This is a genomic window from Serpentinimonas sp. SMBJO2, assembly GCF_056341105.1.
In genome coordinates this window covers 297485-408842 of the sequence record NZ_CP150628.1, presented here as the reverse complement: position 1 = coordinate 408842, position 111358 = coordinate 297485, and the positions used below count along the sequence as shown (strand labels likewise).

General features: G+C 67.7%; 104 protein-coding genes and 3 pseudogenes (2 of these 107 cut by a window edge). 30 read left to right on the top strand and 77 right to left on the bottom strand.

Features of this window, described 5'->3' with window-relative positions:
• The 4 genes in view from AAAZ40_RS01830 to AAAZ40_RS01815 are tightly spaced (at most 47 nt apart) and all read right to left on the bottom strand, a layout consistent with a single transcriptional unit that may run on beyond the window.
• Nucleotides 1-617, bottom strand: partial view of an aromatic/alkene/methane monooxygenase hydroxylase/oxygenase subunit alpha gene (locus AAAZ40_RS01830; RefSeq protein WP_476660899.1) — the 5' end (the start) only. It extends 928 nt beyond the left edge of the window; the window shows 617 of its 1545 coding nt (coding positions 1-617); it begins with the start codon at nt 615-617; the stop codon falls past the left edge of the window.
• A gap of 24 nt (nt 618-641) precedes the next feature.
• Nucleotides 642-911, bottom strand: coding sequence for an MmoB/DmpM family protein (locus tag AAAZ40_RS01825; RefSeq protein ID WP_008344278.1), 270 nt, complete (start codon nt 909-911; stop codon nt 642-644).
• 14 nt (nt 912-925) lie between these two features.
• Complete coding sequence (locus tag AAAZ40_RS01820; RefSeq protein WP_476660898.1) at nt 926-1921, bottom strand: aromatic/alkene monooxygenase hydroxylase subunit beta; 996 nt, start codon at nt 1919-1921, stop codon at nt 926-928.
• Nucleotides 1922-1968: 47 nt separating this feature from the next.
• Nucleotides 1969-2169, bottom strand: coding sequence for a phenol hydroxylase subunit (locus AAAZ40_RS01815; RefSeq protein WP_476660897.1), 201 nt, complete (start codon nt 2167-2169; stop codon nt 1969-1971).
• Nucleotides 2170-2503: 334 nt separating this feature from the next.
• Here AAAZ40_RS01815 and AAAZ40_RS01810 point away from each other — a divergent pair, with 334 nt between their 5' ends.
• Both AAAZ40_RS01810 and AAAZ40_RS01805 read left to right on the top strand, forming a co-directional pair.
• Complete coding sequence (locus AAAZ40_RS01810; protein ID WP_476660896.1) at nt 2504-4183, top strand: sigma 54-interacting transcriptional regulator; 1680 nt, start codon at nt 2504-2506, stop codon at nt 4181-4183.
• A gap of 8 nt (nt 4184-4191) precedes the next feature.
• Nucleotides 4192-5016, top strand: coding sequence for a GntR family transcriptional regulator (locus AAAZ40_RS01805; RefSeq protein WP_476660895.1), 825 nt, complete (start codon nt 4192-4194; stop codon nt 5014-5016).
• A 113-nt stretch (nt 5017-5129) separates the two neighbouring features.
• Here AAAZ40_RS01805 and AAAZ40_RS01800 read toward each other — a convergent pair whose 3' ends face one another.
• The 3 genes from AAAZ40_RS01800 to AAAZ40_RS01790 form a co-directional block, all read right to left on the bottom strand.
• Nucleotides 5130-7259, bottom strand: coding sequence for a ribonuclease catalytic domain-containing protein (locus AAAZ40_RS01800; protein WP_476660894.1), 2130 nt, complete (start codon nt 7257-7259; stop codon nt 5130-5132).
• 511 nt (nt 7260-7770) lie between these two features.
• The gene (gene queE / locus AAAZ40_RS01795) at nt 7771-8415 is read right to left on the bottom strand and encodes a 7-carboxy-7-deazaguanine synthase (RefSeq protein ID WP_476660893.1); all 645 of its coding nucleotides are present in this window, start codon (nt 8413-8415) and stop codon (nt 7771-7773) included.
• Nucleotides 8412-9491: a 6-pyruvoyl trahydropterin synthase family protein gene (locus AAAZ40_RS01790; RefSeq protein WP_476660892.1), complete on the bottom strand. Its 1080-nt coding sequence runs from the start codon at nt 9489-9491 to the stop codon at nt 8412-8414. Before AAAZ40_RS01790 ends, queE begins: the two co-directional genes overlap by 4 nt.
• 368 nt (nt 9492-9859) lie before the next feature.
• Between AAAZ40_RS01790 and rfaH the strand changes: the two genes are divergently transcribed.
• Nucleotides 9860-10357: a transcription/translation regulatory transformer protein RfaH gene (gene rfaH / locus AAAZ40_RS01785; protein WP_476660891.1), complete on the top strand. Its 498-nt coding sequence runs from the start codon at nt 9860-9862 to the stop codon at nt 10355-10357.
• Here the strand turns inward: rfaH and rnhA are convergent.
• From rnhA to AAAZ40_RS01720, 13 genes are all read right to left on the bottom strand, one after another.
• Nucleotides 10354-10806 (bottom strand): ribonuclease HI, encoded by a 453-nt coding sequence (gene rnhA, locus AAAZ40_RS01780; protein ID WP_476660890.1) that lies wholly within the window; start codon nt 10804-10806, stop codon nt 10354-10356. The two genes, rfaH and rnhA, sit on opposite strands and share 4 nt — an antisense overlap.
• Nucleotides 10803-11639, bottom strand: coding sequence for a class I SAM-dependent methyltransferase (locus AAAZ40_RS01775; RefSeq protein ID WP_476661661.1), 837 nt, complete (start codon nt 11637-11639; stop codon nt 10803-10805). The genes rnhA and AAAZ40_RS01775 overlap by 4 nt, the downstream gene beginning before the upstream one ends.
• Nucleotides 11640-11685: 46 nt before the next feature.
• A complete protein-coding gene (locus tag AAAZ40_RS01770; RefSeq protein WP_034114296.1) occupies nt 11686-12636 on the bottom strand; it encodes a hypothetical protein in 951 nt (316 codons plus the stop codon).
• A 157-nt stretch (nt 12637-12793) separates the two neighbouring features.
• On the bottom strand, nt 12794-13588 hold the full coding sequence (locus tag AAAZ40_RS01765; protein WP_476660889.1) for a hypothetical protein: 795 nt from the start codon (nt 13586-13588) through the stop codon (nt 12794-12796).
• Nucleotides 13588-14586 (bottom strand): MlaD family protein, encoded by a 999-nt coding sequence (locus tag AAAZ40_RS01760; protein WP_476660888.1) that lies wholly within the window; start codon nt 14584-14586, stop codon nt 13588-13590. Before AAAZ40_RS01760 ends, AAAZ40_RS01765 begins: the two co-directional genes overlap by 1 nt.
• A gap of 16 nt (nt 14587-14602) precedes the next feature.
• A complete protein-coding gene (locus tag AAAZ40_RS01755; RefSeq protein ID WP_476660887.1) occupies nt 14603-15406 on the bottom strand; it encodes an MlaE family ABC transporter permease in 804 nt (267 codons plus the stop codon).
• Nucleotides 15407-15468: 62 nt separating this feature from the next.
• Nucleotides 15469-15741, bottom strand: a complete 273-nt coding sequence (locus tag AAAZ40_RS01750) for a hypothetical protein (RefSeq protein WP_476660886.1) — start codon at nt 15739-15741, stop codon at nt 15469-15471.
• Nucleotides 15738-16403 (bottom strand): helix-turn-helix transcriptional regulator, encoded by a 666-nt coding sequence (locus AAAZ40_RS01745; RefSeq protein ID WP_476660885.1) that lies wholly within the window; start codon nt 16401-16403, stop codon nt 15738-15740. The genes AAAZ40_RS01750 and AAAZ40_RS01745 overlap by 4 nt, the downstream gene beginning before the upstream one ends.
• Nucleotides 16404-16424: 21 nt before the next feature.
• Entirely contained in the window at nt 16425-17846 is a 1422-nt protein-coding gene (locus tag AAAZ40_RS01740) for an HlyD family type I secretion periplasmic adaptor subunit (protein ID WP_476660884.1), read from the bottom strand.
• Nucleotides 17846-20008: a type I secretion system permease/ATPase gene (locus AAAZ40_RS01735; protein WP_476660883.1), complete on the bottom strand. Its 2163-nt coding sequence runs from the start codon at nt 20006-20008 to the stop codon at nt 17846-17848. The genes AAAZ40_RS01740 and AAAZ40_RS01735 overlap by 1 nt, the downstream gene beginning before the upstream one ends.
• A 291-nt stretch (nt 20009-20299) precedes the next feature.
• The gene (gene ptsP / locus AAAZ40_RS01730; protein WP_476660882.1) at nt 20300-22054 is read right to left on the bottom strand and encodes a phosphoenolpyruvate--protein phosphotransferase; all 1755 of its coding nucleotides are present in this window, start codon (nt 22052-22054) and stop codon (nt 20300-20302) included.
• On the bottom strand, nt 22051-22320 hold the full coding sequence (locus tag AAAZ40_RS01725; protein WP_476660881.1) for an HPr family phosphocarrier protein: 270 nt from the start codon (nt 22318-22320) through the stop codon (nt 22051-22053). Before AAAZ40_RS01725 ends, ptsP begins: the two co-directional genes overlap by 4 nt.
• Nucleotides 22289-22744 carry a PTS sugar transporter subunit IIA gene (locus AAAZ40_RS01720; protein ID WP_476660880.1) on the bottom strand — a complete coding sequence of 152 codons (456 nt, stop codon included), beginning with the start codon at nt 22742-22744 and terminating at the stop codon, nt 22289-22291. The genes AAAZ40_RS01725 and AAAZ40_RS01720 overlap by 32 nt, the downstream gene beginning before the upstream one ends.
• Before the next feature lie 154 nt (nt 22745-22898).
• Here AAAZ40_RS01720 and AAAZ40_RS01715 point away from each other — a divergent pair, with 154 nt between their 5' ends.
• Entirely contained in the window at nt 22899-23333 is a 435-nt protein-coding gene (locus AAAZ40_RS01715; RefSeq protein WP_476660879.1) for a thioredoxin fold domain-containing protein, read from the top strand.
• Nucleotides 23334-23349: 16 nt separating this feature from the next.
• On the top strand, nt 23350-23862 hold the full coding sequence (locus AAAZ40_RS01710) for a TlpA family protein disulfide reductase (protein WP_476660878.1): 513 nt from the start codon (nt 23350-23352) through the stop codon (nt 23860-23862).
• Nucleotides 23863-23887: 25 nt separating this feature from the next.
• Here the strand turns inward: AAAZ40_RS01710 and AAAZ40_RS01705 are convergent, their stop codons facing one another.
• Entirely contained in the window at nt 23888-24337 is a 450-nt protein-coding gene (locus AAAZ40_RS01705; RefSeq protein WP_476660877.1) for a c-type cytochrome, read from the bottom strand.
• Between the two features lie 141 nt (nt 24338-24478).
• On the opposite strand from AAAZ40_RS01705, the gene AAAZ40_RS01700 reads away from it, so the two are divergent.
• The gene (locus AAAZ40_RS01700; protein WP_476660876.1) at nt 24479-25144 is read left to right on the top strand and encodes a cytochrome b/b6 domain-containing protein; all 666 of its coding nucleotides are present in this window, start codon (nt 24479-24481) and stop codon (nt 25142-25144) included.
• 25 nt (nt 25145-25169) lie between these two features.
• On the opposite strand, the gene AAAZ40_RS01695 is transcribed toward AAAZ40_RS01700, so the two are convergent.
• The 24 genes and pseudogenes from AAAZ40_RS01695 to AAAZ40_RS01580 all read right to left on the bottom strand — a co-directional run bounded on the left by AAAZ40_RS01695 (nt 25170) and on the right by AAAZ40_RS01580 (nt 42502).
• A complete protein-coding gene (locus tag AAAZ40_RS01695; RefSeq protein ID WP_476660875.1) occupies nt 25170-25679 on the bottom strand; it encodes a redoxin family protein in 510 nt (169 codons plus the stop codon).
• Nucleotides 25680-25798: 119 nt separating this feature from the next.
• Nucleotides 25799-26080: a 30S ribosomal protein S17 gene (rpsQ, locus tag AAAZ40_RS01690; protein ID WP_476660874.1), complete on the bottom strand. Its 282-nt coding sequence runs from the start codon at nt 26078-26080 to the stop codon at nt 25799-25801.
• Nucleotides 26077-26289, bottom strand: coding sequence for a 50S ribosomal protein L29 (rpmC, locus tag AAAZ40_RS01685; protein WP_476660873.1), 213 nt, complete (start codon nt 26287-26289; stop codon nt 26077-26079). Before rpmC ends, rpsQ begins: the two co-directional genes overlap by 4 nt.
• Before the next feature lie 13 nt (nt 26290-26302).
• Nucleotides 26303-26719: a 50S ribosomal protein L16 gene (rplP, locus tag AAAZ40_RS01680; RefSeq protein WP_476660872.1), complete on the bottom strand. Its 417-nt coding sequence runs from the start codon at nt 26717-26719 to the stop codon at nt 26303-26305.
• Between the two features lie 22 nt (nt 26720-26741).
• Nucleotides 26742-27548 (bottom strand): annotated as a pseudogene (rpsC, locus tag AAAZ40_RS01675) (30S ribosomal protein S3); the annotation flags it as partial.
• A 16-nt stretch (nt 27549-27564) separates the two neighbouring features.
• Nucleotides 27565-27894, bottom strand: coding sequence for a 50S ribosomal protein L22 (gene rplV / locus AAAZ40_RS01670; RefSeq protein ID WP_476660871.1), 330 nt, complete (start codon nt 27892-27894; stop codon nt 27565-27567).
• Nucleotides 27895-27905: 11 nt separating this feature from the next.
• Nucleotides 27906-28181 carry a 30S ribosomal protein S19 gene (gene rpsS / locus AAAZ40_RS01665; protein WP_029463320.1) on the bottom strand — a complete coding sequence of 92 codons (276 nt, stop codon included), beginning with the start codon at nt 28179-28181 and terminating at the stop codon, nt 27906-27908.
• Nucleotides 28182-28193: 12 nt separating this feature from the next.
• A complete protein-coding gene (gene rplB, locus AAAZ40_RS01660; protein WP_476660870.1) occupies nt 28194-29018 on the bottom strand; it encodes a 50S ribosomal protein L2 in 825 nt (274 codons plus the stop codon).
• A gap of 2 nt (nt 29019-29020) precedes the next feature.
• A complete protein-coding gene (gene rplW / locus AAAZ40_RS01655; protein WP_476660869.1) occupies nt 29021-29335 on the bottom strand; it encodes a 50S ribosomal protein L23 in 315 nt (104 codons plus the stop codon).
• Nucleotides 29332-29952 (bottom strand): 50S ribosomal protein L4, encoded by a 621-nt coding sequence (rplD, locus tag AAAZ40_RS01650; protein ID WP_476660868.1) that lies wholly within the window; start codon nt 29950-29952, stop codon nt 29332-29334. Before rplD ends, rplW begins: the two co-directional genes overlap by 4 nt.
• Entirely contained in the window at nt 29952-30623 is a 672-nt protein-coding gene (gene rplC, locus AAAZ40_RS01645; protein WP_476660867.1) for a 50S ribosomal protein L3, read from the bottom strand. The genes rplD and rplC overlap by 1 nt, the downstream gene beginning before the upstream one ends.
• 254 nt (nt 30624-30877) lie before the next feature.
• A complete protein-coding gene (gene rpsJ, locus AAAZ40_RS01640) occupies nt 30878-31189 on the bottom strand; it encodes a 30S ribosomal protein S10 (RefSeq protein ID WP_476660866.1) in 312 nt (103 codons plus the stop codon).
• A gap of 36 nt (nt 31190-31225) precedes the next feature.
• Nucleotides 31226-32416, bottom strand: a complete 1191-nt coding sequence (tuf, locus tag AAAZ40_RS01635; RefSeq protein WP_476660865.1) for an elongation factor Tu — start codon at nt 32414-32416, stop codon at nt 31226-31228.
• A 164-nt stretch (nt 32417-32580) separates the two neighbouring features.
• Entirely contained in the window at nt 32581-34683 is a 2103-nt protein-coding gene (gene fusA, locus AAAZ40_RS01630) for an elongation factor G (protein ID WP_476660864.1), read from the bottom strand.
• Between the two features lie 104 nt (nt 34684-34787).
• Nucleotides 34788-35258, bottom strand: coding sequence for a 30S ribosomal protein S7 (gene rpsG, locus AAAZ40_RS01625; RefSeq protein ID WP_029463501.1), 471 nt, complete (start codon nt 35256-35258; stop codon nt 34788-34790).
• A 178-nt stretch (nt 35259-35436) separates the two neighbouring features.
• A complete protein-coding gene (gene rpsL, locus AAAZ40_RS01620) occupies nt 35437-35814 on the bottom strand; it encodes a 30S ribosomal protein S12 (protein ID WP_476660863.1) in 378 nt (125 codons plus the stop codon).
• 93 nt (nt 35815-35907) lie between these two features.
• The gene (locus tag AAAZ40_RS01615) at nt 35908-36627 is read right to left on the bottom strand and encodes an exopolysaccharide biosynthesis protein (RefSeq protein ID WP_476660862.1); all 720 of its coding nucleotides are present in this window, start codon (nt 36625-36627) and stop codon (nt 35908-35910) included.
• 18 nt (nt 36628-36645) lie between these two features.
• Complete coding sequence (locus AAAZ40_RS01610; RefSeq protein ID WP_476660861.1) at nt 36646-37041, bottom strand: hypothetical protein; 396 nt, start codon at nt 37039-37041, stop codon at nt 36646-36648.
• A gap of 289 nt (nt 37042-37330) precedes the next feature.
• Complete coding sequence (locus AAAZ40_RS01605; protein WP_476660860.1) at nt 37331-38428, bottom strand: NAD(P)-dependent alcohol dehydrogenase; 1098 nt, start codon at nt 38426-38428, stop codon at nt 37331-37333.
• A 139-nt stretch (nt 38429-38567) separates the two neighbouring features.
• On the bottom strand, nt 38568-39716 hold the full coding sequence (locus AAAZ40_RS01600) for a D-alanyl-D-alanine carboxypeptidase family protein (RefSeq protein WP_476661660.1): 1149 nt from the start codon (nt 39714-39716) through the stop codon (nt 38568-38570).
• 131 nt (nt 39717-39847) lie between these two features.
• A complete protein-coding gene (locus AAAZ40_RS01595) occupies nt 39848-40501 on the bottom strand; it encodes an alpha/beta hydrolase (RefSeq protein WP_476660859.1) in 654 nt (217 codons plus the stop codon).
• 22 nt (nt 40502-40523) lie between these two features.
• The gene (locus AAAZ40_RS01590; protein WP_476660858.1) at nt 40524-40871 is read right to left on the bottom strand and encodes a (2Fe-2S) ferredoxin domain-containing protein; all 348 of its coding nucleotides are present in this window, start codon (nt 40869-40871) and stop codon (nt 40524-40526) included.
• On the bottom strand, nt 40868-42013 hold the full coding sequence (locus AAAZ40_RS01585; protein WP_476660857.1) for a VanZ family protein: 1146 nt from the start codon (nt 42011-42013) through the stop codon (nt 40868-40870). The genes AAAZ40_RS01590 and AAAZ40_RS01585 overlap by 4 nt, the downstream gene beginning before the upstream one ends.
• A 60-nt stretch (nt 42014-42073) precedes the next feature.
• Nucleotides 42074-42502 carry a CopD family protein gene (locus AAAZ40_RS01580; protein ID WP_476660856.1) on the bottom strand — a complete coding sequence of 143 codons (429 nt, stop codon included), beginning with the start codon at nt 42500-42502 and terminating at the stop codon, nt 42074-42076.
• A gap of 48 nt (nt 42503-42550) precedes the next feature.
• On the opposite strand from AAAZ40_RS01580, the gene AAAZ40_RS01575 reads away from it, so the two are divergent.
• The 7 genes from AAAZ40_RS01575 (at nt 42551) to AAAZ40_RS01545 (ending at nt 51162) form a co-directional block, all read left to right on the top strand.
• Nucleotides 42551-43513, top strand: coding sequence for an SMP-30/gluconolactonase/LRE family protein (locus AAAZ40_RS01575; RefSeq protein ID WP_476660855.1), 963 nt, complete (start codon nt 42551-42553; stop codon nt 43511-43513).
• A gap of 59 nt (nt 43514-43572) precedes the next feature.
• Nucleotides 43573-44772, top strand: coding sequence for a glycolate oxidase subunit GlcE (glcE, locus tag AAAZ40_RS01570; RefSeq protein ID WP_476660854.1), 1200 nt, complete (start codon nt 43573-43575; stop codon nt 44770-44772).
• 39 nt (nt 44773-44811) lie between these two features.
• Complete coding sequence (gene glcF, locus AAAZ40_RS01565) at nt 44812-46089, top strand: glycolate oxidase subunit GlcF (protein WP_476660853.1); 1278 nt, start codon at nt 44812-44814, stop codon at nt 46087-46089.
• A gap of 13 nt (nt 46090-46102) precedes the next feature.
• Complete coding sequence (gene alr, locus AAAZ40_RS01560) at nt 46103-47269, top strand: alanine racemase (RefSeq protein ID WP_476660852.1); 1167 nt, start codon at nt 46103-46105, stop codon at nt 47267-47269.
• Between the two features lie 96 nt (nt 47270-47365).
• A complete protein-coding gene (locus AAAZ40_RS01555; protein WP_476660851.1) occupies nt 47366-48358 on the top strand; it encodes an EAL and HDOD domain-containing protein in 993 nt (330 codons plus the stop codon).
• Nucleotides 48342-50390, top strand: a complete 2049-nt coding sequence (locus AAAZ40_RS01550; RefSeq protein WP_476660850.1) for a putative bifunctional diguanylate cyclase/phosphodiesterase — start codon at nt 48342-48344, stop codon at nt 50388-50390. The genes AAAZ40_RS01555 and AAAZ40_RS01550 overlap by 17 nt, the downstream gene beginning before the upstream one ends.
• A 16-nt stretch (nt 50391-50406) precedes the next feature.
• Nucleotides 50407-51162, top strand: coding sequence for a sulfite exporter TauE/SafE family protein (locus AAAZ40_RS01545; protein ID WP_476660849.1), 756 nt, complete (start codon nt 50407-50409; stop codon nt 51160-51162).
• Between the two features lie 22 nt (nt 51163-51184).
• Here the strand turns inward: AAAZ40_RS01545 and AAAZ40_RS01540 are convergent, their stop codons facing one another.
• Entirely contained in the window at nt 51185-52714 is a 1530-nt protein-coding gene (locus AAAZ40_RS01540; protein WP_476660848.1) for a methyl-accepting chemotaxis protein, read from the bottom strand.
• Between the two features lie 186 nt (nt 52715-52900).
• Nucleotides 52901-54538, bottom strand: coding sequence for a GMC family oxidoreductase (locus AAAZ40_RS01535; protein WP_476660847.1), 1638 nt, complete (start codon nt 54536-54538; stop codon nt 52901-52903).
• A gap of 46 nt (nt 54539-54584) precedes the next feature.
• Between AAAZ40_RS01535 and AAAZ40_RS01530 the strand changes: the two genes are divergently transcribed.
• Together AAAZ40_RS01530 and AAAZ40_RS01525 are read left to right on the top strand one after the other, a co-directional pair.
• Nucleotides 54585-54872 carry a putative signal transducing protein gene (locus tag AAAZ40_RS01530; RefSeq protein ID WP_476660846.1) on the top strand — a complete coding sequence of 96 codons (288 nt, stop codon included), beginning with the start codon at nt 54585-54587 and terminating at the stop codon, nt 54870-54872.
• A 341-nt stretch (nt 54873-55213) separates the two neighbouring features.
• Nucleotides 55214-56080, top strand: a complete 867-nt coding sequence (locus AAAZ40_RS01525; protein ID WP_476660845.1) for an HDOD domain-containing protein — start codon at nt 55214-55216, stop codon at nt 56078-56080.
• A gap of 47 nt (nt 56081-56127) precedes the next feature.
• Here AAAZ40_RS01525 and AAAZ40_RS01520 read toward each other — a convergent pair whose 3' ends face one another.
• From AAAZ40_RS01520 to hemB, 7 genes are all read right to left on the bottom strand, one after another.
• On the bottom strand, nt 56128-56613 hold the full coding sequence (locus AAAZ40_RS01520; RefSeq protein WP_476660844.1) for a flavin reductase family protein: 486 nt from the start codon (nt 56611-56613) through the stop codon (nt 56128-56130).
• 182 nt (nt 56614-56795) lie between these two features.
• A complete protein-coding gene (locus AAAZ40_RS01515; protein ID WP_476660843.1) occupies nt 56796-58085 on the bottom strand; it encodes a D-amino acid dehydrogenase in 1290 nt (429 codons plus the stop codon).
• A 124-nt stretch (nt 58086-58209) separates the two neighbouring features.
• Nucleotides 58210-59154 carry a metallophosphoesterase gene (locus AAAZ40_RS01510; RefSeq protein WP_476660842.1) on the bottom strand — a complete coding sequence of 315 codons (945 nt, stop codon included), beginning with the start codon at nt 59152-59154 and terminating at the stop codon, nt 58210-58212.
• 102 nt (nt 59155-59256) lie between these two features.
• Nucleotides 59257-61146, bottom strand: coding sequence for a phosphoenolpyruvate carboxykinase (GTP) (locus tag AAAZ40_RS01505; protein WP_476660841.1), 1890 nt, complete (start codon nt 61144-61146; stop codon nt 59257-59259).
• A 243-nt stretch (nt 61147-61389) separates the two neighbouring features.
• Nucleotides 61390-63234: a DNA helicase RecQ gene (gene recQ / locus AAAZ40_RS01500; protein WP_476661659.1), complete on the bottom strand. Its 1845-nt coding sequence runs from the start codon at nt 63232-63234 to the stop codon at nt 61390-61392.
• Between the two features lie 68 nt (nt 63235-63302).
• Entirely contained in the window at nt 63303-63707 is a 405-nt protein-coding gene (locus tag AAAZ40_RS01495; RefSeq protein ID WP_476660840.1) for a rhodanese-like domain-containing protein, read from the bottom strand.
• Nucleotides 63708-63711: 4 nt separating this feature from the next.
• A complete protein-coding gene (gene hemB / locus AAAZ40_RS01490) occupies nt 63712-64719 on the bottom strand; it encodes a porphobilinogen synthase (RefSeq protein WP_476660839.1) in 1008 nt (335 codons plus the stop codon).
• 98 nt (nt 64720-64817) lie between these two features.
• Between hemB and AAAZ40_RS01485 the strand changes: the two genes are divergently transcribed.
• Entirely contained in the window at nt 64818-65645 is an 828-nt protein-coding gene (locus AAAZ40_RS01485; RefSeq protein WP_476660838.1) for a hypothetical protein, read from the top strand.
• On the opposite strand, the gene AAAZ40_RS01480 is transcribed toward AAAZ40_RS01485, so the two are convergent.
• Nucleotides 65626-67848 carry a malate synthase G gene (locus tag AAAZ40_RS01480; protein WP_476660837.1) on the bottom strand — a complete coding sequence of 741 codons (2223 nt, stop codon included), beginning with the start codon at nt 67846-67848 and terminating at the stop codon, nt 65626-65628. The genes AAAZ40_RS01485 and AAAZ40_RS01480 overlap by 20 nt on opposite strands.
• 204 nt (nt 67849-68052) lie before the next feature.
• On the opposite strand from AAAZ40_RS01480, the gene AAAZ40_RS01475 reads away from it, so the two are divergent.
• On the top strand, nt 68053-69327 hold the full coding sequence (locus AAAZ40_RS01475; protein WP_476660836.1) for an FAD-dependent oxidoreductase: 1275 nt from the start codon (nt 68053-68055) through the stop codon (nt 69325-69327).
• 54 nt (nt 69328-69381) lie between these two features.
• Here AAAZ40_RS01475 and AAAZ40_RS01470 read toward each other — a convergent pair whose 3' ends face one another.
• Entirely contained in the window at nt 69382-70062 is a 681-nt protein-coding gene (locus AAAZ40_RS01470) for a LysE/ArgO family amino acid transporter (protein WP_476661658.1), read from the bottom strand.
• A 198-nt stretch (nt 70063-70260) separates the two neighbouring features.
• On the opposite strand from AAAZ40_RS01470, the gene argP reads away from it, so the two are divergent.
• The 8 genes from argP (at nt 70261) to AAAZ40_RS01430 (ending at nt 79063) form a co-directional block, all read left to right on the top strand.
• Nucleotides 70261-71214 (top strand): HTH-type transcriptional regulator ArgP, encoded by a 954-nt coding sequence (argP, locus tag AAAZ40_RS01465; RefSeq protein ID WP_476660835.1) that lies wholly within the window; start codon nt 70261-70263, stop codon nt 71212-71214.
• Between the two features lie 10 nt (nt 71215-71224).
• Nucleotides 71225-72928 carry an arginine--tRNA ligase gene (gene argS, locus AAAZ40_RS01460; RefSeq protein ID WP_476660834.1) on the top strand — a complete coding sequence of 568 codons (1704 nt, stop codon included), beginning with the start codon at nt 71225-71227 and terminating at the stop codon, nt 72926-72928.
• A gap of 41 nt (nt 72929-72969) precedes the next feature.
• Complete coding sequence (locus AAAZ40_RS01455) at nt 72970-73590, top strand: SPOR domain-containing protein (protein ID WP_476660833.1); 621 nt, start codon at nt 72970-72972, stop codon at nt 73588-73590.
• Between the two features lie 114 nt (nt 73591-73704).
• Nucleotides 73705-74364, top strand: coding sequence for a thiol:disulfide interchange protein DsbA/DsbL (locus tag AAAZ40_RS01450; protein ID WP_476660832.1), 660 nt, complete (start codon nt 73705-73707; stop codon nt 74362-74364).
• 239 nt (nt 74365-74603) lie between these two features.
• A complete protein-coding gene (gene lptA / locus AAAZ40_RS01445; protein WP_476660831.1) occupies nt 74604-75242 on the top strand; it encodes a lipopolysaccharide transport periplasmic protein LptA in 639 nt (212 codons plus the stop codon).
• Nucleotides 75239-75997, top strand: a complete 759-nt coding sequence (gene lptB / locus AAAZ40_RS01440; protein ID WP_476660830.1) for an LPS export ABC transporter ATP-binding protein — start codon at nt 75239-75241, stop codon at nt 75995-75997. Before lptA ends, lptB begins: the two co-directional genes overlap by 4 nt.
• A gap of 13 nt (nt 75998-76010) precedes the next feature.
• Complete coding sequence (gene rpoN, locus AAAZ40_RS01435; RefSeq protein WP_476660829.1) at nt 76011-77723, top strand: RNA polymerase factor sigma-54; 1713 nt, start codon at nt 76011-76013, stop codon at nt 77721-77723.
• Nucleotides 77724-77737: 14 nt separating this feature from the next.
• Nucleotides 77738-79063 carry a THUMP domain-containing class I SAM-dependent RNA methyltransferase gene (locus tag AAAZ40_RS01430; protein ID WP_476660828.1) on the top strand — a complete coding sequence of 442 codons (1326 nt, stop codon included), beginning with the start codon at nt 77738-77740 and terminating at the stop codon, nt 79061-79063.
• A 250-nt stretch (nt 79064-79313) separates the two neighbouring features.
• On the opposite strand, the gene AAAZ40_RS01425 is transcribed toward AAAZ40_RS01430, so the two are convergent.
• On the bottom strand, nt 79314-79676 hold the full coding sequence (locus AAAZ40_RS01425) for a TFIIB-type zinc ribbon-containing protein (RefSeq protein ID WP_476660827.1): 363 nt from the start codon (nt 79674-79676) through the stop codon (nt 79314-79316).
• Nucleotides 79677-79767: 91 nt separating this feature from the next.
• On the opposite strand from AAAZ40_RS01425, the gene AAAZ40_RS01420 reads away from it, so the two are divergent.
• Nucleotides 79768-80652, top strand: a complete 885-nt coding sequence (locus tag AAAZ40_RS01420) for a LysR family transcriptional regulator (RefSeq protein ID WP_476660826.1) — start codon at nt 79768-79770, stop codon at nt 80650-80652.
• Between the two features lie 18 nt (nt 80653-80670).
• Here AAAZ40_RS01420 and AAAZ40_RS01415 read toward each other — a convergent pair whose 3' ends face one another.
• From AAAZ40_RS01415 to AAAZ40_RS01385, 7 genes are all read right to left on the bottom strand, one after another.
• Entirely contained in the window at nt 80671-81759 is a 1089-nt protein-coding gene (locus tag AAAZ40_RS01415; RefSeq protein WP_476660825.1) for a sulfate/molybdate ABC transporter ATP-binding protein, read from the bottom strand.
• Complete coding sequence (cysW, locus tag AAAZ40_RS01410; protein WP_476660824.1) at nt 81756-82658, bottom strand: sulfate ABC transporter permease subunit CysW; 903 nt, start codon at nt 82656-82658, stop codon at nt 81756-81758. The genes AAAZ40_RS01415 and cysW overlap by 4 nt, the downstream gene beginning before the upstream one ends.
• Nucleotides 82655-83533, bottom strand: coding sequence for a sulfate ABC transporter permease subunit CysT (gene cysT, locus AAAZ40_RS01405; RefSeq protein ID WP_476660823.1), 879 nt, complete (start codon nt 83531-83533; stop codon nt 82655-82657). Before cysT ends, cysW begins: the two co-directional genes overlap by 4 nt.
• Nucleotides 83534-84592, bottom strand: a complete 1059-nt coding sequence (locus AAAZ40_RS01400; RefSeq protein WP_476660822.1) for a sulfate ABC transporter substrate-binding protein — start codon at nt 84590-84592, stop codon at nt 83534-83536.
• Between the two features lie 142 nt (nt 84593-84734).
• The gene (gene flhC, locus AAAZ40_RS01395) at nt 84735-85277 is read right to left on the bottom strand and encodes a flagellar transcriptional regulator FlhC (protein WP_476661657.1); all 543 of its coding nucleotides are present in this window, start codon (nt 85275-85277) and stop codon (nt 84735-84737) included.
• 40 nt (nt 85278-85317) lie between these two features.
• The gene (gene flhD, locus AAAZ40_RS01390) at nt 85318-85590 is read right to left on the bottom strand and encodes a flagellar transcriptional regulator FlhD (RefSeq protein ID WP_476661656.1); all 273 of its coding nucleotides are present in this window, start codon (nt 85588-85590) and stop codon (nt 85318-85320) included.
• Between the two features lie 275 nt (nt 85591-85865).
• On the bottom strand, nt 85866-86447 hold the full coding sequence (locus tag AAAZ40_RS01385; RefSeq protein WP_476660821.1) for a cob(I)yrinic acid a,c-diamide adenosyltransferase: 582 nt from the start codon (nt 86445-86447) through the stop codon (nt 85866-85868).
• Between the two features lie 111 nt (nt 86448-86558).
• Here AAAZ40_RS01385 and AAAZ40_RS01380 point away from each other — a divergent pair, with 111 nt between their 5' ends.
• From AAAZ40_RS01380 to AAAZ40_RS01370, 3 genes are all read left to right on the top strand, one after another.
• A complete protein-coding gene (locus AAAZ40_RS01380) occupies nt 86559-87974 on the top strand; it encodes an FAD-binding oxidoreductase (RefSeq protein WP_476660820.1) in 1416 nt (471 codons plus the stop codon).
• Nucleotides 87971-90757: a putative bifunctional diguanylate cyclase/phosphodiesterase gene (locus AAAZ40_RS01375; RefSeq protein ID WP_476660819.1), complete on the top strand. Its 2787-nt coding sequence runs from the start codon at nt 87971-87973 to the stop codon at nt 90755-90757. Before AAAZ40_RS01380 ends, AAAZ40_RS01375 begins: the two co-directional genes overlap by 4 nt.
• 152 nt (nt 90758-90909) lie before the next feature.
• Entirely contained in the window at nt 90910-92754 is a 1845-nt protein-coding gene (locus AAAZ40_RS01370; RefSeq protein ID WP_476660818.1) for an SLC13 family permease, read from the top strand.
• Between the two features lie 27 nt (nt 92755-92781).
• Here the strand turns inward: AAAZ40_RS01370 and AAAZ40_RS01365 are convergent, their stop codons facing one another.
• The 8 genes and pseudogenes from AAAZ40_RS01365 to AAAZ40_RS01330 all read right to left on the bottom strand — a co-directional run bounded on the left by AAAZ40_RS01365 (nt 92782) and on the right by AAAZ40_RS01330 (nt 104946).
• Nucleotides 92782-93765, bottom strand: a complete 984-nt coding sequence (locus AAAZ40_RS01365) for a ParB/RepB/Spo0J family partition protein (protein WP_476660817.1) — start codon at nt 93763-93765, stop codon at nt 92782-92784.
• 48 nt (nt 93766-93813) lie between these two features.
• Nucleotides 93814-94588, bottom strand: a pseudogene (locus AAAZ40_RS01360) (ParA family protein).
• Nucleotides 94589-94786: 198 nt separating this feature from the next.
• The gene (gene rsmG, locus AAAZ40_RS01355; RefSeq protein ID WP_476660816.1) at nt 94787-95449 is read right to left on the bottom strand and encodes a 16S rRNA (guanine(527)-N(7))-methyltransferase RsmG; all 663 of its coding nucleotides are present in this window, start codon (nt 95447-95449) and stop codon (nt 94787-94789) included.
• Nucleotides 95446-97437: a tRNA uridine-5-carboxymethylaminomethyl(34) synthesis enzyme MnmG gene (gene mnmG, locus AAAZ40_RS01350; protein WP_476660815.1), complete on the bottom strand. Its 1992-nt coding sequence runs from the start codon at nt 97435-97437 to the stop codon at nt 95446-95448. Before mnmG ends, rsmG begins: the two co-directional genes overlap by 4 nt.
• A 340-nt stretch (nt 97438-97777) precedes the next feature.
• Entirely contained in the window at nt 97778-99853 is a 2076-nt protein-coding gene (locus tag AAAZ40_RS01345; protein ID WP_476660814.1) for an AIPR family protein, read from the bottom strand.
• Nucleotides 99853-100821: a PD-(D/E)XK motif protein gene (locus AAAZ40_RS01340; protein WP_476660813.1), complete on the bottom strand. Its 969-nt coding sequence runs from the start codon at nt 100819-100821 to the stop codon at nt 99853-99855. Before AAAZ40_RS01340 ends, AAAZ40_RS01345 begins: the two co-directional genes overlap by 1 nt.
• Nucleotides 100811-103471: a Z1 domain-containing protein gene (locus tag AAAZ40_RS01335; protein ID WP_476660812.1), complete on the bottom strand. Its 2661-nt coding sequence runs from the start codon at nt 103469-103471 to the stop codon at nt 100811-100813. The genes AAAZ40_RS01340 and AAAZ40_RS01335 overlap by 11 nt, the downstream gene beginning before the upstream one ends.
• The gene (locus tag AAAZ40_RS01330; protein ID WP_476660811.1) at nt 103468-104946 is read right to left on the bottom strand and encodes an ATP-binding protein; all 1479 of its coding nucleotides are present in this window, start codon (nt 104944-104946) and stop codon (nt 103468-103470) included. Before AAAZ40_RS01330 ends, AAAZ40_RS01335 begins: the two co-directional genes overlap by 4 nt.
• A gap of 135 nt (nt 104947-105081) precedes the next feature.
• On the opposite strand from AAAZ40_RS01330, the gene AAAZ40_RS01325 reads away from it, so the two are divergent.
• The gene (locus tag AAAZ40_RS01325) at nt 105082-105540 is read left to right on the top strand and encodes a very short patch repair endonuclease (protein ID WP_476660810.1); all 459 of its coding nucleotides are present in this window, start codon (nt 105082-105084) and stop codon (nt 105538-105540) included.
• On the opposite strand, the gene AAAZ40_RS01320 is transcribed toward AAAZ40_RS01325, so the two are convergent.
• The 5 genes and pseudogenes from AAAZ40_RS01320 to AAAZ40_RS01300 all read right to left on the bottom strand — a co-directional run.
• On the bottom strand, nt 105537-107156 hold the full coding sequence (locus tag AAAZ40_RS01320) for a DNA cytosine methyltransferase (protein ID WP_476660809.1): 1620 nt from the start codon (nt 107154-107156) through the stop codon (nt 105537-105539). The two genes, AAAZ40_RS01325 and AAAZ40_RS01320, sit on opposite strands and share 4 nt — an antisense overlap.
• A gap of 287 nt (nt 107157-107443) precedes the next feature.
• Nucleotides 107444-108157 (bottom strand): annotated as a pseudogene (locus AAAZ40_RS01315) (lysophospholipid acyltransferase family protein); the annotation flags it as partial.
• A 224-nt stretch (nt 108158-108381) separates the two neighbouring features.
• Nucleotides 108382-109866 carry an aldehyde dehydrogenase gene (locus AAAZ40_RS01310; protein ID WP_476660808.1) on the bottom strand — a complete coding sequence of 495 codons (1485 nt, stop codon included), beginning with the start codon at nt 109864-109866 and terminating at the stop codon, nt 108382-108384.
• A gap of 16 nt (nt 109867-109882) precedes the next feature.
• Nucleotides 109883-110725 carry an ABC transporter permease gene (locus AAAZ40_RS01305; RefSeq protein ID WP_476660807.1) on the bottom strand — a complete coding sequence of 281 codons (843 nt, stop codon included), beginning with the start codon at nt 110723-110725 and terminating at the stop codon, nt 109883-109885.
• Nucleotides 110726-110744: 19 nt separating this feature from the next.
• Nucleotides 110745-111358, bottom strand: the 3' portion of a protein-coding gene (locus AAAZ40_RS01300; protein ID WP_476661655.1) for an ABC transporter permease. 382 nt of this gene lie beyond the right edge of the window; 614 of the gene's 996 nt are visible here — the last part of the coding sequence; the start codon falls outside the window, past its right edge; its stop codon occupies nt 110745-110747.

The window sequence follows — 111358 nt, the reverse complement described above, 5'->3', positions numbered from 1 at the left end:
TTGGTCAGCACGTACTCGAAGCTGAAGCTGACGGCGGTGAGGAACTCGAACGGACCACCGGTGCAGGCGTCTTCGAAGAAGGACTTCGGCACCGACAGGTACCACACGCGGTCGTACCAGTGGTTCGAGTGGTGAATGCCGTTGAAGTACTTGTTGTAGTGGCTGATCGCGTGCGTCTCGGTCTGGTAGTGGCGCAGCTCGTCGATGGACTGCATCTGCGCCGCGACGCGGGCGCCTTCGCCGGTGAACTGGCGGCCCACATGGGCGAAGCCGCGGTGTGCGTAGTACTCCAGCGGCGTCACGCCCTGGATGAACAGCTTGAGCGCGTTGACGTAGCGCGCGTCGGACACGCCGAGCTGGCCGTTGTTCTGCGCGAAGGCCTCGATGACGGCGTAGAGCTTCTTCTCCTTCTCGCCCTGGTACTTCCAGTAGGCGTCCATGGTCAGGCGGAACGGGTCCTGCCACTTGTCCCAGTCGTGGATCTTGATGCCCTCGTACTTGTCGTACGGGAACACCTTGTCCATCGGCTGGTAGCTGGTCTCCCAGCCCAAGCCGCGCGTCATGGCGGCGTAGCGTTCTTTCAGGCCGAGCTTCTTGCTGGCAACACGGGTGTCCATGCGTTGTCTCCTTCTGCGTTGTGTTCAGTGCTTCCAGCTCAGCGTGAGCTGGTCGTCGTCCTCGTCGATGTAGCCCGAGAGGGTGACGAGGTTGACGTGGATGGCCTGCAGGTCGTAGGGGCGACCGGTGAGGCCCTCGATGGTTTCGCGGCGGATGGTCAGGCTGCCGGGCGCGTTGATCTTGACCAGGCCGGTCGGGTGGGTCAGCACCGCGTTCGGGTTGTCGGCCACGATGGCGTCGATCACCGGACGGGACTCTTCGTTGTGCTGGAAGGCGATGAATACGTCGGACATCAGAGGTCTCCTGTTCAGACGGTGACGCCGGTCTTGGCCAGGCGCGCCTGCAGCTGTACGCGGGCGTCGCTCAGCACGGTCTCTCCGGTCTCGCCCAGGGCCAGGCGGGCGATGGGCGAGAGGGCGGCCTGGGCGCGGTCCATCCAGTGGCCGGCCCAGCCACGCAGCAGGGCTTTGTTGGCGTCCGATTCGGCACCCGCGGCCTTGATGACGGCGTCGATCCAGCGCGCGGTTTCGTCGTGCCACTCGGGCATGAAGCTGGTCAGCATTGCGACCGCGGTGCCGCCCTGCAGGGCGACGTGGTCGTCGACGAAGCCACCATAGATCAGCGGGTACAGCAGGCCGTCGAGCGCGAAGTTCTGCGCCACGAACAGCTCGAACGGGTCGCTGACCACGAAGCTGTCCTCGACCAGCCGGCGCAGGCCCTGCCACTCGGGGGCGTCCAGCCAGGCCTGCTTGCCGTCTTCCAGCGACTGCGGCTCGCCCAGCACCAGGCCCAGGCGGGTCAGGTACTGCGCCACACCCAGGTTGTCCATCGCGTGGAACATGGCCGGCGCGGTGAAGGCGGTGCCAAAACCGTAGGCGCAGATGGACGCGTTGTTCATGTTGGCGCCCCAGGCCGCGTGGCGCAGCGGCATCAGCACGCGCAACGCCTTTTCGCGAATGGCGTCGGGCATTTTGCCGACCATGTTGCGCTGTTCGACAAACTGGAAGTTGGCTTCCATCGTATCTTGCTGGCGCGCACGGGTCATGGTCCAGGTCGCGTAATAGAACTGGCGCGGGTCTTTCAACACGTACCAGTCGGTCAGCACGATCTGGCTGCGGCTGGCGTCAAAGAGTTCGTGGTCTGGGTCCCAGGTCGGTCGGTAGTGGAAGTTGACCATCGGCTGAGCGCCGAGGGTGGCCTCCTGGTAGCGGCTGGCGACTTTGTCGCCACCGATGTATTTCGCCACATGGGCGTAAGTCTGGCGCAGCGGAGTGATCTGCCGCGTCTGCAGGTCGATGTTCATCGGTGCTTGTCTCCATTGGAATGGGTGGTCGTTCAGTTCTTGGGGACTCAGGTGTCCAGACGCCGCACCTTGTTGTTGGCGCAAAAGGCTTCGAAGGCGGCTGCGGGCAGCATCAGCTCCACCGACAGATCGGGCCAGCCGATCGCGAACTCGAAGCTGACCAGGCCATCCTCGCGCCGATCCAGTACCCGCACGAAACGCAGCGAGGTGTCGCAGACAGGCAGGGTCAGGTCGGAGTTCGGGTTCATGGCGGTTGTGGCGATCGTGGACAAGCTCTCCCTTGCAGACACCGTGCCAGAATCTTGGCTGCAAGTAAAAAATCTCGATATTCAAGGGAAATCCCTGAGAAATTGACCCATGTGCAGCGCAGCATCCGGATCGGTGGCGAAGGTCCGATAGCCAGCTTCATCGGACTGAAGGCCCTGTACTGGGATATAAATCACGATTTGGTGAGACTTGGGAGAGATATTTTGCTCAAATGATCAAATCTTTTGCTGCCATGGGCAGCTTGCAGCGTGGGTGCCGCATCTCTTAAAATATCGAGATATTAGGCGCCGCAGAGCGCCCCCACCGGAGACCCCTTTGGACGCTTCCCTGACCTACCCCCCTGACGCCGACCTGCGCCGCCTGCTGCGTTTCGAGCCCCACAGCGGCGCCATCTGGCTCGGCGAGCGGCGGATGGTGCTGCTGCACACGGCCGCGCTGACGGCGCTGCGTCACGACCTGATCACCTCGGTCGGCAAGGAGCAGGCTCGGCGGCTGCTCACCCGCATGGGTTACGCCTGCGGCCTGCACGACGCCGGCTTGGCCGCCAAAACCCGCGGCGCGCGGACACTGGAAGAGATGTTTCTGGTCGGGCCGCAACTGCACATGCTCGAAGGCGCGGCGCGGGTGACGCCGGTGGTGCTGAAGATGGACGCGGCCGCCGGCCATTTCGAGGGCGAGTTCCGCTGGGACGATTCCTGGGAGGCACACGCGCACCGCCTGAAATACGGCGTGGTCGACGAGCCGGCCTGCTGGACCCTGCTGGGCTACGCGAGCGGCTACACCAGCGCCTTCATGGGCCGGCGGATCCTGTTCAAGGAGACGAAGTGTTTGGCCTGCGGCGACGACCACTGCCACATCTTGGGCCGACCGATCGACGAGTGGCCCGACGGCGATGCCCACCGCCAGTACTTCGAAGACGACTCGCTGCTGGAAAAGATGGCGGCACTGAGCCAGCAGGTCGAGGCGCTCAAAAGCAGCCTAGGACCGGCCGAGTCGGGCGGCATGCTGGTCGGCACATCGCCGGGTTTCCAGCGCGCGCACGACCTGATGCGCCGCGCCGCCAGCACCCAAGTGACGGTGCTCCTGACCGGAGAAACCGGTGTCGGCAAGGAGCGTTTCGCGCGCGCGCTGCACACCCACTCCGAGCGCGCCACGGGGCCCTTTGTCGCGGTCAACTGCGCGGCCCTGCCGGCCGAGCTGATCGAGGCCGAGCTGTTTGGTGTCGAGAAGGGCGCCTTCACCGGCGCCCACGCCGCGCGGGCCGGGCGCTTCGAGCGCGCCGAGGGCGGCACGCTGTTTCTGGACGAGGTCGGCGACCTGCCGATGTCGGCACAGGCCAAGCTGCTGCGCGTGCTGCAGGAAGGCGAGATCGAGCGCCTGGGCGGCGAGAGTACACGTAAGATGAATGTGCGGCTGGTGACGGCGACCAACGTCAACCTTGAAGCGGCGGTGGAACGCGGCCAGTTCCGACGTGACCTGTTCTACCGCCTCAACGTCTACCCGGTCTGCATCCCGCCGCTGCGCGAGCGCCAGTCCGACATTGAGCCGCTCGCGCGCCACCTGCTGGCGCGTTTCAAGGCGCTGCACCACAAGCGCCTAGACGGCTTCAGTGACCGCGCATTGCAGGCGCTCACACGCCACGACTGGCCCGGCAACGTGCGCGAGCTGGAGAACTTGGTCGAGCGCGGCGTGATCCTGGCGGCACAGGGCGGTGTGATCGAGGCCGAGCACCTGTTTCCCAACCAGCCCGACGTGGCCCACGACGGTATCGACCCGCAGGGCCGCTTGGCGCGCCGCGCGCCGCAGGACGAAAAGCTGCTATGCGAGCGCGTGCTCGACAGCGGCGTGCCCATCGAATTGCTGGAGGCACAGGTTCTGGCGCTGGCGGTCGAGCGCAGCCGCGGCAACCTCTCCGGCGCAGCGCGGTTGCTGGGCATTTCGCGCGCGCAGCTCGCCTACCGCCTCAAGCGCCAGCAACCAGCTGAAACCGAGTGAGCCGCACCATGCTGCAAGACCTGCTCCAACCCGCCCGTCCGATCGGCCCTGCGCTCAGGACCGAAGAACTCGAACCCTGCACCCTGACCGAACGCGCCTACCGCGCGCTGCGCCACGACATCGTCTGTGGCCAGTTGGCGCCGGGCCTGCGTTTGCGGGTCGAACACCTCAAAGACTCCTACGGTGTGGGTGCCGGCACGCTGCGTGAGGCGCTGGCCTTGCTGGTGTCAGATGCCCTAGTCACGGCCGAAGGGCAGCGGGGCTACCGGGTCAGTGCGATTTCACTCGATGACTTGCGCGATCTGACCGACACGCGGGTACGGCTGGAAACCGAGGCACTGCGCCACTCGATCCGGCATGGCGATGCACTGTGGGAACTGACGCTGCGCCAGGTTTTTTCAGAACTTAGCGAGGCGGAGGCGGTCGGAGCCGCACGCGATCCCCAGCGATGGGAGCGGACGAACCGCCGCTTTCACGAAGCGCTGATCGCCGGCCACGTATCGCCTTGGACCCGCCACCTGCTAGACATTCTCTACCGCCATGGCGAGCGCTATCGCCATGTGGCCATCCGCCTAGGCGCCACGGCTCATGTGGAGCGCGACGTGCATGCCGAACACGAAAGCATCTACCTAGCCGCGCTGGCGCGCCAAGAAGCGCGCGCTGCGCTGGCGCTGGAAGCGCACATCCGCCTGACCTGCGACCTGCTCACCCGCCACTCCGGCGCGACCGAATCCGTCACTGCCCCAGCGCCGCCGGGAACAGCTTGGTCAGGCCCGCTGCGATCACCTCCACCACCAGCGCAGCTAGGATCAGGCCCATCAACTAGGTCATGACGGCTGATGCCAGCCACACCATTTGGCAGCAATCCCGGACAACCCCATCCGTGTCACTTTTGAGCCAGAGGATCTCTCACCATGATCCCCCACAGAGGCCTCACAGAACGGTCTTACAGCGCTGCTTCGTTGCGCGCCCCCCCGACCTGCGTGGCGTCGGAGGTGCCAGGGCAGTCGAGCGGCTGCGCTAGCGCCGACTCGGCGTCATCCTCGAGATCGACCGCCAGCGCCAGCGCCGGTGCCAGCTCGGGCGCGCCGTCCTCGCCGTCCTCTTCCAGCGCATCGGCCTCGGGGCTGCCCGGCGCGGTGCGCGCCAGCTGCTCGATCACGCTGGCCGAGAGCTCGAGCCCGATCAGGTCGATGCTGCCCAGCCGCACCCGCACCGGGGTGCCGCGCTCCAGGCCGGCGCTGCCGGCAGCAGGCAGCACCAGCGGCAGGGTGTCGGCGCGCACCAAGCCGTCTTTGATGACGCTGGCGCTCAGTTCGCCGATCTGCTGCTGCTGCACGTAGCGCAGCGTCCAGTAGCGCTCCATGGCGTTTTGAAACTGCGCGTAGCTGGTGTAGGTGGCATCGAAGGCGCTGATGATGGCCAGCAAAGCGGTGTCGCGCGGCTTGAAGGGCGCCGCCAGCGCGGCCGCCTTGCCGTGGCGCGCGCAGGCCAGCAGCTGCCACTGGTTGACCAGATCGGTGTAGCGGCGCAGCGGCGAGCTGCTCCAAGCGTAGCAGGCCACCCCTAGGCCGGCGTGCGGCAGCGCCTTGGCCCCCATGCGCACCTTGATGCCCGGCGCCAAGCTGGCTTGGCTGCGGTAAATGGCGGGCACGCCGCAGTCGGCCAGCCACTGGCCCCAAGTGCTGTTGGCCAAGATCATGGCCTCGGCCACCATCAGGTCCAGCGGTGCGCCGCGGCTGCGGGTGCCGATCTGCACGCGCTCCTCACCCGTCGGGCCCTCGGGCGGCACATCTTTCAGATCAAAGGTGTAATCGGGGCGGGTGAAGGTCTCGGGTTTGCCGCGCACCAGCTCGCGCCGGGCTTTGCAGTGCAGCGCCAGCCGGTACAGAAAAGCCAATTCGGCTCGCAACGCCAGCACCTCTTGCGGCAGCGGCGCGCCGGCCTCGGCCGCAGGGTCTTGCAGCCAAGCAGCGGTCACGCCTTGGTCGATCTGGTCGTGGCGCAGGTTGTGCGCAATAGGCACCTGCTCGATGCGCGTCTCGAAACCCTGCAGCTCGAGCGTGGCGGCATCGAGGCGCAGATACAGCGACAGCGCCGGGCGCGCGCCCCCGGCATCCAGCGTGTAGGCCTTCACCACGCCATCGGGCAGCATGGTGATTTTGTGCCCCGGCATATAGACCGTGGACAGGCGCTGGCGCGCCACCTCGTCGAGCGCGCTGCCGGGCTCGATCGCCAGCCCCGGTGCCGCGATGTGGATGCCCAGCGTGACCTCGGCGCTGCCCAGGCCCTGCAGGCTCAGGGCGTCGTCGATCTCGGTGGTGCCCGAGTCGTCGATCGAAAACGCCTGCACCGGCGCCAGCGGCAAGCCCTCGGGCAGCGGCGGCAAGGACGGCAGCGGCCCAAAACCCACGCCCTTGGGAAACTGGTCGAACAAAAAGCGCTGCCAATGAAACTCGTAGGCGTTGCGGATGGCGCCGGCGCGCTGCAGCAGCAGCAACGGGGCGGTGTGGGTGCTGCGCGCGGCGTGCACCACGGCCTTGTATTCGGGCGCGTTTTTATCGGGCCGAAACAAAATTTTGTAGAGCTGCTGGGCCACCGCCGGCGGGCACAGGCCCGCAGCCAGATCGGCTGCCCAGGCCTCGGTCTGGGCCTGAATCTGCTTTTTCTTCTCGATCGCCGCCAGCGCCTGCTGCACCACCTCGGCCGGGGCTTTTTTGTAGCGGCCTTTGCCGGCGCGCCTAAAGTAGTGCGGGGCCTCGCTCAGGCGCAGCAAGGCCGCGAGCTGCTGCGCCAGCGTGGGCGGGTCTTGAAAATACTCGGCCGCCAGTTCGGCAAAGCCGAACTCGGCCTCGGGGGCAAACTCCCACGCCAGCTCGAGCTCGATCTGCGGCCGCAAGGCCTCGGCCGCCTGCAGCAACGCCGCCGGCTCGGGTTGCGCAAAGCGCAGCAGCACCAAGGCGGCCTTGACCTTGACGCGCTTGCCCGATTCAAGCTCGACTTGCAGCGCGGCATCGGATTCAGACAGAATGCGGCCGGTGAGCAACTTGCCGGCTTCGTCAAACAGGGCGTACAAAATGGGGCTTTCTGGGCGGGGATGGGGGTGAGCAGCAAGAGCCCCGGCTGCTGCAAGCCGCGCGGGGGTGGGCTCAGAGTTTAACGGCCAGCGCCATTGCGGCCGAAGGACGCCCAAGCAAGAGCGCGGCCAGCCCCAGGGCGGCGGGTGGGCTGGGTGCGCTCGCAGCGCCATTGCGGCCGAAGGACGCCCAAGCAAGAGCGCGGCCAGCCCCAGGGCGGCGGGTGGGCTGGGTGCGCTCGCAGCGCCATTGCGGCCGAAGGACGCCCAAGCAACAGCGCGGCCAAGCCCCAGGGCGGCGGGTGGGCTGGGTGCGCTCGCAGCGCCATTGCGGCCGAAGGACGCCCAAGCAACAGCGCGGCCAGCCCCAGGGCGGCGGGTGGGCTGGGTGCGCTCGCAGCGCCATTGCGGCCGCAGGACGCCTAAGCAAGAGCGCACCCAGCCCGCCCGCCGCCCGCCCCCGCAGCCGCCCCCCCGCAGCCGCCCCCCAGCCTGCAGTGGCCACAGCCTATCAGGGTATGCCCAACCACTTGTGCGTCTGCAGCGACAGGCGCCACTGCGGCTGCGCCATGCAGTAGGCGATCGCCTGCTGCGTGTGCTGGGCGCGCTGCGGTCCGTCGAGCGGCTGCAAAAAGAAGTGGGCAAAATCCAGCGCCGCAAAGCGCTCGGGCTCGGCCCCGGGCTGCGGATAGACCAGCTTGAGCTCGTCGCCGCGCCGCACGCGCAGCTCGGTGCCGGCTTTGGGGCTGACGCAGACCCAGTCCAGGCCCGCGGGCAGGTCCAGCGTGCCATTGGTCTCGAGCGCAATCTCAAAGCCCTCGTTGTGCAGCGCCTCGATCAGCGCGGCGTCGAGCTGCAGCAAAGGCTCGCCCCCGGTGCACACCACCAGCGGCCGCCCCGCTCCTGCGCCGCTGCCGCCGCGCCAGTGGCTGCGCACCGCCTGCGCCAACGCCTGCGCGCTGGCAAACCGGCCGCCGCCGGCGCCGTCGGTGCCCACAAAATCGGTGTCGCAAAAGCGGCACTGGGCGCTGGCGCGGTCGGCCTCGCGCCCGCTCCACAGGTTGCAGCCGGCAAAGCGGCAAAACACCGCGGCGCGGCCGCTCTGCGCCCCTTCGCCTTGCAGGGTGTAAAAAATCTCTTTGACGCTGTAGCTCATGGCAGCCGCACCTGTGCGCCGCAGCCAGGCGTCTGGTACAGATCGACCCGCTCCAACGCCGCCAGCTCGCGCCGCCCCTGCTGCAAAATCCAGCCGGCAAGGCTCGCGCAATCGCAGTCGGGCAACGCGGCGCGCTCGGCCAACTCGTGCAAAGGCTGGTGGTCGAGGGCTTTGAAAATCGGGTCGAACAGGCGCTTGACGTCGCCAAAATCCAGCGTCCAGCCCTGCACCGCATCGAGCTCACCGCCCAGATGCAGGCGCAGCGTGTAGGTGTGCCCGTACAGGGCAGCCAAAGGGTGCTCGGCCGGGGCCTGGCGCAGCCGCCGCGCGCTGTCGAGCGTCAGGTCTTTCCAGATGCGGTAGCGCTGCCCGTCGTAGCGGGCGCCGCAGGAGGCGGTCTCGCACACCGTGACCCGGCTCAAGGCCGGCAGCGCCGGCACGAGCTGCTGCCACAACCACGCTGACAGCACCTCGCTGGTGGGGTTTTCCAGCCCGGGGATGTCGTTCAGGCACTGCCGGTGCAGGCGCTGCTGCAGCGGCGCCCAAGCGCGCTCGATGGCGTCTGCCACCCCAGCCGCCGCCTCGCCCCCATCTGCCCGCACATGGAGCAGCGCCTCGAAGCCGTGCCCGTGCATGCGGCCGCACTTGTGGCCAGCGGGCACGCGGGGCAACTGGTGCGCGGCCTCAAAGCGGTAGCGCCGCCAGATGTGCGCGCCGCCGCCGGTGTCGAGCGTGCAGCCGCTGCGCGGCGTGCTCTGCAGCCCGACCTGGGCCCCTTGCAAGCCATCATGTTGCAAGCGCTGCTGCAGCCAGCGCGCCAGCGCGGCGTCATCGGGTTCGGGCAAGCAGTCGTTGAGCAGGCGGTGGTCCAGCGCCGCCGTCACCGCCTCCAGGTGCTGCTGCAACTGCTCCACTTCGGTGCCCGGATACAGGGCCCAGCCGGGCGCGATGTGCGCGCGCAGCCGCGCCACGAAGCTGTGACCATGCAGGCGCGCCTGCGGGTGCGGCGCTGGGCGGCCCAGCAGTTGCCGGGCGGCCTCAAAGCCGGCCTGGGCGCAGTGGTGGAGGTGAAGCATGGACATGGTGGCTTGGAAACTGAGAGGCCATGAGACCTGCCCGAAGGGGCGCACCCAGGCGCCGCCGGCAAGGCTCAAAGCACCGCCGTGGCGCGGGCTACGGCGCGCATTTGCGGCGCCGCAACCCAAGCGGATGGAGCGGGAACAACGGGCAAAGGGCAGGGCCGCGCGGTGGGCGCACCCGATGGGAGCAAAATCATGGCTGTCCTTTTTTTTCGAGATGGGGGCGAGGGAACCCATCGAAGCAGCGCGCCGGCTTACAGGCCGGGCACTCGTGGGGTGATTTTACGCTGGTGTTGGGGGTCGCGCAGGCCAGGGTCGCGCAGGCTAGAATCTGGCGCACAATGTGGCTTTTCGGAGGGTTGGCATTGCACTGGTACCTTGTACACACCAAGCCGCGCAGGGAACTGTGTGCGCTCGAGCACCTCGAGCGCCAGGGTTTTGGCTGCTACCTGCCGCTGCTGCGCACCGAGAAGCTGCGCCGCACCAGGCTCGACACCTGCGACGAGCCCTTGTTTCCGCGCTACCTGTTCATCCAGCTCGACACCGATCTGCAATCCCGCAGCTGGGGCCCGATCCGCTCCACCGTGGGCGTGAGCCGCCTGGTGGCGTTTGGCGGCGAGCCGGCCAAGGTGCCCAGCGCGCTGGTCGAACAGCTGCGGCAGCACGAAAACCATCTGCGTGGCCAGGTCGTGCCCCTGTTTCAGGCCGGCGAGCGGGTGCGCGTCACCCAGGGGCCTTTTGCTGGCCTCGAGGGGGTGTACCAAATCGCTGAAGGCGAACGCCGGGTGCTGGTGCTGATCGAAATGCTCTGCAAACCGGTGCGGGTGCCGCTCGAGCCCACCGCGTTGCGCAAAGCCAGCTAACGGGCCGCCGCGCGCGCCTGCGCCACACCCAGGTTGGCCAGGGCGTCGGCGCGCTCGTTGCCGGGGTCGCCGGCATGGCCCCGGACCCAGCGCCAGTCGATTTCGTGCCCGCCCTGCTGCACCAGGGCATCGAGCTGCTGCCACAGATCGACGTTTTTGACCGGCTGACGCGCCGCCGTCTTCCAGCCCTTGGCCTTCCAGCCCGGCAGCCATTCGGTGATGCCTTTGCGCACGTACTCGCTGTCCAGCCACAGGGTGACGTGGCAGGGGCGCTTGAGGGCTTGCAGGGCCTGGATCACGGCGGTCAGTTCCATGCGGTTGTTGGTGGTCTGCGCTTCGCCGCCGTGCAACTCTTTGACGGCGGCCTCGCTGCGCAACAACACGCCCCAGCCGCCCGGTCCGGGGTTGCCCTTGCAGGCCCCATCGGTGTAGATGACCACGCGGTTCATGCGGGCGATTGGCCTTCGCCATCCAACTGGGCGCCGCTGGCCTGACGGGCCACCGCCACCTGCTCGGCCGCGACCCGCTTGGGCTTCCAGGCCGGCCCCAGCAAACGCAGCCCGCGCACGCGCTTGACGGCCACCATGCAGTAGGCGTTGCCCAAAATGGGCCAGTAGCGCGCCCCGGCCCGCTCCATCCAGCTGCAACGCTGCAACCAGAGCTCGGACTGCAGCGCCGGTCGGTAACAGCCCATGCGGCACGACTCGACTTCCAGCCCCAGCAACTGCAGCCAGTCGCGCAGCCGGCGGTGGCCGATGAACTCGCCGGCCTCGGGCAGGAACGGCCGCGCCCAGCGCCAGCGCTTGAGCCCCATGCGCCCCAACAGGCGCGCCCGCAGCTGGCCCCAGCCCCACAGGCTCCACGGGTTCAGGCCACAGACCACCAGGCGACCCTCGGGCAACAAGACCCGCTGCACCTCGCGCAGCACGGCATGCGGGTCGGCGCTGAATTCGAGCGTGTGCGGCAGGACGACCAGATCGAGCGTGTTTTCCGCAAAGGGCAGCGCCGCCGCGTGCGTCACCAGCGCCACGCGTGCGCTGCAGGGTGGCAGCGGGGCGCCCTCATGGTTCCGGTCAGACCGGCGCTGCCACGCCGAGGCCATCGACGGCTCGAGCACCGCCAGCCAGCGCTTGGGCATGCGGTTGGCGCGCAAGGCATCGAGCTGCGGCAAGCCCAGTTGCAGGGCGTGGTAGCCGAAGCAGTCGGTCACCGCCTCATCAAAGCGCTCCTGCTCCCACGCCAGCAAGTAGCGCCCGGCCACGCTCGCCAGCCACGCGGCCAGCTGCTGGCCGTCGGCATCCGATGCGACCAGTGGTGGCGGTGGCGGGTCAGAGGTCAACGGCTTCATCGGCCACGGGCGACTGCGCCAGCACGGCCGCACGGATCATTTCGCGCATTGCTTTTTTCTCGGGAAAGCTCAGCGTGCGCCCCAGCCCCCGCCGCACCCGCAGCAGCAGGTGGCGGTCGGTCTCGGGCGGCACGCCGTGGCTGTTTTGCATTTCTTCGTACAGGTCGAGCCGCGCATGCGGGGTTTCTTCGCGCCACCACTCGTCGATCACCTGCTGCACCTGCTCGAGCCACGCGCCATCGGGCTGCTGGTCGGCATGGGCCGGCTCGGCCAAGGCGAAGCCGTGCTCGGGCTCGTGTTCGTGTTCAGATTCGCGCTCGAACTCACGTCGGTCGGCTGGCGGCGCGCGGTTGGGCACATAGCCCAAGCCCTCAGACTGCCCGTGGCTCAGGGCCGCCCAAGCGGCCTCGTTGAGGCTGACGCGGCGATCGGCTTGCATCAGCAGCCGTGCCCAGCTCGGGTCCTGGCCCATCAGCAGGCCGAAGTCCTGCGCCGAGGCGTCGGTGACCATCACCACCTTGAGGCCGCGCCACTGCGCTTCGTCGATGTAGGGGATGAGGCGTTCGTCGTCGCTGGCCAGCAGCGCCATGGCGCAGCCGCCGCGGCTGGCCAGTTGCGTCAGCTCCAAACCCAACGCGCGCACCAGCGCGGCGCCGCCGTCGCTGGCGTGGGCCGGCACCATGCGCACCACCAGGTCGTCGCACAGCTCGCTGGGTTGCTGGTCGGTGTAGAGGTAGCTGCGCAACACGGCCGCTTCGGCGCCACAGTGCCGCGCCAGTTGCGAAAACACCGCTTGGTACAAGCCCCGATGCAGCGCCTCGCTGGGCGGGTTGGGCTGCTGCTTGGCCAACCAGAGCAGGTAGCGTTCGTCGATGAGAGCCACCGCCACGCCGAGCTCGGCTCTGGCGCCGGCACCGTACGCAGGACGCATCGACGGTCTTTTGTTTAAGTGAAATTTGGTTTTCATAGCGGCCCAGTTAATGCAATAAAGTAAAAAAGGCCCGGATCGGGCCATCCGCTTGGGCATGAGCCCTGTGATTTTGGCACGAAAGCGGGCTAAAGGTTCCGCAACCGCGCGCGGATGGCGTTCAGGGGCCGCTGCGCGCTGGGGTGGCTGGTGCGAGGGTGGCTGGTGCGGCGGGGGCAGCCAAGAGCCACTCGATGCGCTGCTGCGCGGCAGCGGCCAGTTCGGCCTCGCCGCGGCGCTGCGCCATGTCCTCCTGCAGGCGCAGCCACGCCAGCAGCGGCCGGCGCCAGCCTTGCTCGGAGGCCGTCTGCACCGCCAGCGCCAGCGCCTCGGGGTCGAGCCGCTGCGCGCGCAGCCACACGCTGGCCGCCACCAAGCGCGCCAGCGGGTCGTCGATGGCGCGCAGCAGCGCCGCGGCTTCGCCAGCGGCGGCGGGCTCGAGCAAGCGCCGCGCCGTCGGCCGGTGGGCGCTCGGTAGCCACTCGAGGTCGGCGGCCTGCGCTTGCCCGAGCAGGTAGCGGGCATAGGCTTGCTCGGCCGCGCCGGCGCGGGGCAGCACGGGCTGCGCCGCCTCGCAGCGCTCGGCCAGATCGAGGCTTGCCTGGGCCACGGCACAGCGGCTCAGGGCCAAGCGCGCCATCTGGTCGGCGCGCGCGGTGCGCTGGGCGGCCTCGAGGGCGCGCTGCCACTCCAGCTCGGCCACCCGTTGGCGGCCCTCTAGCTCGGCCCGAATGGCGCGCTGCTGCGCCCCGTGGGCTTCAATCTGCCAATCGGGCACGCGCGGCCCGGCGGCACAGCCCGCCAGCAGCCACGACAGCAGCCCGAGCAAGACCCACAGGCCGAGCCGCTGGCCTGCGCTTTGGGCTTGGCAGCGCAGCGCTGGGGCGTGCGGTGCGGCGGTGTGGGGGGTGGGCATCAGGGCACCCTCAATTCGGTGTCGCGGGCCAACGGCCAGCGGCGGTTGAGGTCGCTGAGCAGGGCGTCGATGCGGCGCAGATTGGCCTCGACCTCGACGCGCAACTGATCCAGATCGACGGTGGCGGCGCGCGTGTTTTGCGCGATGCCCTGGGCCTCGACCAGCACCGCATCGACCTTTTGCAGCGACTGGCGCGCATCGGCCAGCAAGCCTTCGATCTGGCGCACCGCCGCCTGGGTGTCGGTCATCAGCCCGTCGGCCCCGAACACGCGCTGGTCGGCATTGCCCACCAGCGCCTCGGCGCGTGCCGCCACCGCCTCGAGGCGGCGCAGCAAGGCGTTGCTCTCGTCGAGCACCTGCATGAAGCGCGCGCGGTCCTCGGCATTGCCCACCAGCAGCCCCAGTGCGCCCTGCGGCCCGGTGAGCGTTTCGCTGGCGCGCTGCACGTTGCGCAAGCTGGCGTTGAGCGGCGCCTGCTCGGCGGTCATGCCCTGAAGGTTGTGCATCAGGTCGCGAATCTGGATCACGATGCGGGGCAAATCGGCCATGGCGTCGCCCTTGAGCACCGTGCGCTCGGCGCCGTCGGGCAGCGGCGGGTCTTCCATGACGCCGGTGAAGGCGCGCAAACGGGTCGCGCCCACGAGGCTGCGCTCGAGGGTGAAGACGCTGCTTTCGCGCAACCAGCGCGCCTCGCTGCTGCGCACATCGACCCAGATGCGCACGCTGCCATCGTCACCCAGCCCGACGCGGCGCACGCGCCCGATCGGAAAACCCGAGAAGGTCAGGTCCATGCCGATCGACACCCCCTCGGAGTCGTCGGCGATCAGCACCAGTTCCTGGGTGGGCTCAAAGGCACCGCGTGCGTACAGCAAAAACGCGGCCGCGCCCAGCAGCAGCGCCAGCAGCAGCGCCAGCAGGACCGCGGCCTTGAACTCGACGTGCTGCACACGCGCCTGGCGGATGGTGCGTTCGACGGTGTCGGTGTCTTCGGTGCTCATGGGTTCCTTCAGCCTCTCAGGCGTAGTTGCCCAACAGCGAAACCAGCTGAATCAGCAGCAGGGCCATGAACAGGCGCATCAGGAGCTGCAGTTCGGTGCTGGCCCGCTGCCCGGGATCGACCGGATCGTACAGGCTCGAGGCCAGCGGCACCAGCGCCACCGTGAGGGCAAAGAAAAAGGTTTTGAAGGCGAAGATCAGCGTCACCTCGGGGCTGAACACGCGCCCGACCAGGTGCAGGTAGGCGTCGAAGGCCCAGGGGCTGAGGCCGTAGATGTTCAGATAAGCCAACAGCAGCGACACCAGCGCGCTCAGCGCCACGAGCGTGAACACGGCAAAGATACCCGCCAGCGCACGCGGCAGCACCAGCCAGTGCAGGGCGTCTTTGCCCTCGGCTTGCAATTGCTCGAACACCCCCTGGCGGCGCAGGCTCAAAATTTCGCCGGCCTGCCCGATGCTGCAGCGCAAGGCCACGAACAAGGCCGCCGCCAGCGGGATGAGCTCGAGCACCAGCACCCGCACCACCATCTCGACCGCGTACTGCGACAGCCCCATGCCGGTGGCCGTGACGACGACGATGCGGATCAGCACCACGCCAAACAGCGCCGACAAGGCGATGAACCACAGCAGCACCGGCGCCGTGGCTTGGTAAACGTGCGTGGCAAGCACCGGCCAGCGCTGCCGGCTGTAGCTCGAGGGCGACAGCGCCAACACCAAAATCACCGCCCCCAAGTGGATGATGCGCCACCAGTTCAGGCACCAACGCCCGAGCCCGCGAGCCAAGCCCGCCAGCAGCGCGAAAAATTGCTCCAGCCACACCATGCCTGGATCTTAACGTGGTGCGCTGGCGCCCGCCACGGTGCGCCCGAGCGGCATCGAGCCGCTCAGAGCGTGTCGCCGTGTTCGTCGAGCAGGCGCAGCCGGCGGCTGAGGGTGGCACGGGTCTGGCGGCGCGACAGCAGCTTGGCCTGCGCGGCGGGCGGAAAGTCGGTGAACTGGATCACGCCGCGCAGAATCAGGATGTCGATCAGGTCTTCGGTGACGCGCGCCAAGCCGCTGTCCGACGCGGCCAGTTCGCGTTGGCCCTGCTGGTCTGCCTGCTGCTGCGGCGGCGGCACGGCGTCTTCGTCGGTCAGCAGCGCGGGCGGCGGGCTCATGGGCGCACCCCGGGCGCGTCGGCCGGCGAGTTGCTTTGCAGCCGTAGCACCAACTGCACCCGGTCGCGCACGCCCAGCTTGTCAAAAATGGCCCCCAGGTGGGCCTTGACGGTGCGCTCCGAGATGTACAACTGCTCAGCCACTTCCTTGTTGCTCTTGCCCAAGGCCACGGCGCGCGCCACTTGCGCCTCGCGCTCCGACAGGGCCGACAGATCGCAACCCGCGCCGGTGCCCGAACCCGGGTGCCGCTGCACCAGCTCGCGCGTCGCGGCCACCAGGCGCTGCACCAGGCTGGGCCCGACCCACAGCCCGCCGTGCACCACCACCTGCTCGACTTCGCGCAGCAGCGCGGGCACGGCCTGCAAATGGCAGTAGCCGCGGGCACCGGCATCGAGCGCGCGCAAGCCTTCGGCGTCTTCGGGCACGCTGCTGAGCACCACCACCAGACAACCCGGGCGCTGCACCAGCAATTCGGCGATGCGCGCCGGCCACTGCGGCTGGCTCACCGGCATCCAGACCGTATCGCCCGGACGCACCAGCGCCAGCAAATGGCTCCAAGTCACCCACCGCCCCTCGGCAAAGGCCTGCACCCAGCGCTCGGATGGGGTCGGCAAGGCCTGATTGGCGGCAGCGGAATGGACCAAAAAATAGGCTTGGCTCATGCGGATCCCTGGCGTATGGTGTCAGCGTTCGGAGAGGGCGTTTTCTTTGGCCCGCAACACGGGCTTGAGCAGATAGCTCAGAATCGTGCGTTTGCCGGTCAGGATATCGACTTGCGCCACCATGCCGGGGATGATCGGCAGGCCCTCGCCCAGCGTCGCTTGGCGGGTGCGCAAGCGCACGACGAAAAAGGCGTTGCCCTGCTCGTCGATCACGGTGTCGGCGCCGATGTGCACAACATCGGCTTGCAGGCCGCCATAAATGGCGAAGTCGTAGGCGGTGAACTTGACCATCGCCTCGAGGCCGGGGCGCAGAAAGCCGATGTCGCGCGGTGCGATGCGCGCTTCCAGAATCAGGGCGTCATCCAGCGGCACGATTTCCACCACCTCGCGCCCGGGTTGCACCACCGCGCCCAAGGTGTTGACGTGCAGGCGGCTGACCGTGCCGCGCAGGGGCGAGCGGATGTCGGCCCGCACCACCCGGTCTTCGAGCGCGCGCCCGCCTTCAGCCAGAGTGGACAGGCGGCTCATGGTGTCGGAGAGTTCGGCGCTCATCTGGTTGCGCGCCGTGAGCTGCACTTCTTCGATGCGCCGCTGGGCCTCGGTGATGGCCGCCTGCACGCGCGAGATCTGCGCCGCCGCTTGGTCGCGCTCGCCCACCAGACGCGAGACCTGCTGCTCCAGGCGCAGCACCTCGACTTCGGACACCGCGCCGCTGCCCACCAGCGGGCGCGTGGCGGCCAGCTCGCGCTGCACCAGGCTCAAGCTGCTGGCGGCGGCGTCGCGCCGGGATTGGGCCTCGGTGAGCTCTTGCCGGCGCTGCAGCAACTGGCTCTGGGTGATGGAGATCTGGGCGCTGATTTCGGCCCGGCGCGACTCGAACAGGCTGCGCTCCTGGGCCACGATGGCCGGGGCCTCGCGCTCCAATGCCACGGCCGGGTTGAAGCTGCGGCCCTGGATCAGCGCCCGCAAGCGCTCGGCCCTGGCCTCGAGCGCCAGTTGCGACACCCGGGTTTCGCCCAAGTTGGCCGCAAAACGCGTCGGATCCACGCGCAGCAGCACCTGGTCGGCCTGCACCTCCTGGCCTTCGCGCACCAGGATTTCGTTCACCACCCCGCCATCGACGCTTTGCACGATCTGCACCTGCTGGCTGGGCACCACCCGGCCTTCGCCGCGGGTCACCTGATCGACCTGGGCCACCGACGCCCACAGCACCAGCAGCAGCACCAGCACGGCGCTCCAGCGCAACAGGCGGCGCGCGCGCAGGGGCTCTTGTTGCAACTGGGCCCAATCGGCGTCTGCAGCCCAGTCGAGCGCGTCGCCAGCGGGCTCGTCGTCGCGCGCCAGCCGCTGCGCCAACTTGCCAAACACGGGGTTGCCCACGCGCTCACCGGCCTTGGTGGCCTGGCCGATGCGTTCAAAGGTTTTTTGCTCGAGATCGCTCATCACGCCGCCTTTCCGATCCGACCTTGGCGCAGCGCCTGAATCACCTGCTCTTTGGGGCCATCGGCGACGATCCGGCCTGCGTCCATGACGATGATGCGTTCGACCAGATCGAGCAAGGAAGTTCGATGGCTCACCAGCACCACGGTCTTGCCGGGCACAAACTGCTGCAGGCGTTTCTTGATGTCCTCCTCGCTCGAGTGGTCCATCGAGGAGGTGGGCTCATCGAGCAGCAAAATCGACGGGTCGTTGATCACCGCGCGGGCGATCGCCACCCCCTGGCGCTGGCCGCCCGAGAGCGATTCGCCGCGCTCCCCGACGAGCATGTCGAAACCCTCGGGGTGCTGGTTGACCAGGTCCACGATGCCGCTGAGGGTGGCGGCCTTGAGCACGTCGGCGTCGTCGGCCAGCGGCGCGCCCAGCGTGATGTTGTCGCGCAAGCTGCCGTAAAACAGCATCACGTCCTGCTGCACGTAGCCGATGTGCCGGCGCAACTCGGCCGGGTCGAGCTGGCGCAAGTCGATGCCGTCGATCAGCACCGCGCCGCTGGTGGGCCGGTACAGGCCAAGGATGAGCTTTTCCAGCGTCGTCTTGCCCGAGCCGATGCGCCCCAGAATGGCCACGCGCTCGCCGGCCTTGAGGCGAAAGCTGACGTTGCGCAGCGTGGCGTTGCTCTGGCCGGGGTAGTTGAACGAGACGTCCTTGAACTCGATCGCGCCCTCGATCCGGCCGCGGGCGATGAAGTTGGCGCCGTCGGGGCGCTCCACTTCGCGCTGCATCACCTCTTCGAGCGAACTCAGGGCGGTGGAAGCGGTGTGGTACTGCACCAGCAAACCGGCCACCTGGCCGATCGGCGCCATGGCACGCGAGGCCAACATCGAGCAGGCGATGAGCCCGCCCATGGTGAGCTCGCGCGCACCGATCAGATAGACCCCCAGGATGACGATGGCGATCGTCACCGACCCTTGCACAAAGGCTGCGGTGTGGCTGGAACTGGCCGAGAGCAGCCGCAACTGCGCCCCGACCCGCGCCAGCAGGGCTGCGCTTTGCTCCCATTTGCGCTGGATCGGGGCTTCGGCGGCGAGCGCCTTCAGGGTCTCGAAACCGACCAGGCCCTCGATCAGGGTGGCGTTGCGCTGCGCGCTGGCGCGGTAGGTGGTTTCGGTGAGGGTGTGCATGCGCCCTTGCACGGCCAGCGCGTAGAGCAGCAACACCGCCGCGCCGATGAACAGGGGCACCAGCATCGCCGGCGCGATCCAGCCGATCACGAGGAAAAAGATCAGCGCAAAAGGCAGGTCGATGAACGCCACCACGGTGGCCGAGCCAATGAAGTCGCGCACCGACTCGAAGGCGCGCAGATTGGCGGCGAAGGAGCCGGCCGAGGCTGGGCGCTGCTCCATGCGCATGCCCAGCACGCGCTCCATGATGAAGGCCGACAGCTTGACGTCGGCGCGGCTGCTGGCCAAGTCCACGAAGCGGCTGCGCATGACCTTGAGCATCAGGTCACCGAGCACGATGATGGCGATACCGGCCGAGAGCACCCACAGGGTGTCGAAAGCCTGGTTGGGCACCACGCGGTCATAGACGTTCATCATGAACAGCGGCATGGCGACCGCGAACAGATTGGTCAGGAACGCCGCCAGCAGCACGTCGCGGTACAGGCGCCGGTTTTCGGCGATCACGCCCCAGAACCAGTGCTCGCCGCGCACCGCCTTGACCACTGGGGTGCGCGCGTCGTAGCGGGTGCGCGGCCGGGCGTAGAGGGCGCGGCCACTGTAGCGGGCCTCGATCTGCGCCGTGGGCAGATCGAGCACCGCCTCGCCCAGCTCGGGGAAAATCACGCGCACGCTGGCGCCGTCGGCGCTGCGCTCGAGCAACACACAGGCCGACTGCCCATCGAGCAGCAGCACCGCCGGCAGCAGCTCGGCGCGCAGTTTGGCGATGGGCTGACGCACCAGCTTGCTGCTCAAGCCAGCGCGGTGCGCGGCGCGCTCGAACAGCGACGGCGTCAGCCGCCCGTCTGGGGTCGGCAGGCCGGCCAAGGCGCCGTCGCGCGTCAGCGCCTGCCCGTGCAGGCGCGCCAGCACGATCAGGCAGTGCAACAGGTCGTCGCGCTCAGGCGCTGCCGGCTGCTCTGGCAGCGGCAGGGCGGTGTCTGGGGTCATTTCCACTCCGTGAGGGCTTGGGCACATCGGCATCCCTGACGCCGAACGCAGCGCAGCCTGCAGTCCTTGACTTCAATCGGTGTGCAGTGTAGCGCAAAACCGAGGCTATTGATAAAAACGCAATCTGGCGCCCCAGTGGCGCCCGGCCGCCCGAAGCCACTGAAGCGCCCCCTCGGGGGGGCAGCGAGTGCAGCGAGCGTGGGGGCCCATTTCATCAGTGGCGCCCGGCCGCCCGAAGCCACTGAGCGCCCCCTCGGGGGGCAGCGAGCGCAGCGAGCGTGGGGGCCCATTTCAGTCGGCCATCTGCGTCGCCGGGTCTTCGCTCTCGACGACCTGCCGCGCCCAGAGCTGCAGTTTGCGCGTGTCGGCGCGCAACACCTGTTGCTTGACGGCCAGGATCTGGCTCGGGTGCATGGAAAAGCTGCGCAACCCCAGGCCCAGCAGCAGCCGCGTCATGGTGGGGTCGCCGGCCATTTCGCCGCACACGCTCACCGGTTTGCCTTGGGCGCGGCATTCGGCGATGATGCCCGCCACCAACTGCAGCACGGCCGGGTGCAGCGGGTCGTACAGGTGCGCCACGCTCTCATCGACGCGGTCGATGGCCAGCGTGTACTGGATCAGGTCATTGGTGCCGACCGAGAAAAAATCGAAGTGCTTCATGAACAGCCGCAGCGCCAGGGCCGCCGCCGGGATTTCGATCATCGCCCCCAGGCGCACCGGCCCGTGCACGGCCGCGCTGGCGTCGAGCTGCGCCCGCGCCTTGGCCAGCAGCGTTCTGACCTGCTGCACCTCGCGCAGGTGCGCCAGCATGGGGATCAGCAAATTGACCTTGCCGTGCGCGGCCGCGCGCAGCACCGCGCGCAGCTGCGTCAGGAACATGTCCGGCTCCGACAGACTCCAGCGGATCGCGCGCAGCCCCAGCGCCGGGTTGAGGTGTTCGTCGACGCGGCTGCGGTCGAGCGGCTTGTCGGCCCCCACATCGACGCTGCGTATGGTCACCGGCAGCCCATGCATGCCTTCGACCGCGCTGCGGTAGGCCTCGTACTGCTCGTCCTCGTCGGGCAGCTTGCCGTGGGCGCGGCCCATGAACAGAAATTCGGTGCGAAACAGCCCCACCCCGACCGCGCTCACGGCCAGCGCCGGCAGCGTGTCCGAGGGCTGCTCGATGTTGGCCAACAGCTCCACGCGCTCGCCGTCGAGCGTCACGGCCGGGGTGTTCTTGATGCGCGCCAGCCGCTGGCGCTCGACTTCGCCCTGACGCTGCTTGAAGCCGTATTCGGCCAACACGATGTCGGAGGGGTTGACGATCAGCACCCCGGCGTCGCCGTCGATCACCACCCAGTCGTCCTGGCGCACCATCTGGCTGGCGCCGCGCGCGCCCACCACAGCCGGGATGTCCATGCTGCGCGCCACGATCGCCGTGTGGCTGGTCTTGCCGCCGACATCGGTGACAAAACCGACGAATACGCTGTGCTTGAACTGCAGCGTATCGGCCGGCGAGAGGTCGTGCGCCACCAGCACCAGCGGGTCTTTGCTGTTGTGGCTGACCATCTGCGCCGCCGTGGTGGGCAGCGCCACCGCCATCGGCGAGACCGAACCGCGCATGTGCTGCAGCATGCGCTCGACCAACTGCTCAAAATCGGCCTTGCGCTCGCGCAGGTAGGGGTCTTGCATGTCGTCAAACTGCTTGACCACCAGCTCGAGCTGCGCCGTCAGCGCCCACTCGGCGTTGTAGCGCCGCTCTTGCACCCAGTGCGCCACGCCTTCTTGCAACTGCACGTCCTGCAGCAGCATCAGGTGCACGTCGAGCAAGGCCGTGAGTTCGGGGTGCGCCTCGAGGGTCGCGCTTTCGTGCAGGCTGCGCTGCACGCGCTCGATTTCGGCGATCACCGCATCGCGCGCCTCGCGCAAGCGCCCCAGCTCGGCGCGCACCTGCTCGGCGGCGACAAAATAGTGCGCCACGTCGATGCGGCTGGAGGTCACCAGCACCGCGCGGCCAATCGCCACGCCGCGCGAAACCGCTTGTCCATGCACGCTGAAAGTCATTCGCCCTCTCCGAATTTGTCGTCGATCAAGGCCAGCAGCGCCTGCATGGCCTCGCGCTCGTCGGGGCCATCGGTTTCGATTTCCACCTGCGACCCCAGGCCTGCGGCCAGCATCATCACACCCATGATGCTCTTGGCGTTGATGCGCCGCCCGCCCCGACTCATCCAGACCTCGCAGGTGTACTGCCCGGCCAGTTTGGTGAGCTTGGCCGAGGCGCGGGCGTGCAGCCCGAGTTTATTGCTGATGGTCGCGCTGGTTTTGAGCATGGGTCGGGCTGGTATGAGAGCGTTGCTGTGCCTGTGCGAGGCTGCCTGGCAGCACCAGCACGCCCAGGGTGCCGCCTTGCTGGGCGCGTTCGCACAGGGTGTCCAGCGCTTCATGGCGGTACGAGACCGCACGCAGCAGCATGGGCAGATTGACCCCGGCCAGCAGCCGCGTGTGCACGCCATCGGTGGCCTGGCTGGCCACGTTGCACGGCGTGGCCCCGACAAGGTCGGTCAGCAGCAGGTGTGCGCTGGCGCCGGATGCGCTCAGCAGCGCGTGCAGTTGCGCCAGGCTGGTCTCGGGCGTTTGCTGCGCGGGGATGTCGAGCGCCTGCACACAGGGCGCGGCATCGGGGAACACGTGCAGCACGCACTCGCGCAAGGCCGAAGCCAGCGGCGCGTGGGCGATGACGATGATGCCGTTCATGGGGGCGATTATGCGATGCGCACGGCCACCGCCCCAGCCTGCCCTTCGGCCCTGGCGCACCTGCGCGGGGCCCACACAGCACACCCGGTCGCGTCGAACTTTTATGCTCCAGCCGCCACCAATGTTTCAACCGCGCTACAGTACGCACTTGAACATGAGCACCTCCGCCACCGTCGGCCGCCCCCACACCAGCCTGCCCGTGCCTGCCTCCCTGCGCGCGGCGGCGCTGCAGGCGCAGGCCCTTCAGCGGCCACTGGTGCTGATGGTGACCATCGACAACTGCGCCTTTTGCGAGCTGGTGCGCAACCACTACCTGTTGCCACTGAATCGCCGTGGCGAACTGCACGCGCTGCAGATCAACATGCTGGATCGGCACACGGCGCTGCTGGATTTTCAGGGCCAAAGCAGCACCGCGCGCGCGCTTTCGCGCCAGTGGGGGGTGCGCATCGCGCCTACGCTGCTGTTTTTTGACGCCAACGGACGCGAAGTGGCGCAGCGGCTCGAGGGCGTTGCGGTACCGGAGTTTTATGGGGCCTACCTCGAGCAGCGGCTGGCGCAAGCGCGTGCCGCCATGGCGCAGGCCCGTTGATCACAGGATAGGCACCATGCACACGTACACCGCGCACCTGAACCGGCGCCAGTTTCAGTTGGGTTTGGCGGCGGCGGCGGCGCTCAGCCTGAGCGGTTGCGGCGCCGGCAACGCCGCTCCGGCCTCGCGTTTTCTGTTGCTCGATGGCAGCACGGTCACCGACGCCGATTTGCGCGGCCAAGTGACGTTGATCAATTTCTGGGCCACGACCTGCGTGTCCTGTGTGCAGAAAATGCCCGATCTGGTGGCCTTGTACCTACGGCACCGCGAGCGCGGCTTCGACACCATCGCCGTGGCCATGAGCCACGACCAGCCGGAATGGGTCGCCAACTTTGCCCGCACGCGCCAGTTGCCGTTCAAGGTCGCGCTCGACCACAACGGCGCCTTGGCGCGCGACTGGGGCGAGGTGCGCCTCACGCCCACCACCTTCGTGCTCGATCGGCAGGCGCGCATCGTCAAGCGCTATCTGGGGCCCACCGACGCCACCGCCCTCAACGCCTTCGTCGAAGGCTTGCTGGCGCAGCGCTGAAGCCCGCCTGGCGCCCTCGATGGGCTTAATCGCGGAAGTTGTCGTGACACGCCTTGCACGAGGCGGCGGTCTCGCCGAAGGCGCGCCGCACGGCGTCGAGGTTGTTGGTCATGGCGGCGGCGTTCAAGGCGGTGAGGGCGCGCGCCGCGTCCTGGGCGGCGGCGTCGAAACGGGCGCGCTCGGTCCACACCACCGGCTTGGCTTTGCTCGGCAGTCCTTGGGTTTCGGGCGTAAAGCCCGCCCAGGGCAAGCGCGAGAGCGTCATGATGATGGCCATGTTTTGCTGCACCGCAGCCGCGTCGAACGGCACACGGCCATTGGCCATCGCGCCCACACGGGCAAAGTGGTTGCCCATGACATTGAAGGCGCCCTGACGGTAGTCGATCGCGTCTTGCGGGGTGCGGAACTGGGCCTGTGCGGCGCCGGCGCTGGCGCACAGGGCGGCAGCGAGAAAAACCGTGACTGGCAGCTTCATAAAACCTTCCTTGGGTGGATTGATCAGGAGTGGCCGCATGGGGGATGCAGCGCGCATCGAGTCTATGCTGGTATTATCAATCGCTGGTGACTGGGGCTTTGCCCGAGTGTTTTTCTTGGTTATTTTCTGGGGGGCGTGCGGATGCACCGGGTTCGAGTTTGGGATGCGCCGACGCGGCTGTTTCATTGGCTTTTGACCTTGTCCGTGGTGGGTTTGATCGTCACCGGCAACGTGGGCGGGCTGTGGATGGAATGGCACCTGTGGCTGGGCTACTTCGTGCTCTCGCTGCTGCTGTTTCGGTTGCTCTGGGGCTTGGTGGGCGGGCGCTGGTCGCGCTTTACGAGCTTTGTCTATGGCCCGGGCTCGCTCTGGGCGTACCTGCGCGGACGCAGCCCACTCGAGCACCGCGTTGGCCACAACCCCCTGGGGGCGCTGTCGGTGTTTGCGCTGCTGCTTGTGCTGCTGCTGCAAGTGTTCAGCGGCCTGCTCACCGACGACGCCATTTTTTACGCCGGCCCGTGGGTGGCATGGGCCAGCCCCGAGTGGGTCGATCGGGCCAGCAACTACCACGACGAGGTCGGCAAGTTGCTGCTGCTCGGCCTGGTTGCCCTGCACCTGCTGGCGCTGCTGTATTACAAGCTGGTCAAGCGCGAGGCGCTGGTGGCGGCCATGGTCACGGGCGACAAGTTGCTGCCCGAAGCGCTGCCTGCCAGCCCTGACGGCGCCAGGCACTGGGCCTTGGCGCTGGGCTGCTACGCGGTGGCGGCCGGCTTGGCCTACGCGCTGGTCAACTGGCCCCTCGTCTAGGCCCCTCGTCCTGGCCGCGCCGGCCTCAGAGCGCGCGCACTTGCGCCAGCAGCGTGTCGGCGTCCGAGACCTCGAGCTTGCCCGCGGCCTCGACGTTGAGCACCTTGACCACGCCGTCTTGCAGCAGCATCGAGTAGCGCTGGCTGCGCAGCCCAAGCCCACGGCCGCTCAAGTCGAGCGTCAGGCCGGTGGCCTTGGCCAGCGCGGCGTCGCCGTCGGCGAGCAAGCGAATCTTGCCTGCGGTGCCCTGATCGCGCGCCCAAGCGCCCATGACAAAGGCATCGTTGACGCTCACGCACCAGATTTCATCGACGCCCGCAGCCTTGAATTCGGCGCAGCGTTGCAGATAGCCCGGCAGGTGGCTGACCGAGCAGGTCGGGGTGAAGGCCCCAGGCACCGCGAACAGGGCTATGGTCTTGCCCGCCGTGGCGCTGGCGAGCTCGACCGGGTTCGGGCCCAGGCTGCAGCCCTCGCCCTCGCGCTCATGGTATTCCATCAAGGTCAGGGCGGGCAGTCGGTCTCCGGCTTGGATCATGGTGGCGCTCCGGTAGGGTGAAACAAAAAAACCAACCGAGATTCTCGGTTGGTTTCTGCTCGGGCGGTCCCGGTGCGGCCCAATGGGCTTAAAGCCATCCGGGCTAAAGCAAGCTGGGTTTAGACCAGGCCGGCCTTTTGCACCAGGCGGGTCACGACCCAGTTTTTGGTTTTGGACAATGGCCGGCTCTCGGTGATTTCGATCACGTCGCCCAGGTGGTAGGCGCCGGCTTCGTCGTGCGCGTGGTACTTGCTCGACTTGATCACGATCTTGTCGTAGAGATCGTGCTTGACGCGGCGCTCGACCAGCACGGTCACGGTCTTGGCGCGCTTGTCGCTCACCACTTTACCGATCAGGGTGCGCTTGAGGGCCGGTGCGGCACCCGTTTTGGCTTCACTCATGGTTTCGCTCCTTGTTGGGCGGCAGCGCGTTTCTGGGCCAAGATGGTCTTGGCGCGGGCAATGGCGCGCCGGGTTTCGCCCAGCGTGGCGGTGTTGTTGAGCTGCTGGGTGGCTTTTTGCATGCGCAGGTTGAAGTGCGCTTTTTGCAGCGACTTGACCTCGGCTTGCAGGGCGGTTTCGTCTTTCAGACGCAGTTCGGCGGTGTTCATGCGGTGCTCCGGTTCACTGACCCAACATGCGGGTCACAAAGGTGGTGCGCAGCGGCAGCTTGGCGGCAGCCAGCTCGAAAGCCTCGCGCGCCAGTTGCTCGGGTACACCGACGATTTCGTAGAGCACCTTGCCGGGCTGGATTTCGGCCACGTAGTACTCGACCGCCCCTTTGCCGTTGCCCATGCGGACTTCGGCTGGCTTTTTGGAGACCGGCTTGTCGGGGAAGACACGGATCCAGATGCGGCCACCGCGCTTGACGTGGCGCGAAATGGCCCGGCGGGCCGACTCGATCTGGCGAGCCGTCAGACGGCCACGGTCGGTGGACTTCAGGCCGAAATCGCCAAAGGCCACGGTGGCGCCGCTGGTGGCGATGCCCGTGTTGCGGCCTTTTTGCTCTTTACGGTATTTACGGCGTGCAGGTTGCAACATGTGTCATTTCTCCTTAGGCCTGCGGTTTGGCAGCGCCATCGGCTGCGGCGCCACTGGCACGGCGCGGCGCACCGGCGCCAGCGCCTGGGCGGCCACGGCCGTCGGGGCGGTTGTCAGCGCGGCCATCGCGGCGCGGGCCACGGGGGGGGCGGCGCTCGTCGTCGGGGCGCGGGGTGCTGTCGAGCGTGGGCGCGTCGCTGCGCCCGAGGTGGTCGCCCTTGTAGACCCAGACCTTGACGCCGATGACGCCGTAGGTGGTCTTGGCTTCCGAGGTGCCGTAGTCGATGTCGGCGCGCAGCGTGTGCAGCGGCACGCGGCCTTCGCGGTACCACTCGGTGCGCGCGATCTCGATGCCGTTCAGGCGACCGGCCGACATGATCTTGATGCCCTGGGCACCCAGACGCATGGCGTTTTGCATCGCGCGTTTCATGGCGCGGCGGAACATGATGCGCTTCTCCAACTGCTGCGTGATCGAGTCGGCGATCAGCTTGGCATCGACTTCGGGCTTGCGCACTTCTTCGATGTTCACCGCCACCGGCACGCCGAGCTTGGCAGCCAGGTCTTTTTTGAGCTTCTCGATGTCCTCGCCTTTTTTGCCGATGACCACGCCCGGACGCGCCGAGTAGATGGTGATGCGGGCATTCTTGGCCGGACGCTCGATCACGACGCGCGACACGGCGGCGTTTTTGAGCTTGGCCTTGAGGTACTCACGCACCTTGATGTCTTCGGCCAGCATGCCGGCGAAGTCGCGTTCGCTGGCGTACCAGCGGCTGGCCCAGTTGCGGCTCACCGAAAGGCGAAAACCGGTCGGATGGATTTTTTGTCCCATGGCGTTTCCTGTCGGTTTAGGTGCCCACCGTCACGTAGATGTGACAGGTCGGTTTGCTGATGCGGTTGCCGCGGCCCTTGGCGCGAGCCGAGAAACGCTTGAGCGTGGTGCCTTGCTCGACGTGGATGAGCTTGACCTTCAGTTCATCGATGTCGGCGCCGTCGTTGTGCTCGGCGTTGGCAATGGCCGACTCGAGCGCCTTCTTGACGATGCCAGCGGCCTTCTTTTGCGTGAAGTTCAGAATGTGCAGCGCCTGATCGACTTTTTTGCCTCGAATCAGGTCGGCCACCAGGCGGCCCTTGTCCACCGAGAGGCGGACGCCGCGAGCGATTGCGCGTGTTTCCATGGTGCGTGTCCTTACTTCTTGGCTTTCTTGTCGCCGGGGTGGCCCTTGAAGGTGCGCGTGAGCGAGAACTCGCCCAGTTTGTGGCCCACCATCTGGTCGGTGATGTACACCGGCACGTGCTGCTTGCCGTTGTGTACGGCGATCGTCAGGCCGATGAAGTCGGGCAGGATCATGGAGCGGCGCGACCAGGTCTTGACCGGCTTTTTGTCTTTGGTGGCAACGGCCTTTTCGACCTTGGCCATCAGGTGATGGTCAACGAAGGGGCCCTTTTTGAGTGAACGCGTCATGTCGTCAGCTCCTTACTTCTTGCGCCGCGAGACGATCATGGTCTGCGTGCGACGGTTGTTGCGGGTGCGGTAACCTTTGGTCAGGTTGCCCCACGGATCAACCGGCGGCATACCGGTGCCGGTGCGGCCCTCGCCCCCGCCGTGCGGGTGGTCGATCGGGTTCATGGCCACGCCACGCACGGTCGGGCGGATGCCCATGTGGCGCTTGACGCCGGCCTTGCCGAGCTGGCGCAGGCTGTGCTCGGGGTTCGAGACTTCGCCGATGGTGGCGCGGCAGTCCACGTGCACCTTGCGCACTTCGCCCGAGCGCACGCGCACCTGGGCATAGAGGCCTTCGCGCGCCAGCAGCACCGCCGAGGCGCCGGCCGAACGCGCGATCTGCGCGCCCTTGCCCGGCAGCATCTCGATGCAGTGGATGGTCGAACCCACCGGGATGTTGCGGATCGGCAACGTGTTGCCGACGCGAATCGGCGACTCGGGGCCCGACAGCAGCGTCGCACCCACGGCCACGCCGCGTGCGGCGATGACGTAGCGGCGCTCGCCGTCGGCATAGCACAGCAAAGCGATGTGGGCGCTGCGGTTGGGGTCGTACTCGAGGCGCTCGACCTTGGCCGGAATGGCGTCCTTGTTGCGCACAAAATCGACCACGCGGTAGTGGTGGCGGCTGCCGCCCCCGCGGTGGCGCACGGTGATGTGGCCGTTGTTGTTGCGCCCGGCTTTCTGGAACTTGGGCTCCAGCAGCGGTGCGTAGCCCTCGCCCTTGTGCAGGGTTTCACGCGTGACCTTGACCATGCCCCGGCGGCCGGGGGAGGTCGGTTTCATCTTGATGACGGCCATGATCAGACTGCCTCCCCACCAAAGCTGATTTCCTGTCCGGCTTGCAGCGTCACGTAGGCTTTGCGCACGTGGTCGCGGCGACCGATGGTTTTGCCAAAGCGCTTGCTCTTGCCTTTTTGGTTGAGCACGTTGACGGCCTTGACCTTGACGTTGAACATCTGCTCCACCGCCGCCTTGATTTCGGTCTTGGTGGCGTTTTGCAGCACCTTGAACAGCACCGCATTGGTTTTTTCGGCCGCGGCGGTGGCTTTCTCCGACACGATCGGCGCCACCAGCACCTGCATCAGGCGGCCTTCGTCAAACTGGATGCTGCTCATGCGAACATCTCCTTGAGTTGGTCGATGGCACCTTTGGTGACGATCACCTTTTTGTAGTGCACCAACGAGAGCGGGTCGGCGTAGCGCGGCTCCATCACCAGCACGTGGGGCAGGTTGCGCGCAGCCAGATAGAGGTTGTCATCGACCTGATCGGCGATCAGCAGCACCGACTGCAGGTTCATGGCCTTGAACTTGGCGGCCAGCAGCTTGGTCTTGGGCGCTTCGAGGGTGATCGCATCGACCACCGCCAAACGGCCTTCGCGCACCAGCTGCGACAGGATCGAGGCCATGCCGGCGCGGTACATCTTCTTGTTGAGCTTTTGGCCGAAGTTCTCGTCCGGGCTGTTGGGGAAGATGCGACCGCCCCCACGCCACAGCGGCGAGGAGGTCATGCCGGCGCGGGCGTTGCCGGTGCCTTTTTGCTTGAACGGCTTGCGCGTGCTGTGCTTGACGGTGGCGCGGTCCTTTTGCGCCCGCGTTCCTTGGCGTGCGTTGGCCTGGTAGGCCACCACCAGCTGGTGGATCAGCGCTTCGTTGTAGTCGCGGCCGAACACGGTTTCGGGCACGTCCACGTGCGCAGCGGCCTGGCCTTGCTCATTGAGGAGTTCGACTTGCATCAGTTGCCTCCTTTGGGCGCTGCTTTGACGGCCGGACGCACGGTCACGAAACCGCCCTTGGATCCTGGCACTGCGCCCTTGATGAGCAGCAGCTGGCGCTCGACATCGACCCGCACCACGTCCAGATTCTGCGTGGTCACGGTCTCGGCGCCCATGTGGCCGGTCATTTTCTTGCCGGGGAACACGCGACCGGGGTCTTGCGCCATCGAGATCGAGCCCGGCACGTTGTGCGAACGGCTGTTGCCGTGCGAGGCGCGCTGCGAGGCAAAGTTGTGGCGCTTGATGGTGCCGGCATAGCCCTTGCCGATCGAGGTGCCCTGCACATCGACCTTTTGGCCTGCGGCAAAGATCTCGGCCACGGGCAGCACGGCACCGGCGGCGAATTTGCCGGCCAGTTCGGCGCTGACGCGGAACTCTTGCAGGATTTCACCGGCTTCGACGCCGGCCTTGGCCAAGTGCCCAGCGGCGGGCTTGCTCACGCGCGAGGCGCGCCGCTTGCCGTAGGCCAGTTGCAAGGCATCGTAGCCATCGTTGGCTTGGGTTTTGACTTGTGCCACGCGGTTGTTCGATACGTCGACCACCGTGACGGGAACGGCGTCCCCATCGTCGGTGAATAGGCGCATCATGCCCACCTTGCGGCCCAACAACCCCAGGGAGTTGCTCAGACTCATTTTTTCTCCATTTCCGCGTTGTGCGCGTGTCCGACTGCAATTGGCCGGAGCTTAGAAACCAGCGCCGCGCCCCTGAAGGCGCCTTTGCCGGTGCAAACGATTTGTCAACCTCGCCCTTGCCTGACAGGGCCGCACTGCTGCGGCCCCCAAAACACGGGCGAAGCCTTGAATTATAACCCGATGAAGAATTTCACACAAGGCCTGTGCCGAGGGTGGCTGCCATCCCTGCGGCCGCAGACGCGGTGTGCGTTGCCTTATTGCAACTTGATCTCCACATCGACGCCGGCGGGCAGGTCGAGCTTCATCAGCGCGTCGACGGTCTTGTCGGTCGGATCGACAATGTCCATCAGACGCTGGTGGGTGCGGATCTCGAACTGGTCGCGGCTGGTCTTGTTGACGTGCGGCGAGCGCAGGACGTCGAAGCGCTTCATGCGCGTGGGCAGGGGCACGGGGCCCTTGACGATGGCCCCGGTGCGCTTGGCGGTTTCGACGATCTCGGCGGCCGAGGTGTCGATCAGCTTGTAGTCAAAGGCCTTGAGGCGGATGCGGATTTTTTGCTTGCTCATGGTCGGTGTTTCCTGTGGGCTGCGTCCGGGTTCGCATCAATCCAGAATCTTGGCCACCACGCCGGCACCGACGGTGCGGCCGCCCTCGCGGATGGCAAAGCGCAGGCCTTCTTCCATGGCGATCGGGGCAATCAGCTTGACGGTGATGCTGACGTTGTCGCCGGGCATGACCATCTCCTTGCCTTCGGGCAGCTCGATCGAGCCGGTGACGTCGGTGGTGCGAAAGTAGAACTGCGGCCGGTAGTTGTTGAAGAACGGCGTGTGGCGCCCGCCTTCGTCCTTGCTCAGCACGTAGACCTCGCCGGTGAAGTGGGTGTGGGGCTTGATGCTGCCGGGCTTGCACAGCACTTGGCCGCGCTGCACGTCTTCGCGCTTGGTGCCGCGCAGCAGGATGCCGACGTTGTCGCCGGCCTGGCCCTGATCGAGCAGCTTGCGGAACATCTCGACGCCGGTGCAGGTGGTCTTCTGGGTGGTGGCGATGCCGACGATCTCGATCTCTTCGCCAACCTTGATGAGGCCGCGCTCGATGCGCCCGGTGACCACGGTGCCGCGGCCGCTGATGCTGAACACGTCTTCGACCGGCATCAGGAAGGCGCCGTCGACGGCGCGCTCGGGCTGCGGGATGTAGCTGTCGAGGGCGTCGGCCAGCTTCATGATGGCTTGCTCGCCCAGCGGGCCTTTGTCGCCTTCGAGCGCGAGCTTGGCCGAGCCGTGCACGATCGGGGTGGCGTCGCCGGGGAAGTCGTATTTGTCGAGCAGCTCGCGCACTTCCATCTCGACCAGCTCGAGCAGCTCGGCGTCGTCGACCATGTCGCACTTGTTCAGAAACACGATGATGTAGGGCACACCGACCTGGCGCGCCAGCAGGATGTGCTCGCGCGTCTGCGGCATGGGGCCGTCGGCGGCGGAGCAGACCAGGATGGCGCCGTCCATCTGCGCCGCACCGGTGATCATGTTCTTGACGTAGTCGGCGTGGCCGGGGCAGTCGACGTGGGCGTAGTGGCGGCTGGCGGTCTCGTATTCGACGTGCGCGGTGTTGATGGTGATGCCGCGCGCTTTTTCTTCAGGAGCCGCGTCGATCTGGTCGTAGGCCTTGGCCTGTCCGCCAAACTTGGCCGCCAGCACGGTGGTGATGGCCGCCGTGAGCGTGGTTTTGCCGTGGTCCACGTGACCGATGGTGCCCACGTTGACGTGCGGCTTGGTCCGCTGGAATTTTTCCTTTGCCATGATGCAAAAATCCTTCAATCAAAAAAAGAACAAGGCCCGTGCGGGTTTAAGGTCTGCGCTGGCGGCGGCGTCACGGGCAACGCCGCCTCCCCTGGCGGGGCAACTCAGACCGGGGCCAAGGACAGCGCCGTCCCGCTGAAGGGACAGCGCCGCTTGGCGACCATTTACTTGGCGCGCGCCGAAATGATGGCCTCCTGCACGTTGCGCGGCGCTTCGGAGTAGTGCTTGAACTCCATGGTGTAGGTGGCGCGGCCCTGGCTCATGCTGCGCAGCGTGGTCGAGTAGCCGAACATCTCGGACAGCGGCACCTCGGCCTTGATCGCCTTGCCGCCGCCGACCATGTCGTCCATGCCCTGCACCATGCCGCGCCGGCTGGACAGGTCGCCCATGACGTTGCCGGCGTAGTCTTCGGGGGTTTCGACCTCGACCGCCATCATCGGCTCCAGGATCACCGGCTGCGCCTTCTTGCAGCCTTCCTTGAAGCCGAAAATGGCCGCCATCTTGAACGCCTGCTCGGACGAGTCCACGTCGTGGTAGGAGCCGAAGTGCAGCGTCACCTTGACATCGACCACCGGGTAGCCGGCCAGCACGCCGGTGTTGAGCGCTTCGATCACGCCCTTTTCCACCGCCGGGATGTACTCGCGCGGCACCACGCCACCCTTGATGGCATCGACGAACTCGAAGCCCTTGCCCGGCTCTTGCGGCTCGATCTTGAACACCACGTGCCCGTACTGGCCCTTGCCGCCCGACTGGCGCACGAACTTGCCTTCGCTGTCCTCGATCGTGCCGCGGATGGTTTCGCGGTAGGCCACCTGCGGTTTGCCGACGTTGGCCTCGACGCCGAACTCGCGCTTCATGCGGTCGACGATGATCTCCAGGTGCAGCTCGCCCATGCCGGCGATGATGGTCTGGCCCGATTCCTCGTCGGTCTTGACGCGGAACGACGGGTCTTCCGACGCCAGGCGGCTCAGGGCGATACCCATTTTCTCCTGATCGGCCTTGGTCTTGGGTTCGACCGCTTGCGCGATCACGGGCTCGGGGAAGACCATTTTCACCAGCGTGATCACGGCCGCCGGGTCGCACAGGGTTTCGCCGGTGGTCACTTCCTTGAGGCCGACGCAGGCGGCGATGTCGCCGGCGCGGATTTCTTCGACCTCGTTGCGGTTGTTGGCGTGCATCTGCACGATGCGCCCGATGCGCTCCTTCTTGCCCTTGACCGGGTTATAGACCGTGTCGCCTTTCTTGATCACGCCCGAATAGACGCGCACGAAGGTCAGTTGGCCGACGAAGGGGTCGGTCATGAGCTTGAAGGCCAGCGCCGAGAGCTTCTCGCCGTCGTCGGCCTTGCGGCTGATGGGCTGGTCTTTTTCGTCGCTGCCCATCACCGGCGGAATGTCCACCGGCGACGGCAGGAAGTCGATCACGGCGTCGAGCATGCGCTGCACGCCCTTGTTCTTGAACGCGGTGCCGCACAGCATGGGCTGGATTTCGCAGGCGATGGTGCGGGTGCGCAGACCGAGCTTGATCTCGTCCTCGCTCAGATCGCCTTCCTCGAGGTACTTGTTCATCAGCGCTTCGCTGGCCTCGGCGGCGGCTTCGACCATTTTTTCGCGCCACTCGGCGGCGCTGGCCGCGAGCTCGGCCGGGATGTCGTGGTACTCGAACTTCATGCCCTGCGAGGCTTCGTCCCAGATGATGGCCTTCATCTTGAGCAGATCGACCACGCCCTTGAAGTGCTCCTCGGCCCCGATCGGGATCACCACCGGCACCGGATTCGCCTTCAGGCGCAGGCGCATCTGCTCATAGACCTTGAAGAAATTGGCGCCGGTGCGGTCCATCTTGTTGACGAAGGCCAGGCGCGGCACCTTGTACTTGGTGGCCTGGCGCCACACGGTTTCGGACTGCGGCTGCACGCCGCCCACGGCGCAATAGACCATGCAGGCGCCGTCGAGCACGCGCATGGAGCGCTCGACTTCGATCGTGAAGTCCACGTGGCCGGGGGTGTCGATGATGTTGAAGCGGTGCTCGGGGTAGGACAGATCCATGCCCTTCCAGTAGCAGGTGGTGGCGGCCGAGGTGATGGTGATGCCGCGCTCCTGCTCCTGCTCCATCCAGTCCATGGTGGCGGCGCCGTCGTGCACCTCACCGATCTTGTGGTTGACCCCGGTGTAGAACAGGATGCGCTCGGTGGTGGTGGTCTTGCCGGCGTCGATGTGGGCCGAGATACCGATGTTGCGGTAGCGTTCGATGGGCGTAGTGCGGGGCATGGAAGATTCTCCGGTGGATACGTGCGTCAGCCCGCTACCCTGGTGTCAAGGGGAGCGGGCTGCTGATGGATGGGCGGAAAGCGCGGGGCCGATGCAGGCCCGACTCAGAAGCGGAAGTGGCTGAAGGCCTTGTTGGCCTCGGCCATGCGGTGCACCTCGTCGCGGCGCTTCATGGCGCCGCCACGGCCTTCGTTGGCCTCGAGCAGCTCGTTGGCCAGACGCAAGGCCATCGATTTTTCGCCGCGCTTGCGTGCGGCCTGCTTGATCCAGCGCATCGACAGCGCCAGCCGGCGCACCGGGCGCACTTCGACCGGCACCTGGTAGTTGGCACCGCCGACGCGGCGGCTCTTGACCTCGACCATCGGCTTGACGTTGTTGATGGCGGTGGTGAACAGCTCCAGCGGGTCTTTGCCGGATTTTTTCTCCATGGTCTCGAGCGCGCCGTAGATGATGCGCTCGGCGACCGCTTTCTTGCCGCCCTCCATGATCACGTTCATGAACTTGGACAGCTCGACATTGCCGTACTTGGGATCCGGCAGGATTTCACGTTTAGGGACTTCGCGACGACGTGGCATTTTTACACCTCAAACACTTCAGTTGGCCGCACCCCTGGGTGCTGCCGCGAGAGCCATGCGCGGCTCCCACTTACTTGACCCGCGCACACTGCGTGCGTTTGGGGCCTACACGCTCAAGACACACGCGCTGCGCGCACGCCCTGGGCAACGAAACACACCCTTCAGCCTGGGCTGCGGCTTATTTGGCCTTGGGCCGCTTGGCGCCGTATTTGGAGCGCGCCTGCTTGCGGTCTTTCACGCCTTGCAAGTCGAGCGAGCCGCGCACGATGTGGTAGCGCACGCCGGGCAAGTCCTTGACCCGGCCGCCGCGCACCAGCACCACGCTGTGCTCTTGCAGGTTGTGGCCTTCGCCGCCGATGTACGAAATCACCTCGAAGCCGTTGGTCAGACGCACCTTGGCGACCTTGCGCAAGGCCGAGTTCGGCTTTTTCGGCGTCGTGGTATAGACGCGGGTGCAGACGCCACGGCGCTGCGGGCAGTTTTCCATGGCCGGGCTCTTGGATTTGGTCTGTTCGACCTCCCGGCCCTGGCGCACGAGTTGGTTGATGGTTGGCATTGAAAAAAACGTCCCTAAACGTTTGAAAAACGGCTGATCCCCTCGGCCAGATGCCGAAAAGCCCGTGAATGTAGCACGAAAGGCGCGCAGCGGTCAAGCCAAAGGTGGATAGACCGACCCCCAGGCGCGCCAGGCCGCCAGCACCGCCACCGCCACGATGCCCGAGGCATAGGCGCTGCCGATGGCGCCGACGAGCAGCGACAGCAGCAGCAGCAGGCCGTCGCGGTGCATCCAGCCTAGGCAGAGCGCGATCAGGCTCAGGCCGGGCAAGATGTTGCCCAAAGGCAACGGGATAAAAATCAGCAGCGCCATCCAGACGATCCACAGCGCCCACAGGCCGCTCAGGCTGTGGTGCGCCAACCACGTCAGGCGCGGGCGGATCCAGGCCGCGGCACACTCGTGCAACCAAGCCAGCGCGTGCAGCGTGCGCCGGCTCCAGGCAGGGCTCAGGCGCGCGCGCCCCAGCCGCTGCGGCAACGCCGCCGCCGTGGGCTGCCCCCACTGCCAGGCAATGGCAATGATGGCCACACTCATGGCGGTGCCCAACCCCATGATGGGCGGCAGGCACAGGCACGCCAGCAGCATGAGCAACAAGGGGCGCGAGCCGCCGTGGCCGTGCAGATCGACCAACTCGGCGATGCTGATGCCCAGCACGCTCCGGGCGGACCCTTCAGTAGCCGCTGCAGTGGGTGCGCCCAGCGCATCTGCCGGGCCCGCTGTCGCAGCGCCCAGCCCTCCGGCGCCCAAGCCTTCGGCCCAGGCGCGGCAACGCTGCGCCCAAGTGCGTGGGCAGTTTTCCGGGCCGTGGTTCATGCGGGTGGCAGCGCGGCTTCAGCTCGGACGCAAGCTGGTGCGCAGACGCTGCGCCTTGCTCAGCGCCCAATGGCCCAGCAAAGCCAGCACCACGATCAGGGCGGTCACGATGAACCAGACGATCCACAGGATCACCGACAAGATCCCCACCAGACCAGGCAGGAACGGCAGCAGCGACTCCAGCACCCCCACCGTCCAGGCGAACAGATCGCGCAGCGGCACCAAGAACGCCTCAGCGATCCAGGGCGCCAACTCGGGCGGCACCGGCCACTGCGCGATGAGGGCGGCCAAGCTGGCGGCCTCGCCGGTGGCGACCTGCGTCGCCAGCCAGTCGGCCAAGCCGGTCAAGACCCAGATGGCGCCGGTCCAGAGCAACAACACGAGCAGGGTCACAACCCAGAGCAGCAGTTTCACGCAGAGCTTTCAAAATAATGAGCACGACCTGAGAGGCCGCGCAGCCGCCCCAAGTTCCGTGCCGCACTATAACGAAAATCCGTGACCCTTGTTGCAGCGCATCAAAAGCCGCCCGCTCCGCGCTGCATCAGCGGCTGAGATGCGATTGGGCGTGTCCGCACGGGCGCGCCGAAGCGCCACCAGCAAGGCGCAAGGCACAGCCGTGGCCCAAGCCACGGCGCGCATGGGCAACGCCGCAGACGGTGTTTAGGTGCGTCAAGGCGAGGATGAACGATTGCCTCCCAGCCTCTTAGGGCTTGATCGCCACCTTGAGCACGCCGTCGCGCTGGTTGGCAAACAGGTCGTAGGCGGCGACGATGTCATCGAGACGGTAGTGGTGCGTCACCAGCAGGCCCAGATCGAGGCGGCCGCTGGCGACCACGTTCATCAGCCGGCGCATGCGCTCCTTGCCGCCCGGGCACAGCGCGGTGACGATGCGGTGGTCCCCCAGCCCAGCGGCAAAGGCCGAGAGCGGAATCTTCAGGTCTTCGGAGTACACCCCCAAGCTCGAGAGCGTGCCGCCGGGCTTAAGCACGCGCAGCGCGGCCTCGAAGGTCGATTGCAGACCCAGCGCTTCGATCGAGGAGTCGGCGCCCTTGCCGCCGGTCAGGCGCATGACCTCGGCCACCACGTCGCACTGTTTGAAGTTGAGCGTGATGTCGGCCCCCATCTGGCGTGCGATCGCCAGCCGGTGGTCGTTGCCATCGACGCCGATGATGGTGCTGGCGCCCAACAAACGCGCCCCGGCGGTGGCGCACAGGCCGATGGGGCCTTGGGCGAACACAACCACGGTGTCGCCGATTTTGATGTTGGCGTTCTCGGCCCCCTTGAAGCCGGTGGACATGATGTCGGGGCACATCAGCACCTGTTCGTCGCTCAGGCCCTCGGGCACCGGGGCTAGGTTGGCCTGGGCGTCGGGCACCAGCACGTACTCGGCTTGGGTGCCGTCGATCAGGTTGCCAAAGCGCCAACCGGCGGTGGCCTTGTAGCCGTGGCAGCCGCAGCGCCCCGAAGGCACCAGATAGCTGCCGTCTTGCGAAGGCGCCCCGTCTTGGGCGGCGTAAGAGTTGAAGTTGGGGCAGATGGCGCCGGCGATCACGCGCTGGCCCTCTTGGTAGCCGATCACGGCTGAACCGAGTTTTTCGATCACGCCGACCGGCTCGTGGCCCACCGTGAGCCCCTTGGCGACCGGGTACTCGCCTTTGAGGATGTGTACGTCGGTGCCACAGATGGTGGTGGTGGTGATGCGCACCAAGGCATCGTTGGGCCCCACCGCGGGGATGGGTTTGTCAGCCAGCTCAATACGGCCGGGTTCGACGAAGATGGCGGCTTTCATCATGGCAGTCATGCTTGCTCCTTGGGGTTGTGGGCAGCACACGCGCCCAGCCGCCAAGGCCCGATCCCGCCTCAAGCGCTGCCACGTATGCGGCCCCAGTCTGGCACGAAACGCGGCGCTTGACCAGCGCGTACCCGAGTGCGTTGCTAGACTACTGGATCCAGAGCCGCAGCGCGCCCCAGAAGCGCCCCAACAGGCCGGCTTGTGGCACCGTTTCGAGCACGAACAGCGGCACTTCGGCCACCACGTCGCCACGGGCGTTGCGCACCCGCAGCGTGCCCAGCGGCTGGTCTTTGAGCAGTGGCGCCAGCAGCGGCTCGGGCCGCAGCACCTCGGTGCGCAAACCCGCCGCTTGCCCGGCCGGCACCGTGACCACCACGCCCTCGGGGCGACCGAGCGGCACCGTGGCAGCGCGGCCCTGCCACACCGGCGGCTGCGACACCGCTTGGCCGGGCGCAAACAGGCGCACCGCCTCAAAAGCCGCGTAGCCCCAGTTGAGCAGGGTCTGGCTCTGGGCGGCGCGGGCGTTTTCGCTGCTGGCCCCCAGCACCACGGCGATCAGCCGGCGCTGACCGGCGGCGCCAGGGCCGAGCGCAGCAAAGGGGCGCTGGGCGCTGGCGACGATGCCGTAACCCGCGGCCTCGGTGTGGCCGGTTTTCATGCCGTCGACCGTGGGGTCGCGCAGCAGCAGCAAGTTGCGGTTGCTGACGTTGACCGCCGGCGCGCCGGGGTAGTGGTAGCGCTGGATGGCAAAGTAGGCCATGTATTCGGGAAAGTCGCGGCTCAGGCGCGCCGCCAACTGCGCCAGGTCGCGCGCCGTGCTGCGCTGGCCGGGGGCGCTCAGGCCCTCGGGGTTGACAAAGCGCGTGCGCGTCAGGCCCAGCGCCTGCGCCTGCTGGTTCATGCGCTCGACAAAGCGCTCCACCGAACCCGCCACGCCCTCGGCCAAGGCAATGGTGGCGTCGTTGGCCGAGAGCACGATCATGCCCTTGAGCAAGGCTTCGACGGGCACTTGCGCGCCTTGGGGTGCAAACAGGCGCGAACCCGGCATGCGCCAGGCACGCTCGCTCACCGTCAGCGTTTGCGTGCGCTCGATGCGGCCGGCGCGCATCGCCTCGAACACCAGATAGGCGCTCATCAGCTTGGTCAGCGAGGCCGGCTCGACCTCGCGCTCGGCCTCGCGCTCGGCCAACACCTGGCCGCTGGTGGCGTCGAGCAGCACAAAGGCGCGCGCCGCGATTTCGGGCGGCTGCGGGCTGCTGGCCCAAGCCGGGCTGGCCGCGCCCAGCAGCCCGCCCATGCTCAGCAGAAGGCCAAGCAACACGCGCTTCAGAAAGGGAGGCATCATGGTGAGGCGGTAGGCAGATGGTCGGTGCGGTTGCGATCGGCCCAAGGGCGCGAGCGGTGCCGTCGTGGCCGCGGTGATCGGTCTCAGGGCTTGAAGGACGCTGGCTCGCAGGCGCGCAGATGCCGCAGCGTCAGCGCCTTGAGCAGGCCGAGGCGGCCGTGGAAAAAATGCTCGACCCCGGGCACCACGGTGACCGGCAGGCCTTGCGGTCGCGCCCAGTCGAGCACGGCGGCCAAGGGCACCGTGTCATCGGTCTCGCCGTGTATGAGCGCTGTGCAGTCGTGAAGTTCAGCCGGCAGCACGGGCAGTTCGAAGCGGCTGGCCGCCGCCCCCACCAGCAGCACCGATTGCGGCAAGCGCTGCGCCGGCAAGCGCTCGAGGGCGCGCAGCACCACGTAGGCGCCAAAAGAAAAACCAGCCAAGGCCAGCGGCCCGTGCGCGGCCTCGAGTTGCAGCAGCGCCAGCAGGTCGTCGGTCTCGCCCACGCCGTGGTCGTGCACGCCGGCGCTGGCCCCGACGCCACGAAAATTGAAGCGCAACACCCGCCAGCCCTGCTGCACATGCGCCCGCGCCAGCGTCTGCACCACTTTGTTGTGCAGCGTGCCGCCAAACAGCGGGTGCGGGTGCGCGATCAGCGCCACCCCAGCGCCGGCGCGGGGCTGCGCCGGCTCATCGATGGCCACCTCCAACGCCCCCTGCGGGCCGGGGAGCAGACGGGTTTGGGTGTGCGCGTTCATGCGGGCGGCAGAGCTGGGCTTCTCAGCGCCCCACCTCGGGGTCGAGCAACAGGCGCTGCACCGCCACGCCGTCGCGCAGATGCGAGTCGATGATCTCGTCCAGATCGGCACGATCGAGGTAGGTGTACCACGTGCCTTGCGGATAGACCACCGCCACCGGCCCGCCGGCGCAGCGGTCCAGGCAACCGGCCTTGTTGACCCGCACCCGGCCCGGGCCGTCCAGGCCCAAGGCCTTGACCCGCGCCTTGCAGTGGTCGAACGCTTGCTGGGCACCGAGCGCAGCGCAGCAGGCTTGGCCGTTGTCGCGCTGATTGAGGCAGAAGAAAATGTGGCGCTCAAAATAGCTCGGCGCGGATGTGGCGGGATTCATGCGCGGCGATTGTAGACCGGCCCCGGCGCGGCCCGCAAGGCCAGCCGCAAACCCACCCACAGCGCCGCAAAAGGCCACAGCGCCCCCAGCCACTGCGACAGGCCGTGCAACTGTATGAAGCGGCCCCACTCCCACAGTTGCAGCGACTGAGCAAAATACGGCACGGCGGGCGCGCGGTTGAGCAAGGTCAGCGCCAGCACCCAGGCCAGCAGCGACAACAAGGCCGCCGCCCGGTGCCCCAAAGCCAGGCTCAAAAACGCCAGCGCCACGGCAAAACTCAAACCCAAGGACGCCGCTGGCGTGAGCCACGCCCAAGCGTGCCCGGGCCCCCACGTCAGGCTGGCAGACAGCAACAACGCCCCCAGCACCAGCGCCAGCGCCAGCAGCATGAACAGCAAGCGCTGCCCAACCCGGCGCAGCACCGCGTAGCCCAGCAGCAGCGGCGCCCAGACGCACAAGGCGACCACGATCGCCTCGGTGAGCGGGCTCAGGGGCGGCTCGGGCAGCGGCACCGGCAACCACGGCTGCATAAAACTGCCCTCGGCCCACGCGTACAGCGTGCCCTCGAGCCGGTACCACACCTGACCCAAACCAAAAGGCACCGAAGTCGGATAGACCAAGGCCAGCGGCCACAGCGCCAACAGCACCGGTGCGCCGCAGGTCTGCGGCATCAACCCGGTCTGGCGAAACGCGCGCCAGCGCTCAGGCCAGCGCGAACGCAACAGCCACAGCGCCAGCCCGACCCCCAAGACCGCGCCGGCCGTGTTCAGGAGCCAATCCACTTGCGACGGCACCCGGTGCTGCACCAGCAGCCCCTGGGCACTTTCGAGTGCCAGCGACAACAGGCACGGCAGCAGCACGCCCACGCTGGCCGCCACGCGCGCGCTGCTGCTGCGCGCCACGGCCAGGGTCAGCAACAGCCCCAGCGGCACGTAGGCCAGCAGGTTGGCAGACACATCAAAAACCGTCCAGTGGACCGGCCAAGGGGCAAACAGGAACGCCCACAGCGCCACCCCCTGGTAACGCCAGCCGCTGAAGGGGTAGAGGCTGGCGTACACCACCAGCGCCGCGTACAACAGCGCCAGCACCAGCGCCAGCGGGTAGGGCCTGGAGGCCGACGACAGGGAACCAAGGGGATTCATCGGGCGCGTAGGGTCAGGCCAGCGGGCAAACCAAGGGGGCAGGCGCCTGGGCCACTGGCTTCAGAAAGGCTTGAGCACCACCAGCAACACGCCTGCCACCAGCAACAGCACCGGCGCCTCGTTGAACCAGCGGTACCAGACGTGGCTGCGGCGGTTGCGGCCGGCCTCGAAATCGCGCAGCAGCTGGGCACAGTAGCCATGGTAGGCCAACAGCAAACCCACCACCAGCAGCTTGGCGTGCATCCAGCCGTTGCCCGGCCCCCAGCCTATGCCGTAACCCAGCCACAACCACAGCCCCAGCCCCAAGGCCGGCAGCGCCAGCAGCGTCATGAAGCGCAGCAACTTGCGCGCCATCAGCAGCAGGCGCGCGCGCTCGGCCGCGCTGTCGGGCTCGACGAGCGCCAAATTCACAAAAATGCGCGGCAAATAAAAGAGACCCGCAAACCAACTGGCTACGAAGATAATATGAAAGGCTTTGACCCACAACATGGGGGCTAGTGTAGCCCGTCGCTTTAAATGAGGGAAAGGATGCAAGGCATGGCCGACACCAGCGGCAGCGACTGGCAAGTGCTGAGCGATGTGCTGTGCGCCTCGGGCGAAGCGCCTTTCTGGAGCGCCCGCGAGGAGCGCCTGTACTGGATCGACCCGCCGCTCAAGCGCGCGTGGCGGCTGCACGTGCCCAGCGGCCGCGCCGAGCACTGGGGTTTTGCGAGCCCGATCACCGGACTGACGCCTTGCCGCAGCGGCGGCTTGCTGCTGCTGCTGGCCGACGGCATTTATCACGCCAGCTCTTGGCTCGACGTCCCCACTTTGTTGACTGCGCTGCCTTCGGTCGGCGCAGAGACCCTGTGGCGCGCCGGCACCTGCGACCCTTGGGGCCGCCTGTGGCTGGTGGCGCAAACCCGGGATGCCAGCCACCACTCGGCTCACTCCAGCTCCCTCTACTGCCTGCGGGCACGCAGTTCCAACCCACCGCCGCTGGAGCCGATTCGGCACCAGGTGGGCGACGGCCTCGGCTTGTGCTGGGCCCCGGATGGCTGCAGCGTGACCTGGTGCAACCCCCGCCGCGCGGAAGTGGTGCAAGCGGCGTTGTCGCAGCCCGGCCGCTGGCCGCCCGAACTCAGCGCCCCCATGCCGCTGACGCGCTTTGCGTTGCCACCCAACGCCTCGAGCGTCCCGCCCGGCCCCGATGCCGCGCCCTTCGAGGGCCTGCCCCGCAGCGGCGTCCTCGATCAGACCGGCCACTATTGGGTGACCCTGATCGCCACCGGCCGGGTGCGGCGCCTGGACGGCAACGGGCGCACCGTGCTCGATCTGCCCGTGCCGTCGCTGTATCCCAGCGGCGTGTGCCTGGGTGGGCTCGATGGCTGCACCCTGTTTGTGACCTCCATGCGTTCGGGCCGCAGCGTCGCCGAGCTGGAGCGCCATCCCCAATCGGGGGCGGTGTTTGCGCGCCGCGTCGACACCCCAGGCCTGCCCACACCGCTGTACTGGGACTGATGGCGGGCATTAAAAAAAAATCACAAGGCGGGCGTTTGCGGCCCGTTACCATTGCGCCCATGCAAGCCCCCCCAGAGACCGCCGCCAGCGCCTTGGCCCCCGCGCTCCAGAGTTGGATTGAAATCCTGCAGGCGGCGCGCCTGGATGGCCGGCCCGTGCGCCTCGTCGGCGCTGGCAGCAAGGCCTTTCTGTGCCCGCCCCCGGCGCCCGCTGCGCTCACGCTGCACACCGGCGCGCACCGCGGCATCGTGGCCTACGAGCCCTCGGAGCTGGTGCTCACGGCGCGCGCCGGCACGCCGCTGGCCGAGATCGAAGCGCTGCTGGCCACACAGGGCCAGTGTCTGGCTTTCGAGCCGCCGCACTTTGGCCCCGGTGCCACGCTCGGCGGTGCCGTGGCGGCCGGCTTGAGCGGACCGGCACGTGCCAGCGCCGGGGCGCTGCGCGACTTCGTGCTCGGGGTGCATGTGCTCAACGGGCGTGGGCAGTACCTCGAGTTTGGCGGCCAGGTGATGAAAAACGTGGCCGGCTACGACCTCAGCCGCGTGCTCGCAGGCAGCTGGGGCAGCCTGGGGGTGCTGGCCCAGGTCTCGCTCAAGGTGCTGCCGCTGGCGCCGGCCGAGGCCACCTTGCGCTTCGAGCTGCCCCAGGCGGCGGCGCTCGCGCAGTTGGCGCGCTGGCGCGCCCTGCCGCTGCCCCTGAATGCCAGTTGCTGGGTGCGCGACCTCAGCGCCGCGCACGCCCCCGAACACCTCTACGTGCGCCTGCGCGGCGCCGCAGCCGCCGTGGCTGCGGCCTGCCCGCAGATGCTGGCCGCAGCCCGCGGCGAGCGGCTCGACGCCGTCGCCTGCGCCGCCGACTGGCAGGCCTGCCGCGAGCAGACCCTGCCTTTTTTCACCCAACCCCCAACGCCCGACGCCGCCCTGTGGCGCCTGAGCGTGGCTCCCACCAGCGCCGCACTCGAGGCTCCCTGGCCCACCCTGATCGAGTGGCACGGCGGGCTGCGCTGGGTCTGGGCCCCGCTGAGCCAGGCCACCCCCCTGCGCGCCTGGGCCCAGGCCCAAGGCGGCCACGCCACCCTGTGGCGCGGCCCGCAAAGCGCGCCGGCGGCAGACGGCGACCCCGATGCCGCCGCCACCGCGCTGGCCGCCTTGCGCTGCACCCCCCCGGCCCCGGCCTTGCAAACCATCCAGCAACGCCTCAAGACCGAATTCGACCCACATGGCTTGCTCAACCCCGACCAGTGGGGCTGGGGTCTGTGACCCTCTCGTTCATCCCTCTTTAGGCCCGCCCCGCCCGCGATGCAAACCCAACTCGCCCCGCCCTACCAAGGCACCCCCGACGGACAGACGGCGCAGGAGATCTTGCGCAAGTGCGTGCACTGCGGCTTTTGCACCGCCACCTGCCCCACCTACCAGTTGCTGGGCGACGAGCTCGACGGCCCACGCGGCCGCATCTACCTCATCAAGCAGGTGCTCGAAGGCGACACCCCGACCGAGCGCACGCAGCAGCACCTGGACCGCTGCCTGACCTGCCGCAACTGCGAAAGCACCTGCCCGAGCGGGGTCGAATACGGCCGGCTGCTCGATGTCGGGCGCAAGGTGGTGGCGGCGCAGGTGCCGCGCAGCAGCCCCCAGCGCGCCCTGCGCTGGCTGCTCAAGGAGGGGCTGACGTCGCGCTGGTTTGCGCCCGCCATGCGCCTCGGGCAGACCATGCGCCCCCTGCTGCCCGCCGCGCTGCGCGCCAAGGTGCCGCAGCGCCTGCCCCCGGGTCCGTGGCCGCAGCGGGCGCATCCGCGCCGCGTGCTGCTGCCCGAAGGCTGCGTGCAGCCGGCCATGCTGCCCAGCATCAACCACGCCAGCGCGCGCGTGCTCGACGCCGCCGGGGTGCAGGTGCTGCGCCTGCCTGCGGGCGGCTGCTGCGGCGCGCTGCGGCTGCACCTCGACGACCACAGCGGCGCCTTGGTCCACATGCGCGCCAACATCGATGCCTGGTGGCCCTACGTGCGCCCCGACAGCACGCAGCCGGTGGAGGCCATCGTCAGCAACGCCTCGGGCTGTGGCGTGATGCTCAAAGACTACGGCCACCAGCTGCGCCACGACCCGGCCTACGCCGCCAAGGCGCAGCGGGTGAGCGCCCTCGCGCGCGACCTGAGCGAGCTGCTGCCCGATCTGGTGCCGGCGCTGCAACGCAAGCTGGCCCACACCGCGGCGCGGCCACGCCCCAAACTGGCCTACCACCCGCCTTGCACCCTGCAGCACGGGCAGCAATTGCGCGGCGGCGTCGAACAGGGTTTGCGTGCGCTCGGCTTCGAGGTGCACACGGCGCGCACCGAGGCGCACCTGTGTTGCGGCTCGGCCGGCACCTATTCGGTGCTGCAAGCCGCGCTGTCGGGCCAGTTGCGCGAACGCAAGCTCGGCCACCTGGGCGAGCTGGGGGCCGACCAGATCGTGTCGGCCAACATCGGCTGCATCACGCACCTGCAGAGCGGCACCCAGACGCCAGTGCGGCACTGGATCGAGGCGCTCGACGAGGCCCTCAGCGCCGCCGCCGAGGCCCCCGAAGCCACCGTGGCCTGATTGCCGCCGCACCATGCCGCGCCCCATCCTGGCCACCGTCCACCTGCCTGCGCTGCTGCACAACCTGCGGCGCTGCCGCCGCGCTGGCGGGTCGGCCAGGGTGTGGGCGGTGCTCAAGGCCAACGCCTACGGCCACGGCATCGAGCGCGTGTATGCTGCGCTGCGCGCCGCCGACGGGTTGGCGCTGCTCGACCTGGTCGAGGCCGAGCGGCTGCGCGCCTTGGGCTGGCGCGGCCCCATCCTGCTGCTCGAGGGCGCCTTCGAGCCGCGCGACCTCGAAACCTGCTCGCGCCTGCAGCTCTGGCACGTGGTCCACCGCAGCGAGCAGATCGACTGGCTGGCGGCACACAAGTGCGAAGTGCCGCAGCGCGTGTACTTGAAAATGAACTCGGGCATGAACCGGCTCGGCCTGCGCCCCGAGGCCTTTCGCGCCGCCTGGACGCGCCTGAGCCACCTGCCCCAGGTCGAAGAAATCGGCCTGATGACGCATTTCAGCGACGCCGACGGCCAGCGCGGCGGCCTGGAGGGCGTGCAGCACCAACTCGAGGCCTTCGTGCGCGCCAGCCACGACCTGCCCGGCGAGCGCAGCCTGTGCAACAGCGCCGCCTTGCTGCGTCACGGGCTGGCGCGGCGGCTGGGCAGCGGCCCCGAGGCACAGCCGCTGGCGGCCGACTGGACGCGGCCCGGCATCGCCCTCTATGGCAGCTCGCCCGACTTTCCTGCCCACAGCGCCGCGCACTGGGCGCTGGAGCCGGCCATGACGCTGTCCAGCCAACTGATCGCCGTGCAAGAGCTGGCCGCCGGCGAAACCGTCGGCTACGGCTCCACCTACATCGCCCCCGGCGCCATGCGCGTCGGCATCGTGGCCTGCGGCTACGCCGACGGCTACCCGCGCCATGCGCCCGGCCACAACGCCTGCGGCGGCCCGGTGCTGGTGTGCGGCGTGCGCACGCGCCTGGTCGGGCGCGTGAGCATGGACATGCTGGCGGTCGATCTGGGCCCGGTCGAGGCGCAGCGGGGACCGTGTCAAGCCGGCGCTGAAGTCACGCTCTGGGGCCGCAGCCGCTGCGGCGCGCTGCTGCCGATCGACGAGGTGGCGCACGCCGCCGGCACGCTGGGCTACGAACCGATGTGCGCGCTGGCGGCGCGGGTGCCGGTCGCGGTCGAACCGCTGCCCTGAACCCCGGCAACGGGTTGCGTCGCCTTGGAGCGCCCCATATCGCCCCAATGCGACCCCAAGCCGACCAAGCGCCGCCATTGCCTGGATAATCGGCGCATGAGTGTGCCTGTACCCGAGACCGCGCCGGGGCTGCTGCTGCCGCAACTGCTGGCCCAGGCCGACGGGCGCCCGGCCGCCGTCCATTGGCACTGCAGTGCCCCCTTGGGCCCTGCCGAGCAGGCGCTGCTGCTCGAATGGGCTGCGCGCCTGCCGTGTGTGCTGTCGCAATCCGAGGGGCTGTGCGCGGCGCCCGAAGCCCTGCAGGGCACCGCCGTGCAGCTCGCCACCCCGCAAGCGCTGTTTTGGTGCGCGGAGCCGGTCTGGCCGATCCGCTTGCCCCCTGCGGCCCGCTGGCTGGCTGGGGACTGGTACCTGAAGCTGTCGCCGCGCGGCACCGCGGCGCAGACCGCTTCGCGCCAGCGCGCCATGGCTTTGCTGAAACTGCTCACCCAGGACGCCGACACGCACGAACTCGAAGCCGTTTTTCGCCAAGATCCCACCCTGTCGTACCAGTTGCTGCGCTTGGTCAATTCGGCCGCGGTCGGGGCGCGGCGCGAAATCACCAGCTTCGGCCAGGCCATTTTGCTGCTGGGCCGGCAGGCGCTCAAACGCTGGGTCAATCTGCTGCTCTTTGCCGCCCGCGACGACGACCCGCGCAGCGCCATGCTGCTGGCCCACGTCTGCCTGCGTGCGCGTGGGCTGGAATTGCTGGCCCAAGCGGCCGGACAGGATCGCCTGGCCCAGGACGAAGCCTTCATGGCCGGCGTGTTGTCGATGCTCGATGTGCTGCTGGGCCAGCCACTGCCCGACATCTTGCAACCGCTGCGCTTGAGCGACCCTCTGCGCTTGGGCTTGCTTGAAGGCCAAAGCCCGATCGGCGCCCTGCTCAGGCTCTGGCAGGCGATCGAGCAGCGCCAGCCTGCCGCCGCCGTGCAGCAACTGGCGGCGCTGGGCGTGACGATTGCCCAGGCCAACGCGCTGCTGGCCCAGGCCTGCCAGTGGACTTTCGAACTCAAAGGCGCCGCAAGTGGGCATGGATCGCGCACCTGAAACCGCTGTGCCGGCGCCGGATCGTCGGGCCTGCGTCCGGCTCGATCTGGCCGGCTTCATCACTGAGTGGCCCGCGTCGGCACAAGCGTTCTTCGGTTTCGAGGCGCAGCAAGCCATCGGACAGCATCTGCTGTTTCTGAGCCTGCACAGTGAGGACGAAGACTGGCTCGATCTGGGCGCCGCCGGCGCCGGCCATCCCGGCGACGCAACCGCCAGCCTGACCGTTTTTTGCCGCACCCAAGCGGGACCAGCCGCCAAGGCGCGCCTGCAACTGCAGCTCGAATGCGACCCGCAGGGCAGCCCCAGCGCCCTGAACGCCCACTTCGAGCCCCTGAACCTGGAGCTGACACCTGACGAGCGCCAACCCCTGTACCGCCATTTGCTCGAAAACAGCAACCTGCCTGCGCTGCTGACCGACCCCAAGGGCCGTATCGTCTGGCTCAACCGGGCTTTTGTCGCCCTCACCGGCCACCCGCAGCACCAGGCACTCGGCCACAACCTCGACTGGCTGTGTGCTGCAGACAGCGAAACCGTGCGCAGCCAGCTGCAGGAGACGCTGCACACCCACAGACATTGGCGCGGCCGGCTTGCGCTGCGCTGCCCGGACGGCCAGATGCTGGCGCAAACGGTGCGCATCCTGCCGGTGCGCGACGATCAGGGCCACTCGCACCACGCCCTGTTGCTGTGCACGCCCACCCAGGAGCAGCCGCCGCCGGGGGTGCCGGCGGCCTTCGATGCGGCCCACCTGGACCCCGTCACCCGCCTGCCCAACCGGCTGCTGCTGGCGCAGTTGCTGACCCCGGCACTGGCCCAAGCCAAGCGCGGCGGCTGGCACACGGCGGTGCTGGTGCTGCAGCTGCAGCGGCTCGAATGGGTCTATGACACCTTGGGCCACGACTGCGGCGACGAAGGCCTGCTGCAACTCGTGCAGCGGGTGCAAACCGGCCTGCGCGAGCAAGACCTGCTGGCCCGGTTTGGGCACGACAAACTGGCGCTGGTGCTGCTGGGCGTGCAGCAACCCGACCACGCGGCCCTGGTGGCGCACAAGCTGCTGGCCCTGTTGAGCGCGCCGATCACCCTTCAAGGCCACTCGGTGCAGTTGTCGGCCTGTGTCGGCATCGCGCTCTACCCCGACAACGGCCTGGACGCCGCCACCTTGCTGCGCAACGCCCAGAGCGCCTGCCAACGCGCCGCCACGGGTCACGAGGGCGCAGTGCAGTTTTTCAGCGAGGAAATGACGCACAGGGCGACCGAACGCTTCGAGCTCGAAAGCGATTTGCGTCGCGCCATCGCGCACGGCGAATTGCTGCTGCACCACCAACCCAAGGTCAGTTTGCGCAACGGCCTGATCGTCGGCGCCGAAGCCCTGTTGCGCTGGCAACACCCGCGCCACGGCCTGCTCACGCCGGCGCGTTTCGTCGCCCTGGCCGAAGAGACCCACCTGATCCTGGAACTCGGCGAATGGGTGCTCAACGAAGCCTGCAGTCAGATCGCAGGCTGGCGCGCTGCCGGCCTGCAGATGCCGCCGCTCGCAGTGAACCTGTCGGTGCGTCAGATCGACCGCCACCTGCCCCGGCGCATCGAGCATTTGCTGCAACAGCATCGGGTGGCGCCGCAACAACTCAAACTCGAACTCACCGAAAGCCTGATGGCGCGCAACCCGGATGACATGCTGCGCATCATGAACGAATTGGCGGCCATGGGCCTGGGTTTGGCGCTGGATGATTTTGGTACCGGCTACTCCAGCCTGTCCTACCTCAAACGCCTGCCCATCAGCACGCTCAAGATCGACCGCGCCTTTGTCACCGGCGTGCCGCTGCAAGCCAACGACTGTGCGATCGCCCAAGCCATCATCACCATGGGGCGGCAGTTGCGCCACGAGATCGTCGCCGAAGGGGTGGAGACGCGCGCGCAGATGGAATACCTGCGCGGCCTGGGTTGCGACCAGTTGCAGGGCTACCTGTTCAGCCGGCCACTGCCGGAGGCCGAATACGCGCGCCTGGTGCAGACCGGCGCCCGGCTCGCGCTCTGACTCGCCCTGCGCAAGCGTGGACACCCTCGGTATCGCCCTGTTGCTCGCCAGCGCCGGCTTTGCCGCTGGCGCGCTCAACGCCATCGCCGGCGGCGGCAGTTTTTTGACCCTGCCTGCGCTGCTGGTGGCCGGCCTGCCGCCGATCGTGGCCAACGCCACCAGCGCCCTGGCGGTGAGCCCCGGCTATTTGGGCAGCACGCTGGGCTTCAGGGCCGAACTGGCGCAACTGCCGCGCCGGCGGCTGCTGCGCGAAACCCTGCTCTCGGCCGCCGGCGGCGTCTTGGGGGCGCTGCTGTTGCTGGTCACCCCAGCGGCGGTGTTTCGCGGCCTGATTCCTTGGTTGCTGCTCTTTGCCACCGCGCTGTTTCTGCTCGGCCCCTGGCTGGCGCGCCACTGGGTGGCCGCATCGGCCAGCGCCGCGCCGCGTTGGCGCAACCCCGGGCTGCTGGCGGTGGCCACCTACGGCGGCTATTTCAACGGCGGGCTGGGCATCTTGCTGATGGCGCTCTACAGCGCCAGCGGCGAAAGAAACCTGCACACCGCCAACGCGCTCAAAAACCTCAACTCGCTGGTGCTGTCGCTGCTGTCGGTGCTCACCTTCGTGCTGGCCGGCGTGATCGCCTGGGGCCCGGCGCTGCTGATGATGGCCACCGCCACCTTGGGCGGCTACGTCGGGGCGCGCCACGCCCGGCGCCTGTCCATGCGCACCGTGCGCGCCGTGGTGGTGTGCACCGGGCTGGTGATGAGCGCGCTGTTCTTTTGGCGCGGCTAGGCAGCCCCTGACCAGCCCCGCCTCAGCGCTTGAAGGTGGCCACCAGCTGATCGAGTTCGGCGGCTTGCTCGCGCAACGAACTGGCTGCCGCCGCCGCCTGCTCGACCAGCGCCGCGTTTTGCTGCGTCACGTCGCTGATGTCGGACACCGAGCGCTTGACGCCCTCGATGCGCTGCGCCTGCTGCGCCCCGGCCGCGGCCATGTCGCCGATCAACTGTGTCACCGCCCGGATCGACTGCACCACCTCGGCCATTTCCTGCCCGGCGCGGTGCACCTGCGCGGTGCCGGCCGCCGTCTGCTGCACCGAGGCGTCGATCAGTGCCTTGATCTCGCGCGCCGCCTGCGCCGACCGCTGCGCCAGCGCCCGCACCTCGGCGGCCACCACCGCAAAGCCCCGCCCCTGTTCGCCCGCGCGCGCCGCCTCGACTGCGGCGTTGAGCGCCAGGATGTTGGTTTGAAAGGCAATGGTGTCGATCACGGCGATGATGTCGGCGACCTTGCGCGAGGAGGCCTCGATCGCCTCCATGGTCTGCACCACCTGCCGCACCGACTCGCCACCGCGCCCGACCACCGCCGAGGCCGACTGCGCCAGCGCATCGGCCGAGCGCGCGTGCGCCGCGTTTTGCCCCAGCACCTCGGAGAGCTGCTCCAGCGCGCCCACGATCTGCTCGGTCGAGTCGGCCTGCAAGGCGGTGCGCTGCGACAGGTCGTTGTTGCCGCTGGCGATGTCGCCAGACGCCGCGAGGATCGAATCGGTGCCCGCCTGCACGCGCCCGACCAGCTTGCGCAGGCTCAGCGTCATGTCGCGCAACCCGGTTTGCAGCAGGCCGATTTCGTTGCGCGAGTCCACCACCACCTCTTGCGACAGATCGCCGTGTGCGATGTCCTGCGCCAAAGCGACCGAACGGCGCAGCGGCTTGGTCACCATGTGGTTGATGAACGGGTAGATCAGCAGCAGCACCGGGATGCTGGTCAGCAGCGCCAGCAGGATCGATTGCCAGCGCTGGGTGTCCATTTGCTGGTTCACTTCGGCCAGTGGCACGCGCATGCTCACCGTGCCCAGCACCGCGTTTTCGGGCACGGCGTGGCAGGTCATGCAGTTTTTGCCCAAGTAGTTGCTGGCGTTCAGGGTCGGACGAATGACGCGCAAGAACTCGCCGCGCTCGTCGCGCAGCACCTCGGCGTATTCCTGTCCGGTCTCGATCACCCACTGCTCGGCGGCGTCGGGGCGCAGGTCGGCGTCGGTGCCGGGGCCGAAAGTCGCCGCCACCCCGGGCCCGCGCACCACCCGCACGTCCTCGATGCGGCCGAGCGCGTTGAGCTGCTCAAGTAAAAGCTGGCGCTGGTCGATGGTGCCGGTCATCATCATGCTGGTCAGGCCGGCCATGGTGGCGTGGTGCAGGCTGGCGGTGAACTCCCGCGCCTGCTCGATCGCCGCCTGGCGCGCCACATGGCCCTGCCAGACGATCACCGCCGTCCAGACCAGCATCAGGGCCACGGCAATGGTGAGCAACAACTGGGCCCAGATGCGGCGGCGGGTAGGGGCGGTCATCAAATCTCCAAGGTTCGAATCCGAGCCCCATGAGTGGGCTCGGGGAGCGTATGCTAGCCAAAAGCAGCAGGAGTTTGTTTGCGCTACATCAAATAAATTTGATTGTGCACGCGCATTTTACGCATTTGATCGGTGACCCAGCGCCAATGGCCTGGCTGGTGCCGCGGCCAGCGCCAGCGCATGCCCTCAGGCCTTGCGTTCAGCCCGCAGCCACGCCGCCGCGCGCTCGCCGAGCATGATCGAAGGCGCGTTGGTGTTGCCGCCGATGAGCGTGGGCATGACCGAGGCATCGGCCACGCGCAGCCCCGCAAGGCCGTGCACGCGCAGCTGCGCATCCACCACCGCGCCCTCATCGGCCCCCATGCGGCAGGTGCCCACCGAGTGGTAGATGGTGTCGGCGCGGCGGCGCACCCACTGCTCCCACGCCGCCTGGCCCTGCAACTGCTCGTCAAACAGCGGCGTACCGCGCCACGGCTGCAGCGGGCGGCGCAGCAAAATCTCGCGCATCTGTTGCGCGCCCCGCACCAGCAGTTGCAGGTCGCGCGCATCGGACAGGTAGGCCGGGTCGATCAGCGGCGCAGCCAGCGGGTCGGCGCTGTGCAGACCCACCCGGCCGCGGGCATGGGGCCGCAGCACGCAGACGTGGCAGCTGAAGCCGTAGCCCCAGTGCAGCTTGCGCACGTGATCGTCCACGATGCCGACGCAAAAGTGCAGCTGCAGATCGGGGCGGTCCAGCTCGGGCTGCGAGCGCCAGAAGGCGCCGCCCTCGGCGCTGGGCGAACTCAGCGGCCCGCTGCCGTTGCGCCGCCACTGCCGCCAGGCCTGCCAGTGCTGCCAGGCCGGCCCCAGGCCAATGCCAAACAGATCGGTCCGGTCGCTGCGGTACGAGAGCGTCAGATCCAGGTGGTCCTGCAGGTTCTGCCCGACCCCAGGCAAACGGTGCAGCAGCGGGATGCCGTGCCGCTGCAGTTCCTCCGCCGGCCCGACGCCCGAGAGCAGCAGCAACTGCGGCGTTTGCAGGGCGCCGGCACACAAAACCACCTCGCGCCGCGCGCGCAGGCTCAGGCTGCGGCCGCGCTGGCGCGCCTGCACCCCCACGGCGCGCCGGCCCTCGAACAGCACGCGGGTGGCGTGGGTGCGGGTGAACAGCGTCAGGTTGGGGCGCTGCAGCACCGGGTGCACGAAGGCCGCCGCCGCCGAGCAGCGCTGGCCGCGCCGGGCCGCGTCGTGGAACTGCGTGACCTGAAACAAGAAGGCCCCATCCTGCCGCTCGCCGTTGTAGTCCGGGTTGGGCAGGATGCCGTGCTGCGCGCAGGCCTCGACAAAAGCCTGCGTGATCGGCCGCGGGCTGACCTGATCGGCCACGTGCAGCGGCCCGCCGATGCCGCGCCAGCCGTTGGGGCCGCGCTGGTTGTGCTCGCTGCGCATGAAAAAGGGCAGCACCTCGGCGTGCGACCAACCCGCTGCCCCGGCTGCGTCCCAGTCGTCGTAGTCGCTGCGGTGGCCGCGTGCGTACAGCATGGCGTTGATGGCCGACGAGCCGCCGAGCGCCTTGCCGCGCGGCTGGTAGCCGCAGCGCCCGAGCAAGCCCGGCTGGGGCACGGTCTCGAAAGCCCAGTTGTGGTATTTGAAGGGGCGGCCAGGCAGCATCGCCACCACTCCGGCGGGCAAGCGGATGGCCAAGTCGCGGCCCTCACCGCCGGCCTCCAGCAGCGCCACCGTCACCTCCGGGTCCTCGCTCAGGCGCGCGGCCAGCACGCAACCCGCCGAGCCGCCGCCCACAATCAGGTAGTCGAAGGCATCGCTTTGGGGAGCAGATATCATGGCCCCCATGGTAGCGCACAATCCCCCCTGACCCCAGCACCGCCCCATGCCCGACAACAGCCCCTACGACCCCGAACAAGGCGACTGGCAAACCCTCACCACCTTTGCCGTGGCCACCGAGGCGTGGCTGTTGCAAGGCCGGTTGCAGGCCTGCGGTGTGCCCACCATGGTCGCCGACGACCAGATGGCGCAGACCTACTCCCTGCTGGCGCAAGCGATTCCTGCGCGCGTCATGGTGCCGCAGCGGCGCTGGGCCGAGGCCGAGGCGATCCGCCAGGCCTGGCTGCGTGGCGACTTTGCGCTGCGCGACGACGACCCGGATGTGGGCGCCTGATCCGGGTAAATCCCTATGCACAATCGTGGTACACGCGCATAGAATCAGCTGAGACGTTGCACGCAGCATCAAGACTGCGGGCCACAAAGGGCAGAAGAGACGCATCGCACACCGCACCATTCCAAAATCCCAAGCGTGAACCTCGAATCCGGCGCATCGGCCGGTTCGCACCAGGGCGCCACCCAGAGCGCCCCCGCAGCGCAAGCACCCAGCCAGCCTCGAGCTGGCTTTTCTATTCCTCCAGCCTCAAGCTGGCTTTTTTCATTGCTCCCGCCTTATGCTGGCACAATGAGGGCCAGTGGTCGCCGGGCAGGCTGGCTGCTTGACTTGCCCTTTACACCATGGCCCAGCACATTGACGCCGAACTCGAGCGCGCACGCCTCAGCGGGCCGCTGCGCGACATCTTGATCCCGCCCTGCCCGGAACTGCTGCGGCAGTTGCAGCAAGCCATCAACGAGCCGGAACCCGATCTGGTCGCCATCGACCACATTGCCAGCGCCGACGTGGCCATGGCCGCCGCCCTGATCCGCCAGGCCAACAGCCCGCTCTACCAGCTGGTGCATCCGGTGCAGACCGTAGGCCGGGCCATGACGGTGCTGGGCCTGCAAGCCGGGGTCCGTTTGCTCAGCGGCTTTCTGCTGCGCCGCGCCTTGCCCGTGCATGCGCCGCTGCTGCAGCACTTCTGGGAAACTTCGACGCGCCGTGCCTTGGCGTGCGCACACATTGCGCGCCAGCTCTACGGCCTCGACACCGGGCTGGCCTACAGCTTTGGCCTGTTCTGCCACGTCGGGTTGCCGGTGTTGCTGCAAGGGCTCAGGGGCTATGGCAGCACCCTCACCGAAGCGCTGGCGCGCCAGGACCGCAGCTTTTGCGCCACCGAAAACGCCAACCACCGCACCGACCATGCAGTGGTCGGGGCCCTGGTGGCACGCACCTGGTTGCTGCCCAGCGAGCTGGCGCTGGCGCTGCGCCTGCACCACGACTTCACCTGCCTGAGCGATCAGCGCTTTGCCGTCACCGTGCGCCAACTGGTGGCCGTGGGACTGGTGGCCGAGCACCTGGTGCAGCAACACGAAGGGGCTGGCGTCTCCAAAGAGTGGGTCGATCACGGCCCCCAGTGCCTGCAGTTCCTGGAGCTCGGCGCGAGCGAAGTCGAGCATTGGATCGACGAACTGCACCCGGTGCTGCAGGCCGTCGATCTGCCCTGAGACGCCGCAAGGCCCAGACAAGCGCCGCCGCTGCCGTGGGCGGCGGGCTACAGCGGGTGCTCGGTGTAAAACCGCCCGCCGTGGTAGAGCAGCGGGCGCACCTCGAGGCGGTGCTGGCAACGCTCGACTTCGCCCACAAAAATCACGTGGTCGCCCTCTTCGTGGCGGCTGCGGCTGCGGCACTCGAAGCTGGCCACCACCCCGGGCAGCAAAGGCACGCCACCCACGCCTTCAGCAAACTCCAACCCGCTCCAGCGGTCCACCCCTTGGGCCGCGAAACGCAGCGCCAGATCGCGCTGCTGCGCACTGAGCACATGGATGGCGTAATGCGGCGCCTGCATGAACACCGGCAGGGCGGCGGAACGCAGCCCCAGGCTCCAGAGCACCAGCGGCGGCTGCAGCGACACCGAGTTGAACGAGTTCACCGTCAGCCCCAGCGGCTGGCCGGTGCCGCAGCGGGTGGTGACGATCGTCACGCCGGTGGCAAAACGCCCCAGCGCGGCACGGAAGGTGTTGGAATTTGGTGCTTGCATCGGTGACAGGGGCCCAAGCGGCGCGCCCCAGATCTTAAGGCGTATCCGCTTGCTGCCAGGTCGAGACCCGGTCGCGCCCCTGCGTTTTGCTTTGGTACAGTGCCCGCCCCTGCACCCCCTGCGCCGGCAGGCGCGCGCGGCGCAGCAGCCAGGGGTCGGCGCAACGCACCCGCAACCCGGCGTCAAGCCCCCTGAAACGAAAAATCCAGCTCCGGGCTTTGGCCGCTCAGCCGCAGCGCCAGCGCGCGGCCCGAACCGGGCCCGAGCGTCCACCCCAGGGTGCCGTGCCCCACGTTGAGCCACAGCCCAGGGATGCGGCTGGGGCCGATCAGCGGCACATTGCTGGGGGTGGTGGGACGCAGACCGCACCAGAACTGGGGCTGGCCCCCGTGCTCGGGTAAGCGCGTGTCGGCCACGCCGGGAAACACCGTTTCGACGCGCTGCAACAGGCGGGCGCAGCGGGCCCGGGCCAGCGGCGTATCGAGCGCACGGTCCATGCCCGCGAGCTCGAGCGTACCCGCCACCCGCAACTGGTCCCCGAGGCGCGAGACGGCGATCTTGCATTCGTCGTCGATCAGGCTGAGGCTGGGCGCGCGCTCGGGCTGCAGCAGCGCCAGCGTGGCGCTGTAGCCCTTGCACGGATAGACCGGCAACCTCAAACCCAGCGGCAGCGCCAGCGCCACCGAATCGCTGCCGCAAGCCAGCACAAAGGCGTCGGCCTGCAGCACCCGGGTCACGCCCGTGTGCTGGTGCTTGAGCACCGCGCGCTTGAGCACGCCGCCTTCGAGCGCCAGCTGTTCGATGTGCTGCTCGTACAGCAGCTGCGCCCCTGCGCCTTGGCAGCGCGCCGCCAGCGCCTGGGTGAACACCCGGGCATCGCCGTGCTCGTCGGTGGGGGTGTAGCAGCCGCCCAGCAGGCGCTCGGCAAAGGGCTGCAGCGCAGGCTCGAGCTGCAACAGCTCGTCGCGGCTGAGGGCGTGCCGCGGCACCCCGAGCGCACGCACCATGGCGCTCACCCGCTCGGCGCCCTGCAGGCTGGCGGCATCGGTGCAATAGAGCGCAATGCCGCGCTGGCTGCGCCCGTACTCGATGCCGGTGTGCGCGCAAATGTCCTGCAGCGCTTGCTGGCTGTAGCGCGCCAGCGCCACCAGTTGGCGCAGGTTGTGGGCAAAGGCGCCGTGCGTGCACTGGCGCAAAAAGCGCAACAGCCACGACCACTGGGCCCGATCCCACTGCGGTCGCCACAGCAGGGGCGCCTGGTGCTGCAGCATCCAGCCCAGCGCTTTCAGGGGAGTATCGGGGTGGGCCCAGGGCACGCTGTAGCCGACCGAGATCTGGGCCGCGTTGGCAAAGCTGGTTTCGAGCGCGGCATCGCTTTGCCGATCCACCAGCGTGACCTCGTGCCCGGCTTGCAACAAATGCCAAGCGCTGCAGGTACCGATGATGCCCGCCCCGAGGACCACGACACGCATTCAGGCTCCTTTCGTGGGCCGCTGTGAACCCGTTGACCCTTCGAGCGCTCCATTTTGCCCCATTCCCACGCCCGGCCAGCCAACGGACAGCGGCCAACCGGGCGCCGGCAGGCGCAACACCACACTAGCGGGAATCAGGGTGCGGGGCCGGGCACTCGATCAGCAGCTCGGGCAAAAACCGGGCCTGTTCGTTTTTCTCGGCGTAGCCCAGCGGGTTGGCCACCACCCGGCAGCGTCCCACCTGGTAGTCCTGGGCCCAGTGCAGGTGCCCGTGCAGCCACAGGTCGGCTTGCGCCAGCAGCTCGTCGAGGGCATTACAGAACCCGGCGGTGCCTGGGTTGATGCCGTAACGCGGGTCGTGGCTGCGCAGGCTGGGAGCAAAGTGCGTCACCACCACCGTCGGCCCGGCGTGTGGCTGCGCCAGGGTGGCGCGCAGCCAGTCCTGGCAGCGCAGCGCCTGCGCGCGCATGGCGGCGGCGTCAAAGCCCTGCCCGTGGCGCCGGGTGTGCATCTTGCGCAGGTAGTGGTTGGCGGCGCGGTAGGCGCGCTCGCGCAGCTTGTGCCGCCGCGCCAGCGGGTCGGCGGGCAGGCCGCGGCCGCTGGCGGGCAGCTCGGCCAGCGCGTCAAAATCGCTCCACAAGGTGGTGCCCACGAAGCGCACCCCTTGGTACAGCCACTGCTCGCGCTCCAGCCAGACGATGCCCAGGCGCTCGCAGCAGGCGCGCAGCGCCTCGTGGGTAGCATCGAAATCGAACCCATCGTATTCGTGGTTGCCGGGGCAAAACAGCACCGGCGTGGGCCAGCCGGCGTATTGTGGCAAGGGCGAGAAGCGGCGCAACCCCCAGTCGGGTTCGCGCATCCGGGGCGGAGCCGGGAGCGCGAGCGGCAGGGGCGGCGCGTGGGCGGCAGCCACCGAGGCCGCCGCCGCAGGCGGGGCGGGGGCAAGGGGAGCGCTTTGATAAGACCCGATGTCACCGGCCAGCACCAGCACATCGGCACCGCGGGCCGGGCGGGCTTGCCAGGCGGGCTGGACTTCGAGGTGCAGATCGCTCAGCAGCTGGATTTTCATGCGGCAAACCGATGTCGCCCGCGACCGGGGCCCTGCGGCTGCCGCCCGCACCGCAGCCAGGGCGGCATCCGCATCGGCAGGCAGCCGCTCGGGCCGTGCGGATCAGGCCAGCGCCTCGGCCTCCAGGCGCTGCTCCAGCCGCTCCTTGACCGCCCACAACTCGGGCGGCAGGCGCGGCGCCAGCTGGTCGAAGTGCTCGGCGTGGCTGGCCAACTCTTGCCGCCACTGCTGCGCATCGACGGCGCTCACGGCCTCGTACTGCTGCGCGCTGAAAGCCAGCCCGTCCCAGTTCAGGTCGGCATAGCGCGGGCTGGTGCCCAAGGCGTGCTCCTGCCCCTGGGCCTGGCCTTCGAGGCGCTGCAGCATCCAGTGCAGCACACGCATGTTGTCACCAAAGCCGGGCCAGACGAACTTGCCGTCGGCGCCTTTGCGAAACCAGTTGACACAGAAAATCGCCGGCAGCCTGGCCCCGCTGGCGCGCAGCCTGGCCCCGAGGTCGATCCAGTGCTGGAAGTAGTCGCCCATGTGGTAGCCGCAAAAAGGCAGCATGGCGAAGGGGTCGCGCCGCACCACGCCCTGGGCGCCAAAGGCGGCGGCGGTGGTCTCGGAGCCCATGGTGGCGGCCATGTACACGCCTTCGTTCCAGTCGCGCGCCTGCGTCACCAGCGGCACCGTGTCGCTGCGCCGGCCGCCAAAGATGAAGGCGTCGATCGGCACCCCGGCCGGGTCGTCCCAGGCGGCGTCGAGCGCCGGGTTGTTGGTGGCCGACACGGTGAAGCGCGCATTGGGGTGCGCCGCCTTGGCGCCGCTGGCCTGGGCCAGTTGCGGCGTCCAGTCGCGCCCCTGCCAGTCGATGGCGTGCGCCGGGGCCGGGCCCATGCCCTCCCACCAGACGTCGCCGTCGTCGGTGCGCGCGACGTTGGTGAAAATCACGTCGCGCTCGAGGCTGCGCATGCAGTTGGGGTTGGTGAGCGTGTTGGTGCCGGGGGCGACGCCAAAGTAGCCGGCCTCGGGGTTGATGGCGTACAGCCGCCCGTCGGCGCCGGGCTTGATCCAGGCGATGTCGTCGCCCACGGTGCTCACCTGCCAGCCCTCGAAGGCATTGGGCGGGATCAGCATGGCGAAGTTGGTCTTGCCGCAGGCGCTGGGGAAGGCAGCGGCGACGTGGTACTTTTTGCCCTGCGGGTTGGTCACGCCCAGAATCAGCATGTGCTCGGCCAGCCAGCCCGGGTTGCTGCCGCTGCCCAGCGCGGCGGCGCGCCCCATGGTCGAGGCGATGCGCAGCGCCAGGCACTTCTTGCCCAGCAGCGCGTTGCCGCCGTAGCCAGATCCGTAAGACCAGATTTCGCGCGTCTCCGGGTAGTGCACGATGTACTTGGTGGCTGGGTTGCAGGGCCAGACCGCATCGGCCTGCCCCGGCTGCAACGGCGCGCCGACGCTGTGCACGCAGGGCACGAACTCGCCCTCGCGGCCCAGCACCTCGTAGACCGCGCGGCCCATGCGCGTCATGTGGCGCATGTTGACGACCACGTAGGGGCTGTCGGAGAGTTCGACGCCGATGTGCGAGATCGGCGAACCCAGCGGCCCCATCGAAAAGGCGATCACGTACAGCGTGCGCCCGCGCATGCAGCCGGCAAAGAGCGGTTGCAGGGTGGCGCGCATCCGCGCCGGGGCCATCCAGTTGTTGGTCGGACCGGCGTCTTCGGGCCGTTCGGTACAGATGAAGGTGCGGTCTTCGACCCGCGCCACGTCGGAGGGGTCGGTGCGGGCGAGGTAGGAGTTGGGACGCTTGACGGGATCGAGGCGCTCGAGGGTGCCGGCCGCGACCATCTGCAGGCACAAGCGGTCGTATTCGGCCTCGGAGCCATCGCACCACTCGATGCGCTCGGGCTGGCACAGGGCGGCGATTTCGGCCACCCAGGCCCGCAGGCGGGTGTGTTGCACCCAATCGGGTGCGTTCAGGGCCAAGCCCGGTTGCGCAGGTGCGTTCATGCAATCCACTCCAAAGTCTAAAAACGGATGTGGAAAAACCCTGAGCGAGGGGCTTTCCGAATCGGTTTTTGGGCTTGGCGGGAGTGCGCCTGGACGGCGGCCTGTAAGCTGGAGATCTACTTCATGAAAAGCGCAAGCGACTGTTAAGATTTTATTACGAACCGCGGTGGTCCGTCGGGTATCCGTCAGGACTTGGGGGGCTTGGGGCTGTGGTTGCCGTGCCCTCGGACGCCCAGGACGCCATCAAGGCCGCCGCTCCAGCACGCGCAGCACTTCCTCGCCATAGGCTTGCAGTTTTTTCTGCCCCAGGCCGGGGATGCCTTGCAGGTCGGCCAAGGTGCGCGGCTGGCGCTGTGCCAGCGCCTCCAGCGTGGCGTCGTGAAAGATCACGTAGGCGGGCAGGTTGTGCTCGCGCGCCACTTCGGCGCGCCAGGCCTTGAGCGCGGCCAGCGTTTCGCGCGCCGCCAGCGGCAGCGTCTGGGCGGCGCTGCGCGCGCGCGCCGTGCTGGCCGGGGCGGTGCGGGTGTGGGTTTGCAGCTTGAGGCTCACGCTCTGCTCGCCTTTGAGCACGGCGCGCGCGCCCTCGCCCAGGCGCAGGGTGTTGAAGTGCGCGCCATCGACCCACACCGCCGCGCGCGCGATCAGCTGGCGCAGCAGGCTGCGCCATTCGCTCTCGCCCAGATCGGCCCCGATGCCAAAGGTGCTCAGGCGCTGGTGCCCGTGCTGCTGCACCTTCTCGGTGAGCTTGCCACGCAGGATGTCGATCAGGTGCCCGGCCCCGAAAGCGCCGCCGCTGGCCTGCTGCACCCTGAAGATGCACGACAGCAGCTTGCGCGCCGCCTCGCTGGCGTCCCAGGTCTGGGGCGGTGTGAGGCAGTTGTCGCAGTTGTGGCAGGGCTGGGCGCTTTGACCAAAATAGCCCAGCAAGCGCACGCGGCGGCAGTCGCTGGCCTCGGCCAGGGCCAGCAGGGCGTCGAGCTTGCCGCGCATGACCTGCTTGAACTCGTCGGCGGCCGGGCTGGCGTCGATCAGGCTGCGCTGCTGGATCACGTCTTGCAGACCATAAGCCATCCAGGCGTTGGCGGCCAGTCCGTCGCGGCCGGCGCGGCCGGTCTCTTGGTAGTAGCCCTCGATGTTCTTGGGCAAATCGAGGTGCGCGACGAAGCGCACGTCGGGCTTGTCGATGCCCATGCCAAAGGCGATGGTGGCGACCATGATCAGCCCGTCTTCGCGCAAAAAGCGGTCCTGGTGCCGCTGGCGCAGGGCCGCATCGAGCCCGGCGTGGTAGGGCAGCGCCTGCAGACCGTGCGCCGCCAGCTGCGCCGCCACGTCCTCGACCTTGCGCCGCGACTGGCAATAGACCACGCCCGCGTCGTGCTGGCGCTGGCCGTTGACCACGCTGCCGTGCTCGCGCTCGATGAAGCGCAGCAGCTGCTGCAGGCTGTCTTTTTTCTCGACGATGGTGTAGCGGATGTTGGGGCGGTCGAAGCTGCTGACGAAGGTGCGCGCCTGCTGCAAGCGCAGCTGCTCGACGATGTCGGCGCGCGTCAGGGCGTCGGCGGTGGCGGTCAGGGCGATGCGCGGCACGCCCGGAAAGCGCTCGTGCAGCGCCACCAGACCGCGGTAGTCGGGCCGGAAATCGTGCCCCCACTGGCTCACGCAGTGCGCTTCGTCGATGGCAAACAGGCTCAAGGTGCCGCGCTCGTACAGCGCCTGCAACTGCGCCATGCAGCGCGCCGTGGCCAGGCGCTCGGGGGCGGCGTAGAGCAGCGTGAGCTCGCCGGCCAGCATGCGCCGCTCGACTGCGCTGGCCTGCTGCGCGCTCAGGCTGGAGTTGAGGTAGGCCGCCTCCACCCCTGCTTCGAGCAACGCGCCCACTTGGTCGTGCATGAGCGCGATCAGCGGCGAGACCACCACCGTCAGCCCCAACCCGGCGCGCTGGCGCACGATCGCCGGCACTTGGTAGCACAGCGATTTGCCGCCGCCGGTGGGCATGAGCACCAGCGCGTCGCCGCCGTCGCTCAAATGGGCCACGATCTCGGCCTGCGCACCCCGGAAGGCGGGGTAGCCAAAGACCTCTTGCAGCACCTGCAGGCAGCGGCGCGTCGTGGCGGACGAAGAGGAAGGATCAGCGGTCGCCGGTGTCCCGTCCGCTGTCACATCTGCTCCCACGGCAGGCCGTCGAAGCGCCAGCCGTTGCGCGTGGAGCGGTGAAAGTGGGCATCCAGGTCGCCCTCGAAGCCGTGCAGCACGTGCGCCACCTCGCCAAAGCCGGCCGCCTCCAGCGCCGCCCCGGCGTCCAGCGTGCGCTTGCCGCTGCGGCAGATGAGCAACACCGGGCACTCCTTGCTGCCGGCTTCGCGCTCCACTTGCTGCACGAAGCGCTGCGCATCGGGCCGCAGGTCGGGGTACTCGTACCACGGCACCTGCACCACTCCCGGTGGGCGCCCGACGTAGAGCGACTCGATCTCCATGCGCACATCGACGAACAGCGGCTCCAGGTTGGCCGCGCGGCGCGCTTGCAGCCATTCCCAGGCTTGGCGGGGTAAGAGGTGTTGCATGGCGTTATTGTCGTTGCAGCAGCCGCGCCGCCTCGCGCGCAAAGTAGCTCAGCACGCCGTCGGCGCCGGCGCGCTTGAAGGCCAGCAGGCTCTCGAGCATCACGGCGTCGTGCGCCAGCCAGCCGTTTTGCGCCGCCGCCTTGAGCATGGCGTACTCGCCGCTCACCTGGTAGGCAAAGGTCGGGACGCGGAATTCGTCTTTCACCCGGCGCACGATGTCGAGATAGGGCATGCCGGGCTTGACCATCACCATGTCGGCCCCTTCGGCCAGGTCGAGCGCGACTTCGCGCAGCGCCTCGTCGCTGTTGCCGGGGTCCATCTGATAGACCTTCTTGTCGGCGCGCCCGAGGTTGGCGGCGCTGCCCACGGCGTCGCGAAAGGGGCCATAAAAGGCGCTGGCGTACTTGGCGCTGTAGGCCATGATGCGCGTGTGTACCAAGCCCTGCGCCTCCAGTGCCTGCCGGATGGCGCCGATGCGCCCGTCCATCATGTCGCTCGGGGCCACGATGTCGACCCCGGCCGCCGCCTGGCACAGCGCCTGCTGCACCAGCACCTGCACCGTGGCGTCGTTGACGATGTAGCCGCGGTCGTCGAGCAGGCCGTCCTGGCCGTGGCTGGTGTAGGGGTCCAGCGCCACGTCGGTGAGCAGGCCCAGCGCCGGAAAGCGCGCCTTGAGCGCCGCCACCGCGCGCGGCACCAGCCCGTCGGGGTTGCAGGCTTCGCGCCCATCCGGGGTTTTGAGCGCCGCCTCGATCACCGGAAACAGCGCCAGCGCCGGGATGCCCAGTGCGACGCACTCTGCGGCCACCGGCAGCAGCCGGTCGAGGCTCAGGCGCTCCACGCCGGGCATCGAGGCCACCGGCTCGCAGCGGTCGGCGCCGTCGAGCAGGAACACGGGGTAGATCAGGTCGTGCGCCGTCAGGCGGTGTTCGCGCACCAGGTCGCGGCTGAAAGCGTCGCGGCGCAGGCGGCGCGGCCGCGACAGGGGGTAGGGGGCAGGGGGCAGGCTCATGGACGTATTGTGGCAAACTCTGACGCCAGGGTGCGCTGGGCCCTGCGCGCCACCCCCCAAGCTTGCCCGAGACCACCCGCCCCCCGAAGCGCGTCCCCATGACCTCCACCGATTCAGACGCAGCGCCCACCCACCGCACCCCGGACGCCAGCGAGCCGCCGGCTGCGCCCGCCACCCCCGACCCGGCGTGGCGCATGGCCGAGCACTGGCCCGAGCTGAGCGCGGCCCTGAGCACCCAAGCCGCCGAAGCGGCCGATCGCGTGCTGCGCGGGCTCGAGCTGCTGCGCCAGCGCGAGCGCCTGAGTGCGGCCGAAATGCGCGTGCTGGCCACCCCGGCCTTGCGGCTGCAGCAGTGCGCCAAACAGGCGCAACAGATCTTGCGCCTGCAAAGCGGGCAGGCACGGCAGACCCACGAAAAAATCGATCTGGCGCAAGTGATCGAGGCCGCGCTGCACGATCGGCGCGATGAATGGGTGGCCCAAGGGCTGACGCTGCAGCGGCAGCTGCAGCCGGTGGAACTCTTGATCGACCCGACGCTGGGCTACAGCCTGTGCCTAGCGATGGTGGACTGGGCGCAGCGCTTTGGCGAGCACCTCGAGCTGCGCCTTGAACACGACCCGGTTCAGGCTTGCGCGCTGCTGTGGGTGCGCACGCGCGAGAGCGGCCAGGCGGTGGCCGCCGAGCGGCTGCAGCACGACGCGATCGAATGGCTGCTGCTGCGCCAGCTGGCGGCCACCGACGGCGGCATCGAGCTGCAGCGCCGCCGCACCGACGAGGGGGTCGAGCTGAGCGCGCGCTTCAGACGGCTGGCGCAGGCGGGGGCAGGCAAGGCGGCGGATCCAACCACCGTGGCCCCGGCGAGCGCGGCCCCGGCGAGCGCGGCCCAGGGCCCAGGCTCTGGGCCTCTCAGCTCTGCTGCGCCTTGACCTGCAGCCGCCAGGCGTGCAACAGCGGCTCGGTGTAGCCGCTGGGTTGGGCGCAGCCCTTGAACACCAGGTCGAGCGCGGCCTGGTAGGCGGCGCCGTCGGGGTGGGCCAGCAGGCTGCGGTAGGCCGGGTCGGCGGCGTTCTGGGCATCGACCTTGGCCGCCATGCGGGCAAAGCTGGCGCGCACCTCGGCCTCAGTGACGATGCCGTGCAACAGCCAGTTGGCCACGTGCTGGCTGCTGATGCGCAGCGTGGCGCGGTCTTCCATCAGGCCGATGTCGTTGATGTCGGGCACCTTGGAGCAGCCCACACCCTGATCGACCCAGCGCACCACGTAGCCCAGTATGCCCTGGATGTTGTTGTCCAGCTCCTGCTGGCGCTCGGCGGCGCTCCAATTCGGGCTGGTGGCCACGGGCACGGTGAGCAAGCCATCGAGCAGGGTGTCGCGCTCGGCGTCGGCGTCGGTGCGCTCGAGCTGCTGCTGCACCTGGGCCACATCGACCTGGTGGTAGTGCAGCGCGTGCAGGGTGGCGGCGGTCGGGCTGGGCACCCAGGCGGTGTTGGCGCCGGCCTTGGGGTGGGCGATCTTTTGCTCCAGCATCGCCGCCATCAGGTCCGGCATGGCCCACATGCCCTTGCCGATCTGCGCCCGCCCGCGCAGGCCCATGCCCAGCCCCACGAGCACGTTGTTGCGCTCGTAGGCGGCAATCCAGGCGCTGGATTTCATCTCGCCCTTGCGCACCATGGGGCCGGCCTGCATGGCGCTGTGCATCTCGTCGCCGGTGCGGTCCAGAAAGCCGGTGTTGATGAACGCCACGCGGCTGGCGGCGGCCGCGATGCAGGCCTTGAGGTTGACCGAGGTGCGCCGCTCCTCGTCCATGATGCCGAGCTTGACGGTGCTGTCGGGCAGGCCGAGCAGGCGCTCGACGCGGCCAAAGAGCTCGGCCGCAAAAGCCACTTCGTGCGGGCCGTGCATCTTGGGCTTGACGATGTACACGCTGCCGGTGCGGCTGTTGCGCACCGCCTCGCCACTGGGCAGACGGCCGTGGCCTTGCAGGTCGTGCAAGGCGATGGTGGTGGTGAGCACGGCGTCGAGGATGCCCTCGGGGATTTCGCGCTGCACGCCCTGGGCGTCGGTGTAGAGCACGGCCGGATTGGTCATCAGATGCCCGACGTTGCGCACGAACAGCAGCGAACGCCCGTGCAGGCGCAGCTCGCCGCTGCCGTCGGCGCGGGTGTAGCGGCGGTCGGGGTTGAGGCCGCGCGTGAGCGTGCGCCCGCCTTTGTCAAAGCGTTCGGTGAGCGTGCCTTGCAGGATGCCGAGCCAGTTGCGGTAGCCCAGGATTTTGTCCTCGGCATCGACGGCGGCCACCGAGTCCTCGAGGTCGAGGATGGTCGAGAGCGCGGCCTCGAGCACCACGTCGGCGATGCCGGCCGGGTCGATGGCGCCGATGGCGGTGCGGCGATCCAGCACGATCTCGATGTGCAGCCCATGGTGTTGCAACAGCAGGGCGCTGGGGGCCTCGGGCTGGCCGCAGTAGCCCAGCAGCTGGCCGGGGTGGCGCAGGCCGGTCTGGGCGCCGTCGTCGAGCGCCACCTGCAACTGCCCGCCTTGCACGCGGTAGCTGCGCGCGTCTTTGTGCGATTCGATCGCCAGCGGCGCCGCTTGGTCGAGGAAGTCGCGCGCGAACTCGATCACGCGCGCGCCGCGCAGCGGGTTGTAGCTGCGCCCGCGCTCGCAGCCGCCGGCCTCGGGGATGGCGTCGGTGCCGTAGAGCGCGTCGTAGAGCGAGCCCCAGCGCGCGTTGGCAGCGTTGAGCGCGTAGCGCGCGTTCAGGATCGGCACCACCAGCTGTGGCCCGGCTTGCAGGGCCAGTTCGGCGTCCACGTTGGCGGTGCTGGCGCGCACGCCCACCGGCGGCGCCACCAGGTAGCCGATGCCCTCGAGGAACTGGCGGTAGGACTGCAGGTCGGCGATGGGGCCCGGATGCGCGCGGTGCCAGCGGTCCAGCTCAGCCTGCAGGCGCTCGCGCTCGGCCAGCAGGGCGGCATTTTTGGGCGCCAGATCGGCGACGATGGCCTCGAATCCGGCCCAAAAGGCCGCCGGATCGACGCCGGTGCCGGGCAGCACCTGCTGGTTGACAAATTCGTGCAAGGCGCTGGCGACGTGCAGGCGGCCGACGGCGGTGCGGGCAGTGGACATGAGAGTACAGGCTCCTGTGAAAAATCGGGTGGTGGCCAGTGCAGCCGGAATTTTTGAGTGTAATCGCTCGCTTTGCATGGGTGAGGGCTTGGGGTAAGTCCCGATGGCTGACCAAGACCACGCCGCTAACATTGGATACCCTACCGCCTTAAGTATGAGGCGCTGGGCCGTTCACACATTCATCACCACCGAGGAGAACGCCCCATGAGCTCAAAGATTTCCAACCACCCCTCCCGCCGCCAACTGCTGCACGGCGGTGCCGCCGTCGGCCTGGCCCTGCTGGCCACGGGTTGCGCCACCCCGATCGGCAAGTCCAAGGCGCGCGTGGTGGTGGTCGGCGGCGGCTGGGGCGGCATCGGTGCGGCGCGCACGCTGGCCGAAAGCGGCCAGATCGATGTGACGCTGCTGGAACCCCACCCCAGCTTCATGTCCTGCCCGATGAGCGCACTCTACATTGCGGGCTTGAAGCCGCTGAGCTACCTCAACCACAGCTACCGCAACGTCGAGCGCATCGGGGTGCGCCGGGTGCGCGAGCGCGCCACCGCCATCGACCGCGGCGCGCGCTTCGTGCAGACCGATACCCAGCGCCTGCCCTACGACTATCTGGTGCTGGCCCCAGGCGTGGAATACATGGAAGACAGCCTGCCGGGCTTTGCCGAAGGCCGCGACCGGCTGCCGGTGGGCTTTCGGGCCTTTGAACACGAGGCCGTGCGCCTCCAGGTCGATGCCTTTCTGAACCAAGGCGGGATTTACGTCATGACGGTGCCGCGGCCGCCCTTTCGCTGTCCGCCCGCCCCCTACGAGCGCGCCTGCTTGATCGCCGAACAGATGCGCAAACGCGGCACGCGCGGCAAGATCGTCATCGTTGACGCCAACTCCGACCCGACCCCGGCCCCCACGGCGCGCCCGGTGCGCCACGCCATGGAGACGCTCTACCCCAACGAGATCGATTACCGCACCGACATCACGCCGACACGCATCGACGCCGGGCGGCGGATTCTGAGCACCCCGGAAGGCGACATCAACTACACCGCCGCCAACATCATCCCGCCCATGCGCGCCCCGGGCCTGATCCGGCAAGCGGGCCTGGGTGAGCGCTGGGCCAGCGTGCACCTGCCCAGCTTTCAGAGCACCGCCGACCCTCTGGTCTATGTCATCGGCGACGCCCAGGGCACGCTGCTGCCCAAGAGCGGGCACGTGGCTTTCGGCGCCGGGCAGCAGGTGGCCAAGCAGATTCTGGGGCTGGTCAGCGGCCGCCCCGAGCCGGCTCCAGCGGCCGGCACCACGGTGGCCCTGCCGGGTGGCATCTGCTGGGCCAAGGTGAGCGAGACCTCGGCCATCATGGTCAACGTCTCGGCCAGCATGCAGATCGGTCAGGCGGCGCGGCTGAGCTTCCAGGTCGATCCGCAGCACAACGCCGCCTCCAAACAGGGTTCGACCGTCTGGGCCGACATGATGTGGGGCAAGATGTTCGGCTGATGCACGGGTCGAGCTCGGGTGTGGGGCGGGTACCGGTCTGCGCGCTGCACCCGTTCAAAACAGGCTATGGAGCAGCAGCGCCGCCATGCCCCACATCATCAGCGCCACCAGCGCATCGAGGGCGCGCCACAGGCGCAGCGACTGCAAGCGCTGCCCCAACCAGAACGCCGCCCCTCCCAGCACCAAAAACCACAGCACCGACCCCGTGGCTGCTCCCAGGCCGAAGTCGGTGCCGGCAGCCCCCCAGGCCAGCGAGGCGGTGCCGATCAGCACCGCCGTGTCCAGCCACGCGTGCGGGTTGAGCCAGGAAAAAGCCAGGGCCGCCAGCACCGCCTGGCGGCGCGTGATCGGGGCCGCGGCGCTGGCCTGAACCGGGGCCGAGCCCGTGCCCGCGCCAGGCGCAGCCGTGGCGGCTGATGCGGCTGCGGGCGCCACGGCGCCGCGTGGGTGCCGGCAGCGCTGCCAGGCCAGCCAGCCGTAAATGAGCAAAAACACCACGCCAGCGCCCACCAGCGCCCCGTGCAGCTTGTCCGACAGGCCGCCCAACTGCGCCAGCCCCAGCACCCCAAGCGCGATCAGCACCCAATCGGCCAGCACGCACACCGCCAGCGTCAGGCCCACGTGCTGGCGCTGCAGCCCCATGCGCAGCACGTGGGCGTTCTGCGGCCCGATCGCCATGATCAGCGACAGGCTCAGCAGCAAGCCGGCAGCAAAAGCCGGAGTGGACAGGGTCAGGGTCAAGACTGCGCTCCTACAGATCGGGGGCAGCTGGCGCGCGCAGCGCCAGCTGCTTGGCCCTGCAGTGTGCCGCAAGGCGCAGCGCAATTTAGTGGATTTAAATTAAATTGATTCACTTAAATTACACTCAACGCTGCGCACCGTCTGCTGTCTGCGCCACGCCCCCACCTCCTTCGCCCCCAGCCCCACCCCCCCATGCTCGACCCACGCCAACTCCAAGCCCTGAGCGCCGTGGTGGAGCAGCGCAGCTTTGCCGCTGCGGCGCGCAGCCTGTCGCTCTCGGTGGCGGCGGTGTCGTTGCGCCTCAAGGCGCTCGAGGATGCGCTCGGCCAGCGCCTGCTGGTGCGCGGCAGGCAAGTGCGCGCCACCGCCGCTGGCCAGACCCTGCTGGCGCACGCCAAACGGGTGCAGCTGATGGAGGCCGACCTGCTGAACGCGATCGCCGGTGCGGCCCCCGAGCCGCAGCGGCGTGCGCACTGGCACAGCCTGTCGGTGGCGGTCAATGCCGACTCGGTGGCGAGCTGGTTCCTGCCCGGTGTCGCGCCCCTGTTGCTGCAGCAGCGCCTGCTGCTCGATGTCTGGATCGACGACCAGGACCACACCCACGACGCCTTGCACAGCGGTGAGGCGATCGGCTGCGTCAGCACGCTGGCGCAGGCCATGCGCGGCTGCATCGCCGAGCCGCTGGGCACCATGCGCTACCGCTGCGTGGCCACGCCCGAGGTGGCGCAGCGCAGCCGCAGCCCCGGAGGGGCGGTGTCGGTGCACCGCCTGCTGGAGTGGCCGGCCGTGATCTTCAACCGCAAGGACGCGCTGCAAGACCGCTTTCTGGCGCAGCACTTCGGTCTGCACCAGGCGCACTACCCGCGCCACTTCGCCCCGGCCATCGACGCCTTCGAGGCAGCGATCGACCTCGGCCTGGGCTGGGGCATGGTGCCCGAGCTGCACCTGCAGCGCCGCGCGGCCACGGCGGCGCCGCTGGTGGACCTGCTGCCCGGGGCCAGCGTGGCGGTGGCCCTATACTGGCACCACTGGGCGCACGAGCCGCTCAGCGCGCAGCGCCTGACCGAGGCGGTCAAGGCCGCAGCCGCGGCGGCGCTGTCCGCGCCCGGCACAGGCACCGGGGCGGCCACGCCCGACAAGCCCTAAAATCCGCCCCATGCTCAGTGTCAAATCCGAACTGCTCGCCGCCTTGGCGCTCGAGCTGGAACGCCTCGCCCCCGGTGCCGCCAGCTTGGCGCGCTTCGAATCGCCCAAGCTCGCCGCGCACGGCGACTGGGCCTGCACCGCCGCCATGCCGCTGGCCAAACAGCTCAAAACCCAGCCGCGCCAGCTGGCGCAGCAACTGGTCGCGGCCTTGCAGAGCACGGCGGCCTTTGCACGCTGGGTGCAGGCGCTCGAAATCGCCGGCCCGGGCTTCATCAACCTGCGCTTGCAGCCGGCGGCGCAGCAGCAGGTGGTGCGCGAGGTGCTGCAAGCCGGGGCGCGCTTCGGTTACCAGCCCGAGCACGGCCAGCGCGTGCTGGTCGAGTTCGTCTCGGCCAACCCGACCGGACCGCTGCACGTCGGCCATGCGCGCCAGGCGGCGCTGGGCGACGCCATCTGCAACCTGCTGCAAACCCAAGGCTGGCAGGTGCAGCGCGAGTTTTACTACAACGACGCCGGAGTGCAGATCGACACGCTGGCGCGCAGCGTGCAACTGCGCGCGCAAGGGCTGAAACCGGGCGACCCCGACTGGCCCGAGGCCGCCTACAACGGCGACTACATCGCCGACATCGCCGCCGGTTTTCTGGCGCGCCAGACCGTGCGCGCCGACGACCGCAGCACCAGCGCCAGCGGCGACCCTGCCGATCTCGACGGCATGCGCGAGTTTGCCGTGGCCTGGCTGCGCCACGAACAGGACCTGGACCTGCAGGCGCTGGCGGTGCGCTTCGACCACTACTACCTCGAATCCAGCCTGTACGGCAGCGGCCGCGTGGCGCAAACCGTGCAGCGCCTGGTCGAATCGGGCCACACCTACGAGCAGGACGGCGCCCTGTGGCTGCGCAGCACCGCTTTTGGCGACGACAAAGACCGGGTGATGCGCAAATCCGCCACCCTGGGCGCCGACGGCAGCCGGACCGAGGGCGGCTACACCTACTTCGTGCCCGACGTGGCCTACCACATCAGCAAGTGGGAGCGCGGTTTTGCACGCGCCATCAACATCCAGGGCAGCGACCACCACGGCACCATCGCGCGCGTGCGCGCCGGGCTGCAGGCGGCCGGGGTCGGGATCCCGGCGGGCTACCCCGACTACGTGCTGCACACCATGGTGCGCGTGCTGCGCGGCGGGCAAGAGGTCAAGATCTCCAAGCGCGCCGGCAGCTACGTGACGCTGCGCGACCTGATCGACTGGACCAGCCGCGACGCCGTGCGTTTTTTCCTGCTCTCGCGCAAGCCCGACACCGAATACACCTTCGACGTCGATCTGGCGCTGCAACAAAACAACGACAACCCGGTCTATTACGTGCAGTACGCGCACGCGCGCATCTGCTCGGTGCTGGCGGCCTGGGGCGGTGCGCCCGAGCAGCTGCAAGCGGCCGACCTGAGCCCGCTGCAAAGCCCGCAGGCGCAGGCCCTGCTGCGCCTGCTGGCGCGCTACCCCGAGACGCTGAGCAACGCCGCCGCCGATTTTGCCCCGCACGACCTGATCTTTTACCTGCGCGAACTGGCCGCCACCTACCACAGCTACTACGACGCCGAGCGGATTTTGGTCGATGACCCGCTGCTCAGGCACGCCCGGCTGGCGCTGGTGGCGGCGACCGCGCAAGTGTTGCACAATGGCTTGGCGCTGCTCGGTGTGAGCGCGCCCACGAAGATGTGAAACCCGCCGCCGCCCACCCCTCTCGCACCGCAAAACGACCGATGTACACCACGCCCCGTTTCCGCCTCCATGGCGGCACCTTGCTGGGTTTCGCTGCCGGCCTGCTGCTGGGGCTGGCGCTGGCGCTGGCGGTGGCGCTCTACGTCACGCGCTCGGCCACGCCGCTGGAGGAGCGCAACACGCAGCGGCCTGCGGGGTCTGCGGCACTGGAAGCCGAACAGAACCGCAACTGGAACCCCAACGCCGGGCTCTCGACCCGGCCTGCCGCTCCGGCTGCGCTGCCAGGCCCCGAGGCCGCCGCACCCGCCGCGGCCCCTGCCGCCGCCGGCGCCACCCCAACCGCACCCGCCGCCGACCCGCTGGCCCAGTTGATCGAGCAACGCATGGCCGCGGTGGTCAGCCCCCCGGCGGCCGCCGCAGTGGCCGGCATCAGCTACTTCGTTCAGGCCGGCGCCTTCGGCAGCGCCGAAGAGGCGCAAGCCCAGCGCGCCCGGCTCGCCATGCTGGGCCTCGATGCCAGCGTGAGCGAGCGCCAGCAAAATGGCCGCCCCCTGTTCCGGGTGCGGCTGGGCCCCTTCGCCACCCAGGCCGAAGCCGACGCCATCGGCCAGCGCCTGCAGGCGCAGAATGTGGACACGGCGCTGGTGCGCGTGGCTCGCTGAGGCCTTTGCCCACGGTTTGCAACAGTCGGTAAAAATACGGAACTTCAAGGGCGCCCACTCGACCCCAGTCAGAGCGCGACCGCGCAGCCTGCCCAACCAGACCCAGGACGCACCATGCACAGACGACTCTTCTCGCAAGCCCTGATGGGCGTGGGCGGCCTTGCCGCCGCCAGCAGCGCGCTGCCCCTGGCCGCCCAGACCGTGTCTGCACCCCATGCCGGGGCGTTGCGCGAAGGCACGCACTACCGCCGCCTGCGCCAGTCGGCCCCGGTCGAGGCCCCGGCCGGCCGCATCGAGGTGCTGGAGTTTTTCGCCTACACCTGCGTCCACTGCCACAACTTCGTCCCGGTCCTCAGGGCCTGGAAGCAGACCCTGCCCGCCGACGTGCTGGTGCGCCATGTGCCGGTGGGCTTCACGCCCGATTTCGAGCCGCTGCAGCGCCTGTACTACACCCTCGAAGCCCTGGGCCGCCTCGAGAGCCACCACGAGCGCGTGTTCCAGGCCATCCACGGCCCCCAACGCCAGCGCCTGCACAACGCCGAAGCCATCGCCCAGTGGGCGGCCAGCGCCGGCCTGGACCGGGCCCAGTTCACCCAAACCTACCACTCCTTCGCCGTGGTCGGTCGGGTGCGCCGCGCCACCCAGCTGCAGGACGCCTACCAGGTCGAAGGCACCCCGGCGCTGGGCATTGCCGGGCGCTTCTACATCCCGGGCCAGGCCCAGCGCACCGTGCAGATCGCCGACGCCCTGATCGCCCGGGTGCGGGCGGGCTAAGGGCGGGCTGGGGGCTGGGCGCGGCCCTCGGTCTGACGCCCACCACCCCAAGCCGGTCCAGGCCCTGGGTGCTGTGGTGCTGTGCGCCCACCGCCTTGGCCTGACCGCCTTGGCCTGACCGCCTTGGCCTGACCGCCTTGGCCTGACCGCCTGGGCCAGGCCGCGCTGGCATGGCTACAATGCGCAGCATGGCTTATGCAATTTCCGTGCCGCGCCTTGGCTGCGCTTCCAGTCGCCTCATGCCACTGCGCCACGTGCTGGCGCGCCTGACCTTGGGCGCTGCCTTGGCGCTGGGTCTGCCCCTCGGCTTGCACGCGCAACCGGCACCACCGGCACAGCCCATGCTGATCGAGGCCGATGCCCTGACCCACGACCAAGCCGGCCTGGTCAGCGTGTTCAGCGGCAACGTGGTGATCACCCAAGGCACGCTGCTGCTGCGCGGGCAGCGCGCCGAGCTGCGCCAGGACGCCCAAGGCAACCAGTCCGGGGTGCTGCAGGGCGCCGCCGGCCAGCGCGCGTTCTTTCGTCAACAGCGCCCGGGCCTGAATGAGCTGATCGAGGGCGAGGCGCTGCGCATCGAGTACGACAGCGCCACCGGCGTGCTGCGCCTGATCGACCAGGCGGTGCTGCGCCGCCTGCGCGCCGGCGCGCTGAGCGACCAGGCCAGCGGCAGCCTGATCGTCATCAACCGCCAAACCGAGCGCTTCTCGGTCGAGGGCGGCGCGGCGGCGCGCACCCCCGACAACCCCCTGGGGCGCGTGCGCGCCGTGATCACGCCCCGGCCCGATGCACCCGCACCCGGCGCCGCTCCAGCCACCCCACCCAGCGCACCCACCCCCCCCCTGCAACCCAGTCCACGACTGGAGCCGCGCCGGTGAAGCCGGCGCCAGCGCGCAGCAGCCTGGAGGTGCGCGGGCTGCAAAAGAGCTACGGCCGCCGCCAGGTCGTCAAGGACGTGTCGCTGCGCGTGGCCAGTGGCGAGGTGGTGGGCCTGCTGGGCCCCAACGGCGCCGGCAAGACGACCTCGTTCTACCTCATCGTCGGGCTGATCCGGCCCGATGCCGGCACCATCTTTCTGGACGGACAGGCCATCCACGGCCTGCCCATCCACCGCCGCGCCCAGCTGGGCCTGGGCTACCTGCCCCAGGAGGCCTCGATTTTTCGCAAGCTCACGGTGGCCGAGAACGTGCGCGCGGTGCTCGAATTGCAGCGCGACGCCGACGGCCGGCCGCTGTCGCCGCCGCGCCTCGAGCAGCGCCTCGAGGCCCTGCTCGACGAACTGCACGTGGGCCACTTGCGCGACGCCCCCGCGCCGGCGCTGTCGGGTGGCGAGCGCCGCCGGGTCGAGATCGCCCGCGCCCTGGCCACCGAGCCGCGCTTCATCCTGCTCGACGAGCCCTTTGCCGGCATCGACCCGATCGCCGTGATCGAGATCCAGCGCATCATCGGCTACCTGAAAGAGCGCGGCATCGGCGTGCTGATCACCGACCACAACGTGCGCGAGACGCTGGGCATCTGCGACCACGCCTGCATCATCAGCGACGGCCGCGTGCTGGCCCAAGGCACCCCGGCCGAGATCGTGGCCAACCCCGAGGTGCGCCGGGTGTATCTGGGCGAGCATTTCCGCCTTTGAGCACGCTGCCGCCATGAAGCAAGGACTGTCGCTGCGCCTGACCCAGAGCCTGGCGCTCACGCCGCAGCTGCAGCAATCGATCCGCCTGCTGCAGCTGAGCACGCTGGAGCTGGAGCAGGAACTGGGGCAGATGCTCGACGACAACCCCTTTCTGGAGCGCGACAACGCCGACGACACGCCCAGCGACAGCACCGATGGCGGCCTCGGCGCCGCCTCCGAAGCCAGCGCGCTCGCGCCGCCCGAGCCACCTTGGGCGGCCGCCGGCCCCGAGGCGCAGGCCGGCATCGATGCGGCCTCGGGCAGCGAGGTTTCGGCCTACGAGGTTGCGGCCAGCGAAGTGCCGGCGCTCGACACCGCCTTCGAGGCCGCCTGGGAGGGCGAAGCGGCCGCGCTGGGCCTGGGGGCGCAAGCTGCGGCCGACGAACCGGGCGAGCTGGGAGGGCCGGGCGAGGGCCTCGATTGGGGTGAACCGGCCGGGCTGCGCAACGGCGCCGCGCCCGACGCCGACGACGGTTTGGGCCCCGATTGGGCGCGCGCGCCCGAGTCGCTGGCGCAGCACCTGCACCAGCAAGCCGGGGCGTTGCGCCTCGAACCCAGTGTCGCGCTGGCGCTGCACGCGCTGATCGAATCGCTCGACGACAACGGCTACCTGGCCGATGCGCTCGACGAATTGGCCGCGGCGCTGTGCGCCCAGGAGCGCGCCTTCGAGGCGCTCCAGGCCGGCCCAGCCCTTGTGGCCAGCGCCCACGCCACCGCCAACCGCGCCACGCCACCCGACCCACAGGCGCCAGACCCTCGGCTGGCACACTGGACCCACGCACTGCAGCAGGCCCTGGGGCATCTGCAGCAAATGGAGCCCACCGGCGTGGGTGCGCGCCACCTGGCCGAGTGCCTGCAGCTGCAGATCCTGGAACTGCGCAACAGCCCCGAGAGCCGCACTGCGCTGGCCATCTGCCAGCAGCCGCTCGATTTGCTGGCGCGGCGCGACAGCCGCCGCCTGGCGCAGCTGTGCCGCTGCAGCGAGGCGCTGGTGCGCGCCGCCTTTGGCCTCATCGCCCGCCTCGAACCCAAGCCGGGGCGCCGCTTTGCCGTGCTCGAGCCGCACCAACTGCGCCCCGACGTGATCGTGACGCTGCAGGGCAGCGGCTTCAAGGTCGCGCTCAACCCCGAGGTGCTGCCGCGCCTGCGCCTGCAGGACGCCTACGCGCTGGCCCTGCGCCAGGGCCGCGGCGGCGCGGCCCACGCCGGCCTGCAGCAGCGGCTGCAAGAGGCGCGCTGGTTCATCAAAAACGTGCAGCAGCGCTTTGACACCATCCTGCGCGTGGCCACGGCCATCGTCGAGCGCCAGCACCCGTTTTTCCGCCACGGCGACCTGGCCATGCGGCCGCTGGTGCTGCGCGAAATCGCCGACGAGGTCGGGCTGCACGAATCCACCATCAGCCGCGTGACCAGCGCCAAGTTCATGGCCACGCCGCAAGGCACCTTCGAGTTCAAGTACTTTTTCGGCTCCGCGCTGGCCACCGAGGCCGGCTCCAACACCTCCAGCACCGCCGTGCGCGCCCTGATCCAGCAGCTCATCGCCGCCGAAAACCCCCAGCACCCCCTGAGCGACAACCAGATCGCCGACCTGCTAAAGGCCCAAGGCATCGCCTGCGCGCGCCGCACCGTGGCCAAATACCGCGAGGCGCTGCGCATCGCCCCCACCCATCTGCGCCGCGCGCTCTGAACGCGCCCCCCACCATGCACAACCTGACCCTGTTCCTGCCCTGCCCCGCCGGGGTGGAAGACTTTCTGCTGTCCGAAGTGCAGGCCATCTGCCCGGCGGCGGCCGCCAGCGCGCAGCGCCAGCGCGGTGGCGTCGAGCTCACGGGCACCTGGGACGATGTGCTGCGGCTCAACCTGCACAGCCGGCTGGCCCAGCGCGTGCTGGTGCGGCTGGCGCGGCAACCCTGCCCCAACGAAGACGCGCTCTACCAAGCCGCCCACCAGGTGCTGTGGGAGCTGTGGTTCACGCCCGCGCAGACCTTCAAGGTCGAGCTCACGGCCCACCAGTGCCCGTTCCAGAGCCTGAACTTTGCCGCCCTGCGCATCAAGGATGCGGTGTGCGACCGCATGCGCGAGCGCTGCGGCCAGCGCCCCAGCGTCGATACCGCGCAGCCGCAGGTGCGGCTGCACGCCCACCTCGGGCCCGATCAGGTCTGGCTCTACATCGACACCTCGGGCGAACCGCTGTTCAAGCGCGGCTGGCGCAGCGACACCGGCGACGCGCCGCTCAAGGAAACGCTGGCCGCCGCGATGATCGCCGCCTGCGGCTGGACCGGCCTGGACGCGCAGGGCCAGCCGCAGCCGCTCTACGACCCCTGCTGCGGCAGCGGCACGGTGGCGATCGAGGCCGCCCAGCGCGCCTTGCAGATCGCGCCGGGCAAACTGCGCCGCTTTGGCTTCGAGCGCCTGCTGCCACACCGGCCCGAGCGCTGGCAGGCGCTGCGGCGCCAAGCCGAGGCCGCCGAGCGCCCCCTGCCCGGTGGCCAGCCCTTGGTGTTTGGCTCCGACGTGTCTTTTCGCATGGTCGATTTTGCGCGCCGCAACGCCGAACGCGCCGGGGTGGCGCACGCCATCGAGTGGCGCGGCGGCGATGCCCTCGAGCGCCTGCCGCCTTGCCCCACGCCTGGGGTGATGCTGCTCAACCCGCCCTATGGCGAACGCCTCGCTGCCGCCGGCGTGTCCGGGCAGCCGGCGCAGGAGCGCGCCCGGGCGCAACCGGGTTCGGCCCCTGGCCCCGCCCAAGGGGCAGGCCGCGAAAGCGCGCGCCACGCCGATGGGCAGGAGAACGCCGATTTTTTCGCGCAACTGGCCAGCCACTGGAAAAAGCATTACGCCGGCTGGACCGCCTGGCTGCTGACCCCAGACCCGCAGCTGCCGGCACAGATGCGGCTCAAACCCTCGCGCCGGGTGCCGCTGTGGAACGGCCCGATCGAGTGCCGCCTGTTTCGTTTCGACCTCGTGGCGGGCAGCGCACGCACGCCCCGCGCCGGCACCCGCCCCGAAGGCCAGCCCCCTCGATAGCGCTTACGCATTTCCGCAATAGGGGATTTTTGTTAGCCCGAGTTGATGCTTGTGCTGAACTTGGTTTATACTGGCGCCGGGCCGATTAATCCCGGCCCCCCGCTTTTCCTCCCTGAGCGGGTGCCTTTGTGTGTGACAGCAAAAAGGCTTTCAAACCTGGCTCCTTTAGAGCCAGGTTTTTTTTCGTGCGCACGGCACGGGCGCCCGCTCGTGGGTGCCCGTCCCAGCCTGGGCTGGGACGGGCTGGGCTTCAGTCAAAAATATCGCTGAGCCACGATTTTTTCTTTTTCTGCCTGGAGCCGGCCGCAAAGCCGCCCGACACGCCGCCGCCGAGACCACCCAGCCCGGCCAGGCCGCCGAGTTTGGCGCCCAGCCCCCCCGGCGCAGCGCCGCCGCTGCGCTGGCGAAAGTCGGAGTCCTGGAAATCGGGCTGGCGCAGCGGGGCATCGTGGTGCCGTGCGCGCGCGCTCGAGGGGCTCAGGCTGCGCTCGATCAGCTTGTCGAGCTCGCCGCGGTCCAGCCAGACGCCGCGGCATTGCGGGCAGTAGTCGATCTCCACCCCCTGGCGATCGCTCATCAGCAGTTCCACATCCACACAGTTGGGGCATTTCATGCAAGGCTCCTTGGGGCCAGTTGAAGGAAGCCTGCAGTCTAGACGCAATGAAGCAGAATATCGGGCCATCCTGCATCGAACCAAGCTGAACATGAGCCTCGCCTACAGCTACCGCCACCTGTACTACTTCTGGATCGTGGCCCAGGAGGGCGGCATGTCCAAGGCCGCGGCGCGGCTCGACATGGCGGTGCAGACCGTGAGCGCGCAGGTGCGCGAGCTGGAAAAGGCGCTGGGTTGCCAGTTGCTCAAGCCGGCTGGGCGCGGCGTGGCCCTGACCGAGGCCGGGGTGCTGGCAGCGCGCCAGGCGCAGCAGATTTTCGAGCTCGGCGAGGCGCTGCCCACGCTGCTGCGCCAATCCGCGCTGGCCCCCAGGGTGCGGCTGGCGGTGGGCATGGCCGACGGCCTGCCCAAGCTCGAGGTGCTGCGCCTGCTGCGCCCGGTGCTCGACGTGCCCGACCTGCACCTGATCTGCCACGACGGCGAGATCGACGACCTGCTGGCCGACCTGGCCACGCACCGGCTCGACGTGGTCCTGACCGACCACCCGGTGCACAGCCGCGCGCACCTCAAGGTCCACCACCACCGCCTGGCCAACAGCGCCTACGGCTGGTTTGCCGCGCCGCCGTGGCTGCAGGCGGCCCAGCGCCCGTTCCCGGCGGCGCTACAGGGCGTGCCGCTGCTGCTGCCCACGCGCCACGCCAGCGTGCGCGCGCAGCTCGACCAGTGGCTGGCGCGCCACGGCCTGACGCCGCGCATCGCCGGCGAGTTCGAAGACAGCGCGCTGCTCGAGACCTTTGGCGGCCAGGGCATGGGGGTGTTCCCGGCCGCGCTGGCGCTGGCCGAAACGCTGCAGCAGCGCCACGGCGCGCTGCTGCTGGCGGTTTGCGAAGGCGTCGCGGCCCCCTGCTACGCCCTCAGCCTGGAGCGCCGGGTGGCGCACCCGCTGCTGCGCCGCCTGCTCGAACCCGGCGCTTGAGCGTTGCCCCGGCCTGCATCAGGCCGCTTGCGGCTGCAAGAACACGCGCGCCTTCTTGGGCGAGAGCAGCACCCGGTCGCCCTCCTTGAGCCCCAGCGCTTGCAGGCGCTCGGCCGGGATCTGGGCTTCGATCAGCGGGTCGTGGCCGTCGGGCGATTCGGCGTCCAGCGGCCAGAGCTCGAGCCGGGCGATGGGCCCGACCACCAGCGCGCGCTGCAGCTCGGCCGCGATGCCCACCGCCCCCGGGCGCCAGCGCTCGACATCGAGGTCGTGCGGGCGCACGTAGGCAAAGGCTTGGGCGTGGCGCGCCTGCGCGTGCTCGGGCGTGTCGATGGCCACGCCTTCGAGGTGCAACTGGCCCTCGTGGGCGCGGCCATGAAACAGATTCACGTCGCCCAAAAAGCCGTAGACGAAGGGGCTGGCCGGGTGCTCCCACACCTGCTGCGGCGTGCCCACCTGCTCGATGCGGCCCTGGTTCATGAGCACCACCCGGTCTGCCACCTCCAGCGCCTCTTCCTGGTCGTGGGTGACAAAGACGCTGGTCACGTGCAGCTCGTCGTGCAGGCGCCGCAGCCAGCGCCGCAGCTCCTTGCGCACCTTGGCGTCGAGTGCGCCAAAGGGCTCGTCGAGCAAGAGCACGCGCGGCTGCACCGCCAGCGCGCGCGCCAGGGCAATGCGCTGGCGCTGCCCGCCGGAGAGCTGCGAGGGGTAACGGTCGGCTAGCCAGTCGAGCTGCACCAGATTCAGCAGCTCGTGTACGCGCTCCTTGATCTGCGCTTCGCTCGGGCGCTGCGCGCGCGGCTTGACGCGCAGGCCAAAGGCCACGTTCTCGAACACACTCATGTGGCGAAACAGCGCGTAGTGCTGGAACACGAAGCCCACATTGCGCTCGCGCACATGGGTGTCGGTGGCGTCGGCGCCGGCAAAGAGGACGCTGCCGTGGTCGGGCGACTCGAGCCCGGCGATGATGCGCAGCAGCGTCGTCTTGCCGCAACCCGAGGGGCCGAGCAGCGCCAGCAGCTCGCCGGTTTCGATGTCGAGGTTGACGTCGCGCAGGGCCTGGAACGAGCCAAACTGTTTGCTGATCTGGCGGATGGCGATGCTCATGATGCTTGAGTCCTTGGGGTGTAGGCCGGGCTAGCGGGGCGTTCGGGCGGCAGTTCGGCCAGGGCCTTGAGTTCGGCCTCCATGCGCCATTCGGCCACGGTCTTGATCACCAGCGTCACCAGCGCCAGCAGCGCCAGCAGCGAGGCCACGGCAAACGCCGCCACCGACTGGTATTCGTTGTACAGCACTTCCACGTGCAGCGGCATGGTGTTGGTCAGGCCGCGGATGTGGCCCGAGACCACCGACACCGCGCCAAACTCGCCCATGGCGCGCGCGTTGCACAGAATCACGCCGTAGATCAGGCCCCACTTGATGTTGGGCAGCGTCACGCGCCAGAAGGTCTGCCAGCCGCTGGCCCCCAGCACCAGCGCCGCCTGTTCTTCCTCCGTGCCTTGCGCCTGCATGAGCGGAATCAGTTCGCGCGCAATGAAGGGGAAGGTGATGAACAGGGTGGCCAGCACGATGCCGGGCACGGCAAAGATGATCTGGATGCCGCGCTCGTCGAGCCACGGGCCGAACCAGCCCTGGGCTCCGAACACCAGCACATAGATCAGCCCGGCCACCACCGGCGAGACCGAAAACGGCAGGTCGATGAGCGTGGTCAGGAACGATTTGCCCCAGAACTCGAACTTGGCCACGGCCCAGGCCGCAGCGACGCCAAATACCAGGCTCAGCGGCACCGTGATCGCCGCCACCAGCAGCGTCAGGCGGATCGCGGCCCAGGCGTAGGGGTCCTGCAGCGCTTCCAGGTAGGCCCCCCAGCCCATGCGCAGCGCTTCGGTGAACACCGCCAGCAGCGGCAGCACCAGAAACAGCGCCATGAAGCCAAGCGCCAGCGCGATCAGCAGCCAGCGCAGCCACGGCGACTCGCCGCGCCGCAAGTTTCGCACGCCGTTCATGTGTTGCCTCCGGCACGGTGGCGCTGCCAGGCTTGCAAGCCGTTGATGGCCAGCAGCATGATGAACGAGAACAGCAGCATCACGCTCGCCACCGCCGTCGCGCCCAGATAGTCGAAGGCCTCGAGGCGGCCAATGATCACCAGCGGCGCGATCTCGGACACCAGCGGGATGTTGCCGGCAATGAAAATCACCGAGCCAAACTCGCCCACCCCACGCGCAAAAGCCATGGCAAAACCGGTCAGCAGCGCCGGCAGGATGGTCGGGAAAATCACGCGCCAGAAAATCTGCCAGCGCGTCGCCCCCAGGCATTGCGCCGCTTCTTCCAGCTCTTTCTCGGCTTCTTGCAGCACCGGCTGCACCGTGCGCACCACGAACGGCAGGCCGACGAAGATGAGCGCGATCACGACCCCGGTCGGGTTGAAGGCCAGTTGGATGCCCCAGGGCTCGAAGAACTGCCCGATCCAGCCATTGCCGGCCAGAATGGCGGTGAGCGCAATCCCGGCCACCGCCGTCGGCAGGGCAAAGGGCAAGTCGACCAGCGCATCGACCAGCTTTTTGCCCGGGAAGGTGTAGCGCACCAGCACCCAGGCCAGCAGCAAGCCCATCACCGCGTTGACCAGGGCCGCCAAAAAGGCCGCGCCAAACGAGAGCCGGAATGAAGCCAGCACGCGCGGCGTGGTGACGGCGGCCCAGAAGTCGGCCCAACTCATGCCCAGCGTCTTGATGATCAGCGCCGCCAGCGGGATGAGCACGATCAGGCTCAGGTGAAACACGGTGTAGCCCAGCGCCAGGTGAAAACCCGGCAACACCCGGCGCTGCGCCCGGCGTGGCGGCGCCGCCTCGGGCGTGGGCAAGTCGATGGCTGCGGTCGTCATTCAGCGCCTTTGAGCAAAAATCTGGTCAAACTGGCCGCCGTCGGCAAAGTGCTGCCGCTGCGCCTCGCCCCACGAGCCAAAGTACTGCCCGACTTCGAACAGCCGGATCGGGCGCAGGTGCTGGCTGTGGCGGCGCAGCACCTCGGGCTTGCGCGGCCGGAAGTGGTTGCTGGCGGCGATCTCCTGCCCGGCGTCGCTGTAGAGGAACTCCAGGTAGGCTTGCGCCAGCGCCCGGCTGCCGCGCTGGTTCACGGTGCGCTCGACGATGGCGACCGGGTTTTCGGTCAGCAAGCTGGTGCTCGGGTGCACCACATCGACCCGGCCGACGCCGAACTCGCTCTCGACCGAGATCACCTCGGACTCGAAGGTCACCAGCACGTCGCCGATGTTGCGCTGCAGGAACACGCCGGTGGCGTCGCGCCCGCCACGCGCCAGCACCGGCACGTTCTGGTACAACTGGCGCACGAAGGCAGCGGCGTCGGCGTCGCTGCCGCCCTGGCTGCGCACAAAGCCCCAGGCCGCCAGGTAAGCCATGCGGCCGTTGCCGCCGGTCTTGGGGTTGACCACCACCACCTGCACGCCGGGGCGGATCAGGTCGCGCCAGTCGCGGATGCCTTTCGGGTTGCCGTTGCGCACCAGAAACAGCATGGTCGAGGTGGTGGGGGCGGCGTTGTGCGGCAGGCGCTGGCGCCAGTCGGCGGCCACCACGCCGCGCTGCGCCAGAAAGTCGATGTCGGTGACGGTGTTCATGGTCACCACGTCGGCGTCCAGCCCGTCGGCCACGGCGCGCGCCTGGGCGCTGGAGCCGGCGTGCGACATGTTCACGCGCAGCGTCTGGCCGGTGCGCTGCTGCTGCTGGGCGATGAAGGCGGCGTTGATCTCGCGGAAATACTCGCGCGAGACATCGAATGAGACGTTGAGCAGCGTATCGACGCCGGCCGCCTGGGCGCGTGCGCTCAGCAGCGCGACCGGGGCCAGCGCAGCCGCGCCGAACAGGTGCAGCAGACGCCGGCGCGCGGCGAGGTCGTGGGTGCGTGAGAGGGCAGGCAGGGCAGACATGGGGGCAAACTCCGGCAGCGGTTGATAGGCTGCGCAGTTTGCCCTCCAATTCTCAGACTGCAAACGACTTTGTTTTTGTTTTGTTATGCCTCTGTGGAATTATGAGGCAAGGCCCAGACCACATGGGCCAGTCGATGGCGCTTCACGCCCACCGCAGCCCACCCGCCGCGCGGCCCTTGCCGGCGCGCGCCGGCGGCTTGCACAGACCGCAGACATAGTGGCGCGCGTTCTCGTAGGGGTCGGTAACGAACTGCCCGCCGCAGCAGGTGCAACGGGTGCGCACCAGCATGTTGGCGGCCATGAACTTGCTCAGGCGCCAGGCGCGGGTGATGCTCAGCAGCGGCTCGATGCCGCAGATCTGCATCTGCTCGGTGTAGAGCTGGTAGGCCTTCATCACCACCTCGATCGCATCGAGGGCCACCGTTTTGTCGAGGTAGCCGGCGATGTTGGCGTAGAGCGAGGCGTGGATGTTGGGCTGCCAGCTCAGAAACCAGTCGGTGGAAAAGGGCAATTGGCCCTTGCTGGGCGATTTGCCCGCCACCTCTTTGTAAAGGCGCAGCAGTTTTTCGTACGACAGGTCGGTCTCGCTCTCGAGCACCTGCAAGCGCGCGCCCAGGTGGATCAGCGCCACGGCGCGTTCGATGTCCTTGCTTTCGCTGACCAGGCTTTTGCTGGCGGTGCCCATGGTGCGGTTCCTGAACGGGTGGGTGCGCTGGGTCTGGGCTTCAGGCGTTGGCCAGCCGGCCAGCCATGAGGATGCTGGCATGCAGCTGCTGCGTGGTGTCGTTGCCGCTGCGCTGCGGGCTGTGGCGGCTGGTGAGCAGGCTCCAGACCATGTTCTCGTCGGCGCGCATGCGGCACAGCAAGGTGTTGCTGCTGGCAAGCTTGAGCACCTGCGCCGGCGAGAGCGCCGCAATCAGCTCGGCCGACTCCTCACTCACGCCCAGGCGGTACACCGCAGCCGCCAGATCGTGGCGGATCAGCTGCTGCGCCAGCATCAGGTAGGTGAAATTGACTTCGCGGATCTGCTCCAGCAGCGGATCGGGGGCCGTGGCCGGGGCAGTGGCCGGGGCGGCGTCGGGGATGGCGGTGGCGTACATTGTCACTCTCCAGTCGGTGCCTCAAAAAAACCTCGAAGCGTTGAAATGGATTGTGAAAGCCGCCCTGTTCGACTTGAATCGGAAATCGGCTGTAGCGCGCGTCGGCTTTCAGGGCGGGCGCTGTAGGGGCTTTTCCGACATGGCGCGAGCCCCAGGCCGCACCGGCCCCCGGATCAATGGGGCGGTGCAGCCTCGGGCGTGGCGCGCTGCAGCCGGGTGCTGCGCCAATACACATCGTCGCCGCCATCGGCGCGGTTGAGCACGCGCGCCAGCACGAACAGCAGGTCGCTCAGGCGGTTCAGGTACTGGCGCGGGGCCTCGTGCAGGGCTTCCTCGTTGCCCAGCGCCACCAGCTGGCGCTCGGCACGCCGCGCCACCGTGCGGCAGACGTGCGCCTGCGCCGCAGCGCGGTTGCCGGCCGGCAAAATGAACTCCTGCAGCGGCGGCAGCTGGGCGTTGTAATGCGCCAGCGCCTCGTCGAGCTCCAGCACGGCGGCGCTGCCGAGCAGCTCGTAGCCGGGGATGCTGAGCTCGCCACCGAGGTTGAAGAGCTGGTGCTGGATCGAATCGAGCAGCGTGTGCACCTCGGGCGGCAGCGCCTCGCACCGCAGCAGCCCGAGCTGCGAGTTGAGCTCATCGACCTCGCCCATGGCGTGGATGCGCAGGCTGCTCTTGCTCACGCGCTGGTTGTTGCCCAGCCCAGTGGTGCCGGCGTCGCCGGTGCGGGTGGCGATCTGGCTCAGGCGATTGCCCATGGTGGCGCTCCTGTCATGAAAAGCCCCCGTTCGAGGCATTAGAATGTGCATTATGCTAGTGGATTACCGCACTTCAAGCAGCGCGTGGGCATACTTTACAGGGGCGCCCCCATGAGCCCGAACCAGACCCAGCCTTCCTCCCCGACTGCGCCGCGCCTGGCGCCGGCGTTTCTGGCGGCGCTGCGCCAGCGCTTCGGCGCCCAGTGCAGCACCGCGCTGGCCGTGCGCGAGCAGCACGGGCGCGACGAATCGGCCTACATCGACGTGCCGCCCCCGGTGGCGGTGGTCTATGCCGAATCGAGCGCCGACGTCTGCGCCGCGGTGCAGTTGTGCGCCGCGCACCAGGTGCCGCTCATCCCCTACGGCGCCGGCTCCTCGCTCGAGGGCCAGTTGCTGGCGCTGCACGGCGGCATCAGCCTGGACCTGAGCCGCATGAACCGCGTGCTCGCCATCTACCCCGACGACCTGTGCGCCACCGTGCAGCCCGGCGTGACCCGGATGCAGCTCAACGCCGCGCTGCGCGACCAGGGGCTGTTCTTCCCCATCGACCCTGGCGCCGACGCCAGCCTCGGCGGCATGGCCGCCACGCGCGCCAGCGGCACCAATGCGGTGCGTTACGGCACCATGCGCGAGAACGTGCTGGCGCTCGAGGTCGTGCCGGCCAGCGGCGTGCCGACGCGCACCGGCACGCGGGCGCGCAAATCCAGCGCCGGCTACGACCTCACGCGCCTGTTTGTGGGCAGCGAAGGCACGCTGGGCGTGATCACCGAGCTCACGCTGCGGCTGTACCCGTTGCCCGAAGCGGTGGCGGCGGCGGTGTGCTCCTTTGCCACGCTCGAGGCGGCGGTGCGCAGCACCATCGCCATCATCCAGATGGGCCTGCCGATCGCGCGCTGCGAGCTGCTCGACGCCGCCACCGTGCGCGCCGTCAACGCCTACGCCGGGCTGGGCCTGCGCGCCGAGCCGCTGCTGCTGATGGAGTTTCACGGCTCGCCCGCCGGCGTGCGCGAGCAGACCGAGCTGGTGCAGGCCATCTGCGCCGAGCACCAGGGCAGCGCCTTTGACTGGGCCGACACGCCCGAGCAGCGCAGCCGCCTGTGGCAGGCGCGCCACCACGCCTACTTTGCCGCCTTGCAGACCCAGCCCGGCTGCCGCGCCATCACCACCGACGCCTGCGTGCCCATCAGCCGCCTGGCCGACTGCCTGCTCGCGTCGGTGGCCGACGCCGAGGCCAGCGGTCTGCCCTATTTTCTGGTCGGCCACGTGGGCGACGGCAACTTCCACTTCGGCTACCTGATCGACCCGCACAGCGCCGCCGCGCGCGCCCAGGCCGAGGCGCTGAACCAGCGCCTGGTGGCGCGTGCGCTGGCGCTGGGCGGCACCTGCAGCGGCGAACACGGCGTGGGACTGCACAAGATCGCATTCTTGCAGCAAGAATGCGGCCCCGAAGGCATTGCGCTCATGCGCGCGCTCAAGCAGGCGCTCGACCCGCAAGGCATCTTCAACCCCGGCAAGGTGTTGCCATGACCCCTGCCGCAGCCCCAGCGCCGCCGGAAAATCCGGCGCACCCGGCGCACCCGGCAGGCCCGCTGCTCACCGGCGTGCCCACCGGCCTGCCTTGGCTGGCGATCGCGCTCATCAGCGCCCTGATCGTCGCCGCCACGGTGGCTGCAGGCTGGTTCGCCTGGATCCAAACCCAGCAACGCATCGCCGCCGAACTGCACGCCAGCGCCTTTGCCCAGACGCAGCGGCTGGCCGACTGGCACCAGGAGCGGCTGGCGATTGCGGGGCGGCTGCAGCACCGCAATAGCCTGGAGCGACTCTGGGTGCGCTCCCTGGCCCAGCCTGCAGGCGAGCGGCAGGTGCTGCTGGATCAATTCCTCGTCAGCTACGCCGATGCGCCCTCCATTGCCCGCATCGAGCTGTTCGACGCAGGGCTCAGCTCCGTTTGGGATTCGGCGCGCCAACCCTCGATCGCACACCCGGTGCTCCAGCAGGGTTTGCAGACCCTGCTGGCCCAGCGCCGCGCCGGCGTGGTCGGGCCTTGGCGCGATGCGCAGGGCCGGGTGCGCCTGGCCTATGTCGGCCTGCTCGACCCCCCGGGCCAACCGCCAGCGCTGGTGGCGCTGCACGTCGATCCGCCAGCCCACTTCCACGCCGCGCTGCTGCAGTGGCCGCTGCCCTACACCAGGGCCAGCGCGCGCCTGTACACGCTGCGCGACGGCGCGGTGCAGCACTGGAGCGATCTGCCTGCTGGGCAGAACCCCGCACCCGGCTTCGACCCCGAGCACGCCTTGGCCCAGCGCCTGCTGCGCGGCGAGGTCCAGGCCGGGCAACTGGTCTCGGGCCAGGACGATCTGGGCCACCCGGCGCTGGCCATGCTGCACCCCGTACCCGGTACCGACTGGTGGGTGCAAATCGACGTCGATCGCACCGAATTGTTGGCCAGACTGCACTACAGCCTGGTGGGCATCGGTCTGCTGGGATTGTTGGCGCTGCTGCTGGCCCTCAGCGGCGCGCACCTGTTGCTGCAGCGCAACCAGCTTGCCAGCAGCCAGCGCTCGCTCGACGCGCTGCAGCGCGCCCACCGGGCTTTGGCCACGAGCGAGGCGCGCAGCCGGCTGCTCTCGCAAGCCACCGAACAAAGCCCGGCGGCGGTGATCGTCACCGACGCCCAAGGCCAGATCGAATACGTGAACCCGGCCTTTGAGCGCATCAGCGGCTACTGCGCGGCCGAGGTGCTGGGGCGCAACCCGCGCCTGCTGCAATCCAGTCGCACGCCCAAGGAAACCTACCGCCAGATGTGGGACGCCTTGGGCCGCGGCCAGACCTGGCAGGGCGAGTTCATCAACACCCACAAAGACGGCAGCCACTACCACACGTCGATGACCGTCGCGCCGCTGCGCGACGCCGCGCAGCGTGTGCTGCAATACGTGTCGGTGCAGATGGACTTGAGCGCGCAGCGCGCCGTCGAGCAACAAGTCGAGCTGCTGGCCTGGTTCGACCCGCTCACCGGCCTGCCCAACCGCCAGCGCCTGCTGGCCGAGCTGCCCCAGATCCTGCACCCACGCCCCGGCAACGGCGAGCAGGCGGGTTTGCTGATCGTGAACGTGGACCGCTTCAAGGCCATCAACGACGCGCGCGGGCGCCACCTGGGCGACGCGGTGCTGCGGGCGCTGGCCGACCGGCTGCGCCTGCATCTGAGCTCGGGCGAGGTGCTGGCGCACCTGAGCGGCGACGAGTTCGCGCTGCTGCTGCCGCACCTGGGCCACGAGGCCCCGGCCGCCGCCAGCAGCTTGCTGCGCCGCGCCGCCAGTTGGCACCAGATGCTGGAGCAGCCGCTCGAGGCCGCCGGCGAGCCGCTGCGCATCACGCTGAGCATCGGCGCGACCCTGCTCGGGGAGGTGGCCGCCGAACAGCCGAGCGAGGCCCTGCGCCGCGCCGACACCGCCTTGCACCAAGCCAAAGAGGCCGGCGGCAACCAGACCGTGTTTTTCGACTCGCGCATGGGGCAGTGGGTGGCGGAGCGCTTTGCCCTGGAGCAAGAATTGCGCCACGGCATCGAGCACGGCGAGCTGCGGCTCTACCTGCAGCCGCAAGTCGATGCCCAAGGCCAGACCGTGAGCGCCGAAGCGCTGGTGCGCTGGCAGCATCCGCAGCGCGGCCTGCTCAGTCCGGCGCTGTTCATCCCCTTGGCCGAGGAGTCGGGCCTGATCGAAGCGCTCGGGCGCTGGGTGCTGGAACAGGTCTGCGGCTGGCTCGGGCGCCTGCAGGCGCAAGGACGGCGGCTGCCGATTTCGGTCAACATCAGCCCGCGCCAGTTCCAGCAGAGCGATTTTGGCGCGCGGCTGCAGGAGCTGCTGCAGCGCAGCCAGGCCCGGCCCGGCGACCTGATGCTGGAATTCACCGAGAGCGTGGTGTTGCACGACCTCGAGCGCGTGATCGAGCGCATGGCCGCGCTGGCGCGCCTGGGGCTGCGCTTTTCCATCGACGACTTCGGTACCGGCTACTCGAGCCTGTCGTACCTGAAGAACCTGCCGATCCACGAGCTCAAGATCGACCGCAGCTTCGTCCAGGACGCGCCGCACAGCCCGAGCGACGCCGCGCTGGTGGCGGCCATGCTCGCCGTGGCCAGCCTGATGAAGCTGCAGGTGGTGGCCGAAGGCGTCGAGACCGAGGAGCAGTCGCTGCTGTTCCGGCACCACCCTGGGGCGCTGATGCAAGGCTACCTGTTTGGCCGCCCGGAGCCGGCCGAGGAACTGATCGGGCGCTGGCTGGCCGCAACCGCGACCCCGGACACGCAGCCGTGATGGGCGCTACCCGCCCGGCGCTGCCACGTGCGGGCTGGAACACGCACGCCACCGTGGCGAGCAGCGGCTGAGGCTGCCTGGCTTTGCGAGTCTTTCATTGCATAATTGCAGACGATCTCTCAACCCTTACGCGCCGACAAGGCCTCCTTTCCATGCAAGCAGCGCTCACACTGACGCCCGAGATGATGGTGGTTCTCGGGCTGCTTGGCTTGACCATCTACCTGTTTGTCTCCGAGATCGTGCGCGTGGACGTGGCGGCGGTGCTGGTGCTGGTGCTGCTGGGGCTGATCAGCATGATCCCCGGCTTGGCCAACGTGGCCGACCCGAACGAGCTGTTCGTCGGCTTTGCCAGTAATGCCGTCATTTCGATCATTGCGGTGATGATCATCGGTGCTGGCCTGGACAAGACCGGGGTCATGAGCCAGGTGGCGACCTTCATCATGCGCGTGGGCGGCACCACCGAGAAGCGCGTCATCCCCATGGTCTCCGGCACCGTCAGCGCGATCTCGAGCTTCATGCAGAACGTGGGCGCGGCGGCCCTGTTTCTGCCGGTGGTCTCGCGCATCTCGGCGCGCACCGGCCTGCCCATGTCGCGCCTGCTCATGCCCATGGGCTTTTGCGCCATTCTGGGCGGCACCATCACCATGGTGGGCTCCAGCCCGCTGATTCTGCTCAACGACCTGCTGCCGGCGGGCATGGAGCCCTTCGATCTGTTCGATGTGACCCCGATCGGCCTGGCCCTGGTGGCCACGGGCATCCTGTACTTCGTGCTGCTGGGCAAATACGTGCTGCCGGCGATTCACACCGAGGGCGCCAGCGGCGAAAGCACCCTGGACTACTTCAAGCGCGTCTATAGCCTCGACTACACCATCCGCGAGTACACCCTGCCCGCCGACCACCCGATGTCCGGCCGCAGCGTCAGTGAGCTGGAGCGTGAATACGCCATCAACATCGTCGCCGCCATGGTCCGCGACGATCTGCGCGTGGCCCCCTGGCGCGGTTACCAGCTTGACGGCAGCGCCCGTCTGGCGGTGCTCGGTCGCGCCGATCAGTTGGACCAGTTTGCCGAACGCGCCGGGATCGCGGCGAGCACGGGTCAACTGGACGTATTCTCTGAGGTCCTGTCGCACACCAAGTCGGGTGTCGCCGAGGTGGTCATCCCGCCCGGCTCCGACCTGATCGGCAAGACGGTGCCCGAGATCGCCATGCGCAAGAACCATGGCCTGACGGTGCTGGCCATCCACCGCGTCGAGACCACCATCCGCGAGGGGCTGCACGAGCTGCCCCTGCAGGCGGGCGACACCCTGGTCTGCCACTGCAGTTGGAACGCCTTGGCGCGGATCGAGCAGAACCAGGATTTCGTCGTCGTCACCAGCGAATACCCACACGAGGAACTGCGGCCGCAGAAGGTCGGCTTTGCCCTGCTGTTCTTCGCCATCGCCCTGGGCCTGATCCTGTTCTCCGACCTGCGCCTGTCCGTGGCCCTGCTGGTGGGTGCCATGGGCATGATCCTGACCGGCGTGCTGAGCATGGACGAGGCCTACAAGGCGGTGAGCTGGAAGACCGTATTCCTGCTGGCGAGCCTCATTCCTTTGGGCGCGGCGGTGCAGGACACGGGCACGGCCGCCTGGATTGCGCATCAGATCCTGAGCCTGCTCGGCGCCGTGCAGCCCTGGATGCTGCAGGCGGCGATCGCGCTCCTGGCCACCTTCTTCACCCTGGTCATGTCCAACGTCGGGGCCACCGTGCTGCTGGTGCCGCTGGCCGTGAGCATCGCCATCGCCGCGCAAGGCATGGGTATGGATGCCGATCCGCGCGTGTTTGCCCTCACCGTGGCCATCGCCACCTCCAATTCGTTCCTGATTCCCACGCACCAGGTCAACGCTCTGATCATGGGTCCGGGCGGCTATCGGGTCAAGGACTTCATCAAGGCCGGCGGCATCATGACGGTGCTGTTCCTGGTGGTGTCGCTGACCATGCTGAACCTGGTTTTCTGAGCACCGGGCGCCGACGACCCCTGGGGTTCAGGCGGCGCGCAGGCGCTCGATCAGGCCGTTGAGCTCGTCGAGCGAGGCAAAGGCGATCGCCAGCTCGCCTTGCACGGCGCGGCCGGCGGCGCGGCGCTGGCTGCGCTGCTTGAGCCGCAACTCCACCCGCGCCGTAAAGCGGTCCGACAACTCCTCTTCGAGCTGCAGCAGCTCGCGCGGCTTGTCTGCTGCCGTTGGCACGGGGGTGAGGCGAAACTCGGCCGAGAGCTTTTTCACCAGCCGCTCGGCTTCGCGCACCGACAGCGCCTTGGCGCTGATCTGGTGCGCGGCCGTGATCTGCGTCGCCCCCTCCAGCCCCAGCAGGGCGCGGGCGTGCCCCATTTCGATGTCGCCGGCCAGCAGCAGGGCCTGCACCGGTTCGCTCAGGTTGAGCAGGCGCAGCAGGTTGCTGGTGGCGCTGCGCGAGCGCCCCACGGCCTGCGCGGCCTGCTCGTGCGTGAGGCCAAACTCGCGCAGCAGGCGCTGCAAACCCTGCGCCTCTTCGAGTGGGTTGAGGTCTTCGCGCTGGATGTTCTCGATCAGCGCCATGGCGGCGGCGGCCTCGTCGGGCACATCGCGCACCAGCACCGGCACGCTGTCCAGGCCAGCCAGGCGGGCAGCCCGAAAGCGCCGCTCGCCAGCGATGATTTCATACACCGGGCGCGCGCCACGCACCGCCTCGGCCTGCCCCTGCTGCAGCTGCCAGGCGGCCAGCCGGCGCTCGCCCTCGGCCGGCGCCAACCGGCGCACGAGGATGGGCTGCATGATCCCTTGCGCCTTGATGCTTTCGGCCAGTTCGTACAGCGCGCCTTCGTCCATGCGCGTGCGCGGCTGGTAGGTTCCGGGAACCAGGTCGATCAGCGCCAGCTGGTGCGGTTGGTCGCGCTGCGCCGCGTCCAGCCCCTCGTGGCCCTCGTCGAGCCGCGGCCCGAGCAGCGCTTCGAGCCCACGGCCCAGTCCTTTGGTTTTTTTGTTCAGCATGGTTTGTGCACAGGAGTCAAGCCCAGCGGGCGATGGGTGGGTAGAGATTCACAGCTGACCGATGCGCGCCACCATTTCGTGCGCAAACTCGACGAAGGCCTTGCTGCCGCGGGCGCTGGGGTCGAACACCACGCCCGGCTGGCCGTAGCTCGGGGCTTCGGCCAGGCGCACGTTGCGCGGGATCACGCTGTCGAACACCTTGTCGCCAAAATGCGCCTTCAACTGCTCGCTCACCTGTTGCTGCAAGGTGATGCGCGGGTCGAACATCACGCGCAGCAGCCCGATCAGCTTGAGCTCGCGGTTCAGGTTGGCGTGCACCTGCTTGATGGTGTTGACCAAATCCGACAGGCCCTCGAGCGCAAAGTACCTCGCACTGCATCGGCACCACCACGCCGTGTGCGGCGCACAGGCCGTTGAGCGTGAGCAGGCTCAGCGCCGGCGGGCAGTCGATGAGCACGAAATCGTAATCGGCATCGACCGCCGCCAGCGCCAGCTTGAGCCGCAGCTCGCGCTGCGCCAGCTCGACCAGTTCGATCTCGGCCCCGGCCAGCTCGCGGTTGGCGCCCAGCACCTGGTAGCCGCAACCGGGCCCGGCCGGCACCACCGCCTGCGCCAGCGCGGCACTGCCCAGCAGCACGTCATAGACCGTGCGCTCGAGCGCGCGCTTGTCCACCCCCGAACCCATGGTGGCGTTGCCTTGCGGGTCGAGGTCGATCAGCAGCACGCGCTGCCCGACCTGCGCCAGGCCCGCAGCCAGGTTGACGGCGGTGGTGGTCTTGCCTACACCGCCTTTTTGGTTGGCGACACAGAAGGTTTTGGCCATGGAACGTGAAGGGCGAGAGCGGGTGAGCGTGCGGTGGGGCAAGGGCGGCTGGGCGTGCGGCCTTGCCGTGGGGCCAAGTGTAAGCCTTGGGCAGCGCAAACACCCGTGTCTGTGGCTGCCTGCCAACGGCGGGCATGGCTGAGCGGGTGTACGAGGCCCATCGATGCGCTGTGCACCATGCGGCTGGCGGCCCAGGGTTCAGGTGCAGCCGCGCCGCCGCATCCAGACCAGGCAGCGCTCGGCGTCCAGGCCGGGCACGCGCACCGGTTCCACGTGAAACACCTCGACCTCAGGCGGCAGCGCCGCGATTTCATCGTGCGGCACCTTGCCCTTGAGCGCTAGCCACAGCCCCTGGGGCGTCAGCGCCCCCTGCGACAGCCGGGTGAAATCGGCCAGCGAGGCAAAGGCGCGCGACAGCACCAGATCATGCGGTTGCTGGATGTGCTCGACGCGCGCGTGCTGCCCCTGCAGATTGGGCAGGCGCAACGCGGCCGCCACCTGGCTGATGAACAGCGCTTTTTTGGCCACCGCATCGACGCAGCGCAGCGCCAGCGCCGGGCAGGCGATGGCCAGCACCGCGCCCGGCAGGCCACCGCCCGACCCCACATCGAGCAGCTGCGGCGGGTGCCCCAGACCCAGTGCCCTCAGTTGGCGCTGCACCGGCGCACAGACCGCCAGGCTGTCGAGCAGGTGGTGGGTGAGCAACTGTTGCGGCTGACGCAGCGCCGTCAGGTTGTACACCCGGTTCCACTTGGCCAGCCAGTCGGCGTAGTCGAGCAGGGTTTGCTGCTGCGCCGCGCTCAAGCTCAGCTGCAATGCGTCCAAGCCGTCGCGCAGGCCGGCGGCGAGCGGGTGGCTCATGCGGCGCCGTGCGCCGCAAAATCGCGGCTGCGGCTGCGCTTGAGGTGGATCAGCAGCAGCGAAATCGCAGCCGGCGTGACGCCCGAAATGCGTGCCGCCTGGCCCAGCGTCTCGGGGCGCTGCGCCGAAAGTTTTTGCCGCACCTCGATGCTCAAGGCCGTTACCTGGTGGTAATCCAGATCGGCGGGCAGGCGCAGGTTTTCGTACGCAGCGCTGCGCTCGACCTCGTCGCGCTGGCGCTCGATGTAGCCGGCGTACTGGGCGGCGATTTCGAGCTGCTCGACCACGGCCTCGTAGTCGGCACCCAAGGTTTCACGTGAAACCAAGGGGCGCGGGTCATCGGTTGCAGTGTCCCGCCAACGCCCGCCTTCCAGACTCAGCAGCGCCTCGTAACCCACACCGGGGCGGCGCAGCAGCTCGAACAAGGGGTACTCACGCTCGATCGCCTTGCCCAGCACGCGCTCGGCCTCGGGCGCCGACAGGGTGCGCGGATTGACCCAGGTCGATTTCAGGCGCTCGCTCTCGCGCGCCAGCGCATCGCGCTTGCGGCTGAAGGCGCTCCAGCGCGCGTCGTCCACCAAACCCAGTTTACGCCCGATGGCTGTCAGGCGCAGATCGGCGTTGTCTTCGCGCAGTTGCAGCCGGTATTCGGCGCGGCTGGTGAACATGCGGTAGGGCTCGCTCACGCCTTGGGTGACCAGGTCATCGACCAGCACACCCAGATAGGCCTGATCGCGCCCTGGCAGCCACGGCGACAGAGCGCGCACCTGCAAACCGGCGTTGAGCCCAGCGTACAGGCCCTGCGCCGCCGCTTCCTCGTAACCGGTGGTGCCGTTGATCTGCCCGGCAAAAAACAGGCCACCGATCTGGCGCGTCTCGAAGCTGCTGCGCAACGCGCGCGGGTCAAAATAATCGTACTCGATGGCGTAGCCGGGGCGCAGGATGTGTGCGCGCTCCAGCCCCTCGATGCTGCGCACCAGCGCGAGCTGGATATCGAAGGGCAGGCTGGTCGAGATGCCGTTGGGGTAGAACTCGTGCGTGTTCAGGCCCTCGGGCTCGAGGAAGATCTGGTGACTGCCCTTGTCGGCAAAGCGCTTGACCTTGTCCTCGACGCTCGGGCAGTAGCGCGGCCCCACGCCCTCGATCTGGCCGCTGTACATGGGGCTGCGGTCAAAGCCGGAGCGGATGATGGCGTGCGTGCGCTCGTTGGTGTGCGTGACCCAGCACGGCAACTGGCGCGGGTGCATCTCGGGGCGGCCCATGAAGCTGAACACCGGCAGCGGCCGCCCGGCGCTGTCGGAGCCCGGCATGCCGTCGCCGGGCTGCTCGACGCAGCGCGCAAAATCGATGCTGCGGCCATCGAGCCGCGGCGGCGTGCCGGTCTTGAGTCGCCCTTGCGGCAGTTGCAGCTCTTTGAGCCGCGCCGACAGGCGCTGCGCCGGCGCCTCGCCCGCCCGGCCGCCGGGGTGGTGGTCCAGGCCGATGTGGATTTTGCCGTCCAGAAAGGTGCCCGCGGTCAGCACCACGGCGCGGGCGCGAAAGCGGATGCCGGTCTGCGTCACCACGCCGGCCACGCGCGCGCCGCTGCCGTCGCCGTCCAGCAGCAGATCGTCCACGGCTTGCTGAAACAGCTGCAAATGGGGCTGGGTTTCCAGCCGCTGGCGGATCGCCGCCTTGTACAGCAGCCGGTCGGCCTGGGCGCGGGTGGCGCGCACCGCCGGCCCCTTGCTCGAATTGAGGATGCGAAACTGGATCCCGGCGGAATCGGTGGCCAGCGCCATGGCACCACCGAGCGCATCGACTTCGCGCACCAGATGCCCCTTGCCAATGCCGCCGATGCTGGGGTTGCAGCTCATCTGGCCCAAGGTCTCGATGTTGTGCGTGAGCAGCAAGGTGGCACAACCCATGCGAGCCGCCGCCAGCGCGGCCTCGGTGCCGGCGTGCCCGCCACCGACCACGATCACATCAAATTCTTCCGGGTACCACATGGGGCTATCAGTCTAGTGCAGTGTCTCGCAAATGGCTTGACAGGATGAAGCCGATGGATTCTTGCGCCAGGCAAGGCGCAAGCCCGCAGCCATATGGTGCATATGGCAAGGGCTTGCAACGCGGCATGGCGCAAGAAGACGCGGTTTCATGTCGAGGTATTTGCGAGACACTGCACTAGGGCCTGGGGTTGCACATGCGCAGCCACCCATCGGGGCCTAGGCTGCAGGCTGACGATTGTACGAGTCGGGGGCGATTGTGGGTAAACGGTGGTGCAGTGCCATTGTGATCTCTGGCCCCGGCGGTGCTTGCTCTTGGGTTTTACAGGGTTGCCCTGGAAGCTCAGGATTGGTTTACAACCACGCCTGCAAGCCGGCCCTTGTCAAGAATATCCAGCAACACCACACTCTGCTTTTCTGTCGGGAGCTTGGAGGGAATCTGCCTGGCAACCCTGAGCACGCCGTCTTCCATCGGCGTGAGCAGATTCTTCTCAAGCAGCGACTGATGGATGCGCGCCCATTGCCCAGCAGGAACAGCCAGCACTTTTCGTTGCGCCTCGATGCCGTTGTCGATCCTCTGCGTCTGCTTCGCAGTCTTCACGATCGCTGCCTGATCACCCTGCGGTACAAGTCGATCGTAGAACTGGGGCGAGAGGAGATTGGCGATCGCTTCACTACGAGCCTGTATCCTCGTCCAGCACGCATCCTTCTTGCACCACTCGGAAATATTGGAAATGCCTTGCGGCGGCTTGGTGATGTCGTCGTTCACGACACCCGACACGGCAGCGATGGCACTTTCGAGCACCGGATCGACCTTCTGCGTATTCCAGATACCCAGAAAATCGATGCTCTCCTTCCTGCGCTTCGTGATGTCGCCGAGTAGCGCCAGCGTGTAGGCCACGATGTTTGCGCGGTATCCGCCGTTGTACCAAGGCTGTGCGGAAACAATGCGCTCCGTGGCGCGGAAGATCAGGCCACGTGCGACAGCCCGCTTGAAATAGAACTCATTGAACGCGTCGGATGATTTCTCCCACTCGCTGCCGATTCGGGTGGCGTAGCGCGCAAAGTTCTTCTGGGAGCCAAGATTCACCCACTTGGGGTGGTCATCCCAGACATTCTCGAACTTCGCAAGATCCGTCTTCGTGAACATCTGTGGCTTGGGATGTTCAGTCTTGAAGCGGCGCTGTTCGGCGGGTGTGAGCTTTGACTGTGCATCGGCATACTGGCCGCGTGCGCGCTCATAGAACCAGCGCGTCTCGCGCGGGGCTCCCTTCTGCGCCGGTGCCCAGATCCGCCGGGAAAACCCTTCCATCCGAACATGGAACGGGTGGTTCGAGAAGAAGTCGGCGGCATTCACCCGATTCTGGGTGTTCGCATACTCGGATATCCTTGGCACAACCGTTTCGCTCTGCAGGCTGTCGATGACGGACAGCTTCAACTGGACGAATATCTGTGAAAGATCGGCCTTGTCCCGTTTCCGTGTGTGGAACAGCGATGCCGTGGTCTGTCCCCCATTGACGATCTGGAGATCGACAACCCTTGTGATCGCCAGACCGAAATCCGTCGTCGCGGTCTCGACACTCTGTGCAGTGGCCGTGATCCCGTTGTTGTAGGCAAAGAACATCCCTGGTTCGTTCAGGATGGTCGCCCTTATTCCCTGATTCACACTGCCGCGCGCCTGCAGGAACGTACGGACATTCTGCTCAAGCAATCGCGCCCCGAATCTTTCGTACAGGCTCGCCAGCACCTCGGCAGGCATGACCATGAGATAGGATTGATAGGCATCGGTCCCCAGGTGTGCGGGAAGGCAGGCGATGCCCTTGCCGAACATCTGCTCGAAGTCGAGGTCGAGTGGCTCCTTGTGGCTTCGGGAGCTTCGCTGACGATGAAGTCGTGAGATGTCCCAGATGTGGTGAGCAACCGGAACACCTGCCACTTCCGTGTCGGGAAGGGCCTGGATCTTCTCGCTGAGCGTGCGCTCGGAAAAAAGAATCAGGTTGACCTGCCGAATGGCATCCTTACGATCGGAAATCTGTCTGGCAAGACCGTACCCCGGGGATGTGACTTCCAACTTGTCAGCCAATGCTTTGTTGATGCTGGCCTCGAGAAAATTGATAAGGCGCTTGAATGCCGCTCCCACTTCAGTCCTGCTCAAGCTTGCCAATGCATCGCGAGAATCAAAATCAGCGATGAACAGATCCAGAACGCCATCGTCGTTGAACCAGAAACCATCAACGCGCATTCCGCCTTGCGGCGGGCGATAGTCACAGAGTTCAAACCCTTCCGTAAAGCCTGTTTCGACAAGCTCGTTCGCGACCGTCTCCATGAATTCGGAAAGCTGAAAGTTTCCATCGGCTTCAGCTCCCGCCAGCAGCTCCTGCCTGAAGTCGTGAAAAAATTCTTCAATCGTCTGTTCCATCAATCCCCCCTGAAGATGGCTGCTTCGTCACACTCGTACGGAGCAATCGTTTCCAGCCTGATGTCGTAGGCCACGTTGGCAATCCCTGGCGGCAGTTGCGACCGCATCAAACGCGGAAAACCGTCACCGACACGATAGCTGCGCACGTCGCTGACGACAAAGCGAGGCTCATCGTAGTCGGGGAGCGGCGCATAGCCGTGCGCAACCAGTTTCCGGTCAAAGGCCTCGACGGTGTCCGCCTCGCCGAGCCGTGCCTGGACTGCAGTCACGATCTCGTTGAGTGATCGAGCTCCTGCCGCGTCCGCCAGATTGCTCAGCCGGTACACGCGCAGGAACAGCGCATCGTTCAGGGATTCGAGCTGGTCTTCTGACGAAATGCGGATGCTGCTCCGCTCTGCGCCCGAGAGCGATTTGACCTCGACGGCTGTGTTGCCAAAGATGAAATCCTGATGTGATCGTTCCGGACCGAGCCAAGCCTCGATTGCGTCACTGCTCGACATCGGGCCATCGATCAGTTCCATCAGAAAGACGATTTCGGCGAAGAGACCGCGGACTTCCTCGATGGACAGATGCTGACTCCGGCCTGACAGGAAGGTCTTCCAACGGCGAATGTGTGCCAGAGAGACCGCCAGAGAGCTCGCCGAGTCGGTGGCGTGTTCCAGCGAGGATGCGAGGGTGCGGCACAGTCCTTCGAAGAGATCGCGGTCGACCTGCCTTTCAAGGGCGAGGACCAAGTGCTGCCGCCCCCGATCTCCGGCACGGAGATCGACATCGATGCCGTTCACCGTGACCGCGTTCTTCCGGTACTGGGCTGCGTGGTCGCCCTGAAGCTCCACGATGAACAGGCAGGCACCAACGGCATCTCGCCCCCAGAAACAGGGCACGGCCGTTCCCACCGCAACCTGGCGGACATTGAAGTCCGATCCCGGAACGGCGATGTCATCCCACGGCGAGGACTCAGGCATCATAGTCATCCTCCTCGTCTGGATCGTCGACGTAACCTTGCATCTGCTGGAGCCAGACCTTGTTCACGACGACATTGATGGTCGTCGAATAGTCCCCGCAGGGAAAGCTGATGCCGAAGGCGGCGATCGGCCCCGTCACAGCCTCGCCCTTGGGCTCGAGGCTGTGAATCATGAGAAGCGGCTTGTTTCGGACCATTCGGTAATGTGTGTCGGATACCGCTGCTGCGCCATCTTCGCCACCAGCCAGGGTCCTGGCCTCATTGCGTTGTGCGTCGCTGAGCCCAAGCTTCTCGTCGCCACGAGATGCAACCCTGTCCTTGTTCAGGCGCCACGAGGTGCCGTTCGGCTGATCCTTGCCGACGACGCGCTCCTGATTCCGCAGGGTGAACGGCTGTTCACCGCCTGAACCGCCCGCAGGGGAAATCAGCAGAACATCGGCCAGCGGGTGCTTCGTCGCAATCCGTTCTAGATAGCTGACCACGTCCGACTTCTGTCCGGCAAAGGTCGAATGGCATTCGAACCGTGTGAGGAAGTCTTCGATCACCTCGACGGGCACATCCCTGAAGATGACGCCCTTTTCGGTTGTCTCCTCCGGTCGCCCGCCGAATCCATTCCGCCAGTGATCGGCGATCAGCGCAAGGTTTCTGGCATTCACGTCGGGGTCGGTGGAGACAATGTAGCTCTCCCGCAGTCGCCCACTGAAGTTCTGCTCGACCGTGACCTCTTGGCCCGATCGCATCTTGTTCGCCGCCGTGATCAGCAGGCTGTCCGGATGCGAGCGGACGTACAGGCCAAAATCCTTCGGGCTGAGGCGATCACGCCGCATACGCTTGACCTGCTGTACAAGCTCTTCGGCGGCATCGGCGATGTGGGAGTACCAGTTGATCGAATCGCGCGAGAGATGGACGCGGCAGAGGTCCTCGAAGCCCGGCCGGTAACCGAACCAGCGGCCCATCTGCATGAGGGTGTCATACATCTTCGTGTTGCGGTACATGTAGCTGACGGTCAACCCCTCGATGGTCAGGCCTCGGGAGAGGCTCAGACCACCGACCGCGACCGCAGTCAACCCGACTCCTTCCTTCGCGTAGCGGGCGTAGTCGAGCACCTCGTCACTCTTGCTGTTGATGACATGGAGGTGGAGGTGCTCGAAGACGCCGCTGAGGGCAGCCTTCACCTCGCCCCAGGAAAACCCGGTGTCGGCATACTCGGTATCGAAGGCCTGCTTCAAACCCTGCATGTACGCGTTTCTGGAGGAAACCTCTTCCGGCATCGCGTAGTTGGCGAAAACCGCTTCCCTGATCCTCTTCTCCCTGAGACTCAGAAAGTCACGCACGGCCTTCTGAACGGGCACGAAGCGCGACACATTGACCATCATGGAGCAATGCTTGCCGGTCTGCCCACGCAGGTTCCGGATGGCACGGGCGACGATGAATGCGTCGAGTGCGCGATAGAGGCTGGGGGGCAACTCGTGGACAGGGTCGTCGCGCTTGTGGGCGTATGGGATGAGATCCTCGCAGTCGTCGATCGGCCTGACGATCGATTGACTGGTCGCCTCGTCGAGGAACACCTTCTCGGCACCGAAGTACGTCGTTGGCGCGTCCAGGCAATAGATGAAGTCGCGCGGGAACAGCTCCTCACGCACATCATCGCCATAGGCGTCGGGGTTGATGAAGATGTTGGCGAACGGTGTCGCCGTGTAGCCGACATAGCACGATTTCGCGAACAGCCCGAGGATGCGCCGGATCATCGCATTCGTTCGGGTCGGATCCAGATCGGCCTTGTTCGTGTTGATCGACGCATTGTCGGCCTCGTCATCAATCAGCAGCATCGGCACATCGGAAATCCGGCCATCACCTTCGGCGTTCAGCTCCTTCAGCCACTTGTGAAGAGCCGTGAGCGTCTTGACGTTCTTCTTGATGACCAGAATGATCGGCTTGCTGAAGTCGTTGATCTTCCACCCGCTCTTTGCTGCCGTGTTCTTGTTGAAGTCCTCGTTGATGTTGGTGAGCGTGGCCGGATGCGGATAGCCCGGCGCGAGGCCGACACCGATGTTGCGACGATCCTCGGGATCGCTGGACCGGCCGATGAAGGCCTCATCAATGCGCTGCTGCGTCTGCTTGCGTAGATTGTTGTGAATGCCGGCGACAACAATGATGAACTTGTAGCCGGCGTCGGCGGCACGTGCCATCAGGCCGGTGTAGTTGGCCGTCTTGCCCGACTGCACATGACCGATGACAAGGCCACGACGGTTCCAGGTTGTACCCTCGCTCAACGGATCCTGCAGGTGGCCGAGAATGCGGGTCGTCACATCGCTCAGCGACTGGACCATCTGCGGTGGCCAACCTTCCTTGAGAAGAAAGTTTCCATAGGATTGCGCATAAGTCCAGGCGACATCCTGACGCCTGTGGACCCACTGATCATCATGCTTCGCAGTGACATCCACCAGCGAAACACCTGCCCCCATGCGCGTGTCGACCGAGATCATCGCCTCGGTGACAATATTGCGGAGATCTCCCATATAGCCGAAGATCGCGGCGATCTGTCTCGCCTTTTCCTCCACCTGCTCGCGCGTCGGCGTCTCGGCCATGTTGGCAAGACCCGAGATGAGCGCATTGGCAATGTTTCGTTCTTCCGTGATGACTGTGAGGCTCATGCGAAGGTCTCGCTGATGAATTTTTCGGCCAGTTCAATCTGGCCATCGAAAAGGTGCGTAGAGCGGACGATCTGGAGAAAGGCATTCGGATCGCCCGGCCCGTCGCCGTAGAATACCTTCCTGAGACTCTTCAGGCGCTCGAGAGTCTGGCTTTCATCCACCGGCCTCTGGTTGATCTCGCGCGGATGGGTCGAGAAATCGGAATAGATCATCTCCACCGGCAGGGATGCGGCAATCGAATCCAGCAGGACACGAATCAGGTACGCGTCCTCGGTCGAGAGTCTTGTGGCCAGAGATGCAATGAGCGGGTGCTGCGCGTTGATTGCGAAACGGATGCCGCCGTGATCGGCGTAACGCTCCCAGAACGGGGCTTGGCTCTCCTGAAAGAGCTTCTGCCCGCGCCCCCTGTGCACCGTCACGCTGCGCGCAGTGATCCTGTTGATGATCTGACGCAGGCGCTCCCGTACCCCATGCGGCGGACGGGCGCGTGATTTCTTGATGTCGATGGTCCAGGCTTGGTCCAGACTGTTTGGAAAGTCGATCTGTACCCGCGCCAACTTGGTGGCCTCGCCCTTCGGTGCGAGTCTGAACCAGTCGCCCCAGGCCATCAGGCGACCGTTTCGATAGACGTAGCCCCCCTGATTGGAGATGAAGTCACTGCGATCCTGGTAGTAGTCGTACTCGGACGCGGACAGACGACTGTGGTGCGGAAGCACGTAAGGCTGCAGGCGCACCTCGGCCTCGCCGATGCGGACGATCTCCTCCGGAAGCACCTGGGTGGCTGGATTCTTTCTGCAGAAAGGGTCGAATGCAGCAATGGGGCGACCGTTGATGGTGAGTGCAATTTTGGAATACCCCTTGACTTCACCCGCAAGGAAGCGATGAAAGACGAGGGAAAGATGCCGCCCCACCGCTTCAAGCTTCTCGTTCACGACCTCCTGTCGACGATCCCGAACTTCCTCTTCCAGCAAGCGATCAAGCTCTCGCCAGACGACTGCTGTCCCTTGTTTGCCAAGGCGATCTACGTAGGGCAATGCATGGATATCGGCTGCATCAAGGAGGCTCAGGATCCAGTCGTCTGCGGCATCGATGCGATCCAGGTTCCATTCGGCTCCGCAGACAGTTCCATCGCGTGTGCTCACAACGGTCAGCGAGCGGCATTGGGAAAACGAGGCGGTCTTCAGGCCAAGGCCGAAGCGCCCAAGATCCCGCGGGGATCGATGCTGCCTGGGGTTGCCGGTCCCATGGCGCATCGCGTCGAGCAGCTCGTCTTCTGTCATTCCCCTGCCGTTGTCGAGGATGACCATCACAGGATGCTCACCGGACACATCGCAAATGATATCGATGGTGTCCGCGCCAGCGGAAATGCTGTTGTCGATCAGATCGGCAATCGCAGTTTCGAGCGAGTACCCCAGGTCCCGCATCGATTCGGAAAGACAGGCCGCGCTCGGCGGATGACTGCGATCACGAGCCATCGGCTGCCTCTTGCGTCTTCTCGTGAGTCAAGCGCATGGTAAGCTCCGAGCTGCTGCTTCGGGTGTCGTCTTCATCCGTCCGCATTGCCAAGCGGAAGCGCGGAGCTGCCATTTCTGCAGACACTCAGGCGGAAAATGCTCTATTTCATGCCCGTTCCTACCACTCCGCAGCGCAGCCGCATGATGTCGAGCATCCGCGGAAAGAACACCCGTCCGGAACGGATGCTTCGCTCCCTTCTTTTCGCCAGGGGTTTTCGATATCGACTTCATGTGCGGAGGCTGCCCGGCTCCCCCGACCTTGTGTTCCCGAAGCACAGAGCGGTGGTGTTCGTCCACGGCTGCTTCTGGCACCGACATGAAGGCTGCCGCTACACAACCACTCCCAGGACCAATGCAGATTTCTGGCGGCAAAAATTCCAGGAAAATGTCGCTCGCGACAGGCGCCATGCGGAGATGCTCCATGCTCTCGGCTGGCGTGTGGCGGTCGTCTGGGAGTGCGCCTTGAAGCACTCGGTCGCGGAGACTGCGCAAGCGGTTGAGGAGTGGCTGCATGGCGATGCGGATGTCCTTGTGATTGGTCAGATCATTGACTAGTCCGCTTCGGCAAGCACCGGAATCTGTTCCGGCAGGTTTCGCCGCACGGTTCCCACCGGTCTCTCCTGTGCGGCATCACCTGCTTGCCTCCTCCTGTACCTGCTCGTCTCGTTCAGAAGGCTACGAACGATCTTGGCCAGCTTGTGGGCAAGCAACGGCGGCACCGCATTGCCGATCTGGGTGTACTGCTCCGTGCGATTGCCCGCGAAGAAATAATTGTCGGGGAACGTCTGGAGCCGCGCGGCTTCCCTGACCGTGAGACTTCTGCATTGTGAGGGGTCGTAGTGGATGTAGTAGTGCCCATCCTTGGCAATATGAGCCACCACCGTGGTGGACGGCTCGTTCCTGCACTGCACGCGGAACCGATCCTTGAAAGGGATCGCTTCGGATTTCCGATCGACTTGCACATTGATATGCTCGGGAAGCAGCTTGGGAGGGAAAACATCCAGCCGTGGGCAATATTTCCATAAATGAGCGAAGCTGGCCGAAAAAAGATAGCGTGCAAGATCAGATGCCATGTGTGCACGCGCTTCATGCTGACAGACACCACCCAGGGTTCGGTCGTGAAGCCATTGCTGAAGCTCGGTCGGCTTCTTCGGTCTTCTATAGTCTCGTGAAATGAAGGCACCACCAGTCGAGGTGCTGGTTGCCTCAGCGGCAAAGGCATGCATTGCCCCGATCATGACGGACTCGTTTTCTGCCCTCCATCCCTTGACACAAGATGGCGCGGCCTGAACAGCCTTGCGCCACGCCTCCACTGAATCGCCACGCGACAGCTTGCTGCGGATTCGGGGAAGATCGTCAATGGCCTGCTCGACCGTGACAGGCCTTGCTGCTGTTGCCAGCAGCTGGTGTTGGGGCATGCCCAGCCCCTTTCTCACTCCGAGCAGAATCACGCGATGCCTGCTTTGCGGGATCCCATGGCGCTCCGAATGGACAAGGTAGTCACTTGGTTGCAGTGATCTCTCGTCCCCCTTCTGGGTGAAGGATCGGATCTCATATTCGAGCCCCTCGGTCGGCATCGAAAGATCCGCAATGATCTTCTCGAACACCGGGCCGCCGGAGTGCTTCGAGGAAAGCAGACCCTTGACATTCTCCATCACGAAAATGGTGGGCCTGTGCACCTGGATGATTCTCAGATACTCCCTGTAGAGGAGGTGCCTTTCGTCCTTGTGAAAGTCCTTGTCGTTGACACGTCTGGAGCGCCCCGCCAGCGAATACGCCTGGCAGGGCGGACCGCCGATCAGTACCCAGGTTTCCTGGCCCTTCAGGGCAGAACGAATTTCTCTGTCGATACTGGCTTCGTCGGACTTGCCAAGTTCCAGACACCTCGCTTCGGTGGCAGCATGCTCGAAGGCGCTGGCCACGGCAGGGATCCTGCGGAAAGCGACCTCATCGATCTCGCCCCTTATGTAGCTGTAGTAGTGCTTGACGTCCCTGGTGCCACGCAAACGCCTGAACACCGCTCTGAGTGTCAGCGTCCGATGGGCTACAGCATCCTTCTCGATGGAAAGAGCGATCTCGAAGAATGGCTGTCGCTTGTGGCCCTGCAGGGAGGCAAACCCTTCCCCGAGCCCACCCGGGCCAGCAAAGAGATCAATGATGGGAACTGGCACGCCAGCAAACCTCCCCTTGTATGTTCCCGAATGTGATTCGGTAGCTGATTGGGTGCACGCTCACTCGGCCTCCGGCTTCTGCTTGCCGACGCTTGCGGCAATACACCGATCCAGCTCCGAGCAGAGAAGCCGCCAAAGTACAGTCTAAAAAACCATTGGATGAGGTTACCACACCTCTGATGCATTGCACCAGCAGACCGTTGAACCCCCACACCCGCCCTGAATGTGTCATCGCGTGCACCATGGCAAAGTGCAGGCACAGGAGATGCCTGATGGACAGGCTCGGTTCAGTACAACCCCGGCTCACCCTCAGGCCGGCTCTTGAAGCGCCGGTGCAGCCAGTGGTACTGGCCCGGGTTTGGGCGCACCGCCTGCTCGAGCGCGGCGTTCATGCGCTGGGCGTCGGCGCGCTCGTCGCCGCTGGGGAAGTCGGGCCACGGTGGCGAGACCTCGAGGCGGTAGCCGCTCGCCGTCAGGCGGCAAAACAGATTGACCACCGGCGCCTGCGCGGCGCTGGCGTAGCGCGACAGGGCGGTCACGGTGGCCGCTGGGACGCCAAAGAAGGGCACGAACACGGCGTTTTGCGGCCCCAGGTCCATGTCGGGCAGCAGCATCAGGGCCGCGCCATGGTGCAGGCCGCGCAACACCGGTCGGATATTTTCGCGGCGCGAGTGCAGCAGCGGCGCCCCAAAGCGCGCCCGGCCCTGATTCACCCAGCGCTCAAGCCAAGGGCGCTTTTGCGGCGAATAGACGGTGATCCAGGGCCGCTCGACTTCGAGCGTGATGCGCGTCCAGCAGGCGTCGAGGCCGCTCAGGTGCGGGGCAAAAAACACCACCGGGCCGCTCAGGTGCAGCGCCTGCGCCGGATCGACGAGCTGCACCCGCTGGCGGATGCACGCTGGGTCGGCGTGCCAGAGCCAGACCCGGTCCAGCGCCGATTGGCCAAAGTGCCTGAAGGTCTGCCACAACCAGCGCCGCCGCTGCGCCGGCGTGGCCTCGGGAAAGCAGAGGCTCGAGGTTGCGCTGGGCGATGTGGCGCCGGCGCCGGGCCAACAGGCACAGCAGCGCCCCCAGCAGCGCCCCTAGCAGCCGCCAAAGCGGCAGCGGCAGGCGCGCCAGCAGGCGCAGCCACAGCGGCCCCGGTGGGTCGGATGCGCGGTCAGGGTTCATGCGATGGGGTGCTCGGGGTGCCAAGGCCTGCACCCAAAAGGCGCAGCGCAGCCGTTCAGACCGGGCTGTCGATGCGCAGCCAGGTGGTTTTGAGTTCGGTGTATTTGTCGAAGGCGTGCAGCGATTTGTCGCGCCCGACGCCGCTTTGCCGGTAGCCGCCAAAGGGCACGGTGATGTCGTCTTCGTCGTACTGGTTGACGTGGATGGTGCCGGCGCGCAGGGCCCGGGCCACGCCGTGGGCGCGGTTGAGGTCGCGGCTCCAGACCGAGGCTTGCAGACCGTAGATGCTGTCGTTGGCCATCTGCACCGCTTCGGCGGCGTCGCCAAAGCGCAGCACCGCCAGCACCGGGCCAAAGATTTCCTCGCGCGCGATCTGCATCTGGTTGTGCACGCCGTCGAAGATGGTGGGCTGCAGGTAGCAGCCGCCCGCCACCGGGTGCACGCGCTGGCCACCGGCGAGCAGCTGCGCGCCCTCGCGCTGGCCGGCCTCGATGTAGCGCAGCACGGTGGCGGTTTGGGCCTCATCGACCAGCGCCCCCTGCACCGTTTGCGGCAGCAGCGGGTGCGCCGGCTGAAACTGCGGCAGCAGCTCGAGCGCGCGCGCCATGAAGGGCGCGTGGATGGCGTGGTGCAGCAGCAGCCGCGTGGGCGCGTTGCAGCTCTGACCGCAGTTGAAGAACACGCTGCCCAAGGCCGCCTGCACCGCGCGCTCGAGGTCGGGGCAGTCGTCAAAGACGATGAACGGCGACTTGCCGCCGAGCTCGGTCCAGGCGCGCTTGAGGTTGCTCTGCCCGGCCATGACGTGGATCTGCTTGCCGACTCGGGTGCTGCCGGTGAAGGCGATGCAGTCCACATCGGGGTGCAGCGCCAGCGGGCTGCCGGCTTCGGGGCCAAAGCCTGGCAGCACATTGAGCACCCCCGGCGGCAGGCCGGCTTGCAGCCCCAGATCGGCCAGGCGCAGGGCGCTGAAGGGCGATTTTTCGCTGGGTTTGAGCACCACCGCGTTGCCCGCCGCCAGCGCCGGCGCGATCTTCCAGACGGCCATCAGCAGCGGGTAGTTCCAGGGCACGATCACGCCCACCACGCCCACCGGCTCGCGCTGGATCAGCGCCAGCGCCTGGTCTGCCGTGGGCGCGATCTGGTCATAGACCTTGTCGGTGGCCTCGCCGAACCAGCGCAGGCAGTTGGCGGCCCCGGCCACGTCCACGCTTTTGGCGTATTGCAGCGGCTTGCCCATGTCGAGCGCTTCGGTCAGGGCCAGCTCGTCGGCGTGTTGCAGCAGCAGCTCGGCCCAGCGCAGCAGCACCCGCTTGCGCTTGGCCGGAGCCTGGCTGGCCCAGCGCCGGTCGTTGAAGGCGCGGCGCGCCGCCGCCACGGCCAGGTCGATGTCGGCGCTGGCGCATCGCGCCACCTCGGGCAGGGCGCGGCCGTCGATCGGGGAGGCCTTGGTGTACGTGGCCCCGTCCTGTGCGCCCACGCGCTGGCCGTCGATGAAGGCGCGGCCATCGAGGCGCAGGGTGGATTCGTCGATCGCGGTCATGGCGGGTCTCCTTGAATCAGGCGCCGCGCAGGGCCTGCGCCATCTCGCGCTGGCGCTTGCGCGTCGAGCGCGCCACCCACAGCGCGTAGCTGACCACGAACAGCGTCACCGTGAGGATGAGCAGCGTGGCAGCGGCGTAGATGGTCGGGTTGATGCCGCGCACGGCGTAGTTGAAGATCACTTGCGGCAGCGTGCTCACCCCAGGGCCAGACAGGAACAGGGTGATCACCACGTCGTCGAACGAGAGCGTGAAGGCGAGCAGAAAGGCCGCCAGTATGGCGGGCGCGATGTTGGGCAGCGTGACCAGGAAAAACACCTGGTGCGGGCGCGCGCCCAGGTCCATCGCGGCTTCCTCGATGCTGCGGTCCACTTCTTGCAGGCGCGACTGCACCACCACCATGGCAAAGGCCATGCCGAACAGGGTGTGGCCGATGATGATCGTGATCAGGCCGCGCTCGGGGCCACCGAACACGTTTTGCGCCCCCACCATCAGCAGCAGCAGCGACAGGCCGATGATCACCTCCGGCATCACCATGGGCGCCGTGGCCATGCCCGAGAACACGGTGCGGCCCCAGAAGCGCTGGTAGCGCACCAGCACGAAGGCACAAAAGGTGCCCAGCACCGCCGCCAGCAGCCCGGTGACGAAGGCCACCTGCAACGAGACGATGAAACCCTCGATGATGCGTGTATCGGCCAGCAGCGCCTCGTACCAGCGCAGCGAAAACCCGGTGAACGCCGCGTGCTGGCGCGTGCTGTTGAACGAGAACAGAATCATGAACGCCAGCGGGGCGTACAGGAACAGGAACACCAGCGCCAGCCAGACTTTGCCCAGGTGCTTGTTGAGCCAATTCGACTTCATGGATCAGGCTCCGTCGGTGTCAGCGCCCGTCGGCGCTTTCGCGCACGCCGTAGCGGAAGTAGAGCATCATGGGCACGAGGATCAGCACCAGCATGATCACGGCCAGCGCCGCCGCGCGCGGCCAGTTGTTGGCGATGAACATCTCATCCCAGACCACGCGCCCGATCATGATGTTGTCGGCCCCACCGAGCAGCGAAGGCACCACGAATTCGCCCATCGAGGGGATGAACACCAGCATCATGCCGGCGATGATGCCGGGCTTGGACAGCGGCACCGTGATCAGCCAGAAGGCCTTGAACGGCGACGCCCCGAGGTCGTAGGCGGCCTCGAGCAGCCGGAAATCCATCTTCACCAGGTTGGCATAGAGCGGCAGCACCATGAAGGGCAGATAGACATAGACCATGCCGATGAGCATGGAAAAATCGGTGTAGAGCAGGCGCAGCGGCTCGTCGGTGAAGCCGATGTAGATCAGAAACTGGTTGACCACGCCAAAATCGCTCAGAATGCCCTTCCAGGCAAAGACGCGCAGCATGAACGAGGTCCAGAACGGCAGCATCAGCAGCATCAGCAGGATCAGGCGCGTCTCGGGTGCGCTGCGGGCGATGAAGTAGGCGAAGGGGTAGCCGATGATCA

Coding starts and splice junctions, on each gene's coding strand:
- AAAZ40_RS01455 (WP_476660833.1), top strand. CDS start 72,970: ATGTACACCACGCCCCGTTTCCGCCTCCATGGCGGCACCTTGCTGGGT.
- argP (WP_476660835.1), top strand. CDS start 70,261: ATGCTCGACCCACGCCAACTCCAAGCCCTGAGCGCCGTGGTGGAGCAG.
- flhC (WP_476661657.1), bottom strand. CDS start 85,277: ATGGGCACCGCCAGCAAAAGCCTGGTCAGCGAAAGCAAGGACATCGAA.
- ptsP (WP_476660882.1), bottom strand. CDS start 22,054: ATGACTTTCAGCGTGCATGGACAAGCGGTTTCGCGCGGCGTGGCGATT.
- AAAZ40_RS01755 (WP_476660887.1), bottom strand. CDS start 15,406: ATGGTGTGGCTGGAGCAATTTTTCGCGCTGCTGGCGGGCTTGGCTCGC.
- AAAZ40_RS01555 (WP_476660851.1), top strand. CDS start 47,366: ATGAGTGTGCCTGTACCCGAGACCGCGCCGGGGCTGCTGCTGCCGCAA.
- mnmG (WP_476660815.1), bottom strand. CDS start 97,437: ATGTGGTACCCGGAAGAATTTGATGTGATCGTGGTCGGTGGCGGGCAC.
- rpsL (WP_476660863.1), bottom strand. CDS start 35,814: ATGCCAACCATCAACCAACTCGTGCGCCAGGGCCGGGAGGTCGAACAG.
- rplV (WP_476660871.1), bottom strand. CDS start 27,894: ATGGAAACACGCGCAATCGCTCGCGGCGTCCGCCTCTCGGTGGACAAG.
- AAAZ40_RS01550 (WP_476660850.1), top strand. CDS start 48,342: ATGGATCGCGCACCTGAAACCGCTGTGCCGGCGCCGGATCGTCGGGCC.
- rplP (WP_476660872.1), bottom strand. CDS start 26,719: ATGTTGCAACCTGCACGCCGTAAATACCGTAAAGAGCAAAAAGGCCGC.
- AAAZ40_RS01615 (WP_476660862.1), bottom strand. CDS start 36,627: ATGAACCACGGCCCGGAAAACTGCCCACGCACTTGGGCGCAGCGTTGC.
- AAAZ40_RS01695 (WP_476660875.1), bottom strand. CDS start 25,679: ATGATCCAAGCCGGAGACCGACTGCCCGCCCTGACCTTGATGGAATAC.
- rplC (WP_476660867.1), bottom strand. CDS start 30,623: ATGAGTCTGAGCAACTCCCTGGGGTTGTTGGGCCGCAAGGTGGGCATG.
- AAAZ40_RS01725 (WP_476660881.1), bottom strand. CDS start 22,320: ATGCTCAAAACCAGCGCGACCATCAGCAATAAACTCGGGCTGCACGCC.
- glcF (WP_476660853.1), top strand. CDS start 44,812: ATGCAAACCCAACTCGCCCCGCCCTACCAAGGCACCCCCGACGGACAG.
- AAAZ40_RS01480 (WP_476660837.1), bottom strand. CDS start 67,848: ATGTCCACTGCCCGCACCGCCGTCGGCCGCCTGCACGTCGCCAGCGCC.
- AAAZ40_RS01535 (WP_476660847.1), bottom strand. CDS start 54,538: ATGATATCTGCTCCCCAAAGCGATGCCTTCGACTACCTGATTGTGGGC.
- AAAZ40_RS01420 (WP_476660826.1), top strand. CDS start 79,768: ATGAGCCTCGCCTACAGCTACCGCCACCTGTACTACTTCTGGATCGTG.
- AAAZ40_RS01540 (WP_476660848.1), bottom strand. CDS start 52,714: ATGACCGCCCCTACCCGCCGCCGCATCTGGGCCCAGTTGTTGCTCACC.
- AAAZ40_RS01495 (WP_476660840.1), bottom strand. CDS start 63,707: ATGCAACACCTCTTACCCCGCCAAGCCTGGGAATGGCTGCAAGCGCGC.
- flhD (WP_476661656.1), bottom strand. CDS start 85,590: ATGCTGGCGCAGCAGCTGATCCGCCACGATCTGGCGGCTGCGGTGTAC.
- fusA (WP_476660864.1), bottom strand. CDS start 34,683: ATGCCCCGCACTACGCCCATCGAACGCTACCGCAACATCGGTATCTCG.
- AAAZ40_RS01590 (WP_476660858.1), bottom strand. CDS start 40,871: ATGAATCCCGCCACATCCGCGCCGAGCTATTTTGAGCGCCACATTTTC.
- argS (WP_476660834.1), top strand. CDS start 71,225: ATGCTCAGTGTCAAATCCGAACTGCTCGCCGCCTTGGCGCTCGAGCTG.
- rpsJ (WP_476660866.1), bottom strand. CDS start 31,189: ATGAGCAAGCAAAAAATCCGCATCCGCCTCAAGGCCTTTGACTACAAG.
- AAAZ40_RS01450 (WP_476660832.1), top strand. CDS start 73,705: ATGCACAGACGACTCTTCTCGCAAGCCCTGATGGGCGTGGGCGGCCTT.
- AAAZ40_RS01745 (WP_476660885.1), bottom strand. CDS start 16,403: ATGAGCCAAGCCTATTTTTTGGTCCATTCCGCTGCCGCCAATCAGGCC.
- lptA (WP_476660831.1), top strand. CDS start 74,604: ATGCCACTGCGCCACGTGCTGGCGCGCCTGACCTTGGGCGCTGCCTTG.
- alr (WP_476660852.1), top strand. CDS start 46,103: ATGCCGCGCCCCATCCTGGCCACCGTCCACCTGCCTGCGCTGCTGCAC.
- AAAZ40_RS01345 (WP_476660814.1), bottom strand. CDS start 99,853: ATGGAACAGACGATTGAAGAATTTTTTCACGACTTCAGGCAGGAGCTG.
- cysW (WP_476660824.1), bottom strand. CDS start 82,658: ATGAACGGCGTGCGAAACTTGCGGCGCGGCGAGTCGCCGTGGCTGCGC.
- AAAZ40_RS01735 (WP_476660883.1), bottom strand. CDS start 20,008: ATGACCCCAGACACCGCCCTGCCGCTGCCAGAGCAGCCGGCAGCGCCT.
- AAAZ40_RS01505 (WP_476660841.1), bottom strand. CDS start 61,146: ATGAACGCACCTGCGCAACCGGGCTTGGCCCTGAACGCACCCGATTGG.
- AAAZ40_RS01750 (WP_476660886.1), bottom strand. CDS start 15,741: ATGAGCCCGCCGCCCGCGCTGCTGACCGACGAAGACGCCGTGCCGCCG.
- AAAZ40_RS01415 (WP_476660825.1), bottom strand. CDS start 81,759: ATGAGCATCGCCATCCGCCAGATCAGCAAACAGTTTGGCTCGTTCCAG.
- AAAZ40_RS01400 (WP_476660822.1), bottom strand. CDS start 84,592: ATGTCTGCCCTGCCTGCCCTCTCACGCACCCACGACCTCGCCGCGCGC.
- cysT (WP_476660823.1), bottom strand. CDS start 83,533: ATGACGACCGCAGCCATCGACTTGCCCACGCCCGAGGCGGCGCCGCCA.
- rpmC (WP_476660873.1), bottom strand. CDS start 26,289: ATGAACACCGCCGAACTGCGTCTGAAAGACGAAACCGCCCTGCAAGCC.
- AAAZ40_RS01425 (WP_476660827.1), bottom strand. CDS start 79,676: ATGAAATGCCCCAACTGTGTGGATGTGGAACTGCTGATGAGCGATCGC.
- queE (WP_476660893.1), bottom strand. CDS start 8,415: ATGAGCTACAGCGTCAAAGAGATTTTTTACACCCTGCAAGGCGAAGGG.
- AAAZ40_RS01375 (WP_476660819.1), top strand. CDS start 87,971: ATGACCCCTGCCGCAGCCCCAGCGCCGCCGGAAAATCCGGCGCACCCG.
- AAAZ40_RS01825 (WP_008344278.1), bottom strand. CDS start 911: ATGTCCGACGTATTCATCGCCTTCCAGCACAACGAAGAGTCCCGTCCG.
- glcE (WP_476660854.1), top strand. CDS start 43,573: ATGCAAGCCCCCCCAGAGACCGCCGCCAGCGCCTTGGCCCCCGCGCTC.
- AAAZ40_RS01370 (WP_476660818.1), top strand. CDS start 90,910: ATGCAAGCAGCGCTCACACTGACGCCCGAGATGATGGTGGTTCTCGGG.
- rpoN (WP_476660829.1), top strand. CDS start 76,011: ATGAAGCAAGGACTGTCGCTGCGCCTGACCCAGAGCCTGGCGCTCACG.
- AAAZ40_RS01760 (WP_476660888.1), bottom strand. CDS start 14,586: ATGAGCACCGAAGACACCGACACCGTCGAACGCACCATCCGCCAGGCG.
- AAAZ40_RS01380 (WP_476660820.1), top strand. CDS start 86,559: ATGAGCCCGAACCAGACCCAGCCTTCCTCCCCGACTGCGCCGCGCCTG.
- AAAZ40_RS01385 (WP_476660821.1), bottom strand. CDS start 86,447: ATGGGCAATCGCCTGAGCCAGATCGCCACCCGCACCGGCGACGCCGGC.
- tuf (WP_476660865.1), bottom strand. CDS start 32,416: ATGGCAAAGGAAAAATTCCAGCGGACCAAGCCGCACGTCAACGTGGGC.
- AAAZ40_RS01325 (WP_476660810.1), top strand. CDS start 105,082: ATGCTCTATTTCATGCCCGTTCCTACCACTCCGCAGCGCAGCCGCATG.
- AAAZ40_RS01805 (WP_476660895.1), top strand. CDS start 4,192: ATGCTGCAAGACCTGCTCCAACCCGCCCGTCCGATCGGCCCTGCGCTC.
- AAAZ40_RS01790 (WP_476660892.1), bottom strand. CDS start 9,491: ATGCTTCACCTCCACCACTGCGCCCAGGCCGGCTTTGAGGCCGCCCGG.
- AAAZ40_RS01475 (WP_476660836.1), top strand. CDS start 68,053: ATGAGCTCAAAGATTTCCAACCACCCCTCCCGCCGCCAACTGCTGCAC.
- rplD (WP_476660868.1), bottom strand. CDS start 29,952: ATGCAAGTCGAACTCCTCAATGAGCAAGGCCAGGCCGCTGCGCACGTG.
- AAAZ40_RS01485 (WP_476660838.1), top strand. CDS start 64,818: ATGACCTCCACCGATTCAGACGCAGCGCCCACCCACCGCACCCCGGAC.
- AAAZ40_RS01585 (WP_476660857.1), bottom strand. CDS start 42,013: ATGAATCCCCTTGGTTCCCTGTCGTCGGCCTCCAGGCCCTACCCGCTG.
- AAAZ40_RS01430 (WP_476660828.1), top strand. CDS start 77,738: ATGCACAACCTGACCCTGTTCCTGCCCTGCCCCGCCGGGGTGGAAGAC.
- hemB (WP_476660839.1), bottom strand. CDS start 64,719: ATGAGCCTGCCCCCTGCCCCCTACCCCCTGTCGCGGCCGCGCCGCCTG.
- rpsS (WP_029463320.1), bottom strand. CDS start 28,181: ATGACGCGTTCACTCAAAAAGGGCCCCTTCGTTGACCATCACCTGATG.
- AAAZ40_RS01580 (WP_476660856.1), bottom strand. CDS start 42,502: ATGTTGTGGGTCAAAGCCTTTCATATTATCTTCGTAGCCAGTTGGTTT.
- AAAZ40_RS01595 (WP_476660859.1), bottom strand. CDS start 40,501: ATGAACGCGCACACCCAAACCCGTCTGCTCCCCGGCCCGCAGGGGGCG.
- AAAZ40_RS01525 (WP_476660845.1), top strand. CDS start 55,214: ATGGCCCAGCACATTGACGCCGAACTCGAGCGCGCACGCCTCAGCGGG.
- AAAZ40_RS01700 (WP_476660876.1), top strand. CDS start 24,479: ATGCACCGGGTTCGAGTTTGGGATGCGCCGACGCGGCTGTTTCATTGG.
- AAAZ40_RS01310 (WP_476660808.1), bottom strand. CDS start 109,866: ATGACCGCGATCGACGAATCCACCCTGCGCCTCGATGGCCGCGCCTTC.
- AAAZ40_RS01340 (WP_476660813.1), bottom strand. CDS start 100,821: ATGATGCCTGAGTCCTCGCCGTGGGATGACATCGCCGTTCCGGGATCG.
- AAAZ40_RS01520 (WP_476660844.1), bottom strand. CDS start 56,613: ATGCAAGCACCAAATTCCAACACCTTCCGTGCCGCGCTGGGGCGTTTT.
- AAAZ40_RS01740 (WP_476660884.1), bottom strand. CDS start 17,846: ATGAGCGATCTCGAGCAAAAAACCTTTGAACGCATCGGCCAGGCCACC.
- AAAZ40_RS01365 (WP_476660817.1), bottom strand. CDS start 93,765: ATGCTGAACAAAAAAACCAAAGGACTGGGCCGTGGGCTCGAAGCGCTG.
- AAAZ40_RS01770 (WP_034114296.1), bottom strand. CDS start 12,636: ATGCGTCCTGCGTACGGTGCCGGCGCCAGAGCCGAGCTCGGCGTGGCG.
- AAAZ40_RS01715 (WP_476660879.1), top strand. CDS start 22,899: ATGAGCACCTCCGCCACCGTCGGCCGCCCCCACACCAGCCTGCCCGTG.
- rplW (WP_476660869.1), bottom strand. CDS start 29,335: ATGAGCAGCATCCAGTTTGACGAAGGCCGCCTGATGCAGGTGCTGGTG.
- AAAZ40_RS01530 (WP_476660846.1), top strand. CDS start 54,585: ATGCCCGACAACAGCCCCTACGACCCCGAACAAGGCGACTGGCAAACC.
- AAAZ40_RS01600 (WP_476661660.1), bottom strand. CDS start 39,716: ATGGGCGGGCTGCTGGGCGCGGCCAGCCCGGCTTGGGCCAGCAGCCCG.
- AAAZ40_RS01515 (WP_476660843.1), bottom strand. CDS start 58,085: ATGCGTGTCGTGGTCCTCGGGGCGGGCATCATCGGTACCTGCAGCGCT.
- rsmG (WP_476660816.1), bottom strand. CDS start 95,449: ATGAGCCACCCGCTCGCCGCCGGCCTGCGCGACGGCTTGGACGCATTG.
- AAAZ40_RS01305 (WP_476660807.1), bottom strand. CDS start 110,725: ATGAAGTCGAATTGGCTCAACAAGCACCTGGGCAAAGTCTGGCTGGCG.
- AAAZ40_RS01335 (WP_476660812.1), bottom strand. CDS start 103,471: ATGAGCCTCACAGTCATCACGGAAGAACGAAACATTGCCAATGCGCTC.
- rpsG (WP_029463501.1), bottom strand. CDS start 35,258: ATGCCACGTCGTCGCGAAGTCCCTAAACGTGAAATCCTGCCGGATCCC.
- AAAZ40_RS01605 (WP_476660860.1), bottom strand. CDS start 38,428: ATGACTGCCATGATGAAAGCCGCCATCTTCGTCGAACCCGGCCGTATT.
- rnhA (WP_476660890.1), bottom strand. CDS start 10,806: ATGAACCGCGTGGTCATCTACACCGATGGGGCCTGCAAGGGCAACCCC.
- rplB (WP_476660870.1), bottom strand. CDS start 29,018: ATGGCCGTCATCAAGATGAAACCGACCTCCCCCGGCCGCCGGGGCATG.
- AAAZ40_RS01330 (WP_476660811.1), bottom strand. CDS start 104,946: ATGGCTCGTGATCGCAGTCATCCGCCGAGCGCGGCCTGTCTTTCCGAA.
- AAAZ40_RS01710 (WP_476660878.1), top strand. CDS start 23,350: ATGCACACGTACACCGCGCACCTGAACCGGCGCCAGTTTCAGTTGGGT.
- AAAZ40_RS01815 (WP_476660897.1), bottom strand. CDS start 2,169: ATGAACCCGAACTCCGACCTGACCCTGCCTGTCTGCGACACCTCGCTG.
- AAAZ40_RS01720 (WP_476660880.1), bottom strand. CDS start 22,744: ATGAACGGCATCATCGTCATCGCCCACGCGCCGCTGGCTTCGGCCTTG.
- AAAZ40_RS01820 (WP_476660898.1), bottom strand. CDS start 1,921: ATGAACATCGACCTGCAGACGCGGCAGATCACTCCGCTGCGCCAGACT.
- AAAZ40_RS01510 (WP_476660842.1), bottom strand. CDS start 59,154: ATGAAAATCCAGCTGCTGAGCGATCTGCACCTCGAAGTCCAGCCCGCC.
- rpsQ (WP_476660874.1), bottom strand. CDS start 26,080: ATGAGTGAAGCCAAAACGGGTGCCGCACCGGCCCTCAAGCGCACCCTG.
- AAAZ40_RS01575 (WP_476660855.1), top strand. CDS start 42,551: ATGGCCGACACCAGCGGCAGCGACTGGCAAGTGCTGAGCGATGTGCTG.
- AAAZ40_RS01705 (WP_476660877.1), bottom strand. CDS start 24,337: ATGAAGCTGCCAGTCACGGTTTTTCTCGCTGCCGCCCTGTGCGCCAGC.
- AAAZ40_RS01765 (WP_476660889.1), bottom strand. CDS start 13,588: ATGCCCACCCCCCACACCGCCGCACCGCACGCCCCAGCGCTGCGCTGC.